The organism is Thalassotalea sp. LPB0316 (assembly GCF_014898095.1).
Classification (GTDB): Bacteria; Pseudomonadota; Gammaproteobacteria; order Enterobacterales; family Alteromonadaceae; genus Thalassotalea_G.
Map to the genome: position 1 here is coordinate 461373 of NZ_CP062946.1, position 115343 is coordinate 576715.

Annotated in this window: 87 protein-coding genes, 8 tRNA genes and 3 rRNA genes (2 of these 98 cut by a window edge); 29 read left to right on the forward strand and 69 right to left on the reverse strand. The window is 42.0% G+C overall.

From position 1 onward, the window contains the following. From LP316_RS02095 to LP316_RS02140, 10 genes are all read right to left on the reverse strand, one after another. A protein-coding gene (locus LP316_RS02095) for an ATP-binding protein (RefSeq protein WP_193022450.1) crosses the window boundary here: on the reverse strand, positions 1-553 show its 5' end (the start). 677 nt of this gene lie to the left of the window's left edge; 553 of the gene's 1230 nt are visible here — the first part of the coding sequence; its start codon is at positions 551-553; the stop codon falls past the left edge of the window. Positions 554-571: 18 nt separating this feature from the next. Beyond that, positions 572-1312 (reverse strand): response regulator transcription factor, encoded by a 741-nt coding sequence (locus LP316_RS02100; RefSeq protein WP_193022451.1) that lies wholly within the window; start codon positions 1310-1312, stop codon positions 572-574. Between the two features lie 13 nt (positions 1313-1325). Next, the gene (locus LP316_RS02105) at positions 1326-1628 is read right to left on the reverse strand and encodes a DUF3019 domain-containing protein (RefSeq protein WP_193022452.1); all 303 of its coding nucleotides are present in this window, start codon (positions 1626-1628) and stop codon (positions 1326-1328) included. A 74-nt stretch (positions 1629-1702) separates the two neighbouring features. Continuing rightward, entirely contained in the window at positions 1703-2467 is a 765-nt protein-coding gene (locus LP316_RS02110; RefSeq protein WP_193022453.1) for a MipA/OmpV family protein, read from the reverse strand. Positions 2468-2575: 108 nt separating this feature from the next. Continuing rightward, complete coding sequence (locus tag LP316_RS02115; protein ID WP_193022454.1) at positions 2576-3823, reverse strand: TIGR03032 family protein; 1248 nt, start codon at positions 3821-3823, stop codon at positions 2576-2578. A gap of 61 nt (positions 3824-3884) precedes the next feature. Continuing rightward, complete coding sequence (locus LP316_RS02120; RefSeq protein WP_193022455.1) at positions 3885-4382, reverse strand: hypothetical protein; 498 nt, start codon at positions 4380-4382, stop codon at positions 3885-3887. After that, a complete protein-coding gene (locus LP316_RS02125) occupies positions 4382-6433 on the reverse strand; it encodes an alpha/beta hydrolase family protein (protein WP_193022456.1) in 2052 nt (683 codons plus the stop codon). Before LP316_RS02125 ends, LP316_RS02120 begins: the two co-directional genes overlap by 1 nt. 137 nt (positions 6434-6570) lie before the next feature. Next, positions 6571-8697, reverse strand: a complete 2127-nt coding sequence (locus tag LP316_RS02130) for a TonB-dependent receptor domain-containing protein (RefSeq protein ID WP_193022457.1) — start codon at positions 8695-8697, stop codon at positions 6571-6573. An 81-nt stretch (positions 8698-8778) separates the two neighbouring features. After that, positions 8779-9309: a TonB-dependent receptor plug domain-containing protein gene (locus tag LP316_RS02135; protein ID WP_193022458.1), complete on the reverse strand. Its 531-nt coding sequence runs from the start codon at positions 9307-9309 to the stop codon at positions 8779-8781. Positions 9310-9396: 87 nt separating this feature from the next. Next, a complete protein-coding gene (locus tag LP316_RS02140) occupies positions 9397-13998 on the reverse strand; it encodes a hypothetical protein (RefSeq protein ID WP_193022459.1) in 4602 nt (1533 codons plus the stop codon). A 1062-nt stretch (positions 13999-15060) separates the two neighbouring features. Here LP316_RS02140 and fusA (LP316_RS02145) point away from each other — a divergent pair. The 3 genes from fusA (LP316_RS02145) to rluF all read left to right on the forward strand — a co-directional run bounded on the left by fusA (LP316_RS02145) (position 15061) and on the right by rluF (position 19939). After that, positions 15061-17148, forward strand: coding sequence for an elongation factor G (gene fusA / locus LP316_RS02145; protein ID WP_193022460.1), 2088 nt, complete (start codon positions 15061-15063; stop codon positions 17146-17148). Between the two features lie 606 nt (positions 17149-17754). Continuing rightward, complete coding sequence (locus tag LP316_RS02150; protein ID WP_193020745.1) at positions 17755-18951, forward strand: IS4 family transposase; 1197 nt, start codon at positions 17755-17757, stop codon at positions 18949-18951. A gap of 253 nt (positions 18952-19204) precedes the next feature. Next, positions 19205-19939, forward strand: a complete 735-nt coding sequence (gene rluF, locus LP316_RS02155) for a 23S rRNA pseudouridine(2604) synthase RluF (protein ID WP_193022461.1) — start codon at positions 19205-19207, stop codon at positions 19937-19939. 78 nt (positions 19940-20017) lie between these two features. Here rluF and LP316_RS02160 read toward each other — a convergent pair whose 3' ends face one another. Next, positions 20018-22192, reverse strand: coding sequence for a TonB-dependent receptor family protein (locus LP316_RS02160; RefSeq protein WP_193022462.1), 2175 nt, complete (start codon positions 22190-22192; stop codon positions 20018-20020). A gap of 412 nt (positions 22193-22604) precedes the next feature. Here LP316_RS02160 and LP316_RS02165 point away from each other — a divergent pair, with 412 nt between their 5' ends. Then, entirely contained in the window at positions 22605-23078 is a 474-nt protein-coding gene (locus tag LP316_RS02165; protein WP_193022463.1) for a CreA family protein, read from the forward strand. Positions 23079-24085: 1007 nt separating this feature from the next. Here the strand turns inward: LP316_RS02165 and tuf (LP316_RS02170) are convergent. The 34 genes from tuf (LP316_RS02170) to prmA form a co-directional block, all read right to left on the reverse strand. Beyond that, complete coding sequence (gene tuf, locus LP316_RS02170; RefSeq protein WP_193022464.1) at positions 24086-25270, reverse strand: elongation factor Tu; 1185 nt, start codon at positions 25268-25270, stop codon at positions 24086-24088. 295 nt (positions 25271-25565) lie between these two features. Continuing rightward, positions 25566-27677: an elongation factor G gene (fusA, locus tag LP316_RS02175; protein WP_193022465.1), complete on the reverse strand. Its 2112-nt coding sequence runs from the start codon at positions 27675-27677 to the stop codon at positions 25566-25568. Between the two features lie 144 nt (positions 27678-27821). Further along, positions 27822-28295, reverse strand: a complete 474-nt coding sequence (rpsG, locus tag LP316_RS02180; protein WP_193022466.1) for a 30S ribosomal protein S7 — start codon at positions 28293-28295, stop codon at positions 27822-27824. Positions 28296-28374: 79 nt separating this feature from the next. Beyond that, a complete protein-coding gene (gene rpsL, locus LP316_RS02185; RefSeq protein WP_193022467.1) occupies positions 28375-28749 on the reverse strand; it encodes a 30S ribosomal protein S12 in 375 nt (124 codons plus the stop codon). Between the two features lie 396 nt (positions 28750-29145). Continuing rightward, positions 29146-33363 (reverse strand): DNA-directed RNA polymerase subunit beta', encoded by a 4218-nt coding sequence (gene rpoC, locus LP316_RS02190; protein ID WP_193022468.1) that lies wholly within the window; start codon positions 33361-33363, stop codon positions 29146-29148. Between the two features lie 97 nt (positions 33364-33460). Further along, positions 33461-37489: a DNA-directed RNA polymerase subunit beta gene (gene rpoB, locus LP316_RS02195; protein ID WP_193022469.1), complete on the reverse strand. Its 4029-nt coding sequence runs from the start codon at positions 37487-37489 to the stop codon at positions 33461-33463. A gap of 242 nt (positions 37490-37731) precedes the next feature. Continuing rightward, on the reverse strand, positions 37732-38100 hold the full coding sequence (rplL, locus tag LP316_RS02200; RefSeq protein WP_193022470.1) for a 50S ribosomal protein L7/L12: 369 nt from the start codon (positions 38098-38100) through the stop codon (positions 37732-37734). 108 nt (positions 38101-38208) lie between these two features. Then, positions 38209-38703: a 50S ribosomal protein L10 gene (gene rplJ / locus LP316_RS02205; RefSeq protein ID WP_193022471.1), complete on the reverse strand. Its 495-nt coding sequence runs from the start codon at positions 38701-38703 to the stop codon at positions 38209-38211. Positions 38704-38976: 273 nt separating this feature from the next. Next, the gene (gene rplA, locus LP316_RS02210; protein WP_193022472.1) at positions 38977-39672 is read right to left on the reverse strand and encodes a 50S ribosomal protein L1; all 696 of its coding nucleotides are present in this window, start codon (positions 39670-39672) and stop codon (positions 38977-38979) included. Positions 39673-39676: 4 nt separating this feature from the next. Next, the gene (gene rplK, locus LP316_RS02215; RefSeq protein ID WP_193022473.1) at positions 39677-40105 is read right to left on the reverse strand and encodes a 50S ribosomal protein L11; all 429 of its coding nucleotides are present in this window, start codon (positions 40103-40105) and stop codon (positions 39677-39679) included. A 220-nt stretch (positions 40106-40325) separates the two neighbouring features. After that, positions 40326-40898, reverse strand: coding sequence for a transcription termination/antitermination protein NusG (gene nusG, locus LP316_RS02220; protein WP_193022474.1), 573 nt, complete (start codon positions 40896-40898; stop codon positions 40326-40328). Between the two features lie 2 nt (positions 40899-40900). Beyond that, complete coding sequence (gene secE, locus LP316_RS02225; protein WP_193022475.1) at positions 40901-41281, reverse strand: preprotein translocase subunit SecE; 381 nt, start codon at positions 41279-41281, stop codon at positions 40901-40903. A gap of 76 nt (positions 41282-41357) precedes the next feature. After that, positions 41358-41434, reverse strand: a tRNA-Trp gene (locus tag LP316_RS02230). A 979-nt stretch (positions 41435-42413) separates the two neighbouring features. Next, positions 42414-43598: an elongation factor Tu gene (gene tuf / locus LP316_RS02235; protein ID WP_193022464.1), complete on the reverse strand. Its 1185-nt coding sequence runs from the start codon at positions 43596-43598 to the stop codon at positions 42414-42416. Between the two features lie 70 nt (positions 43599-43668). Then, a tRNA-Thr gene (locus LP316_RS02240) sits at positions 43669-43744 on the reverse strand. A gap of 14 nt (positions 43745-43758) precedes the next feature. Next, positions 43759-43833, reverse strand: a tRNA-Gly gene (locus LP316_RS02245). A gap of 177 nt (positions 43834-44010) precedes the next feature. Next, positions 44011-44095, reverse strand: a tRNA-Tyr gene (locus LP316_RS02250). 25 nt (positions 44096-44120) lie between these two features. Then, a tRNA-Thr gene (locus LP316_RS02255) sits at positions 44121-44196 on the reverse strand. A 110-nt stretch (positions 44197-44306) separates the two neighbouring features. Then, positions 44307-45083: a type III pantothenate kinase gene (locus tag LP316_RS02260; protein WP_226960784.1), complete on the reverse strand. Its 777-nt coding sequence runs from the start codon at positions 45081-45083 to the stop codon at positions 44307-44309. Further along, positions 45080-46045 (reverse strand): bifunctional biotin--[acetyl-CoA-carboxylase] ligase/biotin operon repressor BirA, encoded by a 966-nt coding sequence (gene birA / locus LP316_RS02265; RefSeq protein WP_193022476.1) that lies wholly within the window; start codon positions 46043-46045, stop codon positions 45080-45082. The genes LP316_RS02260 and birA overlap by 4 nt, the downstream gene beginning before the upstream one ends. Beyond that, on the reverse strand, positions 46039-47082 hold the full coding sequence (gene murB, locus LP316_RS02270; protein WP_193022477.1) for a UDP-N-acetylmuramate dehydrogenase: 1044 nt from the start codon (positions 47080-47082) through the stop codon (positions 46039-46041). The genes birA and murB overlap by 7 nt, the downstream gene beginning before the upstream one ends. A gap of 28 nt (positions 47083-47110) precedes the next feature. After that, positions 47111-49270 (reverse strand): GumC family protein, encoded by a 2160-nt coding sequence (locus LP316_RS02275; protein WP_193022478.1) that lies wholly within the window; start codon positions 49268-49270, stop codon positions 47111-47113. Then, complete coding sequence (locus tag LP316_RS02280) at positions 49267-49794, reverse strand: polysaccharide biosynthesis/export family protein (protein ID WP_193022479.1); 528 nt, start codon at positions 49792-49794, stop codon at positions 49267-49269. Before LP316_RS02280 ends, LP316_RS02275 begins: the two co-directional genes overlap by 4 nt. After that, positions 49781-50980 carry an outer membrane beta-barrel protein gene (locus LP316_RS02285; protein WP_193022480.1) on the reverse strand — a complete coding sequence of 400 codons (1200 nt, stop codon included), beginning with the start codon at positions 50978-50980 and terminating at the stop codon, positions 49781-49783. Before LP316_RS02285 ends, LP316_RS02280 begins: the two co-directional genes overlap by 14 nt. A 975-nt stretch (positions 50981-51955) precedes the next feature. Then, positions 51956-52070, reverse strand: a 5S ribosomal RNA gene (gene rrf / locus LP316_RS02290). Between the two features lie 102 nt (positions 52071-52172). Beyond that, positions 52173-55049: ribosomal RNA gene (locus LP316_RS02295) — 23S ribosomal RNA — on the reverse strand. Between the two features lie 259 nt (positions 55050-55308). Then, positions 55309-55384: transfer RNA gene (locus LP316_RS02300), tRNA-Ala, on the reverse strand. A 73-nt stretch (positions 55385-55457) separates the two neighbouring features. Then, positions 55458-56998: ribosomal RNA gene (locus LP316_RS02305) — 16S ribosomal RNA — on the reverse strand. Together the 16S, 23S and 5S rRNA genes with 1 tRNA gene alongside form the textbook arrangement of a ribosomal RNA operon. Before the next feature lie 692 nt (positions 56999-57690). Continuing rightward, the gene (gene purD / locus LP316_RS02310) at positions 57691-58977 is read right to left on the reverse strand and encodes a phosphoribosylamine--glycine ligase (RefSeq protein ID WP_193022481.1); all 1287 of its coding nucleotides are present in this window, start codon (positions 58975-58977) and stop codon (positions 57691-57693) included. Positions 58978-59108: 131 nt separating this feature from the next. Beyond that, positions 59109-60128, reverse strand: coding sequence for a class I SAM-dependent methyltransferase (locus tag LP316_RS02315; protein WP_193022482.1), 1020 nt, complete (start codon positions 60126-60128; stop codon positions 59109-59111). A 141-nt stretch (positions 60129-60269) separates the two neighbouring features. Continuing rightward, on the reverse strand, positions 60270-61871 hold the full coding sequence (gene purH, locus LP316_RS02320; RefSeq protein ID WP_193022483.1) for a bifunctional phosphoribosylaminoimidazolecarboxamide formyltransferase/IMP cyclohydrolase: 1602 nt from the start codon (positions 61869-61871) through the stop codon (positions 60270-60272). 194 nt (positions 61872-62065) lie between these two features. After that, positions 62066-62353, reverse strand: a complete 288-nt coding sequence (fis, locus tag LP316_RS02325; RefSeq protein ID WP_193022484.1) for a DNA-binding transcriptional regulator Fis — start codon at positions 62351-62353, stop codon at positions 62066-62068. Positions 62354-62369: 16 nt separating this feature from the next. Then, positions 62370-63335: a tRNA dihydrouridine synthase DusB gene (gene dusB, locus LP316_RS02330; RefSeq protein WP_193022485.1), complete on the reverse strand. Its 966-nt coding sequence runs from the start codon at positions 63333-63335 to the stop codon at positions 62370-62372. Between the two features lie 200 nt (positions 63336-63535). After that, positions 63536-64417 carry a 50S ribosomal protein L11 methyltransferase gene (gene prmA, locus LP316_RS02335; RefSeq protein ID WP_193022486.1) on the reverse strand — a complete coding sequence of 294 codons (882 nt, stop codon included), beginning with the start codon at positions 64415-64417 and terminating at the stop codon, positions 63536-63538. 118 nt (positions 64418-64535) lie between these two features. Between prmA and LP316_RS02340 the strand changes: the two genes are divergently transcribed. Both LP316_RS02340 and LP316_RS02345 read left to right on the forward strand, forming a co-directional pair. Further along, the gene (locus tag LP316_RS02340) at positions 64536-65018 is read left to right on the forward strand and encodes a putative 4-hydroxy-4-methyl-2-oxoglutarate aldolase (RefSeq protein ID WP_193022487.1); all 483 of its coding nucleotides are present in this window, start codon (positions 64536-64538) and stop codon (positions 65016-65018) included. Positions 65019-65027: 9 nt separating this feature from the next. Next, complete coding sequence (locus LP316_RS02345) at positions 65028-65993, forward strand: siroheme synthase (protein WP_193022488.1); 966 nt, start codon at positions 65028-65030, stop codon at positions 65991-65993. Here the strand turns inward: LP316_RS02345 and LP316_RS02350 are convergent. Further along, positions 65980-67188 (reverse strand): cation:proton antiporter, encoded by a 1209-nt coding sequence (locus LP316_RS02350; protein ID WP_193022489.1) that lies wholly within the window; start codon positions 67186-67188, stop codon positions 65980-65982. The genes LP316_RS02345 and LP316_RS02350 overlap by 14 nt on opposite strands. 240 nt (positions 67189-67428) lie before the next feature. On the opposite strand from LP316_RS02350, the gene LP316_RS02355 reads away from it, so the two are divergent. Both LP316_RS02355 and LP316_RS02360 read left to right on the forward strand, forming a co-directional pair. Then, positions 67429-68688: a S1 family peptidase gene (locus LP316_RS02355; protein WP_193022490.1), complete on the forward strand. Its 1260-nt coding sequence runs from the start codon at positions 67429-67431 to the stop codon at positions 68686-68688. Next, positions 68679-69641: an FHA domain-containing protein gene (locus tag LP316_RS02360; RefSeq protein ID WP_193022491.1), complete on the forward strand. Its 963-nt coding sequence runs from the start codon at positions 68679-68681 to the stop codon at positions 69639-69641. The genes LP316_RS02355 and LP316_RS02360 overlap by 10 nt, the downstream gene beginning before the upstream one ends. Before the next feature lie 66 nt (positions 69642-69707). Here the strand turns inward: LP316_RS02360 and trpS are convergent, their stop codons facing one another. Together trpS and rpe are read right to left on the reverse strand one after the other, a co-directional pair. Continuing rightward, complete coding sequence (gene trpS / locus LP316_RS02365) at positions 69708-70712, reverse strand: tryptophan--tRNA ligase (RefSeq protein WP_193022492.1); 1005 nt, start codon at positions 70710-70712, stop codon at positions 69708-69710. Between the two features lie 26 nt (positions 70713-70738). Further along, positions 70739-71410: a ribulose-phosphate 3-epimerase gene (gene rpe / locus LP316_RS02370; RefSeq protein WP_193022493.1), complete on the reverse strand. Its 672-nt coding sequence runs from the start codon at positions 71408-71410 to the stop codon at positions 70739-70741. Positions 71411-71696: 286 nt separating this feature from the next. Here rpe and LP316_RS02375 point away from each other — a divergent pair, with 286 nt between their 5' ends. After that, complete coding sequence (locus LP316_RS02375) at positions 71697-72383, forward strand: TorF family putative porin (protein ID WP_193022494.1); 687 nt, start codon at positions 71697-71699, stop codon at positions 72381-72383. Positions 72384-72448: 65 nt separating this feature from the next. Here the strand turns inward: LP316_RS02375 and LP316_RS02380 are convergent, their stop codons facing one another. Beyond that, the gene (locus tag LP316_RS02380) at positions 72449-72976 is read right to left on the reverse strand and encodes an NADPH-dependent FMN reductase (RefSeq protein WP_193022495.1); all 528 of its coding nucleotides are present in this window, start codon (positions 72974-72976) and stop codon (positions 72449-72451) included. 138 nt (positions 72977-73114) lie between these two features. On the opposite strand from LP316_RS02380, the gene LP316_RS02385 reads away from it, so the two are divergent. Further along, positions 73115-74014, forward strand: coding sequence for a LysR family transcriptional regulator (locus LP316_RS02385; protein WP_193022496.1), 900 nt, complete (start codon positions 73115-73117; stop codon positions 74012-74014). A gap of 162 nt (positions 74015-74176) precedes the next feature. Next, positions 74177-75331, forward strand: a complete 1155-nt coding sequence (locus LP316_RS02390) for an RHS repeat domain-containing protein (protein ID WP_193022497.1) — start codon at positions 74177-74179, stop codon at positions 75329-75331. A 466-nt stretch (positions 75332-75797) separates the two neighbouring features. Here LP316_RS02390 and LP316_RS02395 read toward each other — a convergent pair whose 3' ends face one another. The 5 genes from LP316_RS02395 to LP316_RS02415 form a co-directional block, all read right to left on the reverse strand. Further along, positions 75798-76013, reverse strand: coding sequence for a hypothetical protein (locus LP316_RS02395; protein WP_193022498.1), 216 nt, complete (start codon positions 76011-76013; stop codon positions 75798-75800). Beyond that, positions 76004-77095: an RHS repeat-associated core domain-containing protein gene (locus LP316_RS02400; RefSeq protein WP_193022499.1), complete on the reverse strand. Its 1092-nt coding sequence runs from the start codon at positions 77093-77095 to the stop codon at positions 76004-76006. Before LP316_RS02400 ends, LP316_RS02395 begins: the two co-directional genes overlap by 10 nt. Positions 77096-77223: 128 nt before the next feature. Continuing rightward, complete coding sequence (locus tag LP316_RS02405) at positions 77224-77817, reverse strand: putative adenosine monophosphate-protein transferase Fic (protein WP_193022500.1); 594 nt, start codon at positions 77815-77817, stop codon at positions 77224-77226. Continuing rightward, a complete protein-coding gene (locus LP316_RS02410; protein ID WP_193022501.1) occupies positions 77810-77971 on the reverse strand; it encodes a YhfG family protein in 162 nt (53 codons plus the stop codon). The genes LP316_RS02405 and LP316_RS02410 overlap by 8 nt, the downstream gene beginning before the upstream one ends. Positions 77972-78708: 737 nt before the next feature. Then, positions 78709-78784 (reverse strand) — tRNA-His (locus LP316_RS02415). A gap of 212 nt (positions 78785-78996) precedes the next feature. On the opposite strand from LP316_RS02415, the gene LP316_RS02420 reads away from it, so the two are divergent. After that, complete coding sequence (locus tag LP316_RS02420) at positions 78997-79518, forward strand: DUF1285 domain-containing protein (RefSeq protein ID WP_193022502.1); 522 nt, start codon at positions 78997-78999, stop codon at positions 79516-79518. Between the two features lie 47 nt (positions 79519-79565). Here the strand turns inward: LP316_RS02420 and hemN are convergent, their stop codons facing one another. The 6 genes from hemN to LP316_RS02450 form a co-directional block, all read right to left on the reverse strand. Continuing rightward, positions 79566-80942, reverse strand: a complete 1377-nt coding sequence (hemN, locus tag LP316_RS02425) for an oxygen-independent coproporphyrinogen III oxidase (protein WP_193022503.1) — start codon at positions 80940-80942, stop codon at positions 79566-79568. 110 nt (positions 80943-81052) lie between these two features. Continuing rightward, positions 81053-81373, reverse strand: a complete 321-nt coding sequence (locus tag LP316_RS02430) for a TraR/DksA family transcriptional regulator (protein ID WP_193022504.1) — start codon at positions 81371-81373, stop codon at positions 81053-81055. A 26-nt stretch (positions 81374-81399) separates the two neighbouring features. Next, positions 81400-81885, reverse strand: a complete 486-nt coding sequence (locus tag LP316_RS02435) for a DUF2489 domain-containing protein (protein WP_193022505.1) — start codon at positions 81883-81885, stop codon at positions 81400-81402. Between the two features lie 15 nt (positions 81886-81900). Beyond that, complete coding sequence (gene yihI, locus LP316_RS02440) at positions 81901-82464, reverse strand: Der GTPase-activating protein YihI (RefSeq protein WP_193022506.1); 564 nt, start codon at positions 82462-82464, stop codon at positions 81901-81903. A gap of 635 nt (positions 82465-83099) precedes the next feature. Beyond that, positions 83100-83630, reverse strand: coding sequence for a VOC family protein (locus LP316_RS02445; RefSeq protein WP_193022507.1), 531 nt, complete (start codon positions 83628-83630; stop codon positions 83100-83102). A gap of 138 nt (positions 83631-83768) precedes the next feature. Continuing rightward, positions 83769-85547, reverse strand: a complete 1779-nt coding sequence (locus tag LP316_RS02450; protein ID WP_193022508.1) for a M61 family metallopeptidase — start codon at positions 85545-85547, stop codon at positions 83769-83771. 167 nt (positions 85548-85714) lie between these two features. Between LP316_RS02450 and LP316_RS02455 the strand changes: the two genes are divergently transcribed. After that, positions 85715-87601: a methyl-accepting chemotaxis protein gene (locus LP316_RS02455; RefSeq protein ID WP_193022509.1), complete on the forward strand. Its 1887-nt coding sequence runs from the start codon at positions 85715-85717 to the stop codon at positions 87599-87601. Positions 87602-87612: 11 nt separating this feature from the next. On the opposite strand, the gene LP316_RS02460 is transcribed toward LP316_RS02455, so the two are convergent. After that, the gene (locus LP316_RS02460) at positions 87613-90879 is read right to left on the reverse strand and encodes an ATP-binding protein (RefSeq protein WP_193022510.1); all 3267 of its coding nucleotides are present in this window, start codon (positions 90877-90879) and stop codon (positions 87613-87615) included. A 177-nt stretch (positions 90880-91056) separates the two neighbouring features. On the opposite strand from LP316_RS02460, the gene LP316_RS02465 reads away from it, so the two are divergent. The 5 genes from LP316_RS02465 to LP316_RS02485 all read left to right on the forward strand — a co-directional run bounded on the left by LP316_RS02465 (position 91057) and on the right by LP316_RS02485 (position 97148). Continuing rightward, positions 91057-91680 carry a peroxiredoxin-like family protein gene (locus LP316_RS02465; RefSeq protein WP_193022511.1) on the forward strand — a complete coding sequence of 208 codons (624 nt, stop codon included), beginning with the start codon at positions 91057-91059 and terminating at the stop codon, positions 91678-91680. A 144-nt stretch (positions 91681-91824) separates the two neighbouring features. After that, a complete protein-coding gene (gene hutG, locus LP316_RS02470) occupies positions 91825-92640 on the forward strand; it encodes an N-formylglutamate deformylase (RefSeq protein WP_193022512.1) in 816 nt (271 codons plus the stop codon). Then, positions 92641-94005, forward strand: coding sequence for a formimidoylglutamate deiminase (locus LP316_RS02475; protein WP_193022513.1), 1365 nt, complete (start codon positions 92641-92643; stop codon positions 94003-94005). 7 nt (positions 94006-94012) lie between these two features. Then, positions 94013-94879 carry a formate dehydrogenase accessory sulfurtransferase FdhD gene (gene fdhD / locus LP316_RS02480; RefSeq protein WP_193022514.1) on the forward strand — a complete coding sequence of 289 codons (867 nt, stop codon included), beginning with the start codon at positions 94013-94015 and terminating at the stop codon, positions 94877-94879. Continuing rightward, positions 94866-97148: an FdhF/YdeP family oxidoreductase gene (locus tag LP316_RS02485; protein ID WP_193022515.1), complete on the forward strand. Its 2283-nt coding sequence runs from the start codon at positions 94866-94868 to the stop codon at positions 97146-97148. Before fdhD ends, LP316_RS02485 begins: the two co-directional genes overlap by 14 nt. Here LP316_RS02485 and LP316_RS02490 read toward each other — a convergent pair. Next, positions 97141-97500, reverse strand: a complete 360-nt coding sequence (locus tag LP316_RS02490; protein WP_193022516.1) for a hypothetical protein — start codon at positions 97498-97500, stop codon at positions 97141-97143. The two genes, LP316_RS02485 and LP316_RS02490, sit on opposite strands and share 8 nt — an antisense overlap. A gap of 120 nt (positions 97501-97620) precedes the next feature. Between LP316_RS02490 and ccoG the strand changes: the two genes are divergently transcribed. Genes ccoG through LP316_RS02505 form a run of 3 tightly spaced genes read left to right on the forward strand, consistent with a single transcriptional unit; the run spans position 97621 to position 100692 of the window. After that, on the forward strand, positions 97621-99060 hold the full coding sequence (gene ccoG, locus LP316_RS02495; RefSeq protein WP_193022517.1) for a cytochrome c oxidase accessory protein CcoG: 1440 nt from the start codon (positions 97621-97623) through the stop codon (positions 99058-99060). Then, a complete protein-coding gene (locus tag LP316_RS02500; protein WP_193022518.1) occupies positions 99060-100034 on the forward strand; it encodes a serine/threonine protein kinase in 975 nt (324 codons plus the stop codon). The genes ccoG and LP316_RS02500 overlap by 1 nt, the downstream gene beginning before the upstream one ends. 25 nt (positions 100035-100059) lie before the next feature. Continuing rightward, positions 100060-100692, forward strand: a complete 633-nt coding sequence (locus tag LP316_RS02505; protein WP_193022519.1) for a thiol:disulfide interchange protein DsbA/DsbL — start codon at positions 100060-100062, stop codon at positions 100690-100692. Positions 100693-100768: 76 nt separating this feature from the next. Here the strand turns inward: LP316_RS02505 and LP316_RS02510 are convergent, their stop codons facing one another. The 4 genes from LP316_RS02510 to LP316_RS02525 all read right to left on the reverse strand — a co-directional run bounded on the left by LP316_RS02510 (position 100769) and on the right by LP316_RS02525 (position 104727). After that, positions 100769-101407, reverse strand: coding sequence for a TVP38/TMEM64 family protein (locus LP316_RS02510; protein ID WP_193022520.1), 639 nt, complete (start codon positions 101405-101407; stop codon positions 100769-100771). Further along, on the reverse strand, positions 101400-101834 hold the full coding sequence (locus LP316_RS02515; protein ID WP_193022521.1) for a thermonuclease family protein: 435 nt from the start codon (positions 101832-101834) through the stop codon (positions 101400-101402). Before LP316_RS02515 ends, LP316_RS02510 begins: the two co-directional genes overlap by 8 nt. 50 nt (positions 101835-101884) lie before the next feature. After that, positions 101885-103960 (reverse strand): SHOCT domain-containing protein, encoded by a 2076-nt coding sequence (locus tag LP316_RS02520; RefSeq protein WP_193022522.1) that lies wholly within the window; start codon positions 103958-103960, stop codon positions 101885-101887. A gap of 116 nt (positions 103961-104076) precedes the next feature. Then, positions 104077-104727: a single-stranded DNA-binding protein gene (locus LP316_RS02525; RefSeq protein WP_193022523.1), complete on the reverse strand. Its 651-nt coding sequence runs from the start codon at positions 104725-104727 to the stop codon at positions 104077-104079. A 165-nt stretch (positions 104728-104892) separates the two neighbouring features. On the opposite strand from LP316_RS02525, the gene LP316_RS02530 reads away from it, so the two are divergent. Continuing rightward, positions 104893-106158, forward strand: a complete 1266-nt coding sequence (locus tag LP316_RS02530) for a metal-dependent hydrolase family protein (RefSeq protein ID WP_193022524.1) — start codon at positions 104893-104895, stop codon at positions 106156-106158. An 85-nt stretch (positions 106159-106243) separates the two neighbouring features. Next, a tRNA-Arg gene (locus tag LP316_RS02535) sits at positions 106244-106318 on the forward strand. A 13-nt stretch (positions 106319-106331) separates the two neighbouring features. Here LP316_RS02535 and LP316_RS02540 read toward each other — a convergent pair. Together LP316_RS02540 and LP316_RS02545 are read right to left on the reverse strand one after the other, a co-directional pair. Beyond that, positions 106332-108125, reverse strand: coding sequence for a flotillin family protein (locus LP316_RS02540; protein ID WP_193022525.1), 1794 nt, complete (start codon positions 108123-108125; stop codon positions 106332-106334). 25 nt (positions 108126-108150) lie between these two features. Beyond that, positions 108151-108783, reverse strand: coding sequence for a YqiJ family protein (locus tag LP316_RS02545; protein WP_193022526.1), 633 nt, complete (start codon positions 108781-108783; stop codon positions 108151-108153). A gap of 133 nt (positions 108784-108916) precedes the next feature. Here LP316_RS02545 and LP316_RS02550 point away from each other — a divergent pair, with 133 nt between their 5' ends. From LP316_RS02550 to LP316_RS02575, 6 genes are all read left to right on the forward strand, one after another. Beyond that, on the forward strand, positions 108917-109318 hold the full coding sequence (locus LP316_RS02550) for a hypothetical protein (RefSeq protein WP_193022527.1): 402 nt from the start codon (positions 108917-108919) through the stop codon (positions 109316-109318). A gap of 80 nt (positions 109319-109398) precedes the next feature. Beyond that, a complete protein-coding gene (lexA, locus tag LP316_RS02555; RefSeq protein ID WP_193022528.1) occupies positions 109399-110013 on the forward strand; it encodes a transcriptional repressor LexA in 615 nt (204 codons plus the stop codon). A gap of 401 nt (positions 110014-110414) precedes the next feature. After that, positions 110415-111971: a cytochrome c oxidase subunit II gene (coxB, locus tag LP316_RS02560; RefSeq protein WP_193022529.1), complete on the forward strand. Its 1557-nt coding sequence runs from the start codon at positions 110415-110417 to the stop codon at positions 111969-111971. 12 nt (positions 111972-111983) lie between these two features. Next, complete coding sequence (gene ctaD / locus LP316_RS02565; protein WP_193022530.1) at positions 111984-113582, forward strand: cytochrome c oxidase subunit I; 1599 nt, start codon at positions 111984-111986, stop codon at positions 113580-113582. Between the two features lie 87 nt (positions 113583-113669). Then, complete coding sequence (locus LP316_RS02570; protein WP_193022531.1) at positions 113670-114212, forward strand: cytochrome c oxidase assembly protein; 543 nt, start codon at positions 113670-113672, stop codon at positions 114210-114212. 24 nt (positions 114213-114236) lie between these two features. Beyond that, a complete protein-coding gene (locus LP316_RS02575; protein ID WP_193022532.1) occupies positions 114237-115121 on the forward strand; it encodes a cytochrome c oxidase subunit 3 in 885 nt (294 codons plus the stop codon). A 57-nt stretch (positions 115122-115178) separates the two neighbouring features. Here LP316_RS02575 and LP316_RS02580 read toward each other — a convergent pair whose 3' ends face one another. Further along, positions 115179-115343, reverse strand: partial view of a DUF2909 domain-containing protein gene (locus LP316_RS02580; protein WP_193022533.1) — the 3' portion only. Its footprint extends 51 nt past the window's final position; the window shows 165 of its 216 coding nt (coding positions 52-216); the start codon falls outside the window, past its right edge; its stop codon occupies positions 115179-115181.

Consider the following 115343-nt stretch of genomic DNA (forward strand, 5'->3'; position numbering starts at 1 on the left):
GTTGAATAAGATCAAATATTTTACGCGCCATACTATTAAAGCTACACGCAATAATTGATACCAAAGATGATGGTTTTAGGTGAACTTCAACAAGTTTGTCGCCATCAGCAAACTGCTCGGTTTTGCCCGAAAGTATAAATAAATCTTTTAATAAAGGTCGTAGCCACAGCAACAGTATTAAAATCATGCCAATGTAGTAGGCTAGATTGAACACCCATAACTGATCATTTTGCTCTACCTTAGGCAATGGGCCCAACTCGTACACGAAATTATCTTTATATTGGTAGAAAAACACTTCATCATCTGTCTCAAAAAAGATGATCTCTTGTTGCTTTATTTTATTTTTAATCGACTCTGACCAATCGACCACCGAGATATGGGTGCGATCGAGCTCGGCATTGACCTCATTGTTTTCTATCGCTTGAAATAACGCGGCGATATATGGAGGAGGTGCATCTGATTGAGCTGATTTACCGATAAAACCGACGAGTAAGGCATAGCAAAGCAACGACAGGAAAATCTTGAAGGTAAATGCGATAAATTGACGGTTCATACTAACAAATTTACAAGGTTACAGCTTTAGCAGAATATAACCTTCACCCCAAACAGAGTTTATTTGATAAGGGTTACCCTCGATATTATTGAACTTCCTACGCAAAGCACTCACATGAACATCTATCGTGCGATCAAAACCATCGTATTCCTTACCCCAAACAGCACGGTAGATAGTATTTCGCGAGACTTTCCCTTCCATATCTTGGGCCAAAATATAGAGGATAAAAAACTCTTTTTTCGTTAATTTTAATGCTTGGCCATTAATTTCAACCACGCGATTTTTCGGCGAAATATGAAGACCTTCAACATTGATCGGCTGAGCTTGCTGTGCTGCATGCTTTTCATCTTTTTGCCGGCTTTTGAAGCCCCTTCTAGAAGCAGCTTTCATTCTTGCCAACAATACTTCCGCTGAAAATGGCTTAACGATATAGTCGTCTGAGCCCAACTCCAATCCCTTAAGTTGTGCCGACTCCTCAGTTAAGGCGGTGATGAAGATAAACACACCATTAAATGAAGATCTAATTCTTGAGACAACATCAAAACCCGAAATATCGGGTAAGTTTACGTCACAAATAATAAATTGATAGGCATTGAGATTGACTTCAAGTGAGACAAAAGAGCCACTGGCAATCCAAGTCACTTCATAGTGGTGAATTTGGAGAAAGCGTTTCAGTTTTGAGGCTAACTTCGCATCGTCTTCGATTAACAAAACACGCGTTGCTGCTTCACCTTCAATCGATTTTTTAACTTCAGTCATAAGTTACCACCTATTATTGAAGGATCAGCCAAGGCGAAAACCTGTTTCTCAAACTAACAGAGTTCTCTTTCAGGACTTTAAAGTAGGTTTCATCGACAACTTTGTCCTGATGCCTCAGCTCTAACTTGATATTACTGGTTGATTCCACCGTAATAACGACTTCGTTTTTATCACCTTGCGCCGAACAAAAACGTCGCACATTATCGACATATAAACACAGCTTATCATATTGGTTTTCAGGCCATGTAATGGTGATTTCTTTCACACATTGTTTTTGGCTTTTGTCGACCACGCACTTTAAAGGATCAACACTCATCCGAATCAACTCTTCAGCTTTAGCTGAGCCACTACAATATATAAGTATTATTATTAGCTGTAGTAGTCTCAAAATTACCACCTTACAATGATGCCAGCAAAGTAAGAATGAAGTGATGACTCATCCACAATCGGACTATTCGTCATTTTCCCTGGTAACGCCTGATACTGATAATTAAGTGCCAACCACCAATTATCGAGTAATGGATAAGCCAAATTAACGCTGAACTTCTTAACGACATTACTACCCGTTAACTCTGAGTCATAATAGTACTCAAATAAATCATCTGATTTATAAGTGAGTACCGCATCAGTAGAAAGCTCAAACTTTTCGCTTAACCAAATTTTTGTCCACTTAAACTCAGCCTCAAACCCGTTGTGAGTATTGGTCACATCGTTTAACAACGAATAAGTAAACAAGCTATTGTATTCGGTAGACAGTTGCGTGAATTCAACACCAGCAAGGTATGACAGCCGTTTTTCTTCAGGCTCTTCTTCTACCTCAGGTTCACCAAAATTTCCCATAATAAAGGCAAACTTTCCATCAATGCCTTTATCATTGGCGTAATGGTATAAACCATCAAAGTTATGCTTGCCTTTGAGTGAAAATGCACGCGTTTCGGTTTGATACAGATCGTAAGTTAACGTGGTATTTTTTAAATAAAACCGCCCGTAACTCATTTCTAAAAGTGGGATCACAGGCAGAGAAATATCGTCGGCACCGGATAACGGTGACTCGTAATATGTTTGCCCAACGGCGAGTCCAATTTGCCAATTAAACTCGCACGACGGGCAATTCTCTTCTGATAAAGCCAGCTTAGGAAAGATTAAAGCTAACATAATCCAAACAGGAAATATGACCTTGAATGTTAGATTTTTCCTGTGCTTCATAACACTACCATAAAATACTACTTCAACTGCTGACTTAGTAAGTATAAACCCATTAAGTTAGACTTTACTCTCAAAAGAAATCAAATTGAGGTTCTCAGGACTATTTTGACCTAGAGCCATAGGACATTTAACGCCTTCAATAAAGGTTGCGTCAAATAATTCCGTGACTGGACCATCTAATCGAGCCCATTCTACAACTTTACTATCTTTTAAGTCGATAATTTGAATACCACACCAAGCTTCGCTATCTTTTTCTTCAAGGTTTTGCTGTAACTGCAAGCCTTCAAAACGCTCGTATCGCGGTTTAGATAAACCGACAACCGCGTAGTTATCTTTGATAGATAAGCCTCGTAAAAACCCTGGGCAGAAAGTATGAGGGACAAAAGATTTCGTTTCGAAATCAACATAACCTAAGTAGCCAGTACCCGAGTTCAACACCCATAATTTGCCATTTGCCCAGCGCGGTGAGTGTGGCATAGATAAGCCTTCACAGACAATTTCATCTGTCGTTACATCGATGATAACACCACCGTCATGACGACGCTCACGCCAGCCATCAATAGTATCAGACTTACAAATCGCCGTAACGTACTTTGCCTCACCATCAACCATTGCCAAGCCATTTAAATGACAGCGATCTTCACCGACAATCTTACTGATAAACTTAGGCTTCCAAACCACTTTAAAGCTGTGGTTTACACTCGGCTCACATAAACAGTTGTATTTTGTGTTGATAAACAAAATCGTGCCGTCTTTTTTAATACCTAGCTCGTGGATATCGATTGCACCTGTGTACTGTGCGTTTCGTGGGACGTAGCATTTGTCAAAAATCTTGTTTGCTTTTTCCGTTGGCGCCAAGATATTTTCGAAACGCCAAATTTGGTATAGACCACCCATATATAGGCGCTTTGCGTTACCAACAATGCCCATAGCTCTTTGGTAAATGCGCTCGTGAAAAGATAGCTTTTTGTTAGGTCCACTGCCTAATAAGTACAAACGGCCACTTTGATACGAGGTAAATGCAATAGAGGCATTTATCTTAGTTAAAAATGTCGTCAAACTTGGCGAGCAAGTTTTAACCACTGGCTCTGGTTTTTTCTCTTGCTGCTCTTTGGCTGCAGCATCTGCTTTTTCAGTTGAAGCTGGTTCAGCTGCTTTCGATTTTTCGCTTACCGGCGCAGGTGCTTGTTGTTCTGAAGTTTCAAGAGCAGCATCTTGCTTAACTACTTTACTTTCAGCTTTCGGCTTAGCCTTTCTCACACGCTTTTTTGGTGCTTTCACTTCTGCGTCTTTGACTTCGCTCATCTCTTATACCTCTTAGTAATAAAAACAGGATAGGCGTTTTACACCTACCCTGTGGCTTAGATTAATCTTGCTCACTCTCTTCTGAGTCTTCGTCTTCCTCGTGCTCTTTACCCGCAAGAAAATAATAACGCATATTCGGCGCTTTTACGGTTTTCTTCATTTTGGCAAATTCAGTCTGTTCAATAGCATTCTTAGCCGTTGGAACAAACATCTCCAAGCGTTCGTCAGACACATGAGCAACAGTTATATCCGTAGTTTTACCCGATTCGTCAACGGTGTAGGCAATCTCAATGTAGCCAGTAAAACCATTTTTGAATAACTCTTCGCTTTTCTCTTCTTCTTCGTCAGTAAGGTCAGAGAAAAAGTCAGGGTGAACATAGTACTTATAGGTCAATCCTTTAGCCTGATATTGCGCTCGCATACCACTCCAATAGTCTGATCTAAAATCGATATAACACGCGTGTTCGTTATCGTAATTAGTGCAATCAGGAAGTGGCGAATCTTTAGCCATTATACTGAACGGCAGTAGCAATGCTAGCAAGGTTACAATATGTTTCATTATTTGAGATCTCCTCTAAAATACTCATATTTAAGCGGCACCATTGCCTCTTCAGAGCGACATGACTCTTGCGGTGCATCGGTTGGCTTTTTGTGCCCAATGTGGCGATCGACAAAGTCTAATACGCGGCAATAAATCTCGAGCTGCGAGTTAATATCTCTTGCGCCGTGGCCTGCTCTTGGTGCTACTAGGGTTTCGAACCTATGATTTTTCTCGAGTAGTTTCTCTCTTAATTGGTAATAATGCTCGATGTGAACACGAACGTCCTGACCACCGTGCACTAAAAAGATTGGGTTTTTCATGCGATCGACTTTTGACATCGGTGATTGTTCCCATCTTTGCTCTGGTGTTGCACCAAGTGCTTCAACAAAGTAACGACGACCTGCTGCTTGTAACTGAGTATCACCTTGGGTCGCAAAGATGTTCATGTCGTATACACCAACATAGCCGACACCACATTTAAATAGATCTGGTGTTTTTGCCATGCCCATCATCGCAGCGTAGCCGCCGTATGATGCGCCATAAATACATACGCGATCCGGATCAACAATACCTTGACTTACTGCCCAATTGACAGAATCGGTTAAGTCATCCTGCATTTCAAGGCCCCACTGTCTGTAGGCATTGTAATAAATCTCACGACCGAAACCGCCAGTACCACGCCAGTCACCTGAGCCGCGATAATTAACTTGTAATACTGCATAACCAGAATTGGTGAAAGTGATCACTTCTCGGTTATATCCCCACCAATCGCGAGGGCCATAAGGACCACCGTGCGGTAAGAGAATCAGCGGTAAATTTTTAGCTTCAACACCCGGTGGGATAGTAAGGTAGCCATTAAGCTCTAAACCATCACGGGCATTGAAACGAACCGGGTACATAGGACCAATTTTGCTCTCATCATGGTTGTCATAACGTGCTGTTAAGTACTTCAGCTGCCCATCTAATTCATTGAAAATATAGTACTTACCTGGATCCGTATCGCTCGAAACAAATACCATATATTCAGGGCTTGAGGCTGAGTAACGCTTAAATTGTAGTGACTTACCTTTAAACGTCGCTTTTAACATGGCGTAGTTTTTAGCAAATGGATGAGTTTCATCCAAAATCACAACTTTTGGATAGTCATGATAGATGCGAACACCCCAAATGCGACCAGCTGCATCCATCTGTAAATCGCCTGCGCTAACGTTGACTTTAGGGTGGCGATAAATCAGCTCTTTTTCGCCTGTTTTTGGATCAACCCAAAATAAACCTGTCGTTGGTGCGTCAACGTTTCCTTCGTAAAGGATTTTCGAGCCATCTTTTGACCAACGAACAGGGAACATACCGCCTTCGCTGTTGTGAAAATCTGCAACTTTTACCCAGTTATTCTTGTCATCTTTTTCGTAAATTACTGTTGCATCGTAAGAATCTTCGCGATAACCAACTGCATGAGTTACTTCGTTACCTTTCATAACAAACTGGCCCATGCGCACTGGCGACTTCATAACTCGTCGAGTTTTCTGAGTTTTCAGGTTTACTTTGTATAAGTAATTATAAGGGAATTTGTCACTATCACCTGATGGATAAACATTCAAATAGTAATCATCTCCACCAGCTTTACCCATAAGTACCCCGTAGCCAGTGCCATCTTCTACCACAGGATTAAACAATGGACCTTTTTCAGTGCCATCGACATTCATGGCTAAATACATACCGCCGCTTTTTTGCTCGTTTGATTTTCTTTTTAATGACAAAGTAAACATTACGCGTGTAGGAGATAGCCAACGAGCGCGCTCTACGCCAAGTTTAGTTTCTTCAAATTGAAGACGGTTTACTTCTATAAAAGTGCTTCTTTCTATAATGTGTAGTACTGATTGCCCTTGTTCAGTCTCAGAGTGAGCTGAAAAATACTTGCCATCAGGTGAAATTTCGATACCTGAAAACTGTGGTGAGCGCCATATCTCTTCCAGTGTCAACGGGCTGTCAAATTTGTCGTATTGACTTGCTGATACCGTGCTACTCAACATAGCGCTTGTCAGCAACAATAATTTAAATAAGTTTTTCATAAATTTTTCTAAACAGGGTACTCGATCACACAAGCTTGCAATGAATTTACTTCACATCAAACACTTGGGTTGGGAAAGCAAGTGTTTGATGTGCTCACTTAATGTGACGAGTACCTTGAATACCTCAGTAAAGATAATTAAAACAAGTAATTAGCCGACAAATTAAATGAGCGACCTACAGGACTCTGTAGATGTGCCCAATAGTTTGGCCAAACACCACTTTCATTTAACTGTGGTTCAGCGGCAAATACGTTGTTAATTGATAAACCAAAGCCAAGTCGACTTGAATACTGATAGTTACCAGTCAAGTTTGCTACGTAGTATGGTTCCATGTATTGCGTATGGCGGAAGTTTTTCGTTGAACCTTGACGTTGAACGAATAAGTTCATGCCTACACTTTGGAAACCCTCTAGCTTCTTGTTCCAGCCTAAGCTGAAAGTAGCACGGCCTGATGGTGTAGAAAGACCTGGTTCACCATAACGCAAGTCAACTGTGTCTTCACCTTCGAAACGCTCAAGATCAAATGCTAAGTACTTTGAAAAGGTTAAACGAGAGTAGAAAAGTCCCATTTGGTCTGTTTCATAGTTGTAGTCAGCGATAAGATCAAAGCCACGTTGGAGCATTGACTGTTGGTTTACTGGTCTAACATTAATATCCGTAATTTCGCCATTAATGCTATCGCGAGTAATGCGTGAATTAACGTCCTGACACGTTGGTGAGCTCGGATCTAGCGTGCCGTTTTGACAGCTGTACTGACGGTTCACTAAGTCTTGCGCGTTTTCTGTAGAAACAAGATCTTCTAAATCAAGTTCATAGACAGTTGCCGATAGTGAAAAGTTAGTGTTTGGCGTCCAAACAATACCAAAGTTAGTATCGGTACCTGACTCTTCTTTTAACGAAGAGTCGCTAGTACGAGTAACCGTAATGCGAGTAGCACCACAAACAAAGTTACCGTCTTGGTCGTAACAGTTCTCATTAGTTACATCAAATACACCGTTGAAGCCTTGCGACTCACCGTAAATATTAAACATATCAGGTGCACGGAATGTTTGTGACCAACCACCGCGAACCATTACTTCGTCTAACAGTTTGTATGAGAAACGAATTTGTGAGGTTTGCGCGCCGCTAATGCTTGATGCGTCACTGTAGTTGTCAAAACGTGTTGCAAGTGCAACGTCAAACTTTTCAGTAACTGGGATCTCAAATTCAACGGCAATCGCCTTTCTATCACGCTCACCTTTTGAGCTCAATGAACCGATGTTTAACCAACCACCATTAAGTGTGCGCTCGTCTGGAATAATCTCAGTATATTGCGACGACATTTCTGTGCGCAAGGCAAAGCTTATTGGGTTGTATAAAACGTCGAAGTCAGTTAACTCACCTGAAAGCGTAAAGCCAAAAGTATCAGCTTCAGAGTTACCTTGAACATTCTGCCAGCCGGCTAAATCATCTTTTTCACTTGCCGAAACTGGGCGGAAAATATTGTCTAATAAGCCATTTTGGTAAAAGTCATTACCCACTTGGAAGAAGTCATCAGAATCGTTTAGTGCGATATAGTCTTCATCACCAAACAACCAATTAACTAGACCTTCTTTTTTCAAGATGTAGCTGCGTTGAGTTGACTCATATTTAGCTTTTGAATAGTCAAAGTTCCAAATCCATTGACTATCTGCAACATTAAAATAACCCTTGATGTTACCGCTAAATGTCCAAGACGTTTGCTCTACTGAAGTTCCGCCTGGCTCTAACTCATCATGCGAGAATGTACGTGCGATAGAGTAACCTTCATTTAACTCACCTGGTAAGTCATTGATAACCGTACCACGCCAGCCAGAGAATGGCGCCGAGCTAGTAATGGTTGAATCAGTACCAATAATCGTCGCAGATGCTTCAATATCGTCAGTAATGTCGTATCGACCATTGATGTAAAGCGACACTTGCTCTGATTTTGGGAAAATAGAGATAGTATCTAGGCTATCTCGCATACATCTTCCGTCAAGCTCTGCATTCGGCATACCGTCTAAACGATCACATAGGCCATCTGGTAGTTCAACGGGCACTGGTTGATAGTCAGGGAATTGTAAGCGATCAGCATGAGCCATAGTGATGTTGTAAGGCGCGTTTTCCTTATAGAAATCTAAATCTGACGCCATTGTGGCTTCTGATCTCATCAGGTCAACACCCGCCATAATCGCGCCGCGATCAAACGCTTTACCGCTCATCAGTGAAGCACGAGTAAATTTACTTGTACCTTCATCAGTCATACCGGCTTGAATGCTAGCAGTCGTTGATTCTAAGTCACGTTTAGTAATGATGTTAACAACACCACCAATCGCGTCTGAGCCTTAGATTGCTGAGGCACCTGTTGATAAATACTCAACGCGAGCAATTGCCGAATAAGGGATAGCGCCTAAGTCAACACCGTTTTGCTCACCACCAAATGGCAATGGATAATCAGCAACGCGCTGACCATTAACTAACACGAGCGTACGACCAGCACCTAAACCACGGAAGTTAACTTCCGAAGCACCTGTAGTGAAGCCACTAAGCACGTTACCTGAAGAGCCTTCAGAGTAACCTGAGTTAGCCGATAAACTGCCAACAACATCTTCAAGCGTTAATAGACCATTTTTTTCCATTTCTTCAGCAGTGATAACCACAAGTGGTGACATATCACTGTATTCTTCACGTGGAATAAATGAGCCTGTTACAGTAATTTTTTCGATTTTCTTTGTGTCGGCTTCTTTTTCTTTTTCATTTTTCGCTTGCTTTTCAACAGCGACTGTTTCATTGCTTTCTGCAGCATAACTTGGAAGTACAAGAGCAGAAGACAACAAGCCTATAGATATACATTGGTAAAGCTTGTTTTTTTTCATGATATCTCTCCGGATAAACCAGTATTTTTATTCTTATAATTCAATTGATAATAAGGAGGGGAAGCTTCCCCTCCTTACTAGGTAGAATTACCAGCTATATTGCACGTTGAAACTTGTGCTAATAGCTTGCTCGTAAACGTCTGTTTTAGAAACACTTAGAGCTGTACCGAATTGCCAGTTGTTCATCGTACCTTGAAGACCAAATTCAGCTTGGTAACCAGAACCGATTACGTCTGCATCAAAGTCCACATCGTTTGTGATCAAGCTGCTGAAGCCATCTGTTACATCTAAGTAATTGATAGCTAGGCTCGGTGTAACGATACCTGAGTCTGTGTTGAATGTTTTCGACACAGTGAAACCTGCTGTTAAGCGCGTCATTTCACCTTCAATGTTTGAAACATCGTGTAACTCGTCGCTAGACATGAAGTTATCTAAAGAAGATTCAATTGACTGGTAGTGTGCTTGAGGTGCTACTACTAAGCCGCTTTCAGTTTTGAAGTTGTAACCAATACCAGCAGTGTAACCTGTTGCTTCACCATCAGTTTCGCCACGAGGCGCTTCTGCAACTAACGCAACTTTAACTTTGTTGTCACTGTTTACTTTTTGGTAACCCGCATCAACGAATAGACCTTGAGCGTGTTGGTAGTTGAACGTAATACCGTAAGCAGTCATATCTGAATCAACAGAGCTGTCGTTGGCATTCATTAATGCACGACCTTTACCAACAGCAACGAATGGATTAACGTTCAATGCACTTTCACCGAACTTCTTCGTCCATAGTAAACCAGCTTGCATACCTGAAAGTCTTTCATCAAAACTTAAGTCTTGAATGCTAGAGTTAGGCGTTACTGTGCCTTCTTGGTTGAATACTGCTGCCCAGCCAGAGAAGCCTTCTTGCGCGTTAGCAACTGAAGCAACACCGTGTTTAGTGTTGTTAATTGATTGGCTCCACCAGTCTTGCATAACGATGTTGCTAGAGATAGCTGCTGTACCGAAGTGACTTAAACCGAATGTAGCATTTAATACCCACTCACCAGTCGCTTCATCAAGTACTAACTCAGCTTTTTGAACGGTATCACCAAAATCACCTGTTAAGCCATCTAACGTGATTGTTTCGATGCCGTTTTCGCCTTCAATAGTGATAATTGCATCACCCGTGCTTGCGTCTGTACTTAATACGGCTGCGCCACCCGTTGTGTTGCTAGTCGATGTTAGGTTCCAAGAAACCTCACCTTTTAACTGCTCAGCAGCATTTAAGGTAACGCCAACTTGAGTACCTTGTGCAATATCACCCGTAACAACCATTGAGTCAGTTGCAGTATTCGATACGTCAACCGCTAACTGGAAGTCACCAGAAATATCACCGTGAATCGTTAAAGTATCACCTACTTTGTTATTCACTGAGTTAAAGGTTGCAGCAGTAGCATTTACCGTAGCATTGTAAATATTGTTGTTGCCACCGTAGAAGTTGATTTGCGCATTGTTGATTTCAATTACGTTGTCACCTGCACCCATATCAATCATGTTGTTATGTAGCGTGATCAGGCCGTTGTTAGTTAAATTACCTTCTAAATCATAAGAGTTAGCGTGTAATAGTCGGTTATTACCACCACCCATGATGATATCACCTGAAATCACACCGCCATTGTAGATAGTTGAATCAAGATCATTGTCAGCATTTAGGCTAATTGCGATACCTTGGGTAGCAGAGATAGTACCTTCGTTAATTAGGTTTGGCATTTTGATCGGCTGACCATTTTCATCTAAGTAAGGCGTGCCATCTTGCATTTGGTAGAAGTTCGTATCACCAGACATCATGATCGCTGTAGAGTTTGCGCCTACACGGATTTCACCGGTGTTAGTAAACGATGCGATACCAACAGAGTCGTAATCAACATAGTTCTTAGTCGCAGGGTAAGTACTCCAATCGTACTGAGTATCAGTAATTTGGCCTACAGTGTTTACGTAGACACCAACTGAGTTATCACCTGTTTCGATTGTGCCAGCATTGCCGATTACAACTGTTGCAGGAACAGCGCTTTTAGTTGCTGGGTAAGTACTCCAATCGGTATAAAGGAAGCCAAAGCTTTCTGCATGAATACCAACTGAGTTGTCACCTGTGCTGATTGTACCGTCGTTAGAGACATAGCTGTAGCCCGACTCACCAAGCATAGCAATACCAACTGAGTTATCACCCGTGTTAATGACGCCATCTTCCATTTGTATTACTACATTATGTGAAGAGTTAGCTGAAGCGTATGCATAAATACCCGTTGTATTTTGACCAGTAGTTACCGTACCGTTGTTTAGCACGTAAGATGAGCCTGGTAATTGGAAGTTATCACCGTATGCACCTGATGTATAAGAGGTAATACCTTTACCGTTGTTTTTAATCCATACATGGGTTTGAACGTAATCATCAACAGTGTAGTTAGATAGGTCGTTATCACCAATCGTAATGTCGCCACCGTTATAAGTGCTAATACGGTTACCACGGTGAATAATACCAGACGAGTTATCACCTGTTTCAATAATACCCGTGTTACTTACTATGCCTGATTGCTTGATGTTACCTGTTAACTTATAAGGTGAAATATAAGCCATGTAACTTGCTGATTTCGCGTAAACACCTACGGTTAAGTCGCCAGTTGTAATACTGCCTTCGTTTGAAACTTCAGTAAATTTGCCTTGGCCAGATGCTGTTGAACGAATACCGTAAGAGCGAGATAGCTTATCGAACGGCTCTTCGCTACCGCCGAAGTAACCACCTGGCAAGTAGTCTTCTTGAACAAGACCGTTGCCAATAGAAATACTACCTTTGTTGACAACAACACTATTCGTTACACCACCTTGGTGCATAATACCAACAGCGTCATCGCCAGTTGTAATGATACCGTCAACATCGTTTAAGCTGTATAAATCAGCGAAACCTGTACCAGTAGAAATGGTGTTTTGATAAATACCGGCACTGCGATGTTTGAAGTTGTTATCCATATCGGTTGCACCATCACCTACGGTAATTGTGCCATTGTTAATCGCATTCGTTTGACCTGTAAGCGAAACAATATCGATACCACGGCCACCGTCTGCTAACTCAATGTTACCTGTGTTAGTTGCGTTGACATTGTATTCTTTTGTACCTTCTGCCAACTTACCCATATAGTTATAAATTAACTGATCATCGGTAATATCTGGGATGACCTCTTTTAGGTAATCGTTGTAGCTATCGATTAAATCACCGTAGAAAGAGTAGAAAGCATTGCCTGGCGCATTGTTACCCATGGCGTAAATTTTAATACCATGTGCTTTGTTTTTGATTTGATCGTTTTCCCACAGCTCGCTAGATTCACCGTTGGCTACTTCGTCTTGAGTTAAGCCGCCAGAGATATCGCCACTGTTGATGATGTTGATATCACCACCATCGATAAATTTATCTGGGCTGTAGTCACTCGCGTGTCTAAACTCAATACCCGATGATAAATTACCAATTTCAATAGTGCCGCTGTTTTCAACATTAACGCCACCTTCAGAAATAAGCTGAATACCCGCCGAAGTGCGGTCAAAACGAAGACCTGTGATTTCGTCGCGAGCGATAAAGCCTTGGCCAACAGAAATATGGCCAGAGTTTTCAATGTTAGTGTCGCCATTGCCAACCGCACGAATACCGATTGAACCATTAACTGATGCTAAGTCTAAATCGCCTGAGTTAGTGATAGTGATATCACCAGCATCTGCCATTTTGTCATCAATTTCGATTTTTGTTCTTTTTACACCTTCAGTAACTACCTCAACTAACTGATCAAATTCATTGATAATTAGCTCTTCTTCAGTGTGTACATATTCCTCACCAATAACTACGTCGGTATTATAGTTATACGTATTAGATACATCAGCAAGAATACCTACTTTGGCATCACCTTCAGCATCAGCAGCAACTGAAATATCACCTGAGTTGTCAATGGTAATGCTTGCGCCTGTTTGGTTACGCGCTTCAATACCTGCTTCTTCAGAGAATGTAATGTTACCTGAGTTTTCAATAGAAATTGTCGCATCTGATGTATCAGACTCAAGCTTACTCACTACATAGTAGTTTTCTGTGTGATATGTAATACCGTATTCACGTCCGCCCCAATCATTGTAAAGCGCGTTACCTTCCATATCGTATAACGCGTATTGACGACCGCCAGTCCAACGGATAGCTGTTTCTGTGTCATTTAAAGTAGAACGGTCTTTATCCCAATCGCTTGTAACGACCGAAATACCTGTACCTGCTTCAATATCACCCGTGTTTACAACGCTAACATCACCGATTTCTGAATCAGCTTCAATACCTACTGAACCCGCTAACATACCCGAGTTAGTAATGGTGATATCGCCTTCGTTTTCACCCTGAATTGCAACGCCAGTACCGGCGTCAATGTCTTCAGTGTTATTAATTTCAATCGCTTCGATACTAGTAACTGTTGATGCAACTACTTGCTCTTCTTGCATTGAAACATTTAATAAGTCTTTAACTACTGAGTTATCAACTTGTGTCGCCGATTGCATTAACACAGCTAATGGTGCGACTTGATTTGTTTCTTGAGCTGAAACCGACGTAGTTAACGCTGCGCTACCAAAGATGGCAAGTTGACACAACGTAGCTATTTTCGATTTGCCAAACCTTTTTTGTTTTATCTGATCTGTCATGAAAATTTCCCCTGTTTATATTTATACAGTTCTACTTATTTTTTGTTATTAATGTGCCCACTAAAAAAACTACTTTTATTGCTCACACTAATAACGATTGAAGGTCATGATCAAACTGCTGACATATGCAATTAAATAAACCCCTCCCATTGCATACAATTTACACACTTGTGGTTACAAAGCTGTAAAGACATGTAAAGATTTCGGGCTCAAAGACAGGTGTTTACAAAAGTTAAAGAAACGATAAAACAAAAAACAAAAACCAATAAAAACAATATCTTAAAACAAAAACCATCAACTAAAATAACGAGGTAAAATGTAATAAAACGTAACATCACGACGTTTGAAAAATTTACTTCGGTTACATTTTTACGTTTATTGCGACAATGACTTTGTTACCTGTCTGATCTGATTGTTTATATCTTGTTAATAAGGTGTAATTCGTCATTAACATTTGCGCTTTGGCGTGGGTAGAATGAGACTCAAAGGTAAAAATCGAAATCTGCTTATTATAAGCACGACGAATAGTACCTACCTTTATATAAAGAAAAGCTTTAGTGAGTTGATTAAAAAAATTGTGATAAATAGCAGGAAAAATATCACTGTTGATAAAAAACCTAATACCTCGTTTCGCTGATGATCCACTACAATACCAATTGAAATAAATATTTGACCGACTCAGAGCTACGTCAGGGAAGTTAGAATAAAAGAAATTTATGCAGGTGTAGCATTCTACATCAAGTAAATTTGTGAAATTCTCACTTTTCTGACGAGCTCCCAAGGGCGAGTTTAAAAGGCTTTTATCCTTCGTTACTGATTTTGATAAGGGAATAACCATTATCGGCAATCAAAGCCTTGCCTAAAAGCCTTTTAAATCTCGCTGAGTGATTAAATATTTAATTCACTTGGTATAATGGTCTAACTAATAAGGTTTGTTCCGCGCCTGATTCAAAGCCAAAACAATTATTTCTCGATAAAGTAATTCTTCTTACTGTAGATCTATCGAAAGTTCTGGTATACTCGCGCGGTTTTTAATCACTAACACTTACATAGAGTAATACAATGGCAGATTTATCAAAATACAGAAATATTGGTATCTTCGCTCACGTTGATGCTGGTAAAACCACGACAACCGAGCGTATCCTAAAACTTACAGGTATGATCCATAAGATTGGTGAAGTACATGACGGTGAGTCAACAACTGACTTCATGGAACAGGAAGCTGAGCGCGGTATCACTATCCAGTCTGCTGCTGTTACGTGTCAATGGAAAAACCACCGTTTCAACGTAATCGACACTCCTGGTCACGTTGACTTCACAGTTGAAGTATACCGTTCATTAAAAGTTCTTGACGGTGGTATTGGTGTATTCTGTGGTTCTGGTGGTGTTGAGCCGCAATCAGAAACTAACTGGCGTTACGCTAACGAATCTAAAGTTGCTCGTTTAATCTTCGTAAACAAATTAGACCGTTTAGGTGCTAACTTCTTCCGCGTTAAAGAGCAAGTTAAGAACGTATTAGGTGCTAACCCACTTGTTATGACTTTACCAATCGGTGAAGAAGACAACTTCGTAGGTGTTGTTGACGTATTATCTCAAAAAGCATACGTATGGGACGATTCAGGCCAACCTGAAAACTACGAAATCACAGACATTCCAGCTGATTTAGTTGACCAAGCTGCTGAGTACCGTGAAATGTTAATCGAGACTGCATTAGAAGCAGACGAAGATTTATTAATGGAATACTTAGAAGGCGAGTTAGACCCAACAGAAGAGCAAATCAAAGCGTGTATCCGTAAAGGTACTAACGAATTATTATTCTTCCCTACATACTGTGGTTCTGCATTCAAGAACAAAGGTATGCAGTTATTATTAGACGCTGTTGTTGACTACTTACCATCACCAACTGAAGTTCCACCGCAACCGTTAACTGACGAAGAAGGTGAACCTACTGGTGAATTCGCATTAGTTGACGCTGAAGAGCCGTTCCGTGCATTAGCGTTCAAAATTATGGATGACCGTTTCGGTGCTCTTACTTTCGTACGTATCTACTCAGGTCGTATTAAGAAAGGTGACACTATCCTTAACTCATTCACAGGTAAAACTGAGCGTGTTGGCCGTATGGTTGAGATGCAAGCAGAAGACCGTACTGAGCTTTCTGAAGCACAAGCGGGTGACATCATCGCTATCGTGGGTATGAAGAACGTTCAAACGGGTCACACTTTATGTGATGTTAAGAACCCTTGTACACTTGAAGCAATGGTATTCCCTGAGCCAGTAATCTCAATTGCTGTAGCACCAAAAGAGAAAGGTGGTGCTGAGAAGATGGGTATTGCTATCGGTAAGATGGTTGCAGAAGATCCAACGTTCCAAGTTGAAACTGACGAAGATTCAGGTGAAACCATCCTTAAAGGTATGGGTGAACTTCACTTAGACATCAAAGTAGACATCCTTAAGCGTACTTACGGTGTTGACTTAGTTGTTGGTAAGCCACAAGTAGCATACCGTGAAACAATCACTCAAGAGATTGAAGATTCTTACACGCATAAGAAACAATCTGGTGGTTCTGGTCAGTTCGGTAAGATCGACTACCGCATCAAGCCAGGCGAGCCAAACTCTGGCTTCAAGTTCACTTCAACCGTTGTTGGTGGTAACGTTCCTAAAGAATTCTTCCCAGCAATCGAAAAAGGTTTCGCTGGTATGATGGAAGAAGGTCCAGTTGCTGGCTTCCCTGTATTAGACGTTGAAATCGAACTATTCGACGGTGGCTACCACGCGGTTGACTCTTCAGCAGTTGCGTTCGAAATCGCTGCTAAAGGCGCATTCCGTCAATCAATGCCAAAAGCTGGTGCACAACTTCTTGAGCCAATCATGAAAGTTGACGTATTCACGCCAGAAGACAACGTTGGTGACGTAATCGGTGACCTTAACCGTCGTCGTGGTATGATCAAAGACCAAGAAGCTGGTACTACTGGTGTTCGCATCAAAGGTGACGTACCACTTTCTGAGATGTTTGGTTACATCGGTCACTTACGTACAATCACTTCAGGTCGTGGTCAATTCTCTATGGAATTCAGCCACTACGCAGCTGCACCACAAAACGTAGCTGACCAAGTTATCGCTGAAGTTAAAGAGCGTAAAGAGAAGAAGTAATTCTTTGCTAAAGTAACGTTTAAAAACCCGTCCATGTGACGGGTTTTTTGTTTTTAGCTCAAGCAACAGATGCCATTCAGGCAATGTGTTAAGCGGCATTCTCAGCCACTATACATAAACCTCTGCCTACAAAATGGAGATCCCAGAACAAGTCTGGGACGACTTCGTCGGTTAAAGAGCGCAACGCTAAGAAGTAATTAACTTAAAAAGTTAATAAGCTTTATTAGAAACCCGCACTTGTTACGGGTTTCTTGTTTTTAGCCCAAATAAAAGACCTCACCACTCCTGTTCATCCATGAGCCAGGAGAATTAGTTTATCCATGTACGTCATTTCCGCAATATGTTGAGCGGGATTATCAGCCACTATGCATAAACCTCTGCCTACAAAAAGGAGATCCCAGAACAAGTCTGGGACGACTTCGTCGGTTAAAGATCGTGTTAATAAGAAGTAATATTTATAGGGGGTCAGAGTCATTTGACTCTGACCCTGAGCCATCCCCACAAATAATTTAATTTTTTCAAACAGTTATATTATTTTAAAAATTTGGAACTTTCATGGCGGTTGATGATCTGATCAATCGCCAAAAAGAAAAGCCATAACCACACATGAAAGTTACCACTAGTTTGCAGCAAACCTTTTTAAAGATCACTAATAATATTCACGCCAAGCGCCGAATGGCTATTAAAAGCTGTGTCGATAGCTTACTACTCGATAGTTTTGCGACCGTGACATCAATTGGACGTGGTATTGATAGTTGTGCCTATGAAAAGCATTCAATTAAGCGTGCTGACAGACTACTCTCCAATGCGCATCTGTATAGAGAACGTGTTGATATATATAGGGAAATGACTTCGTTGCACATATCTCCCTATAGTCGCCCGCTCATTCAAGTTGATTGGTCAGACTTAGATAATCGCAAGCGTAATTTTCTAATTCGAGCATCTGTTGCTTTGGATGGTCGTAGTATTACGGTCTATGAAGAGGTGCACGGCATGGCTACTAAGGAAAAGCCTGCGACTCATAAAGCGTTTTTAATCTCGCTTGCACAAGTACTACCTGCGTGCTGTAGACCAGTCATTGTAACAGATGGCGGTTTTAAAGTGCCTTGGTTTAAACAAATTCTCAAATTGGGTTGGGATTTTATCGGACGTATACGTGGCAATAATTATTATAATTGCACCGGTAATCAATGGTTGCACATTAGTAAGCTACATGAAATTGCAACACCGACACCAAAATACTTCATTGGACACATAACTAAAACTAACCCATTAGCAGTTAACGTTGTTGTTTATAAAAGTAAATCTAAAGGTCGTAAATCATTGAATAATGAAGGGCTACCTCGGAAAAGTAAGCTTGCTAAACAACATGCTAAAAGTGGGCGAGAGCCCTGGGTACTAGCTACATCCCTCATAACATCTTCAAACACAGCAAAGCGTATTGTTGAGCTTTATAAAACACGGATGCAGGAAGAAGAGGCGTTTAGAGATGTAAAAAGTGAGCGCTATGGCTTTAGTTTAAACTTACACCTTAGCTACAAAACTCATAGACTCAACAACCTATTATTGCTAACAACTATTGCTCATTGGTTATCGATTATAGTGGGTGTTTGTGGTGAGATTAGCCGAGTTGCGAGACGGTACCAAGCAAACACTACACGTAATAAACGCGTATTGTCCTTGTCGTTTCTTGGACGAAGACTGATAAGAGATAAGCGGTTTAAGTGCTCAAAAGCCTTAGTTCGGCTGGCCTTTGAGCAAATAAATCGCGTTATATCCTACTGGAATACTTGCGATGCTTAAATTTGTGGGGATCCCTCAGACTCTGACCCCAAAATGATCTTTGTAGATACAGACCTTCGTCGGAATGACGCCTCATCGTCATACCGGCGAAGGCCGGTATCTTATTTTCTGACTTAACTAATCGGCATTAGTCCATGTGGTGGCTTTTTTAATACTCAAAATTAACAGGTCCTTACATCCCTAAAGAAATAGCTGTCTTTTCGTTTTACTGGCTTGATATAATTGTGCTTATTTTTTCGCGACTTTATCTACCATGACAGAACCGAAACGACTCAATAAATTTATCAGCGAATCTGGTTTTTGCTCGCGCCGCGAGGCAGACAAACTAATTTCGGCCAACAGAGTAACGATTAACGGTAAAGTGCCTGAGCTCGGCACTAAAGTGATGCCGGAGGATAAAGTCGCTGTAGATGGTAAAGCTATTAATGCAATGCCGAGTAACAAATCTGATCGCGTCTATATCGCTTATAACAAACCGATTGGTATCACCTGTACGACAGAGAGACACGTAAAAGGTAATATTATTGATGCAATCAACCACAAACAACGCATATTTCCAATTGGCCGTATAGATAAACCGTCTGAGGGCTTAATTTTCCTGACTAGTGACGGTGATATTGTCAATAAGATCCTCAGGGCAGAAAACGCCCATGAAAAAGAATATGTAGTAACGGTAGATAAGCCAATTAGTGAACGCTTTGTTTCTCGCATGTCACGTGGCGTACCTATTTTAGGCACAATAACTAAGCCCTGTAAGGTGACTATGCAAAGTAAGTTTGTCTTTCGCATAGTGCTAACCCAAGGCCTTAATCGGCAAATTCGACGCATGTGTGAATACTTAGGTTATGACGTGAAAAAGCTTAAACGCACGCGTATTATGAATGTATCAATTGCTGGTTTACGCCCTGGTCAATGGCGTGATCTAACTGATGAAGAAATGAAAGAGATTAATTCTGCCGTCAAGCACTCAAAAAAGACTGCTGATTAAGGTTATGATTTAGCCTATTAAAGTAAGTACATAAAAAAACCGCCGATTGGCGGTTTTTTCTTGGGTTAGCGATACTAATTAAAACTCGTATCTATAACCAACTGTCATTGTACGTGGTTTACCCACCATAATTGAACCATGCGTTTTACTTGTCACGTATTCTTCATCAAGTAAGTTATCAATATTGAAGGTCACTTGTTGATTTTTAGCAAATGCATAGTGAGCGGCAAAATCGACGACTGTGCGACTGTCGATATCTTCCTCTGTATAGCTACCTTGGCCAGCTTCTACGCGCATTTTACCCATGTAACGCACTAATAAATCACTACGCCAGTTGTCGCCTTCTAAACCAACTGTTAGTTGTAATTGATTCTCAGGGACATACGGCATTTCGTCACCCGCGACTACATCGCCCCAAGTATCAAGATCTGACGAGAAGTCATTCTTGAATTCTGTGCTAGTGTAGGTATAGGTTAAATCTACCGGCATTGCCATCTTACCTAAGTCAGCAACATAGCCCGCTTTTAACTCAAAACCTTTTACATCAACTTCACCAGCGTTGTACTGGTTGCCGATATTGTCATCGTCACAACCTTGGCTAGCAGTACAGTTGCCATGCATATTTGAGTAGTCAGAGTAAAATGCAATCGCTTCAGCACTGATGTTGTCTTGGTTAAAGCGCAAGCCTAACTCGTAGTTAACACTCTTTTCGCTCTCTGCAGATTCATTACCCGGAGCAGGTGGCGCGAAGCCTTTTTGAATACCACCAAGTAAAACAACATCTTGATTTAGCTTATAAGTTAACGCTAAAGACGGTAACCAAACATCAGTATCGTTTTTCTTGTGTGAAGGTGTAGCTGTGCGGCCAGGATCAGACTTGCCCCAGTCATTGCGCTCAATCGTCATATCTTCGTAACGCAAACCTGCATTAATAACAAAGTCATTAATTGTGTATTCGTCGTGCACAAAAATAGCAAGTGCGCTTGCACTGTCGATACGGTTAGAATCAGTGCCAGGAACACCAGCTTCTGTTTGAGTCATATCGTAGTTTTGGTCAATAACATAGTCATCAACCCACTGGAAACGGTCCATTTCATCTTCATGGTAACGAACACCCACTTTTACTTGATGATCGTTTAAGTCGGCAAATAACGTCGATTGAACACCTTTCGCTAAATACGCGCGATTATTCGCTTTAACTTGAACATCAAGATCTCCAATAGTAGGATCAGCATCAAAATCAGCTGCCGCATCAATACCGCCTGAACTCAGGCTCATACCGTTAACTTTACTGGTTTTATACCAGTTACGCTTAAAGTCATTGTAGTATGCAGTCGTACCTAACGTGAAACGCTTTGAAATATCAATACTATGGTTCACTTGAAACTGCTTGTGTTCCGTACTCATGTTGTCTAATTGAGACGCTGAGTAACGCGAGTATGGATTTGCGTCAAAATCTGCTTGAGTTAAGCCCATATAAGTTTCATCTGAACTTTCATCTGCATATTTAACTTTGAACTCTAACTCTTGATAGTACTGAGCTGACTTATCTGAATTTACTTTAACTTTCGCTAAAATATCATTCTTCTTAAAACCGGTATCAGCATTGCTGTGGTTCACATCTTTAAAACCGTCTGCTTGATAATGAAACACTTCAACAACAGAGCTCATTTGCTCACCGCTACCACCAACATAACCATGTACTTTGGCAAAGCCATCTTCGCCAGCTTGCAATGCAAGACGACCAGCGATATCTTCGGTTGGAATTTGGCGAGACAACATGTTAATTACACCACCTGTTGTACGCGGACCAAACATCGCACTAGAAGTACCTTTTAATACTTCAACACTTTCCATACGGCCAGATGTTGGGAAGTAGTATGCTGAAGGCGCGGCATATGGTGCAGGTGCTGCCAATACACCATCTTCCATAATGGTTACTTTTTCACTGCGGTTTTGGCCTGTACCACGCATACCTACGTTCGGGCGCAAGCCGTAGCCGTCTTCTTCAAGTACATATACGCCTGGAACTGCCGTTAATGTGCGCATGATATCAGTGTAGTCAAAACGATCTAACGCTTCTTGATTTAGGTGATGAGCACTACCTGGAATATCATTAACAGAATTTGTATGACCAAAAATAGATAAATGCTCAATATCATCAGCTTTATCGTCAGCAACTGCTGTAAAAGATAGTGCCGCAGTAATAGCCGTAGCGATAATCGCAGGTTTAAATGCTTGGTTGAAAGACATTGTTAACTCACTAGAAAATAGGTTTATTATTAAATTGGCGGTATTAAAACAGAACTACTAATGAGAATCAATATCATTTCCATTTTATTTAATGATTAAGATCAAATTTTAGGTTATTAGTTATATTTAAATGTAGTTAATCATGCTGTTTAACTGAGCGTTCCAGTCGAATAATTAAATGATTGAGATGTAAGTCCTGTGCCACGTAGACGGAATAAATTAATAGTGGCTCGAACTAAGGCGTATCCCTTTCTTTCGCGTTGTAAGGCATGTAGCCCTACTTTTCTGCATAGCCTAAAATTGGCAACAACGCGTTAAATAGCCCTTTGCGCATAATAGTGCTTAAGTTCCACAACTTGGGTAATAAAAGGTATATTAATTAGCGCAATATCGTGTTTAACAAGGAAAAGCGATGAGAAGATTTTTATTAACATTGACAATGGCTGCAGCCATTACCGGCTGTTCGGATAATGAAGTAGGTGATGTATCACTTGGCATGTTTACTACAAAAGATATTAAAGTAACCTCATTAACTGATGACAAAATTCCTGGTGTAACATGTCATGTTGCCTCGATAGAAGCAGACCTGAGTTTTTCAGACCCAAGTGACAGTTCAATTTCGTGTCGTCAAACAGGCGAGATAACGGCGAGTATGATTGCCGCAATTGATAAAAGTGATTCTGGCGAAGTGGTGTTTAAAAAATCTAAAAGTATTTTCTTCAAAACCATGAAAGTTAGGCGTATCTACGATGCCAAACATCAAACCCTTTTATATATTTCATATACCACCAAAGAAACCGAAGGTAGTTTTAAACATAGTTTATCAACGGTACCACTCCTTGGCACAAAAGCTTATATAACGCCGGTTGACTTACCGTCATCCTAGTCACGTACCGTCATCCTGAGGATTGAAGCGAGCTCAGGATCTCCTGACGTTACAACGAGTCTTATTAACAAGAGATTCCGGCCTAAAACACTGCCGGAATGACGAATACCACACAATCATTCTCCTCTAATGCCGTCATCCTGAGGAGCAAAGCGAGCTCAGGATCTCTTGACGTTACAACGAGTCTTATTAACAAGAGATTCCGGCCTAAAACACTGCCGGAATGACGAATACCACACAATCATTCTCCTCCAATGCCGTCATCCTGAGGAGCAAAGCGAGCTCAGGATCTCCTGACGTTACAACAAGTCTTATCAACAAAGGATTCCGGCCTAAAACACCGCCAGAATGACGAATACCACACAATCACTCTCCTCCAATGCCGTCATCCTGAGAAGTGACGCGAGCTCAGGATCTCCTGACGTTACAACGAGCGTTGCGTTAATCAACAAAAGATTCCACCCTAAAACACCGCCGGAATGACGAATACCACAAAATCATTCTGCTTCAATGTCGTCATCCTGAGGAGTGAAGCGAGCTCAGGATCTCCTGACATTACAACGAGTCTTATTAACAAGAGATTCCGGCCTAAAACACTGCCGGAATGACGAATACCACACAATAATTCCCCTCCAATGCCGTCATCCTGAGGAGCAAAGCGAGCTCAGGATCTCTTGACGTTACAACGAGTCTTATTAATAAGAGATTCCGGCCTAAAACACCGCCGGAATGACGAATATGTTAAAAACAAAAAAGAGCACCGAAGTGCTCTTTTTTTAGGTTTGGTTTGTTATCAAAGATTAGTCAAGAATCTTAGATACAACACCAGCACCTACTGTACGCCGCTCAACTGCGCGCCAGAGGCGCTTGTGAAAATTACTAAAAACAGTCCATTAGGACTCTTTTCTTAACGCATTTTCTCATCACGGAACACCGTGAAGCTGGCCTCTAAAACAAAAAAAGAGCACCGAAGTGCTCTTTTTTTAGGTTTGGTTTGTTATCAAAGATTAGTCAAGAATCTTAGATACAACACCAGCACCTACTGTACGGCCACCTTCACGGATAGCGAAGCGTAAACCTTCATCCATCGCGATTGGGTTGATTAGCTCAACAACAAACTTAAGGTTGTCGCCTGGCATTACCATTTCTACACCTTCCGGTAACTCTACAGCACCTGTGATGTCTGTTGTACGGAAGTAGAACTGTGGACGGTAACCTTTGAAGAATGGTGTATGACGACCACCTTCATCTTTTGTTAATACGTAAACTTCTGATTCGAACTTCGTGTGTGGAGTGATTGAACCTGGCTTAGCAAGTACTTGACCACGTTGAACTTCATCACGCTTAGTACCACGTAATAATACACCACAGTTCTCACCTGCACGACCTTCGTCAAGAAGCTTGCGGAACATCTCTACACCAGTACATGTTGTCGTTGTTGTATCTTTGATACCTACGATTTCTACGTCGTCACCTACACGGATGATACCGCGCTCTACACGACCTGTTACTACTGTACCACGACCTTGGATTGAGAATACGTCTTCGATTGGTAAGATGAAGTCACCGTCGATTGCACGCTCTGGCTCTGGAATGTATGTGTCTAATTCGTTAGCAAGTTCTAAGATTTTCTCTTCCCATTGTGCTTCACCGTTAAGTGCGCCTAATGCTGAACCTTGGATGATTGGTAAGTCATCACCTGGGAAGTCGTACTCTGAAAGTAACTCACGTACTTCCATTTCTACTAATTCTAATAACTCTTCGTCGTCTACCATGTCACACTTGTTTAAGAAAACAATGATGTAAGGTACACCAACTTGGCGAGATAATAAGATGTGCTCACGTGTTTGTGGCATTGGACCATCTGTAGCAGCTACTACTAAGATTGCGCCGTCCATTTGCGCAGCACCAGTGATCATGTTTTTAACGTAATCGGCGTGACCAGGACAGTCTACGTGTGCGTAGTGACGTGATTCTGTGTCGTACTCAATGTGAGAAGTATTGATTGTAATACCACGCTCACGCTCTTCTGGAGCGTTATCGATTTGAGCGAAATCACGAACTTCACCACCGTGAGTTTTTGTTAATACTGCAGAGATAGCAGCTGTTAAAGTTGTTTTACCGTGGTCAACGTGACCGATAGTACCAACGTTAACGTGCGGTTTCGAACGTTCAAATTTTTCTTTAGCCATTTTTTCTGTACCTTAAGATATACAATTAATTAATTTTTTGTTCCTCACAGCGCTAATACAAGGCTCAGAGGCTAGCCGTTAATTTTAGATAAGGGATATACCCTTGTCAAAAACCCGCTACTTGCTCTAACTTGTCTTACTGCCGTTCGGCGGTTGTCAGTGTTCAGTTAATACTAATAGCTACTTAGTATAAACATCAGTTCTTAAATCTCGCCTGCCTAAAAAACACTGACACTGCCTTTAAGACAAACTGACCTACAAGTAAGTCAATTATCGGTATAAACCGAGGTTCTTCCTAGAAAGAACCGCCGCGTGATTCAACAATACTGGTAGCAACATTCTTCGGTGCTTCACTGTAATGTGAGAACTCCATTGAGTATGATGCTCGACCTTGGGTTGCGCTCCGTAAATCGGTGGCGTAACCAAACATTTCCGCTAGTGGCACCATGGCATTCACTAACTTCATGCCTGCTGGACCTTCGTCCATACCATCGATCATGCCTCGGCGACGGTTTAAGTCACCTACAACATCACCCATGTTTTCTTCTGGTGTTGTAACTTCCACTTTCATCATTGGCTCTAACAGCACAGGATCTGCTTCCATTGCGCCCTTTTTAAAGCCCATTGATGCGGCAATTTTAAACGCCATTTCGTTAGAGTCAACATCGTGGAATGAACCATCAAATAATGTCACTTTAACGTCGAGCATCGGGTATGAAGCTAACACACCTGATTCCATTTGCTCTTTACAGCCTTTTTCTACTGCTGGAATATACTCTTTTGGCACAACACCGCCAACAATCTGGTTTTCAAATTCAAAACCTGCGCCTTCTTCCAATGGCTCTAGTTTCAACCAAACGTGACCAAATTGACCACGACCGCCAGATTGTCGAACAAATTTGCCTTCCACTTCTACTGACTTTTTAATTGTTTCACGATATGCAACCTGAGGTTTACCGACATTACAGTCAACCTTAAACTCACGCATCATACGGTCAGTAATGATATCAAGGTGAAGCTCACCCATACCTGAAATAATGGTTTGGCCTGATTCTTCATCAGTTTCAACTTTAAACGAAGGGTCTTCCGCTGCTAGCTTGCCTAGCGCGATACCCATCTTGTCTTGGTCAGCCAATGTTTTTGGCTCAACCGCAACCGAAATAACCGGCTCAGGGAACTCCATGCGCTCTAACGTAATAACATTATTGCTATCACAAAGCGTGTCACCTGTAGTTACGTCTTTTAAGCCAATCGCCGCGGCAATATCGCCAGCTCGAACTTCACTCACCTCTTCACGGTTATTTGAGTGCATCTGAACAATACGACCTAAACGCTCTTTTTTCCCTTTAACTGGATTAAAAACAGCATCACCTGTTTTAACAACACCAGAGTACACACGGAAGAACGTTAACGTACCAACGAACGGGTCAGTCGCTACTTTAAACGCCAACGCAGCAAATGGTGCATTGTCATCAGCTTCGCGGGTGCCTTCGGTTTCGTCTTTATCGTCATTAATACCTGTGATTGCCTTAACTTCGGTAGGAGAAGGTAAGTATTCAACAACTGCATCTAGCACAGCTTGAACGCCTTTATTCTTAAAAGCACTACCACAAGTACACAAGACGATTTCATTGGCTAATGTGCGCTGACGTAAACCTGCTTTGATTTCTTCTTCGCTAAGGTCACCTTCTTCAAGGTATTTTTCCATTAGCTCTTCGTTGGCTTCTGCAGCTTCTGACACTAAGTTTTCGCGCCATTCTTCTGCTTCATCCATCATATCAGCTGGAATCTCTTCATATTCGAAGGTCATGCCTTGGTCGGCTTCATTCCAGTTGATAGCTTTCATCTTAATTAAGTCGACAACGCCAGTGAAATCTTCTTCACTGCCGATTGCTAGCTGCATAGGCACTGCCGTTGCACCTAAACGGTTTTTAATTTGATCAACGACGTTTAAGAAATTTGCGCCCATGCGGTCCATTTTGTTAACAAAGACCATACGTGGAACTTCATACTTCTCCATTTGACGCCATACTGTTTCTGTTTGCGGTTGAACACCACTTGAGGCACAAAGTACCAACACAGCGCCATCTAGCACACGTAACGAACGTTCCACTTCAATGGTAAAGTCAACGTGACCAGGAGTATCGATGATATTAATGCGGTGATCGTCAAATTGACCCTGCATACCTTTCCAAAAACAGGTGGTCGCGGCAGACGTGATCGTAATACCACGTTCCTGCTCTTGCTCCATCCAGTCCATGGTAGCTGCGCCATCATGAACCTCACCGATCTTGTGAGAAAGACCAGTGTAAAATAAAACACGCTCAGTTGTTGTCGTTTTACCTGCATCTACATGAGCACAAATACCAATATTTCGGTAACGCTCAATAGGTGTTGTACGAGCCACTATTTTATCCTTTTATTAACTGCCAGGTTTAATAACCTAACGTCAAAATACTCAAGGTTAACGAGCTATTTTCACGTTAATTTATTACGTTTTTATTAAAAATAGAAAAGCGTAGCCGCAAATGCGACTACGCTTATCATTATATTACCAACGGTAATGAGCGAACGCTTTGTTCGCTTCGGCCATACGGTGAACGTCTTCACGTTTCTTAACCGCTGAACCTTTGTTGTCAGACGCATCTAACATTTCGTTAGCTAGGCGCTGAGCCATTGATTTTTCACCACGTTTACGAGCTGCTTCAACTAACCAACGCATGGCTAGAGCGTTACGACGAACTGGACGAACTTCAACTGGAACCTGATAAGTAGAACCACCTACACGACGAGATTTAACCTCAACCGCTGGGCGAATGTTTTCTAAAGCTTCTTCGAAAAGCTCTAAGTGTTCTTTATCGTTTTGCTTCTCAGCTAAAATGTCTAATGCACCGTATACGATTTTTTCTGCAGTAGATTTCTTGCCATCAACCATAAGGATGTTGATGAATTTTGCTAATAGTTCATTATGGAACTTAGGATCTGGTAATATTTTACGTTGTCCTACGACGCGTCTTCTTGGCATCTTAAATTCTCCGTATTATTCAGGGGTTACCCAAAATTTCGTTAAAAATGTTTAATTTGGCCTTACTTCACGGAAACCGTTAAGATTTAGGGCGCTTAGCACCGTACTTAGAACGGCCTTGTCTACGATCGTTAACACCTGAACAGTCAAGTGCGCCACGAACGGTGTGATAGCGAACACCAGGTAAGTCTTTAACACGACCACCACGGATTAAGATAACGCTATGCTCTTGTAAGTTGTGACCTTCACCACCGATGTAAGATGTAACTTCGAAACCGTTAGTTAAACGAACACGAGCTACTTTACGTAGTGCTGAGTTAGGTTTTTTAGGTGTAGTAGTATATACACGAGTACATACACCACGGCGTTGCGGACAAGCTTCTAACGCTGGAACGTTAGACTTCGCAACTTTCTTGACACGTGGTTTACGTACCAATTGGTTAATAGTTGCCATTATAGCTCCTGATTAAATTAAAACATGGGAGTAAACTACACCTTGGTGCTTTTTATTCCCGCTAATAAACGTGTGTAAAATCAAACCTTATATCCAATGCAAATAAGCGTAGAATACAAGGTCGCGGAATTCTAATGGTCAAGCTTTAAACTGTCAAGCTAAAACGCTTGTTATTGGTTGAAAAAGGATCGTTTTAGATCGTATGGATAGGATCTGATCGATTAAACCAGTTGATAGCCAAAAGGCGATAACGCCTGAACGCTATATCGCGATACGAACAATGCGGTAACTTTCGAGCAATAAAGCCCTTCAGCATTACAGCGTTTAGAGTAAAAAAATCCCCGCTAACTCTCGCTAGCGGGGATTTTTATTATTCGTTTTTAGTTAACAAGTAACTTATTCAGCGTCACCTAAGCCGTCTGCATTTAATGCATCCGTTAACGCTTGTGCTGCTTCGTCTTGTGACACTGTCACTTCTTCAGCTGCTAGCGCTTCGTTGCGCTTGCGCGCACGCTCTTGGTGATACGAGTAACCTGTACCTGCTGGGATTAATCGACCAACAATTACGTTCTCTTTTAAGCCGCGTAAGCTGTCTTTCTTACCAGCAACAGCTGCTTCAGTAAGAACGCGCGTTGTTTCCTGGAACGATGCCGCTGAGATGAATGACTCAGTTGCTAATGATGCTTTAGTGATACCCATCATTAACATTTCAATTTCAGCTGGTTGTTTACCTTGAGCGATTAACTCACGGTTAGCGATGTTTACATTCGCAACTTCAACAACTTCACCTTTCAAGAACTCTGAATCACCCGCGTCAATGATTTCACACTTGCGGATCATCTGGCGAACGATTACTTCGATGTGCTTATCGTTGATTTTTACACCTTGTAAACGATATACATCTTGTACTTCGTTAACAATGTAGTTAGCAACCGCTGCAACACCACGTAAACGTAAGATGTCATGTGGCGACTCAGGACCATCGGCGATAACTTCACCTTTAATTACTGATTCACCTTCGAACACGTTAAGTTGACGCCACTTAGGAATCATCTCTTCGTAAACTTCACCGCTTGGTTGCGTGATTAATAGACGACGCTTACCTTTGGTTTCTTTACCGAAACCGATAACACCCGTCTTCTCGGCAAGGATCGCAGGCTCTTTTGGCTTACGCGCTTCGAATAGGTCAGCAACACGTGGAAGACCACCGGTAATATCACGAGTTTTCGAAGACTCTTGTGGAATACGCGCTAACGCGTCACCGATATTAACTGGCGCACCATCTTCAAGGTTAACGATCGCGTTACCTGGTAAGAAGTACTGTGCTGGAATTTCAGTGCCAGCGATCATCACGTCATTACCTTTCTCGTCAACTAGCTTAACCATTGGGCGCATTTCTTTACCCGCAGAACTACGTTGGTTCGCATCAGTAACAACGATGCTTGATAAACCAGTTAGGTCATCTGTCTGGCGAGTCATTGTTAAACCTTCAATTAGGTCAACAAATTTGATCTTACCCGCTACCTCAGTAATGATTGGGTGAGTATGTGGATCCCAGTTCGCTACGATTTCACCAGCTTCAATTGCTTCGCCGTCGTTCTTCGCTAATACCGAGCCGTAAGGCACTTTATAACGCTCTTTCTCACGACCTAATTCATCAATAACAGTTAGTTCTGATGAACGTGAAGTAATTACTGCACGGCCTTCTGAGTTAATAACGAACTTAGCGTTTTGTAACTTCAAGGTACCCGTGTTCTTAACTTGAACAGAGTTTTCAGCTGACGCACGTGATGCTGCACCACCAATGTGGAAGGTACGCATCGTTAACTGTGTACCTGGCTCACCGATTGATTGAGCAGCGACAACACCAATTGCTTCACCTTGGTTGATCATATGACCACGCGCTAGGTCACGACCGTAACAGTGCGCACAAATACCAAAGTCAGTTTCACAAGTAATGATTGAACGTACTTTGATTTGGTCAATTGAGTGCTTCTCAATTAAATCACACAAACCTTCGTCAATTAACGTGTTACGGGTAAGTAATACGTCTTCTGTACCTGGCATTAATACGTCTTCAGCAACAACACGACCTAGTACGCGTTCGCGTAATGGTTCAACAACATCACCACCTTCAATTAATGGTGTCATTAATAGGCCATCTTCAGTGCCACAATCATGCTCAGTTACGACTAAATCTTGTGCAACATCAACTAAACGACGAGTTAGGTAACCCGAGTTCGCTGTTTTAAGTGCCGTATCGGCAAGACCTTTACGCGCACCGTGAGTAGAGATGAAGTACTGTAATACGTTTAGACCTTCACGGAAGTTAGCCGTGATTGGTGTTTCGATGATTGAGCCATCTGGCTTAGCCATTAGACCACGCATACCCGCTAGCTGACGAATCTGTGCCGCACTACCACGAGCACCCGAGTCAGCCATCATGAAGATAGAGTTGAATGAGTCTTGCTCTTCCATCTCACCGTCACGATTCTTGATTTGCTCTTTCGATAAGTTATCCATCATCGCTTTCGACACTTTCTCGTTAGCAGATGACCAAATATCGATAACTTTGTTGTACTTCTCGCCCGCAGTAACAAGACCTTGCTCGAACTGCTCTTGGATTTCTGCTACTTCTTCCTCAGCACCTTCGATGATTGAGTACTTAGCATCAGGGATAACCATGTCATCAATACCTACAGAGGCACCGGCGATCATCGCATAGTGGAAACCTGTGTACATGATGTGGTCAGCAAAGATAACGGTATCTTTAAGACCTAGATTACGGTATGCATGGTTGATCAAGCGAGAAATTGGCTTTTTACCTAATGGCTGATCGATAAGATCGTATGGTAGGCCCTTAGGACATACTTGCCATAAAATTGCACGACCTACCGTAGTATCGCGTACCGCAGTTTTCGCTTCTAATTCGCCTTCAGCGTTGCGAATATGCTCTGTAATACGAACTTTAACACGTGCGTGTAATTCAGCTACACCTGTGCGGTAGGCTTTTTCTGCTTCTTTTTCAGAGGCAAAAACCATACCTTCACCCTTGCCGTTTACGCGGTCACGAGTCAAGTAGTAAAGACCTAAAACAACGTCCTGTGATGGTACGATGATTGGATCACCGTTTGCAGGAGATAATACGTTGTTTGTCGACATCATTAACGCACGAGCTTCTAATTGAGCTTCAAGTGTTAATGGAACGTGTACCGCCATTTGGTCACCATCGAAGTCGGCGTTGTATGCCGCACAAACTAATGGGTGAAGATGAATCGCTTTACCTTCGATCAGTACAGGTTCAAATGCTTGGATACCAAGTCTGTGAAGTGTTGGTGCACGGTTAAGCATAACTGGATGTTCACGAATAACTTCGTCTAATACATCCCATACTTCTGCGCCTTCACGTTCTACTAATTTCTTAGCCGCTTTGATTGTAGTCGCTAAACCACGTGCTTCTAATTTGCCGTAGATAAATGGCTTGAATAGCTCAAGTGCCATCTTCTTCGGAAGACCACACTGGTGTAAACGCAATGTTGGACCAACGGTAATAACAGAACGGCCTGAGTAGTCAACACGCTTACCAAGTAAGTTTTGACGGAAACGACCTTGCTTACCTTTGATCATGTCTGCAAGCGACTTAAGTGGACGCTTGTTAGAACCGGTAATTGCACGACCACGACGACCGTTGTCTAATAACGCATCAACAGACTCTTGTAACATACGCTTTTCGTTGCGCACGATGATGTCTGGTGCTACTAGGTCTAATAGACGCTTCAAACGGTTGTTACGGTTGATTACGCGACGGTATAAATCATTTAGGTCAGACGTTGCGAAACGGCCACCATCTAGTGGTACTAATGGACGCAAATCTGGTGGAAGGATCGGAAGAACCGACATGATCATCCACTCAGGCTTGTTGCCAGATTGCGCGAATGCTTCCATTAACTTTAAGCGCTTAGTAATTTTCTTACGCTTAGTTTCAGAACCGATTTCTGGTAACTCTTCACGCATTTGCGCGATGTCGCCTTCAAGGTCGATTTGCTCTAATAAAGCAAGAACCGCTTCAGCACCCATCTTAGCGTCGAACTCGTCACCGTGCTCTTCTAACGCGTCAAGGTATTCTTCTTCTGTTAAGATTTGGCTCTTCTCTAATGTTGTCATACCTGGTTCGGTAACAACATATGATTCGAAGTATAAAACACGCTCGATATCACGTAAGGTCATGTCTAATAATAAACCGATACGCGATGGCAATGATTTTAAGAACCAAATGTGGGCAACTGGGCTTGCTAATTCAATGTGACCCATACGCTCACGACGTACTTTAGTTAGTGTTACTTCAACACCACATTTTTCACAAATTACACCACGGTGCTTTAAGCGCTTGTATTTACCACAAAGACATTCGTAGTCTTTTACTGGGCCGAAAATACGTGCACAGAATAAACCGTCACGCTCTGGCTTGAACGTACGGTAGTTAATTGTCTCTGGCTTCTTAACTTCACCGAATGACCATGAACGAATTTGATCAGGTGAAGCAAGTCCGATGCGAATACCATCGAATTCTTCTGTTTGATTTTGTTGCTTAAGAAACTTAAGTAAATCTTTCACACTCTATCTCCTGTCGGAGTTAAACCTTGTAAGAGGGCAACTAATAACTCAGTGCCCTCTTGCTATGCTAACTTCTTGTTAGCTAACCTCTTGACCGTTATTCCTGATCTAATTCAATGTTGATACCTAAAGAGCGGATCTCTTTAAGCAATACATTGAACGATTCAGGCATACCAGGTTCCATACGGTGATCACCGTCTACTAAGTTCTTATACATCTTAGTACGACCGTTCACGTCATCAGACTTAACCGTAAGCATTTCTTGTAAGGTGTAAGCAGCACCGTATGCTTCAAGTGCCCATACCTCCATCTCACCGAAACGCTGACCACCGAACTGAGCTTTACCACCTAGTGGTTGCTGAGTAACTAGTGAGTATGAACCGGTTGAACGAGCATGCATCTTGTCATCAACTAAGTGGTTTAGTTTCAGCATGTACATGTAACCAACAGTCACTGGACGCTCAAATTCACGACCGGTACGACCATCAGTTAAGATGAACTGACCACTTTCAGGCATATCAGCAAGCTTGAATAGCTCTTTGATTTCCTTCTCGCTCGCACCATCGAATACCGGTGTAGCTATTGGAAGACCAGCACGTAAGTTTTCTGCTAAGCGCATGATTTCATCGTCAGAGAAGCTATCAATATCAACTTCTTGGCGAGACTCACCTAACTCGTAAACTTCTTTTAAGAAGCTGCGTAATTTAGCCACTTCTTGTTGTGCTTTGATCATGCGATCAATCTTTTCACCGATACCGCGTGCCGCCATACCTAAGTGAGTTTCTAAGATCTGACCGATGTTCATACGCGACGGTACACCTAACGGGTTAAGCACGATATCTACCGGCACACCGTTTTGGTCATATGGCATATCTTCAACAGGTACTACGTTTGAGATAACACCTTTGTTACCGTGACGACCAGCCATCTTATCACCAGGCTGAATACGACGCTTAACCGCTAAGTAAACTTTAACAATTTTTAATACGCCAGGCGCTAAGTCATCACCTTGAGTGATCTTACGGCGCTTAGTTTCGTACTTCTTGTCAAACTCTTCTTTGATTGTGTCGTACTGCTCAGCGATTTGCTCTAATTCAGCTTGTTGACCTTCGTCAGATAAGTTTTGAACTAACCACTTGTCGCGAGACATTGAGTTAATATCAGATTCATTTAAGCCGGCAGAAAGGAGTAGTTTCTTAGCACGTGCGTAAATGCCGTCTTCTAAGATAGAGAACTCATCGCCTAAATCTTTCTTAACTTCTTTTAATTGCATTTCTTCAATTTCTAATGCACGTTGATCTTTTTCAACGCCATCACGAGTGAAGATTTGTACGTCGATGATAGTACCTGAAACAGAGTTTGGTACACGTAACGAGCTGTCTTTTACGTCAGCTGCTTTTTCACCGAAGATTGCACGTAATAGTTTTTCTTCTGGTGTTAATTGCGTTTCACCTTTAGGCGTTACTTTACCTACTAAGATGTCGCCGCCTTTAACTTCAGCACCAATGTAAACAACGCCAGACTCATCTAGCTTGCTCAGTGCTGATTCACCAACGTTAGGAATGTCTGAAGTGATTTCTTCAGCACCTAATTTAGTGTCACGTGCGATACAAGATAATTCTTGAATGTGAATCGTTGTAAAACGGTCTTCTTGCGCTACACGCTCAGAAATCAACATCGAATCCTCGAAGTTGTAACCATTCCAAGGCATGAATGCGATACGCATGTTTTGACCAAGTGCTAAGTCACCTAAGTCAGTTGAAGGACCATCTGCTAATACATCACCACGAACAACTGGCTCACCTACGCGACACGTTGGACGTTGGTTGATACATGTGTTTTGGTTAGAACGCGTGTATTTAGTTAAGTTGTAGATATCGATACCAGCTTCACCTGGCACCATTTCATCTTCATTTACTTTCACTACGATACGAGATGCATCTACGTAATCAACAACACCACCGCGCTTAGCAACTGCAGTTACACCTGAGTCTACCGCGATAGTTTTTTCCATACCTGTACCGACTAAAGGCTTATCAGCTTTTAATGTAGGTACAGCTTGACGTTGCATGTTCGCACCCATCAAGGCACGGTTAGCATCATCGTGCTCTAGGAATGGAATTAGTGATGCTGCTACAGAAACGATTTGCTGTGGAGATACATCCATATACTGAACTTGTTCAGCAGACATTAAGGTAAATTCGTTTTTGTGACGACATGGTACTAAGCCATCAACTAATTTACCGTTTTCATCTACTTCAGCGTTCGCCTGTGCAACCACGAAGTTACCTTCTTCGATTGCCGATAAGTAATCAACTTCGTCCGTTACCACACCATCAACAATCTTGCGGTATGGTGTTTCTAAGAAACCGTAATCGTTGGTACGCGCGTAACAAGATAACGAGTTAATTAGACCGATGTTTGGACCTTCTGGCGTTTCGATTGGACAAACACGACCGTAGTGGGTTGGGTGAACGTCACGTACTTCGAAGCCTGCGCGTTCACGCGTTAAACCACCTGGGCCTAATGCAGAAATACGACGCTTATGTGTTACTTCTGATAACGGGTTGTTTTGATCCATGAACTGAGAAAGTTGTGATGAACCAAAGAATTCTTTAACCGCTGCAGAGATCGGCTTAGCATTAATTAGGTCTTGCGGCATTACTGCATCTAAATCACCTAATGATAAACGCTCACGTACAGCACGCTCTACACGAACTAAGCCAACGCGGAATTGGTTTTCTGCCATTTCGCCAACGCTACGGATACGACGGTTACCTAAGTGATCGATATCATCTGTTTCGCCTTTACCATCGCGGATCGCGATTAACGTTTTCATTACAGAGATAATGTCGTCGTTTGATAATACGCCTTCACCGGTATCTTCTGATAAGCCAACACGACGGTTGAACTTCATACGACCTACTGTTGATAAGTCATAACGCTCTAATGAGAAGAATAGGTTAGCAAATAACGCTTCAGCAGCGTCCTTTGTTGGTGGCTCACCAGGGCGCATCATTCGATAAATTTCAACTAAGGCCTCTAAGCGGTTAGTTGTTGTGTCGATGCGCAAGGTATCAGACATATATGAACCAACATCAAATTCGTTCATGTATAAGGTGTCTAATGTTTTGTGGCCTGCTTGGCTTAACTCAGCTAATAACTCTAAGGTAATTTCAGCATTTGCTTCAGCAATAACTTCACCCGTTGATTCATCGATGTAAGCTTTAGATAACACTTTGCCTACGATGTAATCTGCTGGTACTTCTAATTCGGTAACATTTTCTTTATCTAATGTACGAATGTGACGCGCTGTAATACGACGACCTTGCTCAACAATGACATCACCATTTGGTAATTTAATGTCGAAGGTTGCTGTTTCACCGCGTAAGCGCTCTGGGATTAATTCCATGATCATCTTGTCGCCTTTGATTTCAAAAGCTGTTGTGTCATAGAACATCGCTAAGATTTCTTCAGTTGAGTAATCTAAAGCGCGCAAAATAATTGACGCCGGTAATTTACGACGACGGTCAATACGTACGAATAAGTTATCTTTCGGGTCAAACTCAAAGTCTAACCAAGAACCACGGTAAGGGATTACACGTGCGTTGTATAACACTTTACCTGAAGAGTGTGTTTTACCTTTGTCGTGATCAAAGAAAACACCTGGTGAACGGTGTAATTGCGAAACAATAACACGCTCAGTACCATTAATAACGAACGTACCGTTCTCTGTCATTAATGGGATTTCACCCATATACACTTCTTGCTCTTTGATATCTTTTACTGTGCCAGCTGGTGCGTCTTTATCGTACAGCACTAAGCGTAATTTCACACGTAAAGGAGCAGAATACGTAACGCCGCGAATTTGACATTCTTTAACGTCAAATAATGGCTCACCTAAACGGTAGCTTACGTATTGTAATTCTGAGCTACCTGAGTAGCTTTTAATTGGAAAGATTGAACGGAACGCGGCTTCTAAACCGGTTTCGCCAGTAGGATCAATATCAATGAACTTTCGGAAAGATTCGAGTTGGATGGACAACAAGAATGGATAATCCATTACTTGTGCACTTTTACCAAAGTCCTTTCTAATTCGTTTCTTTTCAGAGTAAGAGTAAACCATGGGGTTCCTCAGCTAGCTGGTTATACCGAATCTGTCTGGGAGCAGACAGCCTATTGCTGTGACATCAAATGCCAAGTTGATTGCACACTGATTAATATGCAGTCAACTTGGCAATACGTCTAAACTTTTAATAATGCACTGTTTTTGTGTAAAAAAAAACCACTTTATTTAGCGCAAAAAGGCCGGTGACGTTTAAATCACCAGCCAATGCCTGTTAGGCAAGTAATCTGTCAATAAACAGATTATTTGATCTCAACAGTAGCACCTGCTTCTTCAAGATCTTTCTTAAGTGCTTCAGCTTCTTCTTTAGAAACACCTTCTTTAAGAGCTTTAGGAGCAGCTTCAACTAATTCTTTAGCTTCTTTTAAGCCAAGGCCAGTTGCGCCACGTACTGCTTTGATTACAGCAACTTTCTTATCGCCGAAACCAGCTAAGATTACGTCGAATTCAGTTTGCTCAGCAGCAGCACCGCCAGCGTCACCACCAGCAACAGCAACAGCAGCAGCAGCTGATACGCCGAACTTCTCTTCCATTGCTTCAATTAATTCTACTACGTCCATTACTGACATTTCAGCAATAGCATTTAGGATATCGTCTTTAGAAATAGACATTATTCAATTTCCTGTGTTTAGGTAAACAATCTAAATATGATTGTTTGAAATAACTATAAAATACAAAAAGTGCGAGTTGGTCTCTTATAAACAAGAGGGTAACAACTATTAAGCAGCTTCTTGCTCTTTCTGATCGCGAATTGCTGCAATCGTGCGGCATAATTTGCCTGCAGATGCTTCTTTCATAGCGCTCATTAAACGTGCAATTGCTTCGTCGTACGTTGGTAGCTTCGCTAACATCGCAACGTCTACTGCGTTTCCTTCGAATGCTGCAGCTTTTAATTCAAAGTTTTCGTTTTCTTTAGCGAAATCTGTGAATAAACGCGCTGCTGCACCTGGGTGCTCGTTTGAAAATGCAATTAATGAAGGACCAACTAGTGTTTCAGTAACACATTCAAATTCAGTACCTTCTAAAGCACGACGTGCTAATGTGTTACGGACAACTTTCATCCATACGCCATTTTCACGTGCTTGCTTACGTAAAGCAGTAATTGCTTCAACTGTGATACCGCGAGAATCCGCGATTACAGCTGACTGAGCGCCATTGGCAGCTTCATGAACTTCAGCAACAATTGCTTTTTTGTCATCAAGATTGATAGCCATTGGCTTTAACTCCTGGTTCAACCGGATTTAACTCCGGTAATTACAACTCCGTATGTCTTCGACTTACGGCCATTACGGCGAGAGCCAGAAATTTAAGGAAATATCTGGGTAATCACCATCTACGTAGGAAAATTAAGGTTAACTAATTAGCTAAGCTAACATGCAAACCACCTACGGTCTTTGACGGGACTGTTTAAAAATCAACTTTAAAAACAGTTCCTACCAAAAATAAGGGGCGAAATTATAGTTCAATATTTCACCCCTGTAAAGGTCTTAGAAGTTTAAAGTACCTTGATCTACAGATACACCAGCACCCATAGTTGTTGATACAGAGATCTTCTTAATGTATTGACCTTTAGCATTAGCTGGTTTTGCTTTCTTAAGCGCTTCCAATAATGCTTCTAAGTTTTCTTGTAACTTAGCGTCTTCGAAATCAACCTTACCGATTGTTGTATGGATGATGCCGTTTTTGTCGTTACGGTAACGGATTTGACCAGCTTTTGCGTTGTTAACCGCAGTTACTACGTCTGGAGTTACAGTACCAACCTTCGGGTTAGGCATTAAGCCACGTGGGCCTAAGATTTGACCTAACTGACCTACAACACGCATTGCATCTGGAGTAGCAATAACAACGTCGAAGTCCATTTGACCCGCTTTAACTTGTTCAGCTAAGTCGTCCATACCAACGATGTCAGCACCTGCTTCTTTCGCTTTATCTGCGTTTGCACCTTGAGTGAAAACAGCAACGCGAACGTCACGACCCGTACCGTTTGGTAGTACAGTTGCACCACGAACGTTTTGGTCTGATTTACGAGCATCGATACCTAAGTTGATAGCAACATCTACACTTTCTTTGAATTTAGCTGTCGCTAATTCTTTTAAAAGTGCTAATGCTTCATTGATTTCATAGTCTTTTAATACGTCTACTTTTTCACGGATAAGACGAGCGCGCTTTGATAATTTAGCCATTCGATTAACCCTCTACCACTAAGCCCATTGAACGAGCAGAGCCCGCGATAGTATTAACAGCTGCGTCCATGTCGCCTGCTGTTAAATCTGGTTCTTTCATCTTAACGATTTCTTCAAGTTGAGCACGTGTAACAGTACCAACTTTTTCAGTGTTAGGACGACCTGAACCTGACTTGATACCAGCAGCTTTCTTAAGTAAGTAAGATGCAGGTGGAGTCTTAGTTTCGAACGTGAAAGAACGGTCATTGTATACAGTAATAACTACTGGTACTGGAGCGCCTTTGTCTAATGCATCTGTACGAGCGTTGAATGCTTTACAGAATTCCATGATGTTAACACCGTGTTGACCTAAAGCAGGACCAACTGGTGGTGACGGGTTAGCTGCACCAGCAGCTACTTGTAGCTTGATTAAAGCTTGGACTTTTTTAGCCATCTTTATAAAACCTTTGTTATGGGTAATATCGCTAGTTCTTTCGAACACTACACCGCCCCTTTAAAAGGGTAGAAGTGTTAGCTCCCCGTGGATTAAAATTTACCGTTTTCGGCCAGCTTTCGCCCGCCCAAATAAAAACGGTAGCGGATTATAAAATAATCAACACTACCGTTTCAAGTACTAATTTAAATTAACGTTCTAATTTAACAAATAATTAAAATTAGCCTTTTTCAACTTGTGAGAATTCAAGATCAACTGGCGTAGAACGACCGAAAATAAGCACAGATACTTTGATGCGGTTTTTCTCGTAGTCTAACTCTTCAACAACACCGTTAAAGTCAGCAAATGGACCATCGATAACACGGACAACCTCACCCACTTCAAACAATGTTTTAGGTTTAGGCTTATCAGTTGAGTCTTCTAGGCGTTGCAATATGCGATCCGCTTCACGTTGTGTGATAGGTGCAGGGCGATCTGACGTACCACCGATAAAGCCGAGTACACGTGGAACACTTTTAACTAAGTGCCATGCTTCTTCATCCATCGCCATTTCAACTAATACATAACCTGGGAAGAACTTGCGAGCACTCTTGCGCTTTTGACCAGCACGCATTTCGACAACTTCTTCTGTTGGTACTAGGATTTGACCGAATTTATCTTCTAAACCGTGAATTTGGATGTGCTCAAGTAATGTCTTTTGCACGCGAGCTTCGTAGCCTGAAAACGCTTGAACTACGTACCAACGCAATTTTGGTGCTGCGTTTTCTTCTGTAAATGATTTTTCGTCAGTCATAATTACGCCGAAACTCCAGTGATTAAGCCAACAACCCACATTAATAGAGAGTCAATGCCCCATAAAATTAACGACATTATTAAAGTTGCCACAAGTACAATACCTGTTGTTTGCAAGGCTTCTTGGCGTGTTGGCCAAACGACTTTGCGAACTTCAGTTCTTGATTCTTTAGCAAACTCAATAAACGTACGGCCTTTTTCAGTTTGTGCTGCGATAAACGCGGCAATCACTACTGCTACCACCACGCCAATTGCGCGAAATAATACTGATTCGTTACTAAAATAATAGTTACCAAAAACAGCACCCGCTAAAATAAGAAGCGTTAGCCCCCATTTTAGTACATCGAGAGAACCGCCTGTTTGGTTTTCCGTACTTGCATTCATATATTTGACCCGTAAATCGTCTTTAGCAATTTTAGCTACTTCTTTTAGTGAAGGTTGATATCACTAAACAATAATTTGGCAGGGGTAGAGAGATTCGAACTCCCAACCGTCGGTTTTGGAGACCGCTGTTCTACCAATTGGAACTATACCCCTATATACACTTACACTTATCGGGTGAATCTTGTTTTTTTGGGATTTAAGAGTAACTCGAGAAGTGAGGTCGCTATTATACTGGCTTAGTCGAGTAACTCAAGATCATTTTCTGATTGTCGATAAATTTGCTTTTCTTCTTGAAGCGCTTCGTTCATTAACCATAGTGACTAGCTTATTTTAGTGCATCTAAAGAAAAGTTTGAGCGAGCCTAGCGCTCAAAAGGTTTATGATATATGTAAAATTGAGTGGTTATATTTTGATACATCACCTTATGATTCCATAGAAAAGATTAATTCATAAGAGATTCTGGCCTAATACACCGCCGGAATGACGAATACCACACAATCACTCTCCTCAAATGCCGTCATCCTGAGGAGCAAAGCGAGCTCAGGTTCTCCTGACATTACAACAAGTCTTATCAACAAAGAATTCCGGCCTAAGACACCGCCGGAATGACGAATACCATTCATTCTCTCTGCGCAAAGACCGTCATCCTGAGGAGCCAAGCGAGCTCAGGATCTCCTGACGTTACAACGAGTCTTATTAACAAGAGATTCCGGCCTAAGACACCGCCGGAATGACGAATACCACACAATCACTCTCCTCCAATGACGTCATCCTGAGGAGCCAAGCGAGCTCAGGATCTCCTGACGTTACAACAAGTCTTATCAACAAAGGATTCCGGCCTAAAACACCGCCGGAATGACGAATATGTAAAAACAAAAAAAGAGCACCGAAGTGCTCTTTTTTAGGTTTGGTTTGTTATCAAAGATTAGTCAAGAATCTTAGATACAACACCAGCACCTACTGTACGCCGCTCAACTGCGCGCCAGAGGCGCTTGTGAAAATTACTAAAAACAGTCCATTAGGACTCTTTTCTTAACGCATTTTCTCATCACGGAACACCGTGAAGCTGGCCTCTAAAACAAAAAAAAGAGCACCGAAGTGCTCTTTTTTAGGATTGGTTTGTTATCAAAGATTAGTCAAGAATCTTAGATACAACACCAGCACCTACTGTACGGCCACCTTCACGGATAGCGAAGCGTAAACCTTCATCCATCGCGATTGGGTTGATTAGCTCAACAACAAACTTAAGGTTGTCGCCTGGCATTACCATTTCTACACCTTCCGGTAACTCTACAGCACCTGTGATGTCTGTTGTACGGAAGTAGAACTGTGGACGGTAACCTTTGAAGAATGGTGTATGACGACCTCCTTCATCTTTTGTTAATACGTAAACTTCTGATTCGAACTTCGTGTGTGGAGTGATTGAACCTGGCTTAGCAAGTACTTGACCACGTTGAACTTCATCACGCTTAGTACCACGTAATAATACACCACAGTTCTCACCTGCACGACCTTCGTCAAGAAGCTTGCGGAACATCTCTACACCAGTACATGTTGTCGTTGTTGTATCTTTGATACCTACGATTTCTACGTCGTCACCTACACGGATGATACCGCGCTCTACACGACCTGTTACTACTGTACCACGACCTTGGATTGAGAATACGTCTTCGATTGGTAAGATGAAGTCACCGTCGATTGCACGCTCTGGCTCTGGAATGTATGTGTCTAATTCGTTAGCAAGTTCTAAGATTTTCTCTTCCCATTGTGCTTCACCGTTAAGTGCGCCTAATGCTGAACCTTGGATGATTGGTAAGTCATCACCTGGGAAGTCGTACTCTGAAAGTAACTCACGTACTTCCATTTCTACTAATTCTAATAACTCTTCGTCGTCTACCATGTCACACTTGTTTAAGAAAACAATGATGTAAGGTACACCAACTTGGCGAGATAATAAGATGTGCTCACGTGTTTGTGGCATTGGACCATCTGTAGCAGCTACTACTAAGATCGCGCCGTCCATTTGTGCAGCACCTGTGATCATGTTTTTAACGTAATCGGCGTGACCAGGACAGTCTACGTGTGCGTAGTGACGTGATTCTGTGTCGTACTCAATGTGAGAAGTATTGATTGTAATACCACGCTCACGCTCTTCTGGAGCGTTATCGATTTGAGCGAAATCACGAACTTCACCACCGTGAGTTTTTGTTAATACTGCAGAGATAGCAGCTGTTAAAGTTGTTTTACCGTGGTCAACGTGTCCGATAGTACCAACGTTTACGTGCGGTTTCGAACGTTCAAATTTTTCTTTAGCCACTTTTAAATACCTTAAGTTAAAGTTTAGTTTAAAAAGTTTAGTTAAAGATAGAAGGATAGGTAATTGGGAATGGTGCTAATAGGCAGATTCGAACTGCCGACCTCACCCTTACCAAGGGTGCGCTCTACCAACTGAGCTATATCAGCACAATGCACAAATATGGAGCGGGTGGCGGGAATCGAACCCGCTTCATTAGCTTGGAAGGCTAAGGTAATAGCCAGTATACGACACCCGCTAAGCTATCAGACTATCTCTGCATATAAAAAATGGTGGAGGGAGGTGGATTATAAAAGGCTCCTGCCTTTTACCCTTGCGGGCTGCTTGCGCATTCAAAATTGTTCCAGACAATTTTGTCGAACCTAAGTTCTCATCCAACTCGTCTTCACCTATGACGCTAGGCGTCTAAGTAAAATGGTGGAGGGAGGTGGATTCGAACCACCGAAGGCGGAGCCGTCAGATTTACAGTCTGATCCCTTTGGCCACTCGGGAACCCCTCCAGGACTTTATTTCATAAAGTATTAATGGTGCCGACTGCCGGAGTCGAACTGGCGACCTACTGATTACAAGTCAGTTGCTCTACCAACTGAGCTAAGTCGGCACTACATTAAGTGGAGCGAATTCTAGAGTAATGCTGATGGGCTTGCAATAGATAAATAGAAAAAAGTTGAATGTTTTTCGCTATTCGATGTTTTTTTAACCGACTTTGTACTATTTCACTGGAGATTGCAGATATTGATTTAAACCGTGAAAGACTAACACATCAATAAAGCTGCAATGTAGGCTTGAGTTTCGCTGAAATAAGGTCATTAATCGTTCACCATTACCACCGGTAAATATTAGTTCGGTGGTCTGTGCGAAATTATTTTCGTCTGTATTAGTTGCTATTGTCTGCTCAAGTATCTTACAGGCCATTTCAATTAAGCCAAGCGTGGCCGCCCAACTTGCTTGATTAACGTTTTCTTGAGTTGACTTACCAAAAGCAAGTTGGTCAATGGGTTGATACGTCGACTTAACGTTAGCCGCGCGTGTTGTTATGGCATCGTGAATAGTCTCAACCCCTGGTAATATCCAACCGCCTAAATGACGTTTATCGGCAGTTAATATATCCACCGTTGTTGCTGTACCCGCATCAATAATCACAACATGAGTATTTGGCTTAAGACTATCAGCCCCTAATATGGCTAACCAGCGATCAACGCCGAGTTGCTGATAATTATCATAACCACAAACAACGCCATTGGTAGATGCTTGAGTTTTAGCACAAATGACTTTGATGCCTTGACCACTCGCGACTTTGTTTATTGTGTTATACAACGCTTGATCAGAGACACTCGATAGGCAAATTGTATGTATGCCTTTCAATAATGAACCCAATGTTTGCTCATTGATGGCATCGTTGACCAAATAAGCTTTACTTATTAACTTATTGCCATCGAAGTATGCATATTTCATCCGCGTATTACCGCAGTCTATTAATAACTTCACTCCTGCCCTCGCAAACTCACTTCACCACCGTAAATTGTTTGTATTGCGCCGTTCACGTCAAGTCGCAATGCGCCATTGTGATCAATACCTTTACAAATACCGAGCGTTTCTTTTTCACCAGAAATAATTTTAACCGGCTGCTCAATAAACCAGTCTAGTTGATTCCATGTGTCTATCATGGTTTTCAACCCCGATTGGGCGTGCTCAGACAATCGACGTTGAAGATTAAAAATCAGTTCACTAGCAAGCAAGTTTCTGTCGATAGACTTACTAAACTGACTCAAAGCACTCCACGGCTGGTCGATTAGTTCGGCACTTTTGTCCGGCATATTAATATTGAGGCCAATACCTATTACCGAGTGGCTAGGCTCAAGCGGCTGGCCTTCCAATTCAATTAGGATACCTGCGAGTTTTTTTCCTTGCCAGTATACGTCATTTGGCCATTTCAATTGAACACTTTCACCGGTTAATTCAATGATAGTATCGTAGATAGCCAGTGCTACTGCGACGCTCATCCCCATGGCGGCATTGACTCCTTGCTCAAGCGACCAGTACATAGATAAATACAGGTGACTCCCAAAAGGAGAAATCCACTGACGACCTCGACGGCCTCTGCCATGACTTTGGTATTCAGCGATACAAATATCGCCCTGCTTAACGTTATTGGGTAGCTTGCGCATGAGAAAACTGTTGGTTGAATCAATCATGGCGTGGCTATCAACCCTAAAATTTAGTCCTCGATTTTGTAATTGCTTTTCGATCACCGCTTTATCAAGCAACACCAAAGGATTTGACAGCCTATACCCTTTGCCATGAACGGAATAAACGTCAACGCCCATCTCATTGATGGCCTTTATGTGTTTCGCTATCGCCGCTCTAGTGACACCAAACATTTTTCCTAGTGCTTCACCTGAAACAAATTTACCTTGGCTCAGCACCGTTAAAATTTGTTCTCTTAACATGTTTGGCCTACAACTATCTGGTCAAAATCTTGTTCGCCCTGATGACTGATCAATCTAACTTCAGGGCTTATTTTAATGCCGAACTTGTCCTGCACAGTTTTTTGTACGTGCTTGGCTAGCTTTATCACCGCTGCACCAGATTCACTGGCGAAATTAACTAGCACAAGCGCTTGCTCTTGGTGCACGCCGACACCATCTTGCTGATAGCCTTTTAGCCCAGCCTGTTCAATTAACCAACCGGCGGCCAATTTAACTTGGTTGTTGGTCACTGGATAAGTAGGGATGTTCGGGTAACTCGCCTTTAATTGCTCTGCCGTTTGACTATCGACAACAGGATTCTTAAAAAAGCTACCAGCATTTGGTAAAAGCTTAGGATCAGGTAATTTCTGTTGTCTTATCTCGATAACTTTATTCATTACTTGCTCTGGGCTAGCGCCAGAACTTAGCTGTTTTAAATCACCATATTCTGCGACGAGTTGCCATTTTTTGGGGAAATAAAAGCGAACGTTGGTGATCACGCCTTGTTGGTAATTTGGCCCTTTAAACACGCTATCGCGATAGCCAAACTGACACGCTTGCCTAGTTAGCTCTTGCACTTCACCTGTAACCAGAGAAACCCAGGTGACCCGACGACAGAACTGAGCAAACTCCTTGCCATAAGCCCCAATATTTTGCACAGGCGCTGCGCCAACAGTGCCAGGGATTAGCGCTAAATTTTCCAAGCCATAAATACCTTGAGCAATCAGTGACGTAACTAAGTGATGCCAGTTCTCACTGCCACCGACATCAATCTCATAGCCATCGTCATGTTCAGTAATTTTGATACCAAAGAATTTAGGCGAGATGATCACCGGGGCTTGTTCTTCGTAAAACAAGGTATTACTTCCTTCGCCAAGTAAGTAATAAGATTGATTTGTTACGACGTTAGCAAGCTTAGCTAAATCACTGTGAGTCTCAGGGAAATAAATTTTAGGCGTGATAGATTCAACAGCAAAGCTGTTACTCGCTTTGAGAGAATAGTTTTGTTCAGATTTCATATAGCTACCGGTTAACCAGAGAAAAGCTTTACGCTTGTCGTCTAACCGGCAATTTTATGATGTTTGCGGGGTTATTGTAATACTTATTATGGTATTTTGTTGTATCAATATTTTCACTGCGGTTGATCACAACACCGTCGATTGGCGCACTAACTTGCTTTAAGGTTCTCAAACCAGCAGAAATTTCATCGCGTTTGGTTTTACCGCCATGAACGATATAAATCACACTATCGACGTTACGAGAAATAATGACCGCATCACTCACCGCGTTGACCGGCGGAGTTTCAATAATAATACGGTCATAAAAATTGCCAAACACTTTAATTAGCATACCGAATCGCTTCATCGACAAAAATGCCAATGGGTTACTCGGTGTAATACCAGAGGTTAAAATATCCAATTTCACGTGGTCGTCACGAACAATACATTCGTTGATTTCGTGAGTTTTGGCCAATAGGTTAGATAGGCCTGGCCGGTTGGGTTCTAGCTTGAGACTTTTTGCAATTGTTGGGTGACGCATATCTCCTTCTATCAGCAACACTTTTTCCATTTCACTAAATGAGCGAGCTAACTCGAGCGCAACTGTCGATTTACCTTCGTTGGGTACCGATGAAGTAATGGCTATGATCTTAGGTGGTGCTTTATCTTGTCTAAATAGTAGGGCTGTGCGAAGTGAGCGGACCGCCTCAACAAAACGATTATCTTGGTAGTATTTATTGCGCTGTTGAGCACTTTTATCGAGCTTAAATTTTGGCAAAATTGCCAATACCGGCGCTTCGTGAAAGTTGTCGAGCTTACGACGTGAATTTAACGTATCGATCAGTAATTCACGCATGATGATAATGATTGATATAAAAATCACAGACAGCACAACCGCCACGATAAGCGCTAAGATTTTGTTCGGTTTATAAGGGCTTTTAGGTACCACTGCTTTATCGATAAAACGGACATAGAAGTTGGTTTTGTAATTGCCCATTGCGTCGGCTTCTTTCAAGCGAACTAGATAATTACTATACAGCTCTTTATTCGTTTCAACTTCACGCTCGAGCTGAGAAAATTTATTTTCCAAACGACTTAAGCGCAAAAAGTCCTGCTTCGCCGCGGTTAGCCGAGCATTGGTCGCTACCGCTTTTTCCTTAGCGGCAAAATAGTCTTTGGTTAATGCAAGTACAACGTTATCAGTGTGCTCAGCAATTCGTTTTTCTAAGCTCGCTATCTCTGCATTGATCGCAATCATCTTAGGATGTTTTGGACCGTATCGCTTGGATAATTCCGAATGTTTTCGATTAACGATCTCTTCTTGACCTTTTAAGCCAATATATAAGTCGTCGTGACTCACTTCAGGTAACTCAATTAATTCCTGCAGATTATTTTTGTTTTTTTGAATATAGTCGTAGGTTACTTTCAAATCATCTTCACGGCGCGCCGCTCGAATCGCGGCTGAGGTCAATTCAGTTAATTCCGCACTGACCAAGCCCACAACACCATGGATATCGACAATACTCTCAGATTCTCTAAATTGTTGAAGTGCATGCTCCGATGCTTCAAGCTTTTTACCCAATTCTTCTAGTTGATCAACTAACCACTGAGAAGTGGTTTCCTTAGAAGCGGTATGTATTTCATCTTGGTATTGCAAATAGGTGACACCTACCTGATTAGCAACTCGCATAGCTAACACAGGATCATAAGCAGAAAAGCTAATACGGACTAATTCCGTTTTAGCCATCGGCGAGATGGTTAGGCGCTGTTGGAAGGCCTTAACAACATAATCTATCGAACGTTTTTGGGTGAGTTTTTTTTCATTCTGCCAAGGCAGCAGTTTTTTGTACTTTTGCCCAGAAAATTCCTCATTTTCGGTAAGGTTTAGGCGAGCAATTACACGCTCAGCAAACTTCCTCGAACGCAGTAATTCATATTGTGTTTGGATTTGCTCTGCAGTGGCACTTGATTCATTAAAAGCATTATTAATCGATAAAGTGTTCGCAGGTTTGTTATTGCCAATGAGTAAGATCGCAGTCGCCTGATAAGTCGGCTTTAACAATGAAACATAGATCGCTACCGCTAGTGTAACGAGTAACGTGCAAAAAATAATAACCCAACGCCGATTCCAAAGCGGCCTTAGTACTTCTGCTAAAGAGACATCATCATCTTGCATTTGTATCGGTTGTTGCGATTCAATATGACTCAAAAGAAACTCTGCCCTATTTTTACAATATCGTCAGGTTGAATTTCCGTGGAAATATCAGCATTGATTATTTTGGAGGTACCATTTACCTTTCTCGTGATCTGCCAATCGGACTTTGATGCCCGATTAGTTAAGCCTCCAGCTAGTGCTAGTGCCTTATCTAAGGTTAAATCAGGCTGATATGGATACCCGCCGGGCACTTTAACTTGACCATGAATAAAGAACGGGCGATAAGCCACTATCGACACTGATACTTGAGGGTCAATCAAATAGTCCCCGCGCAGGCCTGCATCGATAATCATCTCGATTTCTTCTGTCGTCTTTCCTGATACCTGCACATCATCGAGAAATGGAAATGAGATAACACCTGACTTATCAATTTTAGCCCGAGTACGTAAATCTGGTTCGTCATAGACTTCAATTAATACACTATCACCCGCACTTAATACGTAATTAAGTGCGTTTGCTTTACCGATCGGCAATATGGCAAATAGGATGTATATCAATAAATAGCTATAACGCAACATTAATACCTACTACAATGTGGTTCCTGTCAAAATCTAGGCTTTCTTCCGTCGATGATAACTCTCGAAAGCTGTCTTTAATATAAACAGAAAATGTTTCATTGACATTGTAACTGATTTTTCCACCGGCTAATAGATAATCATCACTGCGAGTAAAAGTTGGGAAAATTGCCTGTTCTTGCATATAACCAAGATAAAAACTTGCTTTTAATTGGCTTGTAAAATCATGGGTTACTGTTGCCAAAAGGTTTTCAACTATTCTAAACCTGTCTTCTTGCTGTGTTGCGTCAACGGCTCGACGTCGTGCATTAACATTTACTTCGGTAAACTCAGTTGGGCTCCAGAGCATATCAAGCTCCCATCGGGCAACCTTATCATCATCTAAGTTTTTATCGTCAAAGCTCAATTGCTGGATCCCAGCATAAGCTTCCATTTTGAATAATACCGAGTGACGCCACTGAGCCCCCAATAATATTGCAAGGCTATCTCTATCTGCCCCTACTTCTTCATTGTAGTTAAGTTGCTCATATTCACCTTTGACTGATAAATAGGTTTTCCCTGAAGCTAAATAGTCAAAATGGCCCTGTAAGTAGTTCGCTGTTAAATCGAGTAATGATGAAACTTCACGTCTTGTGTCATACTCAAAGCCTCGTGTACCGACTAGAATCTCAGCTCGGGCTACAGAAAACTCACTGCCGTAACGAAAGCCGACATTGGCAAAATAGTTACTCTTTTCATCACCAACGGTGATCTCATCTATTTTACCTTGCGATATACCTTCGCCTGGATATTCGAAAACATTGCGATACATTCCCGTTAAGAACAGACTTTTATTTTCAGAGAGTTTGTACTGATATTTTGTTAGCGCATTAATGTTAGTGTGATCGTTATTGTCAATATCGGTAAGTGCTAAGTGATTTATGTCAACTTTAGCCTGCAGTAAACTTTTTTCCCAAAGTGCTTGAACCCAAAGCTTGGGCTGCAATGAAACCGTTTGAGTATCATCATTATCACTATCGAGTGTAAAGTTAGATAAGTGACCATATTCAAGGGCAAAATCGACATCCATAACATTGCCTTCAATATACTCAAAATTTAGGTTATAAAAGTCAATATCATGACTAGGAGCTGCAGCCATCGACTTCCATGATAGTGCTACAATAGCAAACGCAATACTTTTATACTTCATACCAACATCTAATTATTATTATTTTAAATTTATGTTAACTGCTTTAACGCTAGACTTAAACTTTTTTATAGCGGCGCCTTATGAAGTCCTTATTTTATAGGACAGTTCAAAGTAACAGAGAATTGCCGTCACCCCCTGAAGTTTTTACCGGAGAACTCTATACAATTTTCACCACACCTCCAGGCAACCTGTTGAAAGCACATTGAGATTTCACGAGATTCCGACATCGACGTTTGTTCCTACATAATTCAACTTACCTACATCTATGCAGGCATTCGCACAAATGTCATGCATTTTGATTTCAGGCAAGAAAAAAGCCCTGTTATTTTCTATGGAGGGTCGTGAGTCATCCCCTGATGTTGTTACAGGGGATCTCCAGCCGCTGCTCAGCGGTTACTTGAGTTAACTTTCAAAGCTTACGTTGAATCTAGGAGATTCCCGCATTCGCGAGAATGACATGTTTTCTTAGGTGCCTAGCAATTGGCTGACAGTGCGCAGAGCTTTCGGGCTAGATAAGGGTCAGAGTCCACAGACTCTGACCCCAAACAGCTACAAAGAATTAAAAAACATAAACGAAAAAAACCAGCCGTAGCTGGGTTCTTTCCTTTAATAGGTGTCTAGCAATAAGCCACATGGATGTGGTTAATGCCGAAAACGCATGGACGCAGTTTTCGGTGACCTACTTTATTCCGTACGTCCTGTACTCCACCCTTTGGGTCGCTTTGCGTTCTAAATTGTTCCAGACAATTTAGTCACATGGGACCTCCCACACTACCATCGGCGCAGTTGCGTTTGACGTGCATGGATGCACTAATGCCGTGGAGCCAGGGATGGCAAGGAACGGCCACTTCTGCATTTCTGAGGTATGAGCGCATGGGATCAGGTGATATCACAACACTATTGTCGCTCACCTAAAAGTTCAAATCTCAATAACGAAAAAACCCAGCCGTAGCTGGGTCCTTTCTTTTAATAGGTGTCTAGCAATGACCTACTCTCACATGGGACCTCCCACACTACCATCGGCGCAGTTGCGTTTCACTTCTGAGTTCGGCATGGGATCAGGTGGTACCACAACGCTATTGTCGCTAGACTAAAAACGTTACAATCTGGAAATCTGATATCTAATTCTATTCAAGTTCTGAGTACGTGACTTGTCTTCATACAACATGGTGTAAAACCACTTGGGTGTTGTATGGTTAAGCCTCACGGGCAATTAGTACTGGTTAGCTCAACGCCTCGCAGCGCTTCCACACCCAGCCTATCAACGTTGTAGTCTCCAACGACCCTTTAGGGAGATTAAATCTCCAGTGAGAACTCATCTTAAAGCCTGCTTCCCGCTTAGATGCTTTCAGCGGTTATCAGTTCCGAACGTAGCTACCCGGCAATGCTATTGGCATAACAACCGGAACACCAGAGGTTCGTCCACTCCGGTCCTCTCGTACTAGGAGCAGCCCTCTTCAATTCTCAAACGCCCACGGCAGATAGGGACCGAACTGTCTCACGACGTTCTAAACCCAGCTCGCGTACCACTTTAAATGGCGAACAGCCATACCCTTGGGACCGACTTCAGCCCCAGGATGTGATGAGCCGACATCGAGGTGCCAAACACCGCCGTCGATATGAACTCTTGGGCGGTATCAGCCTGTTATCCCCGGAGTACCTTTTATCCGTTGAGCGATGGCCCTTCCATACAGAACCACCGGATCACTATGACCTGCTTTCGCACCTGCTCGACGTGTCTGTCTCGCAGTTAAGCTGGCTTATGCCATTGCACTAACCGTACGATGTCCGACCGTACTTAGCCAACCTTCGTGCTCCTCCGTTACGCTTTGGGAGGAGACCGCCCCAGTCAAACTACCCACCAGACAGTGTCCCCAAGCCCGCTAAGGGCCCTAGGTTAGAACATCACGCATACAAGGGTGGTATTTCAAGGATGGCTCCACACACACTGGCGTGCATGCTTCAAAGCCTCCCACCTATCCTACACATGTAGGAGCAATGTTCACTGTCAAGCTATAGTAAAGGTTCACGGGGTCTTTCCGTCTAGCCGCGGGTATACGGCATCTTAACCGCAATTTCAATTTCACTGAGTCTCGGGTGGAGACAGTGTGGCCATGATTACGCCATTCGTGCAGGTCGGAACTTACCCGACAAGGAATTTCGCTACCTTAGGACCGTTATAGTTACGGCCGCCGTTTACCGGGGCTTCGATCATGAGCTTCGCAAATGCTAACCCAATCAATTAACCTTCCGGCACCGGGCAGGCGTCACACCGTATACGTCATCTTTCGATTTTGCACAGTGCTGTGTTTTTAATAAACAGTTCCAGCCACCTGGTTACTTCGACTCTCCTATGCTTACTGAGCAAGTCATTCACATTAGAGAGCGTACCTTCTCCCGAAGTTACGGTACTATTTTGCCTAGTTCCTTCACCCGAGTTCTCTCAAGCGCCTTAGTATTCTCTACCTAACCACCTGTGTCGGTTTGGGGTACGGTTCCTATATAACTGAAGCTTAGAAGATTTTCCTGGAAGTATGGCATCAACAACTTCTGCTCCGTAGAGCATCGTCTCGTATCTCAGCCTTAAGAACCCGGATTTGCCTAAGTTCTCAGCCTACTTACTTTCACATGGACAACCAACGCCATGCTTGCCTAGCCTGCTCCGTCCCTCCATCGCATTATATAGAAGTACAGAAATATTAATCTGTTTCCCATCGATTACACCTTTCGGTCTCACCTTAGGGGCCGACTTACCCTGCCCTGATTAACATGGGACAGGAAACCTTGGTCTTTCGGCGAGGGGGTTTTTCACCCCCTTTATCGTTACTCATGTCAGCATTCGCACTTCTGATACCTCCAGCATGCTTTACAACACACCTTCAACGGCTTACAGAACGCTCCCCTACCACTCACACATAGTGTGAATCCGCAGCTTCGGTGACTAGTTTAGCCCCGTTACATCTTCCGCGCAGGCCGACTCGACTAGTGAGCTATTACGCTTTCTTTAAAGGGTGGCTGCTTCTAAGCCAACCTCCTAGCTGTCTAAGCCTTCCCACATCGTTTCCCACTTAACTAGTACTTTGGGACCTTAGCTGGCGGTCTGGGTTGTTTCCCTCTTCACTACGGACGTTAGCACCCATAGTGTGTCTCCCGGATATCACTCACTGGTATTCGGAGTTTGCAAAGGGTTGGTAAGTCGGGATGACCCCCTAGCCTTAACAGTGCTCTACCCCCAGTGGTGTTCGTCCGAGGCTCTACCTAAATAGATTTCGGGGAGAACCAGCTATCTCCCGGCTTGATTAGCCTTTCACTCCGACCCACAAGTCATCACCGCATTTTTCAACATACGTGTGTTCGGTCCTCCAGTTGATGTTACTCAACCTTCAACCTGCCCATGGGTAGATCGCCGGGTTTCGGGTCTATACCTAGCAACTGAACGCGCAGTTAACACTCGCTTTCGCTACGGCTCCCCTAATCGGTTAACCTTGCTACTAAATATAAGTCGCTGACCCATTATACAAAAGGTACGCAGTCACCCGAAGGCTTCCACTGCTTGTACGTATGCGGTTTCAGGTTCTATTTCACTCCCCTCACAGGGGTTCTTTTCGCCTTTCCCTCACGGTACTGGTTCACTATCGGTCAGTTAGGAGTATTTAGCCTTGGAGGATGGTCCCCCCATATTCAGTCAACATTTCACGTGTGCCGACCTACTCGATTTCACTTGTGTTTGTCTTCGTGTACGGGACTATCACCCTGTATCGTTGTCCTTTCCAGAACATTCCACTAACGCCCACAAGCTTAAGGGCTAATTCGCGTTCGCTCGCCGCTACTAACGAAATCTCGGTTGATTTCTTTTCCTCGGGGTACTTAGATGTTTCAGTTCTCCCGGTTCGCCTCTTTACCCTATGTATTCAGGTAAAGATAGTGCCTTATGGCACTGGGTTTCCCCATTCAGACATTCTAGGCTATAACGGTTTTTATCACCTCACCTAGACTTATCGCAGATTAACACGTCTTTCATCGCCTCTAACTGCCAAGGCATCCACCACATACGCTTAGTCACTTAACCATACAACCCCAAATAGTTTTGAGTGTTGACGAGACAAACCGCCAACTAAATGTATTCTGACATTTTCACGTACTCAATAGAGTATCTTGAATTAGAATTCTTAATTAAGCGCGACACTTAATTAAGAGGTTTTAAACAATTTCTTGTTTAAGGATATATATCAGCTTTCCAAATTGTTAAAGAGCAGTGTTTCTTTAGCAGAAACTAAACATAAAAGCTTATGCTTAAGTTTTTATGTTTAATTTCTCAACGAAGTAAGTGGTGGAGCTAAGCAGGATCGAACTGCTGACCTCCTGCGTGCAAGGCAGGCGCTCTCCCAGCTGAGCTATAGCCCCAAAGGCTTCGTCTTAAACACTTTCGTTATCAATGCAATTTGTGTGAACACTCAACACGATAAACTCTTCAAGATAAGGAGGTGATCCAACCCCAGGTTCCCCTAGGGTTACCTTGTTACGACTTCACCCCAGTCATGAATCACAAAGTGGTGACCGTCCTCCCGAAGGTTAAACTAGCCACTTCTTTTGCAACCCACTCCCATGGTGTGACGGGCGGTGTGTACAAGGCCCGGGAACGTATTCACCGTGACATTCTGATTCACGATTACTAGCGATTCCGACTTCATGGAGTCGAGTTGCAGACTCCAATCCGGACTACGACGTACTTTCTGGGATTCGCTCCACCTCGCGGTCTCGCTGCCCTCTGTATACGCCATTGTAGCACGTGTGTAGCCCATCCCGTAAGGGCCATGATGACTTGACGTCGTCCCCACCTTCCTCCGGTTTATCACCGGCAGTCTCCTTAAAGTTCCCGGCATCATCCGCTGGCAAGTAAGGATAGGGGTTGCGCTCGTTGCGGGACTTAACCCAACATTTCACAACACGAGCTGACGACAGCCATGCAGCACCTGTCTCAGAGTTCCCGAAGGCACTATTCTATCTCTAGAAAATTCTCTGGATGTCAAGGGATGGTAAGGTTCTTCGCGTTGCATCGAATTAAACCACATGCTCCACCGCTTGTGCGGGCCCCCGTCAATTCATTTGAGTTTTAACCTTGCGGCCGTACTCCCCAGGCGGTCAACTTAGCGCGTTAGCTACGCTACCCACGAATCAAGTTCACAGACAGCTAGTTGACATCGTTTACGGCGTGGACTACCAGGGTATCTAATCCTGTTCGCTCCCCACGCTTTCGTGCCTCAGCGTCAGTATTTGTCCAGGTGGCCGCCTTCGCCACTGATGTTCCTTCCAATCTCTACGCATTTCACCGCTACACTGGAAATTCCACCACCCTCTACAATACTCTAGACTGCCAGTTCGAAATGCAGTTCCGAGGTTGAGCCCCGGGATTTCACATCTCGCTTAACAATCCGCCTACGCACGCTTTACGCCCAGTAATTCCGATTAACGCTCGCACCCTCCGTATTACCGCGGCTGCTGGCACGGAGTTAGCCGGTGCTTCTTCTGTCGCTAACGTCACAGATAGCCGATATTAGCGACTACCCTTTCCTCACGACTGAAAGTGCTTTACAACCCGAAGGCCTTCTTCACACACGCGGCATGGCTGCATCAGGGTTTCCCCCATTGTGCAATATTCCCCACTGCTGCCTCCCGTAGGAGTCTGGGCCGTGTCTCAGTCCCAGTGTGGCTGATCATCCTCTCAAACCAGCTAGAGATCGTCGCCATGGTAGGCCTTTACCCCACCATCTAGCTAATCTCACTTGGGCTAATCTCTAGGCGAAAGGTCCGAAGATCCCCTCCTTTGGTCCGTAGACATTATGCGGTATTAGCAGTCGTTTCCAACTGTTGTCCCCCACCTAAAGGCATATTCCCAAGCATTACTCACCCGTCCGCCGCTCGACGCCGAAGTGCAAGCACTTCTCGTTTCCGCTCGACTTGCATGTGTTAAGCCTGCCGCCAGCGTTCAATCTGAGCCATGATCAAACTCTTCAATTAAAATCGTTTGTGAAGCTAAAAGCTTCGGCTCAATGAATTCTGTTGTACATTGCTCTTGAATCGCTTTTTAATAAAAGCAAAACAAAAACATAAAAACTTTATATGTAAGTTTTTTATGTGAACATCAACATTGATAAATTTGCCTAACGAAACGTTAGGTCTTTATATGAATTTATTAATGTGAGTGCCCACACAAATTGCATGATAACTATTTGTTAAAGATGCCTACACGAAGTAGGTATGCCGAACTGTTCATGAATGAACCTTTTGTTCGGCGCGAACTAACAATCGCATTCGTTGCTAGACCGCTTGTTACTCTCTCGTCGAGAGCGGATGCGTATTTTACTCATCCTAATTTTGATGTCAACAACTTTTTATAAAAAATTTAATTTATTTTTCTAAGTTGTTTGACTTGTTTGTTAATCATATTGATCGCTTAAACTTATCAAAATACTTCTTTGAGCTGTCCCGAAGAAGTGGATGCGCATTTTAGGGATTTTTTATTACGCGTCAACCCTTATTTTTAATTAATTTTCCGTTCGGTCACTTTATATACAAACCAATTAAAATATACGCTATAGGCGATTATTTATTTGTCAATGACTTACACAACCCCCCAAATTTTGCCTAAGAACTTAATCGCTAGAAATAAAAAAACTCGGTAAAAACCGAGCTTTTTTTATAAAAAGTATTTAGCTTTTTTCGCGTTCGATAGCGCGATAGGCTATATCGGTACGATACATAACATTTTCCCAAGTCACCTGCTCAAGTAGTTGATAGGCTTTTTGTTGTGCACTTGTTACTGTCTCACCTAGTGCCGTTGCACATAAGACTCGACCGCCAGCAGTAACCACATCGCCATCGACTAACTTAGTACCAGCATGGAAAACTTTAGCATCGTCAGCTTGATTAGTTGCTAAACCAGAAATAACATCACCTTTATTGTAACTCCCTGGGTAACCACCAGCCGCCATAACGACACCAACCGCAGCTCGCGGATCAAATACGATTTCTGCTGTATCAAGTTTTTGTCGGCAAGCTAACAAACAAAGTTCAGTTAAGTCTGATTGTAAGCGCATCATAATTGGTTGAGTTTCTGGATCACCGAATCGGCAATTATATTCAATAACCTTAGGCGTGCCATCAGCAGTGATCATTAAGCCCGCATACAAAAAGCCTGTATATGGTGCATCTTCGCTGGCCATACCGTTAACCGTAGGCATGATGACTTCGTTCATAATACGCTGATGAATTTCAGCCGTCACTACCGGCGCTGGCGAGTATGCTCCCATACCGCCAGTGTTTGGCCCTTGATCTTGATTGTATGCTCGTTTGTGATCTTGGCTCGTAGCAAATGGCAATACGTTCTTGCCGTCCACCATCACAATAAAGCTAGCTTCTTCACCTTCAAGGAATTCTTCAATAACAACGCGATGCCCAGCATCACCGAAGGCATTGCCCGCAAGCATATCTTTAATAGCATCTTCGGCTTCTTGCAACGTCATTGCAACAATAACGCCTTTACCCGCAGCTAAGCCGTCTGCCTTAACAACAATCGGCGCACCTTTTTCTCGAACATAAGCTAACGCAGGTTCTATTTCGGTAAAATTTTGATAATCCGCCGTAGGGATGTTATGGCGAGCAAGAAAGTCTTTGGTGAATGACTTCGATCCTTCTAGCTGTGCTGCTTTAGCATTCGGACCAAAAATCATTAACCCTTCAGCGTTAAACGCATCAACAACGCCATCAACTAGCGGTTGCTCTGGGCCGACGATAGTTAGTTCAATCGCTTGCTCTTTTGCAAATGCCACAAGCCCTGCGTTGTCGGTAATATCTAGTTCAACATTAGTTAATTTAGGCTCAGTTGCTGTACCTGCATTACCAGGTGCTACAAATACTTGACTTACTTGAGCTGATTGAGCGGCTTTCCACGCTAATGCGTGTTCTCGACCACCACTACCAATAACTAAAACTTTCATTAAGATTTCCTAATTAATAAAAAGAAGCTAAGACAGGTCAATAGTTTGAGATACCCGCCTGCGCGGACATGACGTATTCTATTTAACATCAAGACTTGTTTTGAAGCTTCTTAATTGTCTATATATAAATGTTATTTTTTAACAAACTTTAAGGTCATACGATCGCTTTCGCCAATCGCTAGGTATTTCGCTTTATCTGCATCGCCTAGGCGCAATACAGGTGGTAACGTCCAAACGCCTTTTGGATGATCAGCTGTATCTTTGGGGTTTGCGTTGATTTCACTTTTACCCGCCAAAACAAAGCCCGCTTGCTCTGCTAGCTCAATGGCTAAGCTTTCAGGGAAGTAACCAGAGCGTTGGTTTTCTGCCCAGCTTTGTGATTCGGGCATACGATGTTCAACAACACCTAAAATACCGCCTGACTTCAGTGCCTTGTGTGCGTCAGCAAACATCATCGCAACACCTTCTTCGCCCCAGTTATGTAAGTTGCGGAAAGTAAGCACCATATCGGCACTACCCTCTGGCGCAATTCTGTTTGACGTACGAGGAGTAAAGTTTGTTAATTCAACTTCACTAAAAACTTCATCACTTGCCATTTTCTGCACAAGACGACGACGCGATAAACTGTAATAATTTTCTTCGTCAGTGTCTGGGTAATGGGCCCCGTACAACTTCCCTCTGCCTTTTAATGCAGGTGCAAGTACTTCAGTGTACCAACCACCGCCTGGTGCAATCTCAACGACTGTCATAGTAGGCTCGAAACCAAAAAACAATAATGTTTCTACCGGATGGCGATAGATATCACGTGCTTTGTTTTCTTCTGAACGATGACTACCAGCCACAGCAGATGCTAGTGCCCGTTGTGCAGCTGAAACTTGTTCGACAACCTCTTTCACTTCAGATTTAACCTTATCAACGCCTGATGAAGCCTTTTGATCAACTGAATCGGTTATCGATTGTTCGTTATCACCTTCAGTAACATCTTCTACAGGTACTGATTCAATCACATCTTCCGGCATTTGAACCTGTTCTTCTGATGCAGGCTGATTGACTTGGTCTGTTTCCGACGTTGTTTTTTGTTGTGAAGAAACCACCCAATAAATAGCAACTACAGCTACAATTGCGATAATTATTTTTTTTGTTGTCGTCATAGTAAATTCCATTACGTAAAAGTTATATCAACTTATAGCAGATTTTACCGCGATATTCAGAGCGAAATAACCGATAAACAAGTCACCTTAACGCGGTTTCTCATTTATCGGTTAACCAATCACAAATTATTGCTCAACAATTTAGTGATTGAAATGACGCATACCTGTGAACACCATGGCAATGCCGTGCTCATCTGCCGCTGCGATAACTTCTTCGTCACGCATTGAACCGCCTGGTTGAATGACTGCAGTAATACCCGCGGCAGCAGCAGCATCTAAACCATCACGGAATGGGAAGAAGGCGTCTGAAGCCATTACCGAACCTTTTACTTCTAGGTTTTCATCAGCCGCTTTAATACCAGCGATTTTTGCTGAATACACACGACTCATTTGGCCTGCACCAACACCGATAGTCATATTGTTTTGAGCGTATACGATAGCATTAGATTTAACGTATTTAGCGACTTTCCAACAGAATTGTAGATCGCGCATTTCGTCTTCAGTAGGTTGGCGCTTTGTCACCACTTTAAGCTCGTCTTGCGTTACTTTACCTTGATCACGGTCTTGCACTAATAAACCACCGTTTACGCGTTTAAACGCAAAACCAGTAGTTTGCGTAGTCCATTGACCACATACTAATAAACGCACATTTGGCTTAGCTGCTACGATTTGCTCTGCTTCTTTCGAAACGGTAGGTGCAATGATCACTTCAACGAATTGACGTGAAATAATCGCTTCAGCTGTTTTAGCATCTAACTCTCGGTTGAACGCAATAATGCCGCCAAAAGCTGACGTAGGATCTGTTTTAAATGCTTGCTCGTATGCGCCTAAAATGTTTTCGCTAATTGCAACACCACATGGATTGGCGTGCTTAACGATAACACAAGCTGGTTCATCAAATTCCTTCACGCATTCTAGTGCTGCATCTGTATCAGCAATGTTGTTGTATGAAAGTGCTTTACCTTGAAGCTGAGTTGCCGTTGCAACAGATGCTTCTTCAGGCTGTGCTTCAACATAAAAAGCTGCATCTTGATGAGAATTTTCACCGTAACGTAAATCTTGTTTCTTAATGAATTGAGAATTAAACGTACGTGGGAACTTATTCTTCTGTTCAAAGTTTGGCTCAGCACCTTCAGTACCGTGCGCTGCTAACATTTGGCCAAAGTAGTTGGCGATCATGCCATCATAACTGGCGGTATGCTCGTATGCTGCAATCGCTAAATCAAAGCGTGTGTTGTATGTTAATGAATCATCATTAGCATCCATTTCAGCGATCACGCGGTCATAATCGTGAGCGTTTACGATAATTGTTACGTCTTTGTGGTTTTTAGCTGCTGCACGAACCATTGTTGGGCCGCCGATGTCGATGTTCTCAATCGCATCTTCTAGGCTACAACCTTCTTTAGCAACCGTATTGGCAAATGGATACAAGTTAACAACAACCATATCAATTGCACTGATATTATTTTCGCTCATAACCGCTTCGTCAGTACCACGGCGCGCTAAAATACCACCGTGAACTTTCGGATGAAGGGTTTTTACACGACCATCCATAATTTCAGGGTGACCAGTGTAGTCTGAAACTTCGGTGACTTTAATGCCATTTTCAGCGAGTAATTTGGCAGTTCCGCCAGTTGATAATATATCTACACCCTTTTGAGCAAGTTTTTGGGCGAATTCGACAATACCAGTTTTATCAGACACGCTAAGCAATGCGCGTTTAATTGGGCGAGGGGTATCCATGTTATTTAGTTTACCTTTAGCAAAATTTTTTGGTCTGGCCTATGACACATATCCGTGGCGACTTCCTAGTAATGTAGCTCCTTGCTACACATCATTGCCCTTTTACTTTTCAACCAAATGGACAACTTAAAAATTCCATTAAGTAAAAAAGCACCCGAGGGTGCTTTTTTAGTGCAGGTTAACCCTGCAGATAATTAGTTCATACCGTATTTTTTTAACTTTTTGCGTAAAGTACCACGGTTAATGCCTAATAAATTTGCTGCTCTTGTTTGATTGCCGCGAGTATACTTCATCACTTCTTCAAGCATAGGGGCTTCAATTTCTGAAAGCACTAACTCGTACATGTCATCAACGTCGTTACCATTTAATTGAGATAAGTAGTTGCTGATCGCCATTTTAGCTTGGGTGCGTAAAGGTGACGACTCAGTCTGAGTTTGTAAGTTACCAGTAACGAATGGAGAAGAAATATTTTGTTCAAACATAAAGTTCAGACTCTTTTTAAGTTAAATTATCAAAATACTGATTTAATAGTTCAAGCTGCGCTTGCGTAGTCTCTAAACCATTAAACCTTGATCGAAACGTTTTTTCTTGATCGTGCGTTTGCATATACCAAGAAACATGTTTTCGGGCTATTCGAAGCCCCATAAAGTCGCCATAAAAGCGATGTAATTCCTTAACATGCTCAATTAATATGGCTCGCACCTCATCCAGTTGTGGTGCAGGTAAATGTGTACCGTTTGCAAGATAGTGGTTTATTTCGCGAAATATCCACGGTCGACCTTGCGCTGCGCGACCCACCATAACGGCGTCTGCTCCCGTATAATCGAGAACGTACTTTGCTTTTTCTGCATCAGTAATGTCGCCATTAGCTACTACAGGAATATCAATTGCTTGTTTAATGGCTTTTATGGTTTGGTATTCTGCCTCACCTTTGTAAAAGTCACTGCGTGTTCTACCGTGAACTGCTAATGACTGAATGCCATTTGCTTGAGCAATTTTCGCAATTTCAACACCATTACGCGTGTTTTCACACCAGCCGGTACGAATTTTTAAAGTTACCGGGACATCAACAGCATCAACTACCGACTTAACAATAGCTTCAACCAATGGAGGCTCTTTTAACAAAGCCGATCCCGCTAGCTTTTTATTCACTTTTTTTGCTGGGCACCCCATATTGATATCAATAATTTGAGCGCCATTTTCAACATTAACCTGAGCTGCAAAAGCGAGTTCTTGGGGATCACTGCCTGCGATTTGCACAGAACGAATTCCCGCCTCACTCGTGTGTACCATGCGCTTTTTCGATTTCTCGGTATGCCATACTTTAGGGTTTGCCGAAACCATCTCTGAAACAGCTAGTCCTGCTCCTAGTTGGCAACATAATCGCCTAAATGGTTGGTCGGTAATTCCTGCCATAGGGGCAAGAAAAACATTACTCGGTAAACTGTATGGACCTATCTTCACGCTGGTGTTTTTTTGAGCTCTTGGTCAAAAGGGCGCACAGTTTACGTGTTTTTTTGGGGATTGAAAAGGATATAAATTGAACAAAATGCAATTTTTTCCTGCTTTTTGATATTGACATTTGGCAAAATGTTTTTCTGTGCAGAATTTAGTCAATTGCTACCAAATTCCGCACCAGAATAAAAGTGAAAAATTGCGGTTTTTTAGTGTCTTTTTCCCGACAAACGTACCCATTCCTCTTGCACTGCGACCGGATCCATGTCACACCATTGGCTGTATATTTCAACCAATCCTTGTGCTTGTTCTTCAAGTACACCTGAAAGCGCTAACAAACCATTATCACCAACAAAAGCTGTAATAGTGGGTGCTAATTCACGCAGTGGTCCAGCTAAAATATTAGCGACGACAACATCGGCTTTTAAGCTCGGCTGATCTTTAGGCAAATAAAGTTCAAGCCTTTCTTCAACACCATTGCGCTTGGCATTCTCTTGACTTGCTTGCAGCGCTTGCGGGTCAATATCGATACCAATCACTTTTTTCGCACCAAGCTTTAAGGCGGCTAGTGATAAAATGCCTGAACCACAGCCAAAATCGACAACGACTTTATCCGTTAAATCTAAGCTATCTAACCAAGTTAAACACAATGCGGTTGTTGGGTGAGTACCCGTACCAAAGGCAAGACCAGGATCAAGCATAACATTTACTGCGTCAGGCTCAGGCACTTCACGCCAACTCGGACAAATCCACAAGCGATTACCGAATTTCATCGGGTGGAAGTTATCCATCCATTCGCGTTCCCAATCTTTATCTTCAAGTTGCTCTAACTTGTACTGCATATTTTGCTTGTCAGGGTGAATACCTTTTAGGTAATTGATCACTTTATCCATGTCATGCGATGCATCAAATAACCCCATCACGACGGTATTGTGCCAATACACCACTTCGTCGCCTGGTAAAGGTTCATATATCGGAGTATCTTTCGCGTCAATAAAAGTTACGGCCTGCGAGCCGGCAGCCATTAGCCACTCACTGTATTTTTCCGCTGTTTCTTCATTCGCATTTAATCTAAGCTGTATCCAAGGCATGGAAATTCCAAATAAAAGAGATATAAACGAGTTTTATATAGTTTATCACTCATCGCGATAGATGATCACTTGCATTTTGCCTTAGATGTCAGTCAAATGAGCTTTTAAGGGGAAAACGATGCTTGATTTACTACCAGATTTATTTGACCAATACGCAAACCAATTAAGCTTGGCTAACGTACCTTTTCAAGATTTTGGTGCTAACACCTGCTTTTATGGTGAAATCGTGACAGTTGACTGCTTTAATGATAACTCGAAAGTCAAAGCGCTTCTGGCAACCTCAGGCGAAGGCAAAGTACTCGTTGTTGATGGCCACGGTTCAATGAATCGAGCACTGTTAGGTGATATGATTGCTGAAAGTGCGGTAAAGCACAATTGGCAAGCCGTTATTATAAATGGCTGTATTCGCGATGCGGGCACCATCGCCACCTTGCCTATTGCCGTTAAAGCACTCGGTACTTGCCCAATCAAAACTGAAAAGCTCGGCCAAGGTCAAACTAACGTTGATGTATACTTTGCCGGTCTTAAATTTACGCCAGGGCATTATGTTTATGGCGACAAAAATGGCATTGCGATCAGTCAATCATTGCTCTCGATATAAAGGTATAACATGCGCTACTTTCCGGTATTTTTAACAGCTGATCGACTTAACATCATCATCATTGGTGGTGGTGAAGTGGCTGCTCGAAAAATAGAGCTGATGTTAAAGTGCACAACAAATATCACGGTTGTCGCAAAGCATTGCAACGACACTGTAGCGCGTTTGATCAACACTGAGCAATTAACTTGGGTCAGTGAAAACTACCGACTAGGGTTAATGAACGAGTGTAACATCGCCATTGCGGCTACCGATGATGAAGCAATTAACGCTTTGGTTTACGAAGAAGCAAAGTCTTTAGGTATCTTAGCCAATGTTGTTGACCAACCTGATTTGTGCGACTACATCACGCCATCGATTATCGACAGAGATCCAATGATAGTGGCAATCTCGAGCTCGGGAAGCTCCCCCGTGTTAGTGCGGATGCTGCGCGAGCAAATTGAAAAAACCTTACCGCAAGCGTACGGTAAGCTCGCCGATTTTGGCTTGAAATTTCGTGACCACGTCAAGGCTCGAGTTAAAGGGGTTCGAAATCGCCGGTTGTTTTGGGAGCAGATTTTCCAAGGTGAAATAGGTGAGAAAATTCTCAACGGTCAAAGCCAATCGGCTGAGCTTGCCTTCATTACCAAACTCAAAGAAAACCAAGCTGATAACACAGGTAGCATTACTTTTATTCACACCAAAGAAGGCAACCCAGATAACTTAACGTTAAAAGCGCATCGCACCCTGCAGTTTGCCGATGCTGTATTTTATGATGAAACTGTCAATCCTGAGTTTATAGAATACGTCAGACGAGACGCAGAAAAGTTTTATCAAGCGATTCCCAGTAGCACGATTATCAATTTCCAACACGCGTTAGAGCTTGCAGAAGCTGGGCAAAAAGTCATTTATTTACTCTCTGGCCATCAACAACTACCGCGTAATTTGGCCTATCAATCGAGCGATATTAATAAACTTGAATTAGTTAATGGCGAGTAATACTTTTTTTGTACCACTGGGCAATTGGCAACGCGGTCAACCCATGTAAAAAAATACTCATTAACACCGTGAGAATGATCACACTCACCGGATATTGATAACCTTCAAAGCCAACCATTGAAATAAACATCAGTAGATATAGGATTGACGCAATACCTCTTGGGCCAAACCACGCGTAAATCAGTTGCTCCTGCCAAGGTGCTCTCGACGCAACTAAACTAATAAACACTGGAATCATGCGCACCAACGTCAAGCTTAATATCGCATAAATAACAGCCTTACCGTCCCAAAACTCACTGGCAATCGGTACCATAACAAAACCAAATAATAGAAAGACAAATAAGGTCAGTTGCTGGCCTTCAGCTTCACCAAATTGCTGCATTTTGACCCTAACGCCGCGATCCCTCACACCAAATAAATAACCACAAACAAAAGCGGCAATAAAACCATTGCCATGCACAATTTCGGCGCAACTGTACGCCAAAAGAGGTAACGCTAATGCGCAGATACTTTGATAAAGCGGCGCCATCCAGTTTCGATGCACGGCATGCTCAATCAATTTACCACCAAACCAACCAATGCAGCCCCCCACCAAAGGACCTAAAATAAGCTGGGTTAGGACAAACATTGCCCACGTGGTTTCACTACTATTACCTATCTCACCACTTATTGCTGCAATGCAAATAATAATTGGTGGTAAAACAACGCCATCATTCAAGCCACTTTCGACATTGATATTTTGTTTAACATGGGTTTTGAGTTTTTCTGATTTAATCAGTGATTGGCCAAGGGCTGCGTCGGTTGGTGTTAACATCAGCGCAATTAGAGTAATAACGGCCAAGCTCAGCGAGTCAAAGACCCAACTGCCAACAATAACACCAGTCAACGCTGTTAAAGGTAGCCCGATGGCGAGTAGGCGAATAGCAACATGACCATCACTGTGCTTAAGGTTTTTGTGTTTGATCTCTGACGCATCAATAAATAATACGATGATCAAGGTGATTTCGGCAATAAACCGAATAACCTCAGTATGAATAGCAAGGCCGAGATAATCATCAACACAATAACTTAGCCCGATACCACTAAGCGAAAAAATCATGGGGCCGGTCAAAAAGTGCGTTTCAAATACGCTTGAAATACAACCATAAAGCAACATGAGCGTTGCACAGACAATGATGACTAAGTGGATATCCATTACAGAAACTTATTTCTTTATAATAAGTTAACTGTATCGCTTATCTGGTAAATGTAAATAAAATGGCTAATCTTTCGTGCGCTTCTGAGCTTGGATTAAGCCCGCGCCTATCTCTAGCCCAATAACTTTTATCATTTACCTTTTAGCACGCTTTATTTTGCGTATTTGATTGAATTTGTCGGTTAAATGCCGTATCAATGATAGGTCTACGTAGTCGAAATATCAGGATGAGGAATGTTAATGAAGCAAATTTCATTTTTGCTTTTAGTTGTCGTCGCATTTGCCAGTAACGCGAAAGAACAAGCTGGCCAAATTTTTGAACAGCTAGCGCCAGCGCTTTATCAAATAAAAATTATTGAGCGCGTCAGTGGCGAAAAAACCACCATTGGTTCAGCCTTTCAAATCACCAATGAAGGTTTAATAGCAACAAATTATCACGTCGTGTCAGGTTATGCTCGTCACCCTGAAAAATACAAAATGGAGTTTTTAGATAACGATGGTAACAAAGGCGAATTGTCACTCGAAAGCGTTGATGTCATTAATGACTTAGCCTTAGTAAAAAAGCTTATCCATCAACCCAATGACAATCCTGTGTTTGAAATTGCAAAACTAGCACCAACGAAAGGCGAAAAACTGTTTTCATTGGGTAACCCACACGATTTGGGGATGATTGTTGTCCCTGGTACCTATAATGGTCTATTACCCGACTCATTTACCGACAAAATCCATTTTACTGGCTCTATCAATTCAGGCATGAGCGGTGGCCCAGTAGTTAATGCTGACTCAAAAGTCGTCGGTATTAATGTTGCTACTTCAGGTAACTCGATTGGTTTTTTGATTCCTCACGATAAACTACAAGCGCTGTATAACGCATATGTAATCGCACCGCCAACCGATATTACTCACCAAATAGCCGAACAACTCAAGGTTTATCAAGCCGAATTAATTGAAGAAGTATTGGCAAGCCAATGGCTACAAAAACCATTAGGCCAAGGCTCAATCCCAACCATCGACGCCCCATTTATTCGTTGCTGGGGCGATTCAAACGCCGACAAAGAAAGTGCTTTATTGTTATCTGCGCTAGCAAGTTGTTCGCTGGAGGATAATACCTATATTGAAAACAACTTTTTCACGGGCCACTTAGTGATGGAATATCGCTACTTAGCGGCTAAAAACATAAGTGATACCAAGTTCTATCACTTATATAATCAAAAACTTCACAACGCTAGAGCGTATAACAAAGTACAGAAAGACGATGTTACTGAGTTCAGCTGCCAGCACGATATTATTTCGCCTGAAAATCAATCTATCATCCAAAAAGCCGTGTTTTGTGCCCGCGCCTACAAAGACTTTCCTAATTTATATGACGTTGTCTACCTCGCCGCTTCTGTTGATAAGAATCAGCAAGCCTTGATCAGTAACTTCAGTTTATCAGGGGTTAAACAAGACAGTGCAATGGCGTTTATGAAGAAGTTTATTGAGGCAGTAACATGGCAGTGATTATTATTGAACAGATCAACCGCGGCCAGAAGTTAATATGCCGTGATCGCTTTGACAGCAATGCCATTGATATTGGTCGCAGTTACCAAAATGATATTATAATTGACGATCCCCATATTTGCCCTGAACACGTTAAGTTGAGTTTTGACGGTGAACATTGGCTTGTAGAAGATCAAGGCTCTATTAACGGCTCCTTTTTAGGTGACACCAAACAAAACGCCAACCAACACATACTGCACTCAGGCGATATTATTAGTATTGGTAAAAGCCAATTAAGAGTGGTATTTCCAGACCATCCAGTGAGCCCAACCATTAAAGTCAGTCCATTTGAAAGCTTGATCGAAAAAGCTCGTCAGCCGTTAAGTATTGCCTTAAGTTTATTATTATTTACTTCACTATTTGGCTACTTACTGTATTTAGGCAAACAAACAGAAGTGACTTTTACGCAATTACTTGTGCCTGCTGTTGGCATGACTTTAGGCTTTAGCTTATGGCCGTCATTGGTGGCGCTAATTTCTCATCTCACCAAAAACGATGCCCGTTATTGGTCACAAATCGGGGTTAGCTTTGTCATCTTTAATTTGTTTTGGCTCAGTGATTTCATTGAGTTTATGTTGCACTTTAATTTATCTAGCGCGTGGCCTGTTTCCTGGCTCACGTCCTTACTACCGATCACACTCGCCTTTTGCCTATTTTGGCTAAATTGCTACATCGGTTTTCACATGAGCGATATTAAGCGCATTGTGGTTTCAGCGAGCTTGTGCTTATTAATTTTTGGTGGAGCTTACTTAATCACCTTAAGTAACAAACCTGAATTTAGAGAGCGACCAACTTATGATGCGACGATTATGACGCCAAACTTTTTAATTGCGCCAAGTACACCGGCGAGTGAATTTATCGAAAATGCTGCTGTGGTATTTGCAAAAGCCGACGAAAAGGTTAATGAGGATTAAAACAGATAAGAAAGGCGTATCAAATGATACGCCTTTTTATTAGTTGTGCTAAAAATTGTTTTCAGTTTACGGCTTAGCGATAAACCCTACCGCTTGGTAAACCTTTTCAAGCACGGCATCTGCTCTTAGTGAGGCTTTATGAGCCCCTTGGCGCATAACATCATTCATAAAAGCGCGATCATTGCGATACTGAGCATAACGCTCTTGAATCGGTTCAATCATGGCAACAACAGCATCTGCAACATCGCCTTTTAAGTGGCCATACATTTTGTCTTCATACTTAGGCACTAAGCTTTCAATGCTTTCACCTGTAGCACAAGACAACAACGACAATAAGTTTGATACACCTGGCTTTTCTTTCACGTCAAAGTAAATACGTGCTTGCTCGTCTGAATCAGTAACCGCTGATTTGATTTTCTTACTGATTTTTTTCGGGGTTTCCAACAAGCCGATAAAATTTTTCGGGTTGGCATCAGACTTCGACATTTTCTTGGTCGGCTCCTGTAAGCTCATCACTCGTGCGCCAAATTCTGGAATATAAGGCTCAGGAATGGTAAAAATTTCACCGTATAAATTATTAAAACGCGTGGCGATGTCACGTGCTAACTCCAAATGCTGTTTTTGATCATCGCCTACAGGTACGGCATTGGTGTTATATAACAAGATATCAGCAGCCATCAATACAGGGTAAGTAAACAAACCTGTATTGATATCGGCGCCAGCTCGCGTTGACTTGTCTTTAAACTGCGTCATGCGGTTGAGCTCACCCATTTGAGCATAACAGTTTAACACCCAGCTCAATTGGCTATGGGCCGCGACATGCGATTGCATAAAAATAGTGCTTCTGTCTGGGTCAACACCACACGCCATATAAAGGGCTAAAGCATCAAGGCAAGCTTCGTGTAGCTCTTTAGGATCTTGACGAACCGTAATGGCATGCAAATCAACAATTGAATAATAGCACTCATGAGTTTCTTGCATATTTACCCACTGCTTTAGGGCGCCAAGGTAGTTTCCTAAGGTTAATGAGCCAGACGGCTGACAGCCACTTAATACGATTGGTTTAGACATAGTTTCCTCAATGGGTAAATCTTAAATTACTTTACAGTTGCTAATTCTGCGCGCATCTTATCAATGACAGCCTTATAATCTGGCTGTGAGAATATTGCTGAACCGGCAACAAACATATCAGCGCCAGCTTCAGCTATTTCGGCAATATTATCTACTTTAACACCACCGTCCACTTCTAGACGAATATCAAAGCCACTCTCAACAATGCGTTGTTTTACTTGACGCAGTTTATCGAGTGTTGATGGAATAAATGATTGACCGCCAAAGCCAGGGTTAACTGACATCAATAGGATCACATCAAGTTTATCCATTACGTGATCTAAATAATGTAATGGCGTTGCCGGATTTAATACTAACCCCGCTTTACAACCGTTTTCTTTTATTAGTTGTAAGGTGCGATCAACATGATCTGACGCTTCAGGATGAAAGGTAATAATACTCGCGCCAGCATTGGCGAATTGGGGCACTAGCGCATCAACAGGCTTAACCATTAAATGAACATCGATTGGCGCAGTTATGCCATAATCACGTAACGACTGGCAAACCATCGGGCCAAACGTTAAATTTGGCACATAATGATTATCCATTACATCAAAATGAACAACATCTGCACCTGCTGCTAACACTTTAGCCGTGTCTTCCCCTAAACGAGCAAAATCAGCTGATAGAATAGATGGAGCGATTAAAAATGAAGACATAACTTCTCCCCGATAATTAAGTGAGCGCTACTTTACCTAAAGCCCACGCATTATTGAAGTTAAAAAGCCTAGAACTGAAGACTATTTTTGCACTTTTTTTGAACAACCCGCACCACATTAGCGCACTAAATAAGCTAAGCTTAACGAGAGCCCACCAGAGAAAAGCCTTAACACATTGAAAATAAAGCATTTATAAATTTTGTTTTTTGAGTATTCACTCAGGCACTGTCTTTGCAAACAAACAATTAACATAAATTTAAACAATAAAAACACTTAAGGGTATAACATGAAAAAATCACTTTTATCGGTAGCTTTGTCTACGATCATTGCGAGCTCAGCGCTAGTGTCAACTCAAGCAACTGCTGTGGAAGGCTTATCGGCAAACATTAGCGTGACGAGTAATTATCTATGGCGTGGAATTTCACAAACTAGTGATGCTGCAGCAGTATCTGGCGGGATCGATTACGCAGCAGATAACGGCTTTTACGCGGGTACATGGGTATCAAATGTTGATTTTGGTGATTCTGCTTCGTACGAAGTAGATTTCTATGCAGGTTTTGGCGGTGAATTTGGCGATGGTTTTGGCTACGATGTCGGTTATATCTATTATGGCTACCCTGATTCGGCTGAAATCGATCCTGATAATGAATATGATTTTGGTGAAGTATACGGCACGCTTTCATATGGCGCGTTCTCTATCTCTGCCAATTACGGTTTACACGCGCAATCGGTTGCTGTCGTAGCAGAAGATGCACTTTACATCAGTGCAGATGCAGCATTTGAGATTGCTGATGGACTTGAGCTTGCCTTACACATTGGTAACTATTCATTTGACGCTAAAGATGCTGAAGATTACACCGATTATGGCGTAAGCTTAAGTAAGTCTGGTTTTACAATCGGTGTCAGCGATACAGAATTGACCGACGATGACATGAAAGTTTACGTTTCATACTCTATTGATTTCGATTTATAAACACGAATAATAAACAGCCTCGAAAATTTAAAAAGCAGCCACTGGCTGCTTTTCTTTTGTTCCGATTAAGCCGATAGCTTACTCACTAACTCAACTAATGAACGTTGTAGCTCTGGGTTTGTCACCTGATTTTTTTCAACATCGAAGTTATCAAAAAAACTCGGTACCGACAGTGAACCTTTAACATCAGCAGCAAAAAATGAGGCAGAATTAATCGCGCCAGTTAATACCGAATTAGCACCGCCAGGACCTGGTGACGTTGCCAGCATTAACATCGGCTTGTTTTGAAAGACTTGCATATCAATGCGCGATGTCCAATCGAATAAATTTTTATACGCTGCGGTGTAGCTACCATTGTGCTCGGCAAACGAAATAACAATCGCGTCAGCATGGCCAATTTTATTGTAAAACAACTGGGCTTGCTCTGGTGAGCCTAGCTGAGCTTCGCGCTCTGGCGAGTAGATTGGCATTTCAAATTCATTTAAATCTAACACTTCAACCGAAGCGCCTTCGATTAACGAGGCAGTATATTGCGCCAATAACTTATTAATTGACGTTGCGCTGTTCGTTGCGCCAAATGCTAACACTTTCATGATCTCTCCTTCATGCTCATCGAGCGATTGATAAAATTTTCACTAATCAAGCCAGCAATTGCGGTTACTTGACGAAAAACAGTATATATTAAAGGTTATATGAAATTAATAAGCTAAATAAATACATACTATTTCCATATGAACAATAATAAATTATTCGATGGTATTATTATTTTTGTTAACGTGGTGAAAGCTGATGGCTTTTCCGCTGCAGCTGAAATTCTTGGCCATTCAACCTCTCACGTAAGTAAAGCAGTTAACAAGTTAGAAAGCCGCCTTGGTGTAAGATTGCTTAATCGCACCACCCGATCAATTGGCCTTACGCCAGAAGGTAAAGCTTATTACCAACAATGTCTTCAGTTAATTGAGCAAGCAACGGTTGCGACAAACCTGATTACTCAACACGATATAGAACCTAAAGGCCGCTTGAAAATAAGTTGCCCTGTACAATTTGCCCATCAACATTTGCAACCAATAATTAACGATTATTTATCTCGTTACCCGAATGTTAGCTTAGATCTAAATTTAAGTGATAGACACTTAGATGTAATCGCCGAAGGCTATGATCTCGTCATTAGAGCGACTGAACAACTCGATGAATCGAGCCTGATTTGCCGAAAGATTTATCGCGCAAAGAGCCATACTATCGCCGCTCCCGAATACTTGAAGCGACATGGTGAAATCTACCACCCAAGAGAGTTAACTCGGCACAACTGTATTTGTTATAGCAATTTAAAAGCACCTAATCGTTGGGATTACACCCACAACGACGGAAGCCAATTTAATGTCGAAGTAAAAGATAAAGTGTTATGTAACGAAGGGCGAATGCTGAGAAAAATGGCGTTGGCAGGTCATGGCGTAACGAGATTGCCAAGCTTTTACATTGAACAAGATCTTAAAGCAGGTAGGTTGATTGAGCTTTTTCAAGACTTACCGACACCATCGATAGACGTATTTGCGATTTATCCAAGTCGAAAACACCTGTCGCCAAAGGTTAGAGTGTTTATTGATATGCTCACTGACGGGTTAGGTCAATGAGTAACAGCTAGTCACTAACTCATAAGTAAGCGACGTTGCTTAGAATTCATTTGTAAGTAATAAAATATAATGATTTACAATGTTTAAATTGTAAGGGCTCTCAACAATTTCACTAGAAGAAAACGATATATTGATCTGTATTTTAAATTTTCTATTGTTCAGATGAATGGCCGGATCTACGATCCAACTCTTGGGCGATTCCTACAGGCTGATCCTATTATTCAGGCTCCGATGAATTCTCAAAGCTACAATCGTTATGCTTATGTTTTTAACAATCCTTTAAGTTACACAGATCCAAGTGGATATAGTGCATGGACCAAATTTAGAGATAAAATTCTTAAGCCTGTTGTCGCGATTGCAATAACAATCTATACAGGTGGAGCTGCATTAGCAGCAGGCGGATGGACAGGGTTGGGAATAGCAATGGCTGGTGGTGCTGCATCAGGTTTTGTTATGACAGGTTCTCTTAAAGGAGCATTAACGGGGGCCTTTAGTGCAGCGGCATTTTATGGAATAGGTTCCTATTTCCAAGGGGCGATGGAAGCAAATAAGCTAAGAGAAGGCTTGGAAGTATTGGAGAATGGTTTAACTACAGCTCAGTTTGCTGGGAAAATTGCAACTCACGCTATAGCAGGTGGTATTATGTCTGATTTGAATGGAGGCAAGTTTGGACATGGATTTTGGGCGGCTGGTGTGACACAAGCAGCAGGTCTTAAAATTGATGGAATTGATGCTTCTTCTAAGTTCAGTCCTGCAAGAATTATGGCTGCTGCAACTTTAGGTGGAACTATATCAAAGATCTCAGGTGGTAAATTTGCTAACGGTGCATTAACAGCAACATTTTCGAGAGCATTTAATGATGAGCTGCACTTTAACGGTAAAAAACTTAGCTGGATTGATGATGAAGGTAAAGTAATCAAGGAATGGTCTGCTGTTTCTGGAAAAAGAGGTTCAACTGTTAAAGATCAGTCGAAAGAAGATTACGGACCAATACCGGAAGGGGAATATACTGTAGCTCAAGATAAATTGCAGTTTTGGGATGATTTATCAGGTTTAAATAAATTTGCGTCAACAATGTCTCCACTCGTGCCGGGAGATCACGGTGCATGGCCGGGCGGAACTACCGCATGGGGCGAATCACGAGTCTGGTTACAAAGTGCCGCTGGAACAAACGTATATGGAAGGAGTGGTTTTTCTATTCATGGTGGTAGCTTTGCAGGTAGCGCAGGTTGTATAGATATGACTCTTCATATGCCTGCATTTACACAAGCTTTTCAGCAGTATAATCAGAATATGACTTTGACGGTGAAGTATTAAATGAAAATTATATTAAAGCTATGTCTATTAATTAATATACTTATGTTGGTAAGCAGCGTTTTGGGGATTAGTGTTTATATTTCTGATCCAGATAGTTACGTTTTTGGGACCGAAGTGAATGGGTTTTCTTACAAGTCTGAAATTCATCATGTGGGCACTAGCCTATTTTTAATTGGCATATTTGCTTTGGGGGTAGCTAGTTATTTCATGAGACACTTAAATGAAAACCTAGGTTCAGCAACTGTCGTCATAGGCATTCTGGCAGTTATTTTAGTCTAAGAGTCTAAGGGGAGAGTAATTTATTTCAAACACTCTGTCCTTATCGTGATTCAGTTTGGGAGCAACTCCAAAGGCGCAGCCAACAAGCAAACGAAAACCAGCTCCCGCTGGTTTTCGTTTGCTTGGCTCAGGTTGCTCCCAAATAAGCCTGAACTACATTAAATTAATGTATGCTTCTCTTTTGGTTTTAATACACTTCGAATTTTTTAAGCTCTAGTGCCCACACAACTAGATTAACCGACCTATTTTGTGCATCTTTTACTTCAGCACGCTCTTCTGGATCTTTGCTATCAAAAAACTCCAAATAAGTGACCATTTCTAACTCATTGTCAAAAGTTATTTCTTCTTTTTCTTGTCTATATTTGACTGTTATTGGATAAACAGGCAACTTATTTACCACCATTTCCAGCCTCCTTGATATGGCCGATGTTTACTTATTTGGCTTCTTGTTTTTCCCGCATGAAAATGCCATACATTTTTATTATGCCCAATTAACTTTGGAATTGGGTGTTTGTCGATTCCAAAGCTTCGTTTCCCATTTTTAAGCCAAGTAAATCCATAACCTCCGGCATTTTCATACCTCATAAACTTAAATGAATAGCCAGCAGCTTTATAGGCAACGTATGGTGTAGCATAACTCAAAACGTCTAGTGCGTTTCCAGCAGCCTCTGCATCCAAAGCCTGCTGCTCTTGGACAGTTAACCCCGGAATTAAACCACTCGAAGCTCCAAAAGTATTATCATTGATAGCGTAAAGCCCTTCTCCACTTTGAATCATTGCCCTATCTTCTTCAATAATTTTCTGTAGATATTCTTCTTCCCTAGCTTCCCATTCTGGTGTTCCTTCTTCGATTGGCTTGGCCGAAGCCCAATCTTGAGCAATCGCAGCACTAAACGCCCATGTCTGTGCACCATTTCCAAACTTTCCACCTGTAAGTTTGGAAACAGTTCCACCAACAACAGCAGAGACAGCAACATTAAGGTAAGCATTTCCAGTTTTGATTCTTCCTCCAACAAGCGCACCTATACCTGCTGACCAAAATCCATGACCAAAATTTCCTCCTTGAATGCGACTAGCTAAACCACCTACCAATCCAGCGGTCAAGAAGCCATGTCCTCCGCCAATCCCAGCAGTAAATCCTCCAATCAATGCAGCCTTTAAGCTTCCAGTAACAGCAAAGCTAGATGCGGCACCAAAAGCTGCACAACCAATAGGCCCCGTAGCACAAGCCAAGAAACCAACGGCAGCATTTAAAATTGGAACTTTCGCAATTGCCCTAAGCACATTACCAACAGTTGCCTGCCATAAATTGCCGAATGCTTTAGCAAGCTTCTTAAAGAAATACCCACTAGGATCGGTATAACTCAATGGGTTATTCAGTACATAGCTATAGCGATTATAAGATTGCGAGTTGGTTGGCGCTTGAATATGTGGATCGGCCTGTAAGAATCGACCCAAAGTTGGATCGTAGATTCGGCCATTCATCTGACTTAATCGTCTTGAGATAAGCTAACCACATGTTTTTTAAAGAACTTTAACTTTGAATAGTTAAGTGCATTTATAGCAACTTTGCAAGCACTAGGTCATCCTAGCGTACAAAAATAAAGGGATGCTCAAACTATTTTTCTTGTTGAGTTCGAGAAAATTTTTATTAATGGTGTTAAGTCACCATGATATCCTGCAATATTAGCCTCCATCCACTGTTTAGGGCTGATGTTATTCCAAGATAAAATGAATCCACTTCGTTTAGCAATAACCTCACAAAGAAGTCTTAAGGCTCGACCATTACCTTCTCTGAAGGGATGAACTACATTCATTTCACAAAAAAAATCCGTTAACTGAGCTATAAACTCGTCGGAATTACTATCTGATAGATTATCTAGGTGGCTTAAAATAGAAAAGCATTTAGATCCTTCTTTTTCAATTCTAGCAACATTGCAAAAACGTGTATCGCCTTTACTTATATCGACAGTTCTTATTTGCCCGGCCCAAGTATAAAGGTCTTGGAAAAGATGAAAATGAATAGCTTTAAAGTACTCGAAGTTTATTACTTGATCGCTGTCATGAAATTGCTCTAAGCGAATAGTTGTAAGTTCGGCCTCCACATCTTCAAGAATATCGGCAGACCTAATATCAAAATTGTTGATTAAAATTTCGGTTTGAGGGTAACAGTAGGGATCATTAGCCACACCGTATTTATCAACCATGAGCTTCTTTTATTTGATTAATATACTGCTGAACATGTTCAGGAAGAGTTGACTTATCTTTTGGTCGCGTCATACCTTCTAGCTTCAAACTATAAATATAGTTTTTACGCTTAGATGCTTCAAATGCATTATCTCTTTTTTCTGAAGTAGTCATGAGTTATCTATACTAGTAACATTAAATTAATTCTAGCGATTTATATAATCACCGACAAGCTTTGTTAGTGCCAAAGAGCATTCAAAAAGCAGTAATCTAGTTTAGCCTGTCACTGCTATCTTTAGCTTCCTACAACGGTAGCAACTTTATAATAAACACCTGATTCGGAGGTAATTCTTAAGTTTGTTTCAACTCGGCTAATGAAGTTATTGTGGGGATATAGCATCGACACCCAGACTTTACATGTTAATATTTTTTCATTCTTTCGACACGTGATGACTATACGTCGATAACATCAATACGTTTGGATTACATGTTAATATTATTAAATTATTTCGACGTTAAAGAGATAGTATTCACAAGGTAAATATTTAAAAATTGACAAAATTTAAAGGTGGACTTTAATATGATTATATTAAAGTTCTTTAAAAACCATGTGGTTAGCTTATCTCAAGACGATTAAGTCAGATGAACGGTAGGATCTACGATCTAACCTTGGGGCTATCATTCTTATGCTACATTAGTGATTCTTGTTGTCGTTTAATAAAATTCAGGCATAAAAAAACACCTATAAAGGTGTTGATGCTTTCTATTGAATAAAAAATGGGGTGGCTAATGGGACTTGAACCTCACGGATTAATTTAGGGGTATCACCCGTGATTCTTGTTGTCGTTTAATAAAATTCAGATATAAAAAAACACCTATTCAGGTGTTGATGCTTTCTATTGAATAAAAAGTGGGGTGGCTAATGGGACTTGAACCCACGACAACCGGAATCACAATCCGGGGCTCTACCAACTGAGCTATAGCCACCACAAAGGTTTGACTAACTTGATTAAGTTAGGACGCGGATTTTAAAGAGTAAACTTGAGAAGATCAAGACAAAAATACAATAACCGTGAATTAAAATCTCGAATACATAGAGCTAGCTAGCCCAAGCGATATGAAAAAAATGTTTCCTAACCATATACAAAACAAAATCAGTGGTTAATACTGACAAAAACGACGCTTAATCACGAACCGTTATGTCATTAGAAAACCTCTTAAACCAATTAAAAAATCAACAATCTTTGCCACCTGTCGAGTCTTGGGATCCCGACTACTGTGGTGAAATTGATTTGGTGATCAAAAGCGATGGAGCTTGGTTTTATCAAGGTACCCCTTTTAAGCGAATGAACATGGTCAAGTTATTTGCTTCCGTCATAAAAAAAGAAGCTGACGAATACTTTCTCGTGACGCCTGTTGAAAAAATTAAAATAAAGGTCGAGCTATACCCGTTTTTAATCACCCAATGGAGTTGGCAAGATGAGTCAAAGTCACAGATGTTACTATCAACAAACTTAGATGACACCTTTATTCTAGGCCAGGAGCACCCATTAACTATTGATCATGACGGCAATCTAGTGGTCAATGTTAGGCGTAACCTTCAAGCACTTGTACACCGAAACGTTTATTACCAGTGGGTTGAAGAAGCGCAAGTTAGTGATGATGAAAAATCGCTGGTTTTACACAGCGACGATCAAACCTTTGTCTTAGGTGATTTATAGTCTTTTTTTGGGCCAAATCGCAAGTAATATGGCACCAAACCAGAAAATCAAATCACTCGTGAAAAGCGCTGCTGGTTTAAATGGCGCTTCATATAAGCGTCAAAACTCATACAAATGTTACGAATCAATAAACGGGCACGTGGTGAGACCATAATCGTTGTATTAGCGTTGTCCACTAGGCCATCATCGATAAAGGTTTGCAATGAAGTTAATTCCTGGTCAAAGTAACGATCAAATTCGATATTGTGCTTCGCTTCAATGGCTTGCTTATCCAAAAACAGGTTGCACATCAATTCGCGAATAACATCACCGCGAATCAGATCGTCTTTTGATAGCGCAATGCCTTTTTCTAACGCGTGTTCACGCTCGTCAATTGCTTGGTAATATGGTGTCAAGTCCTTGATATTTTGGCTAAAGCTATTACCTATCGCACTGATTGATGAAACACCTAGGCCTAACAAATCACACTCACCTTTTGTCGTATAACCTTGGAAGTTGCGATGTAATCGACCAAGCTTTTGCGCCATAGATAGTTCATCTGTTGGCTTCGCAAAATGGTCCATACCAATGAAGTCATAACCGTAGTCAGTCAGTGTTTCAATCGCCTGGCGCATAAGGTTAAGTTTAGCATCAGCATCTGGTAGCCACTCGTCTTTTAATTTTCGCTGAGCAGCAAAACGGCTTGGCAAATGAGCGTAACTAAATAGCGAAATGCGATCGACATCAAATGCTTTAACTTGTGCTAAAGTTTTGGCAAAGGTGTCTTGATTTTGATGCGGTAAACCGTAAATTAAATCAACGTTGACCGAATCAAACTCAAGGGCTTTTGCACGAGCGATGAGTTGCCCAATAAACTCAGTAGATTGCACGCGGTTAATCGCTTCTTGCACCTTGCTATCAATATCTTGAACACCGATGCTGATACGGTTAAAGCCTAGCGCTCTTAACTCATCAATTTTATCGACTTCAATTTCACGCGGATCGATTTCAATACTCAGTTCGGCTTGCTCGATAAAGTCAAAACGCTGTTTTAAGACATTAATTAAACGCGTTAATTGTGCATTGGTTAAAAAACTAGGCGTCCCGCCACCTAAATGGAGTTGACGCACGTGGTATTTCTTAAATAGCGGTGCGCGGTGACCAATTTCTTTGATCAGATAATCTAGGTAAATATCTGCTTTGTCTTGGTGACGAGTAACAATTTTATTACAGCCGCAGTAGTAGCAAAGACTATGACAAAATGGGATGTGAACGTAGAGCGATAATTCATCAGTTGATGACTGTTCAATAGCCTTGATTAACTCAGTTTCATCAAAGCTTTCGTCAAACTCTAACGCGGTGGGATAAGACGTATATCGAGGCCCACTGGTATTGTATTTCGCAAGTAATGCTTTATCGAAAAAGTGGCTGATATTTGTTGTCATGATAAATGATTAACCCTGAGTAGAAGTGTTAACATTTTATCAAAAAAAAGGGATTAAAAGTGTTGATCAAACGCAACAAAAGGTAACTTTTGTTGCGTTTTTTCTGGCTGCTATGCGGCTTTTTCCGCACAACGAATACATTGAATGGCAGCTGGCTGCACTTCTAAACGTTTTGGCGCAATATCTTCGCCACACGTTTGGCAAGTACCGTAGGTACCTTGTTCGATGCGGTTGATTGCGTTACTCAACTGTTGAATTTCAACCTTGGCTTCAGACTCTAGTGCATTAAGCACTTCATCGTTTTCACGCTCACTAGCTAGCTCCGCCCAATCGCTTTCGTTGGCTTTGGCAAAATCATTGTGAATTGCTTCTATGCGTTGCTGTAATTCAACAATACGTTTAGTAAATTGTGCTTTTAATTCTTGTGTCATAGCCACCTCAGTTACAGGTATCTATCTCACACGTCGTTTGCTAAATAGGCTAAGCGTTCCGTTGTGTATTGATGTAATAGTGGTAATGTTTTACCAATATCATCAACACATGCGGCTTCTATTTTCATTCGCTCGACATCTTGCTTCATGCGGTCGCGTTTAGCCATTTGCTTACGTTCATCTAAAATAGATAAATGTTTAATTTGATTATATAAATTAAATATAGCAGGAAATTCATTATCCAGCTGATTACTCAACTTAAGTGAATCTAATAACACACTTAAGCGCCAGCAACCTTCGCTATAATCACACTGTTCTTCTTGCATTGCTTTGACGATGATCAAAACACTTTGCAAAACTTTTCTATCATGGCTAGCTAACGCTTTTTCATGAGCAACTTTCCGCGCTGCTTGCTGCTCTTTTTGTTTTTTTAACAACCACAGTAATCTACCTGCGTATATCGACAAACCCAGAACAATCGCACAGGCTACGCCCACTAGTAATATCATCATGGTACTATTCACTAATTACTCAAAGTCAAATTTATCATCATTAAATTTTTGCCAAAGCGCGTCTTCTGACAACGGCTCGTCATCACTTTCTACAGCGTCTTCCTCATCGTGATCAATACCTAACTTATCACTGATTTCTTGATGTCGTGCCATCAGCTTGTTGTACAAATCAACTTCATGCGCTTGTAAGGCCTGATCGTGATCCATTTTTTCAACAATCGATAACAGCTCTGGGTGCTGCTCAATTTGTTCGAGCTCTTGCCATAATTTGGCATCGGCTGACTCAGTTGCATTTACCGCGATAACTTTAGGTAAAATAGACGGCTTAACCGACTTTACCTGAGTTGTTGGCGTAGTTGTTTTGATTAACGCAATTGGCTTTTTACTGCCAATACGTGTGTCTTTATTGGTTTGGTTTGATTGCGCTTGTTTTTTACTGGTAACTTGTTGGCGAGTGCCCGGCTTGTTACCCGTTTTTTTGCGAATGCGTTTTTCAACATCAAACGTGCTATTCGCATCGGTCTTAATTACACCGCTACTGCCTCGACCGGGCTTTCTTGATTTTTTCTTTCGTGTCATATCGTCACACTCAATTTTAGAACTCTCAGGTTATGGTGGTTATTTTACGATATTCAAGACTAAATGGGCAGTGAATAAACAAGTAAACCCCAGAAAGGAAAAAAGCGATGACATAGTCATCGCTTTCGTGGAAAAAATTGCTCACTTGGCAATTGAAATACTCCAAAATCTCGGTGGTGTCCTACCTATAAAATACTATCCCTGTTTATTCTGACATTTCCTGTTTTTATTATTAATTTCCGTACAAGCTTTTATTGTTTTCGGTCATCCTAACGCTTTTTTATTAGTTCCTTTCAAGCCCTCCTGGACTAGAAGTATTCAACCTTGAATCTTGAGTAAACCATCCGTGTTTCTAAATGCATCTACGTAATGTTGATATCTTGCTTCCTTCGCAAAAGTGCCATCCGTGTTGTTAGTTAGCTAGCGTTTAGCTGGTTAATACTTTACTGATATATTTTTGTACTACAAGCACTTAATCACAAATTTATTACATTTTTTTACATTTAAGTAATATCTATCTGTTTTTATTACATAAAAAAAGTGATCGTTTTTTATCCAATTCTCGTAATCTTTATGCTTTTAATTCCTTGAAGAAATTAAAAGCATAATAAAAATTCCAAAATAAAATAAAAAAACTAGTTATTCTCATGTAGCCAAGCAGCGTGAGTTGGTGCCACTTTAGTTTCGGCCCACTCTTCAACCATCAATGGTGCAACGCGTTTTAGTTCAGCCATTTGTTCTGGTGTGCCATAATTCGCTGCAATTTCTAAACGATGACCATTTGGATCAAAGAAGTAAATAGATTTAAAAACACCGTGATTAACTGGCCCTAAAACGTCAACGCCTTTGCTAACGAGTTCTTCTTTCGCGTTAACTAGCGCATCGATATTTTCAACTTCTAGCGCAATGTGCTGAACCCATTTTGGTGTATTTTCATCACGGCCCATATCAGGCGAGTTAGGAATTTCAAAAAACGCCAAAACATTGCCCATGCCCGCATCTAAAAAAATATGCATATAGGGATCTGGCTCTTTGGTCGATGGAACTTCGTTTTCGGCAATGGCGACAGTCAGTTCCATATTGAGCATTTCTTTATACCAATCAACTGTTTCTTTAGCGTCTTTGCAGCGATAAGCGACATGGTGAAAGCGTTGTATATTAATCATAAATTATTATCTTTGTTGACCTGTTAATAGGGCAATTTTTATCACAGATAAGGAGTTTTGAGCTATTAAAAAAGACAAAAAGCACAACGGCGAAACGTCATGCTTTTGCTACAGGTGTAAATATTTCAATACAGAAACTTAGTTAAGCTCGAACCATGCCCGTGCTAGGTCACTGTTTTCAAGTGTTAACTTCACACCAGCAAGTGGCGAGTCACTAACCACTAATTCACTTTCTATCAAAAGATCATCTCTAAAATAGTAACAACTCAACCGTTTGCCGACAGGATGATGAGATAGCAACTTCGCCAAACTTGTTTCATTAACCTTGCGGCCTGCAACGGCAATTAAAACATCATTTACTGCTAATCCAGCGTTTGCCGCAGGTGAATGCTCTATCACCGAGGTGATTTTTAACCCTTCGGGTAGTTGCTGAAACATTGCGCCGATATAAGGCTTAATATCATTGGTAACAGCTGTGTCTAAACTATTTAATTTATCAAATTTTGCTCGACTAAATCGCACGCCAAATTTAGCAAACTGATCGCTCAACTGATATGGCGCCTTAGCGTTTAAGCGTTCGTAGAATGCTTCTGACATGTCTTGGCCACATAACTTATTAAACTCCTCAAGATAGTCTTGCGTTGTGGTACCTTGTTCTGCACGACCAAACTTTTGCCACATTGCTCGCATTAAATCATCAAGGCTCTTTTGGCCAGACGACATCTCTCGGATAGTAAAATCAAGCCACAAAGCAAACAAAGCGCCTTTGGTGTAATAACTAACGATATTATTGGCCGCGTCTGGCCCTTGTTGGTAGAACTTAGTCCACGCATAAAAGCTTGACTCAACAATACTTTGTTTGTACTCACCTGGCCCGCGATAGACGCGAGTTGCACCTTTACTTAAAATCGCTAAATATTCTTCAATACTAATAATGCCCGCGCGTTGTAATGAGAAGTCGTCATAATAGGACGTAATTCCCTCAAATGCCCACAATTGCTCGGTGTAGACTTCTTGTGACAAATCATAAGGAATAAACTCACGAGGTTTTAAGCGGCAAACATTCCAAGCATGAAAATACTCATGCGAACACAAACTCAAAAAGGTTTTATAACTCTCTGATAGTTCTTCTGGGTACTGTGGATTAGGTAAATCAAATCTCCCTGCTTGCAGTACCGTTGAGTTTTTGTGCTCTAAGCCTCCAAATCCAACCGCTTGTAAATGCGTAATAAACCAATATTCGGAAAACGGCGCTTCACCAAATAACTCAATATGGTGCTGACACAATTTGCTAATATCACGCACCATGCGCTGACGATCGCCAAAATGCTCACTGGTAAAAACCAAATAGTGAGGAATGCCGTTGACGTCAAATTCGGTAACGTCAAAGTCACCAATTGCCACAGGGCAATCAATTAAGTGTTGGTAATCCGTTGCGTGATAGAGACCTGCACTATAAAGCGAGGTGTTTTCATCTCGAGTTAATCCCGTGGCTACTTGCCAGTGGTCATTTCCACCAAGCTCAATCATTACCTGACAAGGTTGGCTTGCTAATTCCGCTATCGACAAAAACGTTGAGCTACCATTAAAGAATCCACGTTGGCTGTCTAAATAGGCTGTGCGCACCGACAAATCGAAGGCGTATACTTGGTAGCTAATCGTGACTTTTGCCGTTGGCGCAATAAATCGCCAGGTTTGCTTATCAACCCGTGTAAACGACACCGGCAAATCTTTTTCATCTCGAATCGCCAAATCAATAATATTTTTGGCAAAATCACGAATCATGTAACTGCCCGGTAACCATGCAGGCAAAGATAGGGTGTAAGTTTGGTTTGGTGTTAAATCGGCCTTTATGTCTACTCGAAACAAGTGGCTGTTAAGATTTTCAGGCGTTATACGGTATTCAATAGTGCTCATAGTTCTATCTTCACTGGCAATAAGAGCTAACGTTTAACAATATTTGGTCGATACAACTAAAACTCAAGCTCAAATGTTAACTATTTGCGCTATTGCCAGAAAAGTCGAACATGGTAAGCTAGAAGCGAATAATTAGAACAATATGGTTATCAAGGTAGTTAATTTTTATGATCCAGAAACTCAAGTTTGCCCACAAAATCATCATCGTGGCGGCAAGTTTACTCATTCTCGCGTTAACTATTTCTACGACCAATCACTATCTTGCAGTCAAACAAGATACCAAAACTAATTTAACACGAGCAATTAGCGAAATTTCGGATTCTGTTTCGCTAAATATTGCCAACTGGCTCAACGGTAAATTAGCGATTGTAGAAGCACTTGCTAAAAGCGCCGGCACAAGCCAAGAGCAACTTTTTTTAGAGCGCACAGCGGTGATGGCGGATAACGCAGGTGACTTTAAAAACAGTTACGTTGCAATAGAGCGCACGGGGCAATTTATTCTTGATGACAAATCAATTGTCTTGCCTGCCGATTTTGATCCGCGCCAACGCCCTTGGTACACCCAAGCTAAACAGCAAGGAAAATCGTCATTTACCGAGCCATATATTGATGTAACCACCAACGAGTTGTTAATTTCTGCAGTTGCTCCGGTGCAAGCACAAGGTCGATTTTTAGGTGTCGCAGGCGGTGATATTTTACTCGACGAGATCGCAACAATAATTAACTCATTGGACTTTCTCGAACTGGGTAATGCTTTTTTAATGACCAGAGAGGGAAAAATACTGAGCCATCCTAACCCTAAAGTGGTTGATAAGCATTTCTCAACACTGTTTGGTACAACGCCCGCTTTATCTTCAGAATTAGTCGAATTAGCCGATGACACCCGCATCGTGTCATTCATCCCGATCAAAGGAATTGAATCGGTAACTTGGTATTTAGGCGTTGTCCTCGACAAAGAAAAGGCATACCAACCTTTAGCACAAGCAAGAACTAGAGCAATAGTCTTTGGCGTGTTTTCGGTTATTGTCACCATTGTGCTCTTACATATACTGCTTGGCCAACTGTTAAAACCAATTCACGGTTTAACTAAGGCTATTAAGCGAATTTCAGAAGGCGATGGCGATTTAACACAACGCCTTGAAGTGAGAAGCCAAGATGAAATAGGTCAACTCTCACACTATGTTAATAACTTCATCGACACCATCCATCAGTCGATGAAGCAAACCCACGAAGCAGCCAAAGCCTTAAACGAGCAAATAGAGCAAGTTCGCCAAAGCTCCCAGTATGGTATTGAACTTGCCCAACAGCAGTTAATCGGTGGTGAACACATTGCCACAGCGGTAACACAACTTAACGGTTCAGTCACCGAGATTTCCGGCAACGCCCAAACCGCCTCAGACTTAACGTCTCAAATGCACGAGCGCTCGGAGTCAGGTGTAACAGCATTATCAAATAATATTAATGCGATTGAGCAGCTTACTAATAACATTAGCGAATCTAGTCAAGAAATTGAAAAACTTAGTATTGAAGCGGAAAATATTGGCAAGATCCTCGATGTAATTAAAGGTATTAGTTCACAAACCAATTTACTGGCCTTGAATGCTGCAATTGAAGCCGCTCGCGCGGGTGAAATGGGCCGAGGATTCGCCGTTGTTGCAGATGAAGTAAGACAACTCGCTCAGCTCACTCAAGAATCAACGCAAGAAATTGAAGGATTAATCGAAAACCTCCAAATCGGTACCTCATCAGTGGTTCAAACCATGCATGAAAGCCAGCAAAATAGCGCTTCAAGTGTTGAGCTTGCCAATCAAGCCGATATTCAAATGAAAGAAATTATCAACGCTTTAACCCAAGTTGATAACGAAAATCACGCGGTGGCGAGTGCGACAAAACAACAAGTAGACATGATCCAATCAATCGATCAAGATGTGCACAACATGATGGCACTCAACGATCAAGGGGTAAGTTCTCTCAAGCAGACCAACCAAGCCTGTGATTTACTGCAGTCAGAGTTTGAAAGCTTAAATACACTGGTATCAAAATTTAAAGTGTAGGGCGATGCGCCCTAACTTTGGTTATTGAGCCATTGAGCTATTTCATTAGCTGAGACTTTTACTAAAGCAATAAACTCAGTTACAGCCAAAGATAGTTGCTGACTGTCTTGGCTGTTGGCATATTTTTCAATCCGAGTTAACGGTTGCTCAATTTCACTCACCGCTAAGTAACGCAAACTGCCTTTAAATTTGTGGGCAATGGCGCTAATTTGATCGAAATTATCTTGCGCTAACGCACACTCCAATTGCGCGATTTCTTCTTGCCAAGTGTCCAAAAATAACTGGCAGACACGTGTCGTAAGCACTTTGTCGTTATTATTTCGCCTCATCAAGCGCTGACCACAAAACAATTTACCATGAGTCGCATCCTGTGTTTCGCCTTCGGCGATATTAACCCCGTGTGAGGCTGATGCCGCCAACGCGTATTTTTGACGCTGCAATTCATCATAGGCGCGTTGCATTTTCTCTGTTATTTGATCTTGTGGGCACGGTTTTGTCATATAATCATTAAAGCCCGCATCTAAGCATTTTTTAGCGGTATCGGCTAAAGCATCAGCTGTAACCGCGACCAACCAAAACGGCTTAGTTTTAGCCATGCCGGTAATCGTTTTAGCTAACTCAAAGCCATCCATGACAGGCATATGGCAATCAGAAATAATTAAGTCGTATTGATGTTGTTTGTGAAGTGCCAAGCCTTCTTCGCCGTTATACGCAAGATCAGGGCGAATGGCTAACCGCTCTAGTTGGGCGGTTAATACCTTAACATTGACGATGTTATCCTCAACTAATAACACTTTCATCGTTGAAAAGTCTGACAATGCTTGTATATTTACTTGCTTAACTTGGCAGGCGGCTTTTTCCACAGGCACAGCTTTCATGGCGATGGTGAAATAAAATGTACTGCCCTCACCCTCTACAGATTTTGTTGCGATTTTACTACCCATCGCATTAATAATTTCTTGGCAAATACTCAGCCCTAAACCAGTACCACCGAAGCGACGTGTAATAGCACTATCTGCTTGAAGAAATGGGCTAAACAATAAATTTTGTTGTTCAGGTGCTATACCAATACCCGAATCAATCACCGCAAAGCTAACGCTGTCATACTGTGAGCCGTCTATATGCTCGCGTTTATCCAAGTCAATATTGACCTCGACAGAACCAGATTCGGTAAACTTCAAGGCATTGGAGACTAAATTATTAAGCACTTGAGTTAACCGAGTAGGATCTAACATATATTGACTGGCAAGCTCACTGTCAATTTTGAGCGTTAACTGTAAGTTTTTTTGCTCGGCAACCGGCGTAAACGCGCTGATCACATTATTCGCCAACTCAGTTAAATTCACTGGCACACTCTCAAGCGTTAATTTTCCAGCATCCATTTTGGAGAAATCCAAAACATCATTCAAAATCACTAAAAGGTTGTCAGCTGAATGCGTTAAGGTAGTTAATAAGTCACGCTGATGTTTATCTAGTTCGGTGTAGCGTAGCGCTTCAGCCATACCAAACACACCATTCATCGGCGTTCTAATTTCATGGCTCATACGAGCGAGGAAACTGGTTTTTGCTATACCTGACTGCTCGGCAGCCGCTCGCGCTTTTTCTGCGACGACTAGCGCTTGCTCAGCCTCGTGTTGCGCAGCTTTTCTTAAACGCAGTTGTCTCAAGTAAAAAATCGTCATCAACACACTCATAAAAAATATCGTGAGCAAGATATAACCGGCTTTTTGATAGATAACCGCGACCTGCTGGTAGATATCCCCTTCGCTAAAGGCCGCTGTATTCCACTTGGCATAGAGCGCTTCATAGCGCTCAGAATCGATAGCGTTTAATGCGCGATTAAGCAAGACAATCAAATCGGCGTTGGCTGGTACCGTGGCAAATGACATCGGAATATTGTCGAGAAAACCGTGTAACGGTTGCACGGTAAAGTGCGCATAACCATTCTGCTTAATGCAATAGGATGCAGAAAGTGAGGGCTCAATGATCGCATTAACATCACCCGATGCGAGAGCACCAAAGAGCTCTTTAAGCGATTGATAGTACTTAAATGTTGCATTGGGCAAACGATTTATTAACGCCTCGGTGCTGACAAAACCGTCCACTACCCCAATAATTTCGTTTGTTAAGCTCGATATGTGATTACTTAAAACATCATTATTTCGCGTGATCAAACTCAAATTGGTGTTAATTAAGGTATTGGAAAACTTTAAATAGGGATAACGTTCCTGATCGTTGACATGCAAGTGATAAAAATCGAGCTCACGAGATAACACAGCCTGCTCAGCTAAAGCTAATGAGGCGAGATAAACCGGCTCAAAAGTGACACCGAGTTTATTGGTTAAAGTATTGAGAAGGTCAACGGAAAACCCAGTAGCACCAATATGATTGAAACTATCGGTAATAAAATAGGGCGGAAACCCTTCAGGGAGCGAAGGAAAGCGCAAATGTGGGTGATGCAAAACATAGCGCTTATCATTTGCTGACAGTGTTAACTCATATTCACCTAGAGTTAAGGCAAAGCGATTTTCCCCTTTGATAATGTATTTATCAGTCCATAACTGCGCTTGGAGCTTACTTATTTGGCGAAGATCGTCGTTTACCTTGAGCGCTAATGCTTCATCGCTACTGCGAAATGCCATGCGAAAATAAATATCAGGTGTATCATTTTCACTGACATAAAAAATATCATTTAAGCCTCTTTCGGCAAGTTGCTTTTCTAACTCCCAAGGCTGTACCGAGTAAATCACATTGTAGTTTTGGTAATTATCTAAAACATCATCAAGGCTGTGATAAAAGGTTCTTTGCACCGCAGGCGTCATCGAAGCCTGAATGAGATTATTCGGCGCATGAATTGCCATCACAATTTGCGAGGTGTTATCAGCATCTAATCGTCTAAAGATACGTTGGTGATATTTAGCATACGGTATACTTACTAATGTATTGGAGTGTTCACGAGTTGCAGTAATTGCAACGACGTCAACCAAATTATCCTGCAGCGCTTCAATGGCATGGCTACTAGGTAACCGTATAAACTCTATTTCACGTTGATTATCAATACTCCAATCTTGCCAATATTCCTGCATCAAATTGACAACTTGTTCAAAATTTCCTGCCGAATGCAAAGCTAAAGACGCCTTATCTGGTAAGGCTATGCGCAATGGCTGATGATCGACAGCTTGGCCAGCAACACTAAAAGACATTTGTACCAACAACAACATCCCGACAAATAATAAATTCGTTCGAGTAAGTAATCTAGCTATCAATGCTTTGATCATAGTGCTCCGATACAAAAAGGATAAATTTGAATAACAAAATGTTAGCACGGCAACCTGTTACTAATTGTGATCATCGCGATAACTTTTGTAGCTCCTAGGTATCGATGAAATAAAATATTTGGTTATCGGGTCTATAAACGCTCAACCAAGTTAAAAACTCAACCTAGAGGTAAATAAATGAGAGTTGTTACCGCCGTGCTATCACTGTGTTTAAGTTTCAGTGTGTTAGCTAAACCAATTGCTGAAAGTGCTGACGAAGTTAGCCCGCTACTCAACGGCCAGCATATTCCAAAGGTCGATGTTGTGACGATCGACAATCAACAAATATCACTCAGCCAATTTCTCGATAACAAGAAGACCATTTTATTCTTTTATCGCGGTGGTTGGTGCCCATTTTGTAATACCCAGATGGGGCAACTAAAGCAAATTGAAGGTCAACTCAAAACAATGGGGTATCAGCTAGTAGGCATATCAACAGATACACCAGAAGACCTTCAAAAAAGTATCGATAAAATGACATTACCTTATCAGTTGTTATCAGATTACAACTCACAAGTGAGCCAAGCGTTTGGTCTAGCGTTTTTCAGCTCACAAAAAGTCACTGAACGCTACCTTGCCAAACTCAAGTTAACCAACCCATTACAGAAAAACAGTGCAGGTGATGAGCGTTTAGTTTTGCCAGTGCCCGCTGTTTATTTGATTGACGAAAAAGGCCTAGTTCAATTTAGTTATGTCAATCCGAACTTTAAAGTGCGATTAGATGAAACCGTATTACTCGCAGCAGCTAAAGCAGCCATGTGATCATTGGCACTGAGCGCTTTAGTTTTTTAGGCAGTACTCACTGCCTTTTTTTTTGCCTGTGAATTAATGGCAGATGGATTTACTGGTAACCGCGGGCGTGGTAAATTAGAGGACAATTAACTTGTATATACAATTGAGTCTTCTATGAGTGAGCAAGCGCCTATTTTCAACCTTTATCAAGGTAATCAACCACTTTTGATCTCCATGCCACATAATGGTCAAGCGATCCCAAGTGAAATCAAAGCAACTATGACCGAAACAGCGCTGGCTGTGCCCGACACCGACTGGTATCTCGACAAGTTGTATGACTTTGCTCAAGCAATGGGTGTAAGCGTTATCAATCCAACCTACAATCGTTATGTCATCGATCTGAACCGCAACACCAATGGGGAAAATTTATACCCAGGCGCTAACAGCACCGAGCTATGCCCGACCACTGCCTTTGATTTATCACCATTGTACCAAGAGGGTAAAAAGCCAACGGAAGCCGAAATAGCACGTCGAATCGACACTTATTGGCAGCCTTACCATCAAGCTTTAGCCCAAGAAATTGCACGACTCAAAGCGCAACACGGCTATGTCGTTTTACTTGAAGCGCATTCTATCTTATCGCATGTCCCTCGTTTTTTTGACGGCCAATTACCCGACTTTAATTTTGGCAACAATCTAGGCGAAAGCTGCCAACAAACCTTGATAGAAGCCATTGAAGCGATAGATTTTTCACCTTATAGCCAAATAACCAATGGGCGTTTTAAAGGCGGCTTTATCACACGCCATTTTGGTCAACCAAGCCAGTGTGTGGAAGCCGTTCAGCTCGAGTTATCACAAGCAACTTACCTCGATGAGCAAACCCTAAGTTATAATCAAACTAAGGCTGAACAAGTTAAACCAAAACTCAAAGCGCTAGTATCGAGTTTATTGCGCTATGCTCAACAACAATCACAAGAGGCTGCCAAGTAAATGAAACTTTTTGCCAAAAATATCTTGCTAGCCACAGGCTGGGCAAAGGATCAATTACTCACCATTGAACAGGGCGTTATCCAAGTAATTACTGATGGCAGCGAGCAACAGGCTGACCAAGTCGTAGCAACAGTAATTCCAGGTATGGTGAATTGTCACTCCCACGCTTTTCAGCGCGCCTTTGCCGGTTTTAGCGAGCAAGGTAGTGAGGGTAAAGACAGCTTTTGGACATGGCGCAATGTGATGTATCAATTCTTAGAGCAACTCAGCGTTGAAGATGCCGAACTTATTGCTACTCAGCTTTACATTGAAATGCTTAAAGCAGGTTACACCCGAGTCGCCGAGTTTCATTATTTACATCACGACAATAACGGCCAACCTTATACCAAGCTCAGTGAAATGGCTAAAGCGCTATTTAAGGCCAGTAAAAATTCTGGCTTAGGCTTAACCATGTTACCGGTGCTCTATCAATACAGCGGTTTTGGTCAACAGCCGCCAAATCACGGTCAGCGTCGCTTTATCAATTCAATCGAGCAATTTAATCAGTTAGTCAGTGATTGTGCTCAGCTAGCACAAGAAACGCCTAACACCAATGTAGGTATTGCACCACATTCACTGCGAGCCACCGACAAAGAAGGTATTAACCAAGCAGTGGCCCATGTTCGTAGTATCGATAAACAGGCGCCAATCCATATTCACATTGCCGAGCAACAAAAAGAAGTTGACGATTGTATCGCTCACTACGGCAAAAGACCGGTGCAATGGTTATTAGATAATATCACTGTTGATAAACACTGGTGTTTCATCCATGCAACTCATATTGATGAGAGCGAACTATCAGGTATGATTGAAACCGGCGCAATTGCGGGGATCTGCCCGACCACCGAAGCCAATTTAGGTGATGGTATTTTCCCTACTACTGAATTCATGGCGCGCCAAGGCACAATAGCTATCGGTTCTGATTCACATATCTCGGTAAACCCAGTTGAAGAGCTAAGATTGCTCGAATACGCTCAACGCCTAATTAAGCAACAAAGAGCAATTTTAGCGACTACCGCAACGCCATCGGTTGGCTTAAATTTATGGCAACAAGCCGCTAAAGGCGGCGCACAATCAACGAGCTCCAACACCGGTGAAATCGCTGTCGGCAAGCAAGCAGATTTATTGGTGCTCGATCAAGCCAAACTCAATTGTTTTGCTACGGGCGACAAATACAACCTCGACAGCTTGATATTTGCTAGCCAAAGCAACTGTATCAAAGATGTTATGGTCAATGGCCAGTGGGTGATCCAAGATTATCACCACCCACTTGAACAACAAAGCCAAGCAAGCTTTAGCGAGCTATTAGCTAAATTATCGAGCTAGTTTAACGATGAGCAAACAAGGCGTGAGCGAACATTCAAATCCAGCTTTAGTCACCATTAGTAAACTCAAGCAAACGGGCACATTGCGTGAACGCCTTAGTGATCAACTCGCCATAGAAGCGCCGCTATTAATTGTCGTTGTTATCAAACAGCAACCAATAGAACTAGCCACGATTATGCGAACCCCCGGCGATGATCAAGCACTCGCTTTAGGCTTTTTATTAAGTGAGCACATTATTAAATCGGCAGAGGATGTCAGCGATATCGATGTCAGTGAAGACAACGAGATAACGCTCACCTTAGCCGAGCATATCAAGCTAGCTAAACAGCACGCTCGCACATTTACCAGTTATTCTGGTTGTGGTATCTGTGGTAAAGCGAGTATTAAGCAATTAGCATTGAATGCCCAGCGCAAGATTGATGAACAAACTCGATGGCTAGATTTAATCGCCGTGGTTAACGCTACTAATGAGTTAAAAAGCCGCCAAACCCTATTCAATCAAACCGGTGCCGTTCACGGCGCGGCATTAGTTGAACTTATTAATGGGCAAGTATCCTGGTTAGCTTGCAAAGAAGACGTTGGTCGCCACAATGCTGTTGACAAAATAATCGGTGAACACTTACTTACTGCAAAGCCCAATAAATATATATTATTACTTAGCGGCCGCATTAGTTTCGAGTTAGTACAAAAAGCGGTAATGGCGGGCATTAGTGTGATTGCCGCGATCGGTGCACCGTCAAGCTTAGCGCTACAAACGGCACAACAGTTTAACCTGACCTTATTGGGCTTTATTGGCAACGAACAAGCTAATATTTATTGTAATGAATGGCGTTTAACTGACAGCAACTTGGAGAGCACAATTGAGCAAAAATAAATATCAAGGTGCTGCTGGTGGTTGGGGCGCATTAAAGAGCACCACCCAACACTTGTTAAAAAGTGAGAATGTTGCCAAAAATATCAAAACGCTATTAAAAACCAATCAAGATCACGGCTTTGACTGCCCGGGGTGTGCATGGGGTGAAAAAGACGAGCCGGGGCGTTTTCGCTTTTGTGAAAATGGCGCTAAAGCCGTCAATTGGGAAGCAACCAGCAAGGTTGTTGATCGGCACTTCTTTGCCAAGCACAGTGTCAGTTACCTCAAACGCCAATCCGATTACTTTCTCGAATATCAAGGTCGCCTCGTTGAGCCGCTGAGTTACAACCCAAGTACCGATCACTACGAGCCAATCAGTTGGCAAGCCGCCTTTGAGCTTATTGCCAGAGAATTAAACGCGTTAGAAAGTCCCAATCAGGCCGAGTTTTATACCTCTGGGCGCGCCAGTAATGAAGCCGCATTTTTATACCAACTTTTTGTTAGAGCATTTGGCACCAATAATTTGCCCGACTGCTCTAATATGTGCCATGAAGCTAGTGGTGTAGCCCTCAAGCGCTCAATTGGCATAGGTAAAGGCACAGTGACAATTGAAGATTTTGAGCACGCCGATGCGATATTGGTTTTTGGTCAAAATCCTGGCACCAACCATCCGCGAATGTTAGATGCGCTGAGCCATGCCTCGCGCCGAGGGGCGCGGATTGTCTCGATAAATCCATTAAAAGAGCGCGGTTTAGAGCGCTTTACTAACCCGCAATCAGCAAGCCAGATGTTAACACTTAGTGCCACCAAGATTTCATCTGATTACTTCAGACCAAAGCTCGGTGGTGATATGGCGATTGTGCGCGGTATGGTTAAAGCGTTATTAGCTAAACACCAACAAGCTGTTGAGTCAGGCGGGCAAGTATTTGATATCACCTTTATCGAGCAACACACGCAAGGACTCGCGAGTTACTTAACACAAGTAGAGCAAACGAGTTGGCAAGCGATTATTGAACAATCTGGCTTAAGCCAAACAGAAATTGAGCAATTAGCTGCAATTTATCAGCAGGCGGATCGCGTCATATTAACTTGGGCAATGGGGATTACCCAGCACCAACACTCCGTGGTAATGATCCAAGAAATGGCCAACTTGCAGTTACTCTTTGGTCAGATCGGCAAAAAAGGGGCAGGGCTTTGCCCAGTGCGAGGGCATTCGAATGTTCAAGGCGATCGCACTATGGGGATCAATGAAAAACCCGATAGCGCGTTTTTAGCCGCTATCGAACAGCAGTTTAACTTCAAACCACCTCATCAACAGGGTCATAATACCGTACAAGCCATTGATGCCATGCTGGCAAACCAAAGCAAGGTATTTATTGGCTTAGGCGGTAATTTTGTCTCGGCAACCCCAGAAACCCAGCAGACGGTTCAAGCGCTAACGAATTGTCAGCTCACGGTATCTATTGCTACTAAGCTCAATCGCACCCATGTGACACCGGGTAAGCAAAGTTTAATTTTACCTTGTCTTGGTCGCACCGATATCGACCGACAACACGGTATTGAGCAAGCAATTACCGTAGAAGATTCATTTTCCATGGTCCATGCATCAAAAGGCGTAATTGATAATCCACATCCGCAGCTAAAGTCTGAACCAGCAATTATCGCCGGTATGGCTCAAGCAACCTTAGGTAACTTTCCCGTTAATTGGCTTGAGTTGATTGCAGACTATCAGCACATTCGCACGTTAATTGAGCAAACCATACCCGGGTTTAACGATTTTAATCAACGATTATCACAGCCTGGTGGCTTTTATTTGGGTAACAGTGCTGCACAACTCAACTGGCAAACGCCATCGGGCAAAGCACAATTTAGCAGCGCCGCGCTACCGAGCTCATTATTACCAGCGTTTAATGAGAAAAACCAACTGATATTTACCATGCAAACGCTGCGTTCCCATGATCAGTACAACACCACCATTTACGGCTTTGAAGATCGCTATCGCGGGATATCAGGAGAGCGTAACATTGTCTTGATCAATGAAAAGGACATCAAACGCTTGGGTAAGCAAGACGGCGATATCGTTGATATCGTTAGCCTGTGGACAGACCAAGTCGAACGCAAAGTCTGTGGCTTTAAACTGGTCGCTTATGATATTCCACGCGGGCAAGTAGCTTGTTATTTCCCTGAAGCAAATCCGCTGATCCCACGTGCTAGTGTTGGCCGTGATAGCTTCACGCCAACCTCTAAGTCAGTTGCCGTGAAGATTGTCGACTCACAACGCCTTATCTAGTTGACGAGAAAAACTGGCGAAGCTGTTGACACACTTTTTGATGATTGTGTGAATGAAACTCAGGATCAGATTGACCCGGTTGACAATGATTATTTAAATAGTCACGAGCACTATCACGAGTTAAGGTGATTTCTTTTAACTTATTGAGCTCGGAACTGGAGAAGCTCGATAATTCTTTATCCATTTTGCTAATAATGGTACTGGCTTTCATTCGAACACCCGTGCCTGAAAATTCAGCCATGGTATCTAAAAAGCTGGTTTTTTGCTTTTCTAAGAACTCATTCACTTCTGGTTGAGGATTAAAATGTAAAAATAACGCAATTACAACGATTAAGATCAATATTTTTTTCATGGCTTAGCTTATAATCAAGATGTATTTTCTCAATAAAATAAAATTACTAACATTACATTAACGCTTTCGTCATGATGTACTGATAGTGACTTAACAAAACATTATCGTTAAGGAAGGCTCGTGAGCTCTGACCGTAAAGATACCAAACCTGTAGTTCATATCCCAGTAAAAAACGTCAATATTCATCCGGCTAAACACGGCCCCGCGGAAAAATATCAACCGCGTGATCAAATTTATGTTCGCAAAGTTGAAGGTTTTTTCCAGAAGCTAAGACAGCGAATGAATTTCTTCTTCATGGCAATGTTCGCTTTATTGCCATGGCTTCAGTTTAATGGTCACCAAGCTATTCTATTCGATATTGGTGAACAGCGCTTTAATATTTTTGGCCTAACGCTCTGGCCACAAGATTTAACCCTGTTCGCATGGCTGCTAATGTTTAGCGCCTTTTTATTATTTTTCGTCACCACGTTTTTAGGTCGCGTATGGTGTGGCTATTTATGCCCACAAACGGTTTGGACTTTTATTTTTATCTGGTTTGAAGAAAAAATTGAAGGCACTGCCAACCAACGCAAAAAGCTCGATGAACAGCCCATGAGTAAAAATAAATTTACCAAAAAAGCACTCAAGCATTTTTGTTGGCTCGTTGTCGCCCTGCTAACCTCGCTAACTTTTGCCGGTTACTTCACCCCCATCGATGAGTTATTTATCGATTTCTTTACCTTTAACGCCTCGGTTACCGTAGTCGTGGTGGTGATATTTTTCACCTTTTGCACTTATGGCAATGCCGGTTGGATGCGTGAAATTATGTGTTTACACATGTGTCCGTATGCTCGCTTCCAATCAGCGATGTTCGACAAAGACACACTCACGGTTACCTATGATTTTAATCGCGGTGAAAATCGCGGTGCTCGCGGCCGAAAACAAGATCCTAAAGCACTAGGTTTAGGCGACTGCATTGACTGCAACCTGTGTGTCCAAGTTTGCCCAACGGGCATTGATATTCGCAATGGCTTGCAATACGAATGTATCAACTGTGGCTCTTGTGTTGATGCTTGTGACGGCGTTATGGATAGAATGAATTACCCAAGAGGCTTAATTCGCTATACCACTGAACACGAGTTAGAAGGCAAAACCGTTCATTTAATCCGACCCAAGCTGATCGGTTATGCCGTTATCTTGGTGATCTTTGCATCACTGATGACATACGCCATTGCAACCCGTGTTCCGGTGGGCTTTGATATCATAAGAGATAGAACTGAGCTAGCGCGAGAAAATTTTGACGGTGAAATAGAAAACGTTTACACCCTAAAAATTCTCAACAAATCGCAAACAGATAATACTTATCAATTATCCGTCAAAGGCATAGATAATGCGCGCTGGATTGGCGAGCAAGAAGTCACGATAAAAGCGGCCAGTGTTTATACCTTGCCAATCAGTATTGCCGCCGATCCTTACGATCTTGATGGTTACATGACAGATATAACATTTGTCATTAGGCAAATTAACAGCGAAGATGACGTTTATCTTGAACACGACAGTCGATTCTTTAATAAACGTTAATGGCAGTATTTAATTTCAGCTCGCTCTCGCCAGATGTCATGCTTGATGCAATTGAGCAATTAGGCATCTTTGTTGAGAGCGGTCTATTACCCCTAAACAGTTACGAAAACCGCGTCTATCAATTCCACGATGAAGATAAAATAAAGTACGTTACCAAGTTTTATCGTCCACAGCGTTGGTCAATTGAACAAATTCAAGAGGAGCATGACTTTGCTTTAGAGCTAGAAGCTCAAGAACTGCCAATAGTTGCCCCCTTGGTTATCGACGGCCAAAGCTTGTTTGAACATCAAGGCTATCACTTTGCCCTGTATCCTTGTCGTGGTGGTCGCATTTTTGAAGTCGACAATCTCGATCAACTCGAATGGATGGGGCGATTTATCGGCCGTATTCACGCAATTTCACAAAAATCAGCGTTTGTTCATCGGCCAGCGTTTAATAGCCAAGAATTTTTACTCGATGCTCAGCAAACCATTTTAACATCTGAGTTTGTCCCCTTAAGCCTGAAAACCGCTTTTGAAACCATATTAGCGCAAGTAATTGAATTAGCATCAGCGCAATTTAAACCGAGTAATTTCATTCGCTTACACGGTGACTGCCACGCGGGTAATATTTTGTGGACAGACGATGGACCTCACTTTGTTGATCTAGACGATTGCCGCATGGGACCTGCAATTCAAGACCTTTGGATGATGCTTTCAGGCGACCGACAACAACAATTGTTACAATTAGATACGCTACTTTGTGGCTATGAAGAGTTTAATTCGTTTGATAACTCACAACTTGCCTTGATAGAATCATTGCGTACAATGCGAGTTGTTAATTATATGGCTTGGTTGTGTAAACGATGGCAAGATCCAGCGTTTCCGCGTAACTTCCCTTGGTTTAATACCGAGAAGTACTGGGAGCAGCAAATACTCATGCTAAAAGAGCAAATGTCTGCCTTACAACAACCGCCACTCAGTTTATTGCCGTAAGGCAACAAGAAGGAAAGCAGTGAATATGAAAAAAATTATCGGTTTATTTTTATTAATCGCCATGCCATTTTTGGCTAATGCCGCGCAATATGAAGAAGGCAAACACTACACAGTTGTTAGTGATAAAGCATCGAAAAAACCAGAATTACGTGAGTTTTTCTCTTTTTACTGCCCACACTGTTTTAGCTTTGAACCGTTTATGGCGGATATCAAAAAGCAATTGCCAGCTGACGTAGCGTTTGAGCGCAACCACGTAGACTTTCTTCGTATGGCGCCTGAAGACATTCAATTTATGTTAACCAAAGGTCTAGTCGTTGCACAACAATTAGACATGGAAGAAAAGCTAGTTGGCGCAATGTTTAACTACGTTCAAGTACAACGTGCAGCGTTTTCTTCAGAAAAAGACTTGCGTAACTTATTCGTGTTAAACGGTGTTGACGGTGAACAGTTCGATAAACTAATGAAAAGCTTCAACGTTAACTCACAAGCTAAAAAGATGAAAAAGACCCAAGATTACTATGGTAAGCGTGGCGCGATTAAAGGTGTGCCAGCGGTTATTGTTAACGGTAAATACCTAATTAACATGCAAGAATTAGATCGCAACGACTTAAAAGGCGACTACAACAAGCTAGTAAAGCACCTACTTTCTTTAGGTTAATATAACAAACACATTTAAGTGGATAACAAAGGGCTCAGCGTTGCATTGCGTTGAGCCCTTTTTCTTTTAATGGCTATCACCGGTGTTCTTGTTGATATAACCAAACGCCAAGTATCAAGGCAAGCAGGAATAAACCACCAGCAACGGCTAAATGCGCACCACTACTTAGCTTGACGCCAGCCCCAACCAAACTAAACACAAGCATTTGTGGAATAAACCCCAATGCACTGCCGGCAACAAAAGGGGTCAGCTTTATTCGGCAACTGCCCGCGATAACATTCGTTAAAAAATTACTGCCGACGGGCAATAGTCGAATAATTAATGCCTTAGTAAATTCATTAACTGATAAAAACTGATAGATAGCTTGCTGCTGCTTAGCAAACTTTTTGGTGACAACATTGGCAAAGAGAGTTCTAGCGAGTATCGCGGTAAAAAAGCAAGCTGTTGTCGCAGCAACTAATCCAACCAACATACCATGCCATTGCCCGAGAATATAACCGCAAGCAATGGCGGCAAACTGCCTTGGCAAACCAAGGGTCAACGCCAAGCTGAAGAATGTAAATAAACTTAATACTTGCAGCCAGTACTGTGCCGGTAGCCAGGTTGTTATCCACTGAGCAATACTCTCTTGGCTTAACCAAAGTTGGCTAGGTATGAATGCCAACGCTAATAGTAAAATGGCAACAGCACTAGTCACTATTATTGATTTATTCACACCAGCCTCGACGTTTACCCCCTTGATAAGGTCTTGCAAGATTGTTGGCAATTAACTGTGACGCCAAACTTTGGCCATCAATATAAACATCAGCCAAAATTCTAAAATACTTGCCTCGTTCGATATTGCGCAGTTCAACTTGTTGGCTATTGAGCAATAATGCTTGAGTAAATAATTTCGCCCGTTGGGCTAAAGCTTTTTCACTCGCACATTTCCCCCTGATCTCAGGCGTATCAACTTGCTTTACTCTAATCGGTGCACTTTGACCAACCAATGCAGGCCAATGGTCAATATCGACCCTAAACGTATCTCCGTCGTAAACTGAGACTACGCGTGAAATCACTACACTGCCAAAGGTTGCCTGTGCCAGAGACAAGCTAGGAAAAACACTTAACAATACGACCAGATAAAACAAAACTCGAGCCATAAACTACTCTACTGCGACGACATAACCGCTCTATTGTCGATATTTGTTAGTTATTGATCAACTAAGCTTTGTAACAATTTGGTTTTAGCACTTAAAAACTCGGCATCATCAATAAAGCCTTGCTGATGTAACTTGGCAAGTTTCTCAAGTGCATCAATAATTTTGGTGTCTTGAACATCACTCAGCTTTTCGAGCTGGTCATTAAGCTTTTGTTCTTGAGGTGGAGAGGTATCAGTAGAGGTTTGTTGCTTGGATACTGGCTGCTCGGCAATATCCTCTTTATCTGTTTTGTTAAATGGTAGTTGCTGGTTACTTTGCCCCGATTGAGGTATTTGGGTTGCGGGCTTTAAGCAGCTTTTATCAGGGACTATTTCTTTTTTACGCTCAGGTGTCGCTTGAGGGTTTATCAGGGTCGACAGTTGCCATTGGAAATCAATGAGTAGTGCTAAGCTCGGTTTAAAATGCAGCCTTGTATAGCGCTGATCACCAATTCTAAAATACGGGCAAATCAAATACTTTTTGCCCTGTTTATCGGTTAAGCAAAGTTGTACTTGCCTAACTCGCTTGCCATACATCTTTAGGTGATATTCACGGTTAAAAGCACCTTTTACCTCTGTTTCAGTCTCATTGCTAAAAGGGTTTGCTTGACGATCAACCAAATTAACCCGCTGCTGATTTAGCAACAACTCACTCGAGGCGATATCTTGTGATGCAAGTGTTAAAGCAATAGTTTCTTGATGGCGGTTGTATAAACTTATTTCACCATCAATAATGCTCACTTTGCCATACTGTTGTCGAATTTTACGCTTGGCGTGTTCTTCAATCAGCTTTTCTCGATTAAGCCAAATAATTAAACTGATCAAAATTGCAAACGTTAAGTACAAAAATAATCCATTGCGATGAGTCTCAACATCGCCAATACTGACTTCGCTCTGTTGTGCTCCTTGAGCTAATTGGTAATTAACGACTGTTAACAGGCGCTCAGATTTGGCATATAAGGCCATAATAGGCTCAGCAACTTTGATCAAATGACTATTACGAGGAATAGTTACATTGTCTAACAAGCTGCTATTGGCCAATTTTGCTTGTTGTTCAACAAATGAGACATGTGATAGCTGATTATTATCGTTGCGGGTCGTTAAGTATGTAGGCGATGTATCGAGTTGATTAGTAGAGAAGTAATGTAGACCTGAGAACAGTTGCTTGTCCTTAATGAAAAACTGATATTCCGGCTTGATCGCCAGCATATTTTCACCAAGGCCAACGGATGAAACGACAGGATGCCCCTGATGATAATGGTGTAATAAAAAGTCGTTGTGACTATTTTTTTGCCAAACTAAAGCTTTTGGTTGCTCAATGTTATGTAACACAAGCTCATCTATAAGGTTACTTTGCTGTTTATAAGGATTGTTAATCGGTACGGTATATTGTTTTAAGCCAAAAGGTGTCGGATTAATACGTAACAAGCTACCACTATACAAGGGTGAAGTAGCGCTTTTTGAAGCACTCAGCAAGACATGCAATAACCCAAAGTTATCTTGCCAAGGTTTGATATGTGGATTAAAGCTCAACTGCTCAACGCCAAAGTCTCTATTACTGCTGGCAATGCGAAAGAGCTCTCGCTTAGAGTTTACCGCAACTGCTTGGCTATGTGCCAAGTAAACCCACTCGGTAACGACAACATCATAAATATTTTTGTCAGACTGCTGAGCTAATCGCACAGCCCCACTTTGGCGTTCAAATGGTATGCGCTGGGCGGTGTAAAAAGTAGTATGCCCAGCCTGGCCATCAGTTGAAAAGCTCGGGTGAAGCGCCACCGCAAGTAAGTCTACCGACTCAACGGCTAACGCTTGTTGTAAATTCAAAATGGGCTGATGGTGAACAACCAGTTCACTGCTTTCTTCGACGCCAAGCAGGTAAATTTCACCGGTTTGAGTAAAAGCAAAAAATCGCTCTTGTTGAGGGACTTTTATTAGTTGTTTAGTATTGATAGTGCTTAAATATTCAGGCAATTTTACTTGCCAAGTTATCGCTTGGGCGGGGTAATTAGTCAGCAATAAAACACTGCATAGAAGCGTATAGTAAATACGCCAACTTAACCATACTGTGTTTCCTTGATTGCCCATAATTAGCCAGTTATTCCTTGTTCAAGACAATATTTATTATTTCCTTAATCCCAGTATGCAAAAATTATTTACATAGCTCAATAATACCAATTGAAATAAATAGTCAAACAAACAACCTAACTTTTTAAAACAACCGTTTGTTTTGCTTCAATAAACTGGGTTTTTTGCTGATCCTTTTGATAACTCAATTTACCTTCAACCACCACTTGGCTGCCCTCTTGTGCATTATTGGCAATATATTGCGCCTGCTTACCCCATACGTGTACTAGGCGTGTCATTTCAAACTCTTGCTTTTTGCCAGATACCGGTGAGTAAACTTGATGTTTTATTGCCAAAGAAAGCTCTGCTAGTTGCTTATCGCTTGCTGTTGTCAATAATTTTATCGGTGCGTTGATTTCACCACTTAACTGCACCAAATTGATCGATTGCGCGTAGCCTTTGGCAAAGTGTTGCGCAAAATTGGCATGAATGATCTGGCGTTGTGACTTAGCGCTATCTAGCATATATCCGTGGATCAACATAACATCGCCTTTATCGGCATATAACAGCGCCTCTTCCACGATATCGCCAATCACCTTGATGGTGTGAAAGTCTGTCCACTCTTTAAATTGGTTGCTGGTTTTATCAAACCACCGGCTATGCGTCGCCAAGGTAATTTCAGCAATCGCTAACACAGGGTTACTTGAATACCTCACTTCGGGTTTCGCAACTAAGTTACCTAACAGCGTAACCTTGCATAAGTGATGATTGCCAAGAGAAGTTGTCATTATTTAAATTCTTTACCGGATCATTAACTTAGCTACTTTACGTAATCGTTTGGCTAGATGCAATCTAACGATATTGTTATCGCAAAATACCGACCACTTAGCCCAAGTTAGTTTGAATGGCTAACGACAATCTTTTATAACTAAATTATCAACAAAGGATGCCCTATGAAAAAAATAACAATACTCGCTGCTTTAAGTAGTTTAATGGTAAGTCAATTTGCTTTTTCAAGCACCGTCGTTACAGCTAAACATTTACTCGATGTTGAAACTGGTAAAACGCTAAAAAATCACTTTATCGTGATCGATAATGGCAAGATCACCGATATTACTAACAAACAGCACAACCTTCCTGCTGATGCTGAAATAATCGATCTCGGTGATAAATACTTACTGCCTGGTCTTATGGATATGCACACCCATGTAGTACAGCACCTAGAAAAAGACTTTTATGCTGGCCTCTTCCAATCACCTCATCGCGCGCTGATCGGCGGCGTGGTTAACGCAGAAAAAACACTAATGGCTGGTTTTACCACAATTCGCAATGTCGGCGCCGCCGACTATCAAGATGTTGCGTTGCGCAATGCAATTAACGCGGGTGAAATTCCGGGCCCTCGTATGGCGGTTTCTGGCCCTTCAATCGGTATTACGGGTGGTCACTGTGACAATAACGCCCTAAATCACAGCTTTGAACAAAAATCAGATGGTGTTGCCGACGGCCCTTGGTCGGTGCGAGAGAAAGTGCGTTTGAACGTAAAATACGGTGTAGATCTCATCAAATTCTGCGCAACTGGCGGCGTTTTTTCAAAAGGCACGAAAGTTGGTCAACGCCAATACACCTTTGAAGAGATGAAAGCGATTGTCGACGAAGCCCATACTCATGGCCGTACCGTGGCTGCGCATGCTCATGGCACCGAAGGTATCAAATTTGCCATCAAGGCGGGCGTAGATTCTATAGAGCACGCCAGCTTTTTAGATGAAGAAACTATCGCTTTAGCAAAAAAACACGGTACCTATTTATCGATGGATATCTACAACACCGAATACACCCTTGCTGAAGGAGAGAAAAACGGAGTACCACAAGAAAATATCGATAAAGAGCGCCAAGTAGGCAGTATTCAACGTCAAAGTTTTAGCAATGCGGTAAATGCTAACGCAAAAATGGTTTTGGGCTCAGATGCCGGTATTTATCCCCATGGCGATAATGCCAAGCAATTTGCTCGCATGGTAAAATTTGGTATGACACCCTTGCAAGCGATTCAAGCAGCAACAATTGAGTCAGCTAAGTTACTTAACTGGCAAGATAATCTCGGTAGCCTTAAAACAGGAAAATATGCCGACATTATCGCAGTTGATGCGAATCCGCTTGAAAATATAGCGACGTTAGAGCGGGTGAGTTTTGTGATGAAAAATGGCGAAATATACAAACAATAGCTCGAAATAGCGCGGTAATTGAGCAGTTGAACAATTACCGCTAGTAAACGCGGGCGCTTTTGTCTAGAATCTCGCCTGTAGCTGTGCTTCCGTGGTGAAATGGATATCACGTGGACCTCCGGAGTCTAAATTACAGGTTCGATTCCTGTCGGAAGCGCCAGTTCTACTTCCTTTTATTCAGGCGTACTTTCACTGTGTCCTGAAACAGAGTAGCTTGTCTCAACGCCATTGCCATTTAGCGCTGGAGGCTTACTTTGTTTAATAACATTTTTGGCCTCTGAAATTAGCGAATTGTTACCGTTTAGCAGGTCTGACAAACTACCATTTTCTCGATCAACTAACCCTAACTCTTTAAGCATGGCGTCCACTACTGGCGCATTTGCTCGGTAATTTAACGCTGCAGACGTAACTTGCTCAGCAATCCCACCATTACTTACTGAAGCTCCCTCACCAGAGTTTGATAGGCTATTGCTCGCACCATAGCCTTGTAAAATCTTAATACCTTCAATATTTTCTAGTGGTTTAACAGCATTAGCAACAATTTCTGGTAATGCCGTCAATATAGCTAACGACTTCTGCAACTCGATTTGTTCGTCTCTAAGCGTATTTTCTGCTTCATATAGCGCTTGCTTACCTGCAGCTTCTACAGCATATACTTTCTCATCTGCTTCAGCCTTCAGCTTCTTGGCATCCGCATCAGCTTTTGCTTCAGTTAGAATTGCAGTGGCCTTATCTTCAGCAGCTTGCTTTTCCGCTTCAGCTTGAACAGTAACACCTACAGCATCTCGCTCCGCTTCCTTTTTAGCATCAATCACTTCTATTTCTTTACGACGATTCGCTTCGGCGACATGCTTAGCAGTAACAACAGCTTCTTCTTTTTCAACTTTTTCCTTTTCTGCTTCTGCAGCTTTAGCTCGAGCAGCAGACTCTTCTTCAGATTTTTCAGCAACTGCTATTTGCTTTTCTTGTTCAGCAACTTCAATATCTCTTTGTTGCTGAATTCTTGCTTCTTCAAGCGCTTTTTTCTTGGCTATTTCTCGCGTTTCTATATCTTTCGATTTTTCAATTTCAGCAGATTCAATTGCACGCTGTTTAGCAATTTCTGCTTCGCGCTCTTCTTTTTCTTTCATTTCACGTGTTTTTGCAATTTCTGCTTTTTGCTCTGCCCGTTTAAATTCAAGAATTTGCGTCTGCGCTAATCTTGCTTCCTCTTCTTCTTTCTTAATTTCAAGTGCTTGGCGTTCAGCTTCTAAATTACGACGTTCAATTAGAATACGATTATCTTGTTCTATATCGTTAGTTTCTTTGCGCTTTTCCTCAATAATTTTTGCCAAACGAGCTCGACCTTCGGCATCAAACGCATTATTGTCATTGAAAAACTGTAAATCGGTTTGATCAAAGCCGGTTAGTGATACTGATTCAAGTTCGAGACCGTTTTTTTCAAGATCGTTAGCTACGTTTTGCTGTACTTTTTGTACGAAGTCTGCGCGTTGTTCATGCATTTCTGTCATTGACATTTCTGCCGCAACCGCACGTAGAACGTCAACAAATTTCGATTCCATTAACTTTTTAAGCTCGTCAACTCGCGTTGTTCTTGTACCTAATGTTTGAGCTGCCATTGAAATACCTTCTTGATGTGGAGCAACTCGCAGATAAAAGTCGGCTTTAACGTCAACACGCATACGATCTTTTGTTATCAAAGCATCCTTTTGTGTTTTTTCTACTTCGATGCGCAGGGTATTCATATTGACTGGAATAGTTTCATGAAGCACTGGCAAACAAATGGCGCCGCCATCCTTCACTACTTTCTCTCCACCTAAGCCCGTTCGAACAAAAGCGATTTCTTTAGTCGCCCTGACGTAAAGTTTGGCAAAGATTAAGCCAATGGTAAAAAACGCGAAAACAACGACACCAGCCATAATTAAAATGAACTGGGTATTTGAGCCATCCATATTGATCTCATTCATATTATTTTTTCCTTAGTACTACAGTTTATTTAAATGGAATTGCTAACCAATGATTCTCAGTCTTTTCGACCAAGATGATTTGCTCTCCCTGATTAAAAATTTGACCATCCAATTCCGGTGCCACCAGAACATAATGCTTTTGGTTGAAGCTATCTTGAACAACGGCTTCTGCTGGATTATTTTTCGATGCTTTACCTAAAGTAACAGTGCCAATTAAGCCATTTAAGCTATCAACAGATACCGCACTCGATTCATTCTTTGGCATTAGCCTAGCTAATGGTTTAGCTAACCATTTTGTTAAAAATATAGAGGAGGCAGAAGCAAGTACAAAAGCTAACCATTTCGGTAGCACTTCGTCAGAAAATTGAATAGAAAAATAATTTAGCGAAAGGCCAGCAATACTAAAGGAAGTTAGAATCACGATCAGCCAAACTAGCACGGGTAATTTATTGATACACAACCAGCTCAATAGTTTTGACAATCCTGTCTGAGATATATCAGCATCAAGGTTAATGTCTATCGGTAGAAGGTCGTCAAAAAGATTGACTAAGCTAATCCCTAGTAAAATACCCAAGCCCTCTAATAAGCCAATGACGGCAACTATTACTAATGCGACAGTATATAAGGTATTAAAATCTAAGAATAAAAAATCTAACATTTGTCTACATCCTTGCAACTACATGATTGGTATCCTTACCCATTAGACATAATATGTCAAGCAAAGCTTGCCTAAAGAAGCTTTCGTTAAATATACTTGCACTAGACACATATACTTATAGTTGTTTGTACTGATGACTTTCCGAAGTAGATCGAGACGACAAAAGCCATACCAAATCAAGAAAACCACTATTCGCGATGATTTTATCGATAAGCAAATCTTAGCGATCCACAAGGCCATGGCGAAGAAAGTATTGGCTAAACCTGAATTAATTGAACAAGTCAAAGCTACGCTAGAGCAAAAACGCGAAGACGGCCGCATGGGATATGGTGCTTATTTAACCTGGTTTAGTTTGCTCGATATTGCCCCAAACGATCCCGATGCCTTTTATCAAGGCGTGATCGAGTACGACAAGCGAATGCGAAAATTGCGCAGAAACACGCCTTTTGTAAACATTTTAACGGAAGATGAACGACAAAAAGCGATTGAGCTTGATGCCACAGGATCGCTCGATGATTACAACTTTATGTTGTAACTCAACATTTAAGCTTGCGTTTGCCATTTTGGGCTATATACTGACAATAAATACACCACTGTACGAAACAACAGGTTAATATGCGCGAGTTAACAAAGAGACAAAGTGAGATCTTTGAGTTGATCAAAGAGTCGATAAACGCCACCGGTATGCCGCCAACGCGCGCGGAAATCGCTGAACACTTTGGTTTTAGATCAGCTAATGCAGCAGAAGAGCACTTAAAAGCGCTCGCCAAAAAGGGCTACATCGAAATGTTACCTGGCACGTCCCGCGGTATTCGATTAGCTGACGAGTTCATTGAAGAAGAAGGATTACCATTAATTGGCCGAGTCGCCGCTGGTGAACCAATTTTAGCGCAAGCGCACGTTGAAGATACCTACAAAATTGATGGGAATTTATTTCACCCAAGTGCAGATTACCTACTTCGTGTTAATGGTGAAAGCATGAAAGACATAGGTATTCTCGATGGTGATTTACTCGCCGTTCATACCACTCAAGATGTAAAAAATGGTCAAGTCATTGTTGCTCGGGTAGAAGACGACGTAACCGTCAAACGCTTTAAACGCGAAGGAAATATTGTCTACTTACACGCTGAAAATGAAGACTTTGCCCCAATTAAAGTCGACTTAGCTCACCAAGCATTTCACATTGAAGGGTTAGCAGTTGGTGTAGTTAGAAACGCCGACTGGATGTAACAAGCTTAAATTAACACTACATAATAAATATAATGCAACAAGCCAACCACAGTGTTGGCTTTTTTGTATCTTAATTGCCTTTTAACCCACCAAAACACGACTAAATATTAAACACCTCACAAAACCCACATTAGAGTAGTTACTCCACTGAAATTATTAAACTTTTTTTAATCCTTTCGAAAAAAAACGCTAGACCTTGATTAAAAATTAAGTAATTCTAGATTAGAAAACACCCAAAAATTAATCGTTATTACAACTATAAGATCGACGCAATCGCGCTAACAATTCTATTGCGTCACCCAGAAAATAATAAATAAGCAGAACTTAGCAACAGTGATCTGTGTTTTACGCTTCAAACTGAGGGCTGTTTCTTGCTTTAAAAAAAGAGGGAGGGATGTCGAGTGAAAAGACGTAACCTGGGTTGGCTGTTGTTGGGAAGCATACTTTCCAGTTCAGCTTGGGCAGATAGCCAATTAAACCTTACCAAAGGTGTAACGGCCGTCAGTCAAGAAGTATACGACCTACATATGTTCGTTATGTATATATGTACGGCAATAGGTATCATCGTATTTGGTGCGATGTTCTGGTCGATGTTCTTTCATCGAAAATCTAAAGGCGTCAAGCCAGCAACCTTTCACGAAAGTACCAAAATTGAAATTCTTTGGACGGCAATACCCATTGTTATATTGGTTGCCATGGCCATTCCGGCAACCTCTACCTTAATTAAAATGGAAGATAACTCAAATTCAGATATCACCATTCAAATTACTGGTTCGCAATGGAAATGGCACTACAAATACTTTGACCAAGACATTGAGTTTTTCTCTGTATTAACGACACCAAGAGACCAGTTTGACAACCGTGTTGGCAACGCGCCAAAAAGTGAAAACTATTTGTTGGAAGTTGATAATCACCTCGTTATTCCCGTTAATAAAAAAGTGAGATTTTTGATCACCTCAGACGATGTTATTCACTCGTGGTGGGTGCCTGCGTTTGCCGTCAAGCAAGACGCCAACCCGGGCTTTATCAATGAAGCGTGGACAATCGTCGATGAACCGGGCATATACCGCGGCCAATGTGCTGAGCTGTGTGGTAAAGATCACGGCTATATGCCCGTTGTTGTTGAAGTGAAAACCGAAGAGGGTTATGCCCAGTGGCTTAAAGATCAAAAAACATTAATTGCTGAACGCAAAGCTGCTGAACAAGCCTCTTTGAGCGCATCACTATCAATGGATGAGTTAATGAGCTTAGGTGAAACCACCTACACTGCCCACTGTGCGGCATGTCACCAACCTAATGGTGAAGGTTTACCACCGGCTTTCCCTGCGCTTAAAGGTAGCGCAGTAGCAACGACCGGCGCTGTTGATAACCATATTGATGTTGTCGTTAACGGTATTGCTGGCACAGGTATGCAAGGTTATGGCAAACAGTTAAGTGCAAAAGAAATTGCTGCTGTTGTTACTTATGAGCGAAATGCTTGGGGTAATAACACGGGCGATGCTGTACAAGCAGCTGACGTTGCCAAAATTAAAGGTGGCGCGGGAGCAAGTGGTACTGTTGATAACATGACAGACGCAGCATCACAAGCTGCGGCACAAGTTGTCGAAGAAGCGGCCCCAGCAGAAGATTTAACTAAACAATATTCTATGGATGAAATGATGGCGATGGGTGAGCAGGTGTACAACAGCGCTTGTATTGCTTGTCATCAGCCAGGCGGTGTTGGTATGCCACCAGCATTTCCATCATTAATTAAGAGCCCGTACATCACAGGTGATGTTAATGCACATATCGACATGGTTGTGAAAGGCAGCACGAAGAATCCAGCAATGCAAGGTTTCCTAGGTGTATTAACTAAAACCCAAATCGCAGCGGTAGTGACTTTTGAGCGAAATGCTTGGGGTAACGACAGCGGTGATTTAGTGCAACCAGCAGATGTTGATGCTGTAAGTGGCAAATAAGGAGTTCGAATAATGACAACAGAAGCAATTCATGATTCGCACGACAATCACGACGGCGAACATCACGACCACAAAATGACGGGCTTAAAGCGTTGGTTATTTACCACGAACCACAAAGACATCGGGTCAATGTACCTATGGTTCTCGTTTATTATGTTTTTAACAGGCGGAGCGATGGCGATGGTCATTCGCGCCGAGCTGTTCCAACCGGGTTTACAAATTGTCGACCCTGACTTTTTCAACCAAATGACGACCGTTCATGGCTTGATCATGGTATTCGGTGCCATTATGCCCGCCTTCACAGGCTTGGCTAACTGGATGATCCCGATGATGGTTGGTGCGCCAGATATGGCACTGCCACGCTTGAACAACTGGAGTTTTTGGATACTGCCATTTGCGTTTAGCATTTTATTGGCATCTTTCTTTATGGAAGGCGGCGCCCCTAACTTCGGTTGGACCTTCTATGCGCCACTATCCACCACCTACAGTAATGGTAGTACCGCGTTCTTCGTGTTTGCCGTCCATATTATGGGTATCTCATCGATTATGGGCGCGATTAATATCGTTGTCACTATTATGAACATGCGTGCACCGGGTATGACCTACATGAAAATGCCATTATTTGTTTGGACATTTTTCATCACCGCATACTTATTGATCGCTGTTATGCCGGTATTGGCGGGTACCGTGACTATGGTATTAACTGATACCTATTTTGGCACTAGCTTCTTTGACGCTGCAGGCGGTGGTGATCCGGTGCTATTCCAGCATATTTTCTGGTTCTTTGGTCACCCTGAAGTTTACATCATGATTTTGCCTGCCTTTGGTATTGTCTCAACAACCATTCCAGCGTTTTCTCGTAAGAAGCTATTTGGTTACAGCTCAATGGTATATGCAACTGCGTCAATCGCGTTCTTGTCATTTATCGTTTGGGCGCACCATATGTTCACGACCGGGATGCCATTGTTTGGCGAGTTGTTCTTCATGTACTGCACCATGTTAATCGCCGTGCCAACTGGTGTTAAGGTCTTTAACTGGGTAGCTACCATGTGGCGCGGTGCCATTAGCTTTGAAGTGCCGATGTTATTCTCAATTGCCTTTGTGATCTTATTCACTATCGGCGGTTTCTCAGGCTTGATGTTGGCGTTAACACCCGTTGATTTCCAATATCACGATACCTACTTTGTGGTCGCTCACTTCCATTATGTGTTAGTAACTGGCGCCCTGTTCTCAATTTACGCAGGTGCTTATTACTGGTTGCCAAAATGGACGGGATTCATGTTCGACGAAACCTTAGCCAAGGCACATTTTTGGTGCTCACTGATCTCAGTGAACGTCCTGTTCTTCCCAATGCACTTCTTAGGATTAGCGGGTATGCCTCGCCGGATCCCTGATTACGCGCTGCAATTTGCCGACTTCAACAAGTGGGTAAGTATCGGTGGTTTTGCCTTTGGTTTATCGCAATTGATATTCCTATGGGTGGTGATCAAGTGCATTAAAGGTGGTGAAAAAGCACCAGCTAAACCTTGGGATGGTGCCGAAGGATTAGAGTGGACAGTGCCAAGCCCTGCGCCATACCACACCTTTGAGAAACCACCGAAAATTGACTAGATGAGCCTAAGTGAGCTCAGTGGCGTTGGTTGCGAGTAAAGCCAACGTCACCATCAAGTTAAGAAAAAAGGTATTAAGGAGCATGTTATGACACAAACAACAGAGCAAAACATTCAAAAAACCGTGAAAAAACTCGTCTTAGTCGTGTTTGCCATGTTCGGTTTCGGTTTTGCTTTAGTGCCTTTGTATGACGTGTTTTGTGAAGTGACCGGATTAAACGGAAAGACCAGCAATGAGGCGGCAACGGCACTCGTCGATGGCGTTGATACTTCTCGCACCGTAAAAGTGCAGTTTATCAGTCGCACCGCGCAAGGTATCCCGTGGCAATTTAAGCCCATGACCAATGAAATTTCCGTTCATCCAGGCGAAATGAAATTAGTAAAATTTTACGCAAAAAATGAATCTGTTCGCGACATTATCGGCCAAGCAGTGCCGTCTGTGTCGCCAGGTATAGCAGCAGTTTATTTCCAAAAAATAGAATGCTTTTGTTTTAATCATCAGCCGTTAAAAGCACAAGAAGAAGTCGAAATGGCACTGCAGTTCTACGTTGATCCTGAGCTGCCTGATGACGTAAGCGAGCTAACGTTGTCGTATACCCTCTACGACATCACCGCGAAAGCAGATTCATAACCGATGCGTTAAAGGAGAATAGCAATGAGTTCAAAAGAATATGAAAGCTATTACGTGCCGGCACAGAGCCACTGGCCGATAATCGGTGCTGTAGCACTATTTTTAATAGCCATTGGCGCAGGAAAATATGTTTCTGTGCTTAAAACGGGCGAAGCAAGCTGGGGTGGTTACGTATTACTTGCCGGTATCGCCATGGTTATTTACATGGTCTGGGGTTGGTTTAGTAATGTGATCAGCGAATCGATGTCGGGCAAGTATTCACATCAAATGGACAATTCATTCAAACAAGGGATGAGTTGGTTTATTTTTTCAGAAGTGATGTTCTTTGCGGCATTTTTTGGCGCGTTATTTTACGCCCGCATGTTTTCAGTGCCTTGGTTAGGCGGTGAGCCCAATAATGAAATGACCTGGCAAGTACTCTGGCCTGAGTTTCAAGCGACGTGGCCACTGATAAAAACACCTGATGGCACTACCACAACAGCAATGGGCTGGTATGGCTTGCCATTAATTAACACCATTTTACTATTAACCTCATCGGTTACCGCCCATTTTGCCCATGTCGCGTTAGAGCAAAACAAGCGTTCACAGTTAAAAATGTGGATGTGGGCAACCGTTATTCTAGGTGTTGTGTTCTTATTCCTACAAGTCATGGAATATCAACACGCCTATTCTGACGAAATGAAGCTCTATTTAGACAGCGGTATTTACGGTAATACTTTCTTTATGTTAACAGGCTTTCACGGGATGCACGTAACCTTAGGTACGATTATGCTCATTGTCATGATGGTGCGTATTTACAAAGGTCACTTTACCCCTGAAAACCATTTTGCCTTTAAAGCCGCGAGCTGGTACTGGCACTTTGTTGACGTAGTCTGGGTATTTTTATTCGTTTTTGTTTACGTAATTTAAGGTAAATAAAAAAGGTGACGAGGGTAAGTCTCGTCACCTTTTTTTGTCGTTAAATTTTTAAAATGGACGAGGGTTTGGCGTAATAACACCCGTCGCAATTAACACTAAAAGTAAAATAACAATAGCGGCGGAAGTCGCCACTCGTCGGCCAATAAATTTAGACATTGATGGCTGATTTGGATCATTTCGATTCATAATCAACAGCGCTCTAAACAGGTTATA

What these genes read in the sequence shown, in the direction of transcription:
- birA (WP_193022476.1), bottom strand. Translation starts at nt 46,045, where the DNA reads ATGTTAAGAGAACAAATTTTAACGGTGCTGAGCCAAGGTAAATTTGTT.
- LP316_RS02355 (WP_193022490.1), top strand. Translation starts at nt 67,429, where the DNA reads ATGAAGCAAATTTCATTTTTGCTTTTAGTTGTCGTCGCATTTGCCAGT.
- LP316_RS02410 (WP_193022501.1), bottom strand. Translation starts at nt 77,971, where the DNA reads ATGACTACTTCAGAAAAAAGAGATAATGCATTTGAAGCATCTAAGCGT.
- LP316_RS02350 (WP_193022489.1), bottom strand. Translation starts at nt 67,188, where the DNA reads ATGGATATCCACTTAGTCATCATTGTCTGTGCAACGCTCATGTTGCTT.
- LP316_RS02520 (WP_193022522.1), bottom strand. Translation starts at nt 103,960, where the DNA reads ATGGGCAATCAAGGAAACACAGTATGGTTAAGTTGGCGTATTTACTAT.
- yihI (WP_193022506.1), bottom strand. Translation starts at nt 82,464, where the DNA reads ATGACACGAAAGAAAAAATCAAGAAAGCCCGGTCGAGGCAGTAGCGGT.
- rpoB (WP_193022469.1), bottom strand. Translation starts at nt 37,489, where the DNA reads ATGGTTTACTCTTACTCTGAAAAGAAACGAATTAGAAAGGACTTTGGT.
- LP316_RS02285 (WP_193022480.1), bottom strand. Translation starts at nt 50,980, where the DNA reads ATGAAGTATAAAAGTATTGCGTTTGCTATTGTAGCACTATCATGGAAG.
- LP316_RS02500 (WP_193022518.1), top strand. Translation starts at nt 99,060, where the DNA reads ATGGCAGTATTTAATTTCAGCTCGCTCTCGCCAGATGTCATGCTTGAT.
- LP316_RS02400 (WP_193022499.1), bottom strand. Translation starts at nt 77,095, where the DNA reads ATGAATGGCCGAATCTACGATCCAACTTTGGGTCGATTCTTACAGGCC.
- rpe (WP_193022493.1), bottom strand. Translation starts at nt 71,410, where the DNA reads ATGTCTTCATTTTTAATCGCTCCATCTATTCTATCAGCTGATTTTGCT.
- LP316_RS02315 (WP_193022482.1), bottom strand. Translation starts at nt 60,128, where the DNA reads ATGACGACAACAAAAAAAATAATTATCGCAATTGTAGCTGTAGTTGCT.
- LP316_RS02455 (WP_193022509.1), top strand. Translation starts at nt 85,715, where the DNA reads ATGATCCAGAAACTCAAGTTTGCCCACAAAATCATCATCGTGGCGGCA.
- hutG (WP_193022512.1), top strand. Translation starts at nt 91,825, where the DNA reads ATGAGTGAGCAAGCGCCTATTTTCAACCTTTATCAAGGTAATCAACCA.
- rpsG (WP_193022466.1), bottom strand. Translation starts at nt 28,295, where the DNA reads ATGCCAAGAAGACGCGTCGTAGGACAACGTAAAATATTACCAGATCCT.
- purH (WP_193022483.1), bottom strand. Translation starts at nt 61,871, where the DNA reads ATGGATACCCCTCGCCCAATTAAACGCGCATTGCTTAGCGTGTCTGAT.
- LP316_RS02445 (WP_193022507.1), bottom strand. Translation starts at nt 83,630, where the DNA reads ATGATTAATATACAACGCTTTCACCATGTCGCTTATCGCTGCAAAGAC.
- LP316_RS02435 (WP_193022505.1), bottom strand. Translation starts at nt 81,885, where the DNA reads ATGATGATATTACTAGTGGGCGTAGCCTGTGCGATTGTTCTGGGTTTG.
- fis (WP_193022484.1), bottom strand. Translation starts at nt 62,353, where the DNA reads ATGTTTGAACAAAATATTTCTTCTCCATTCGTTACTGGTAACTTACAA.
- LP316_RS02505 (WP_193022519.1), top strand. Translation starts at nt 100,060, where the DNA reads ATGAAAAAAATTATCGGTTTATTTTTATTAATCGCCATGCCATTTTTG.
- LP316_RS02530 (WP_193022524.1), top strand. Translation starts at nt 104,893, where the DNA reads ATGAAAAAAATAACAATACTCGCTGCTTTAAGTAGTTTAATGGTAAGT.
- LP316_RS02475 (WP_193022513.1), top strand. Translation starts at nt 92,641, where the DNA reads ATGAAACTTTTTGCCAAAAATATCTTGCTAGCCACAGGCTGGGCAAAG.
- LP316_RS02110 (WP_193022453.1), bottom strand. Translation starts at nt 2,467, where the DNA reads ATGTTAGCTTTAATCTTTCCTAAGCTGGCTTTATCAGAAGAGAATTGC.
- LP316_RS02120 (WP_193022455.1), bottom strand. Translation starts at nt 4,382, where the DNA reads ATGAAACATATTGTAACCTTGCTAGCATTGCTACTGCCGTTCAGTATA.
- nusG (WP_193022474.1), bottom strand. Translation starts at nt 40,898, where the DNA reads ATGACTGACGAAAAATCATTTACAGAAGAAAACGCAGCACCAAAATTG.
- rpsL (WP_193022467.1), bottom strand. Translation starts at nt 28,749, where the DNA reads ATGGCAACTATTAACCAATTGGTACGTAAACCACGTGTCAAGAAAGTT.
- LP316_RS02490 (WP_193022516.1), bottom strand. Translation starts at nt 97,500, where the DNA reads ATGAAAAAAATATTGATCTTAATCGTTGTAATTGCGTTATTTTTACAT.
- LP316_RS02540 (WP_193022525.1), bottom strand. Translation starts at nt 108,125, where the DNA reads ATGAATGAGATCAATATGGATGGCTCAAATACCCAGTTCATTTTAATT.
- LP316_RS02375 (WP_193022494.1), top strand. Translation starts at nt 71,697, where the DNA reads ATGAAAAAATCACTTTTATCGGTAGCTTTGTCTACGATCATTGCGAGC.
- LP316_RS02405 (WP_193022500.1), bottom strand. Translation starts at nt 77,817, where the DNA reads ATGGTTGATAAATACGGTGTGGCTAATGATCCCTACTGTTACCCTCAA.
- LP316_RS02460 (WP_193022510.1), bottom strand. Translation starts at nt 90,879, where the DNA reads ATGATCAAAGCATTGATAGCTAGATTACTTACTCGAACGAATTTATTA.
- LP316_RS02420 (WP_193022502.1), top strand. Translation starts at nt 78,997, where the DNA reads ATGTCATTAGAAAACCTCTTAAACCAATTAAAAAATCAACAATCTTTG.
- LP316_RS02100 (WP_193022451.1), bottom strand. Translation starts at nt 1,312, where the DNA reads ATGACTGAAGTTAAAAAATCGATTGAAGGTGAAGCAGCAACGCGTGTT.
- LP316_RS02430 (WP_193022504.1), bottom strand. Translation starts at nt 81,373, where the DNA reads ATGACACAAGAATTAAAAGCACAATTTACTAAACGTATTGTTGAATTA.
- fdhD (WP_193022514.1), top strand. Translation starts at nt 94,013, where the DNA reads ATGAGCAAACAAGGCGTGAGCGAACATTCAAATCCAGCTTTAGTCACC.
- LP316_RS02515 (WP_193022521.1), bottom strand. Translation starts at nt 101,834, where the DNA reads ATGGCTCGAGTTTTGTTTTATCTGGTCGTATTGTTAAGTGTTTTTCCT.
- LP316_RS02125 (WP_193022456.1), bottom strand. Translation starts at nt 6,433, where the DNA reads ATGAAAAACTTATTTAAATTATTGTTGCTGACAAGCGCTATGTTGAGT.
- LP316_RS02385 (WP_193022496.1), top strand. Translation starts at nt 73,115, where the DNA reads ATGAACAATAATAAATTATTCGATGGTATTATTATTTTTGTTAACGTG.
- secE (WP_193022475.1), bottom strand. Translation starts at nt 41,281, where the DNA reads ATGAATGCAAGTACGGAAAACCAAACAGGCGGTTCTCTCGATGTACTA.
- rplL (WP_193022470.1), bottom strand. Translation starts at nt 38,100, where the DNA reads ATGTCTATTTCTAAAGACGATATCCTAAATGCTATTGCTGAAATGTCA.
- LP316_RS02165 (WP_193022463.1), top strand. Translation starts at nt 22,605, where the DNA reads ATGAGAAGATTTTTATTAACATTGACAATGGCTGCAGCCATTACCGGC.
- rluF (WP_193022461.1), top strand. Translation starts at nt 19,205, where the DNA reads ATGACAGAACCGAAACGACTCAATAAATTTATCAGCGAATCTGGTTTT.
- LP316_RS02545 (WP_193022526.1), bottom strand. Translation starts at nt 108,783, where the DNA reads ATGTTAGATTTTTTATTCTTAGATTTTAATACCTTATATACTGTCGCA.
- LP316_RS02570 (WP_193022531.1), top strand. Translation starts at nt 113,670, where the DNA reads ATGACACAAACAACAGAGCAAAACATTCAAAAAACCGTGAAAAAACTC.
- LP316_RS02380 (WP_193022495.1), bottom strand. Translation starts at nt 72,976, where the DNA reads ATGAAAGTGTTAGCATTTGGCGCAACGAACAGCGCAACGTCAATTAAT.
- tuf (WP_193022464.1), bottom strand. Translation starts at nt 25,270, where the DNA reads ATGGCTAAAGAAAAATTTGAACGTTCGAAACCGCACGTTAACGTTGGT.
- purD (WP_193022481.1), bottom strand. Translation starts at nt 58,977, where the DNA reads ATGAAAGTTTTAGTTATTGGTAGTGGTGGTCGAGAACACGCATTAGCG.
- LP316_RS02135 (WP_193022458.1), bottom strand. Translation starts at nt 9,309, where the DNA reads ATGAAAAAAAACAAGCTTTACCAATGTATATCTATAGGCTTGTTGTCT.
- LP316_RS02465 (WP_193022511.1), top strand. Translation starts at nt 91,057, where the DNA reads ATGAGAGTTGTTACCGCCGTGCTATCACTGTGTTTAAGTTTCAGTGTG.
- LP316_RS02395 (WP_193022498.1), bottom strand. Translation starts at nt 76,013, where the DNA reads ATGGTGGTAAATAAGTTGCCTGTTTATCCAATAACAGTCAAATATAGA.
- rplA (WP_193022472.1), bottom strand. Translation starts at nt 39,672, where the DNA reads ATGGCTAAATTATCAAAGCGCGCTCGTCTTATCCGTGAAAAAGTAGAC.
- murB (WP_193022477.1), bottom strand. Translation starts at nt 47,082, where the DNA reads ATGAAATCTGAACAAAACTATTCTCTCAAAGCGAGTAACAGCTTTGCT.
- ctaD (WP_193022530.1), top strand. Translation starts at nt 111,984, where the DNA reads ATGACAACAGAAGCAATTCATGATTCGCACGACAATCACGACGGCGAA.
- LP316_RS02340 (WP_193022487.1), top strand. Translation starts at nt 64,536, where the DNA reads ATGCTTGATTTACTACCAGATTTATTTGACCAATACGCAAACCAATTA.
- LP316_RS02140 (WP_193022459.1), bottom strand. Translation starts at nt 13,998, where the DNA reads ATGACAGATCAGATAAAACAAAAAAGGTTTGGCAAATCGAAAATAGCT.
- LP316_RS02390 (WP_193022497.1), top strand. Translation starts at nt 74,177, where the DNA reads ATGAATGGCCGGATCTACGATCCAACTCTTGGGCGATTCCTACAGGCT.
- LP316_RS02550 (WP_193022527.1), top strand. Translation starts at nt 108,917, where the DNA reads ATGACTTTCCGAAGTAGATCGAGACGACAAAAGCCATACCAAATCAAG.
- rplK (WP_193022473.1), bottom strand. Translation starts at nt 40,105, where the DNA reads ATGGCTAAAAAAGTCCAAGCTTTAATCAAGCTACAAGTAGCTGCTGGT.
- lexA (WP_193022528.1), top strand. Translation starts at nt 109,399, where the DNA reads ATGCGCGAGTTAACAAAGAGACAAAGTGAGATCTTTGAGTTGATCAAA.
- trpS (WP_193022492.1), bottom strand. Translation starts at nt 70,712, where the DNA reads ATGTCTAAACCAATCGTATTAAGTGGCTGTCAGCCGTCTGGCTCATTA.
- LP316_RS02575 (WP_193022532.1), top strand. Translation starts at nt 114,237, where the DNA reads ATGAGTTCAAAAGAATATGAAAGCTATTACGTGCCGGCACAGAGCCAC.
- LP316_RS02105 (WP_193022452.1), bottom strand. Translation starts at nt 1,628, where the DNA reads ATGAGTGTTGATCCTTTAAAGTGCGTGGTCGACAAAAGCCAAAAACAA.
- hemN (WP_193022503.1), bottom strand. Translation starts at nt 80,942, where the DNA reads ATGACAACAAATATCAGCCACTTTTTCGATAAAGCATTACTTGCGAAA.
- LP316_RS02360 (WP_193022491.1), top strand. Translation starts at nt 68,679, where the DNA reads ATGGCAGTGATTATTATTGAACAGATCAACCGCGGCCAGAAGTTAATA.
- LP316_RS02150 (WP_193020745.1), top strand. Translation starts at nt 17,755, where the DNA reads ATGAAAGTTACCACTAGTTTGCAGCAAACCTTTTTAAAGATCACTAAT.
- LP316_RS02525 (WP_193022523.1), bottom strand. Translation starts at nt 104,727, where the DNA reads ATGACAACTTCTCTTGGCAATCATCACTTATGCAAGGTTACGCTGTTA.
- LP316_RS02280 (WP_193022479.1), bottom strand. Translation starts at nt 49,794, where the DNA reads ATGTTGCGTTATAGCTATTTATTGATATACATCCTATTTGCCATATTG.
- LP316_RS02160 (WP_193022462.1), bottom strand. Translation starts at nt 22,192, where the DNA reads ATGTCTTTCAACCAAGCATTTAAACCTGCGATTATCGCTACGGCTATT.
- rplJ (WP_193022471.1), bottom strand. Translation starts at nt 38,703, where the DNA reads ATGGCTATCAATCTTGATGACAAAAAAGCAATTGTTGCTGAAGTTCAT.
- fusA (WP_193022460.1), top strand. Translation starts at nt 15,061, where the DNA reads ATGGCAGATTTATCAAAATACAGAAATATTGGTATCTTCGCTCACGTT.
- LP316_RS02130 (WP_193022457.1), bottom strand. Translation starts at nt 8,697, where the DNA reads ATGACTGATGAAGGTACAAGTAAATTTACTCGTGCTTCACTGATGAGC.
- LP316_RS02345 (WP_193022488.1), top strand. Translation starts at nt 65,028, where the DNA reads ATGCGCTACTTTCCGGTATTTTTAACAGCTGATCGACTTAACATCATC.
- LP316_RS02450 (WP_193022508.1), bottom strand. Translation starts at nt 85,547, where the DNA reads ATGAGCACTATTGAATACCGTATAACGCCTGAAAATCTTAACAGCCAC.
- LP316_RS02115 (WP_193022454.1), bottom strand. Translation starts at nt 3,823, where the DNA reads ATGAGCGAAGTCAAAGACGCAGAAGTGAAAGCACCAAAAAAGCGTGTG.
- prmA (WP_193022486.1), bottom strand. Translation starts at nt 64,417, where the DNA reads ATGCCTTGGATACAGCTTAGATTAAATGCGAATGAAGAAACAGCGGAA.